This is a genomic window from Bradyrhizobium sp. ISRA436, from assembly GCF_029910015.1.
Lineage (GTDB): Bacteria > Pseudomonadota > Alphaproteobacteria > Rhizobiales > Xanthobacteraceae > Bradyrhizobium.
The window spans coordinates 7,408,595-7,509,779 of record NZ_CP094519.1 but is presented as its reverse complement, the minus strand read 5'-3'; the positions used below and the strand labels follow the sequence as shown (position 1 = coordinate 7,509,779).

Genomic DNA, 101,185 nt, shown 5'->3' with positions numbered 1-101,185 from the left:
TGCCTTCGTACTTCCAAGTCTGAGAGATGTTTGTTGCGAAAGCGCCACGCAGCTTCCTGCGACGGCGCGACCTCTAGCGGGTGCTGTCTGCTCCAGACAAAGACCTCCCGTGTGACGACAATGCGTCACCTGTCAGATCAGCTGTTTGGAGAAGAAGCGTCTCGCGAGGTCAGCGCGTACTCGACGGTCTCTGCGAGCCAGAGCCGGAGTCCGAGGGGTTGATTACGACACCATTGGAAATCTGCACTCCAGCGGTCGCGTTGTCGACTGCAGTGATGATCCCGTAAATCATAAGCCCTCCCCCTCCCGCCGCGACGTATCGCGGCAAGCCATCAGCTTGCTGGTGTCTTCAAATTCAGTTGCCGCTACCGAACACCGAAATGCCCGGCGCTGCGCCGCCGCGTATCTTCCTCGTCAACCCGTCCGCTCGCTTCGCGTTCCAGCTGCCAGACTCTGACGATCTTTCCTGGTCTCTCTTGTTCGAGGTGTCCGGGAAATCCCGCTGCCTCGCTGGAGGAATTTTGACACAGGTCGACCGTCCTCATATCGCTATGAGTTGTCAATCTAGCTTCGCTTGGAGAGCGTCGCTAACGCGCACACCGCCGCCGATTTGCACGTCCGCCCTTGGGTCTCAAACCGCGCTGATCTGGAGAGCCGTGGGCGTCGCGGACAACAAACAAATACACCAAGCGGATTTCCTGACAATCCGTGGATTCGACGGAGACCAAGACTCTTCGCGACTGTTGCGGAGCTGCAAATGCAAAACTGCGAAAGCAAGTTTTTGAATCCGCGCGCAGAATCGCGCGTGTCACAGACGGCGGTGTAATACCAAAAAATTTTCATAGAAAATTTACATTCGCTGTTGCGGTGGTCGATTTTCCAATCGCTCCTCAGCACTATGTGCATAAGTAATTCGCGAAGCGTGATTTTTCACGATTACTTTTACAGGGTAACTCCCGTCCCGCAGTTTTTCGAAGCGGATGTCGCGGGCTATTCCGTCTACCTTGCGTAGCGTGAGAAGATTTGCGCTTAGGCTTAACGCGTCGAGCAAATGCACCTGTAAAAATACGGATGCGACGAAACACAACGCGCGCTCGGTTGCGCAGCAGCACAATCCTTCTTGCGTGACGAAACTACTCTACAGCACACAAACAAAAAGCCCGGCGCGAGCCGGGCTTCGTGAGAGATGTGTTTTTTGGTCAGCTCACTTCGCAGCGAGCTTCGCGATCTGGTGCGACAAACGCGACACCTTCCGGCTCGCGTTGTTCTTGTGAATGATGTTCTTCTGCGCGGCCCTCATCAGTTCGGGCTCGGCGCGCGTCATCGCCTTCAACGCTGCATCGCGGTCGCCGCGCTTGATCGCCTCCTCGACGGTGCGAACCGCGCCACGCATCTGCGTGCGACGCGACTTGTTGACGATGGTGCGGCGGGCAATCTTGCGGGTCGCCTTCTTGGCGGAAGTGGTATTGGCCATGGTCTCAACTGTCCTTCGGCGGTGATCGCTCGGTGGTCGGGCTCGCGCGCACCGGCCGGTTCAAATCTCTACTCGGGTGTATTGTCCAAGGGTGTTCTTGAGGCGGCCATGCCAGGGAGCGGAACGCTGCCCCCACATGCGGCACTGTCCAAAGAACAGCGGCGGCAGGATTGCGCCCGCCGCCATCGGCCGGTCTTATAGATGTCGCAGCCCCCAGCGTCAACGCTTTCCGGGCCCAAAAAGGGCCCGAAATTGGGCTTGCGATGCCCGGATAAGCTCCTGAAGAGGTTGAATTTCCGGGGGGCGCCCGGTAAGGCCTGACGACGCTCGGGGCGCGACAGGGAATTGGGGTGACGCATGATCCGCGGTTTTTTCCGTCTCATCGGCCTCGTGCTGCTGGCCGGCGGATTCATCTTCCTGGTCTATGACGGCGCCCGCTACGTCGCCGACCAGAGCCTGCGGTTCACCCGGTTCGGCCAGTTCTGGAATGACATCCACCAGTCCAGCCAGCAGGCGTTCCGCGTCTGGGTGGAGAGCCACGCGCCGTGGCTCTGGAATGGCGTGATCAGGGTCGTCCTCGATCAGCCGGTATTCGCGGTGCTCGGCATTGCCGGCATTCTTCTGATGGTCCTGTTCCGGCCACGCAAGCCGCTGATCGGCTACACGCGGGACTGAGCCGCCATCGCAGCCGCGGGTGACGGGGCTGCCATCGCCAGCGTAAGGACATATATAGCTGGTAGCCGGCCCGCAGGCCCTCGCCGCGTCGGCCGATGTCCTGCCTGGAGGTGATCCATGTTGTTCATGCGCAAGACCACTGCGTTGCCGAGCGCCGCCGAGGCGCTGCCGGGCCGCGCGACGCCGATCCCGACCGCGACAACCCATTTCGTCAACGGCAGCAAGTTGAAGCCGCCTTATCCGCAAGGCCTCGAGCAGGCCGTGTTCGGGCTCGGTTGCTTCTGGGGCGCGGAGCGCAAGTTCTGGGAGCTTGGCGACGGCATCTACACCACCGCCGTCGGCTATGCCGGGGGCCACACGCCGAACCCGACCTATGAAGAGGTCTGCTCCGGTCGGACCGGTCACACCGAAGTGGTGCTTGTGGTGTTCGATCCGACGAAGATGTCCTACGAGAAGCTTCTGAAAACGTTCTGGGAGAACCACAACCCGACCCAGGGCATGCGGCAGGGCAACGACATCGGCACGCAGTATCGCTCCGCGATCTACACCTTCAGCGATACGCAGCGCAAAACCGCGGAAGCATCCAGCGCGATGTATCAGAAGGCGCTCGCCGCCAAGGGCCTCGGCGCCATCACCACCGAGATCGCGCCGGCCGGCGAGTTCTACTTCGCCGAGGACTATCACCAGCAATATCTTGCCAAGAATCCGGCGGGCTATTGCGGGCTCGGCGGCACCGGCGTGTCCTGCCCGATCGGCGTCGGCCTCACCGCATGATCGCACTCTGAATCGACGGGAAGCCTGGTTCGGCTTCCCGTTTCTCCGTTCGATCTCGCCCGAAAACCCTTTGTTAACCATAAGTAGTGCAAGACTGGGGCTGTCTCGCTATGAGGGATGGGTCCGGTGCGGGTTGTGCGCGCGTTACGATTGCCGATCACTGTCATCACGACGGCGCTCGCGCTGTCGGGCTGCATGAGCACGTCCGGCCCGGTGGCCGTCGGCCCGCAAGGGAGTCTCGATTCCGTCGCCTATGGGCAAACCTATGCGCAGGCTCCGGTCGCGGATGCGAGCGGTGGCGGCGCCATCAGCGCGATGCGTGCGGCCTTTGCAAGTTCCGCTCGCGGCTATGTCGCGCCGGCCGCCGCCCCGGTCGTCTACGCCGCGCCATCAGGGCCGGCCCGCTACGACAACGCTTATCATCTCGATGCCGGCGACAGGCTGCGCGTCGTGGTCTACGGCCAGGAAGGCCTCACCAACACCTATGCGATCGACGCCGCCGGTGCGATCACGATGCCGCTGATCGGCACGGTGCCGGCACGCGGCCGCACCCCGGCCGGGCTCGCCGCCGAGATCACTGGCCGGCTGCGCAACGGCTTTATCCGCGAGCCTTCGGTGGCGGTCGAGATCGAGGCCTATCGCCCGTTCTTCATCCTGGGCGAAGTCGCCGCTCCCGGCCAATATCCCTACGTGCCTAACATGACCGTGGAGAGCGCGGTCGCGATCGCCGGCGGCTTCTCGCCCCGCGCCAAGCGCGACAGCGTCACCTTGACACATACCGACGCGTCCGGCTCCGGCCGGTTCGTGGTGCCGCTCGGCACCCCGATCGGCCCCGGCGACACCGTGTTCGTCAACGAGCGCTGGTTCTGATCACGACTCGTCATGCGCGGGCTTGACCCGCGCATCCATCCGCCGAAGTCTTCCGAGAAGATGGATTGCCGGGTCTTCTGTGTGAAGACGCGCTTCGCCCGGCATAACACTCAGCGCAAATGCTTCGCGAAGAACGCCATGCTGCGCGGCCAGGCGATGTCGGCACTTGCCTTGTCGTAGCTTGCACGCTCGTCACAATGGAAGCCGTGCTGCGCGCCGGGATAGATGAAGATCTCGACCTCGGGCCGCTTCGACTTGATGGTCTCGACGTCGCTCAGGGGAATGCCGGCGTCCTTCTCGCCGAAATGCAATTGCGTCGGCACGGCCGGCTTGTCGTCGGCAAAGCGGACGATGGCGCCGCCATAATAACCGACCGCAGCGGAAAGCCCGGACAGCTTGGTCGCGGCCGCATAGGTGACGCTGCCGCCGAGACAGAAGCCGATGATGCCGACCGGGCCGGCGGATTTCACCGCGTCGACCGCGGCCTGGGTGTCGCGCAGCATGGCGGCCCAGTCCGGATTGGCGACGAACTTCCGCGCGTTGGCGATTTCGTTCGGCGAATAGCCGCTCTGGAAGTTCGGCTCGATGCGATCGAAGATCGACGGCGCCACGGCGACATAACCTTCCTTCGCCAGCCGGTCGCAGACCGAGCGGATGTGATGATTGACGCCGAAGATCTCCTGGATCACGACGATGGCGCCCTTGGGCGCACCGGCGGGATCGGCACGATAGGCGCCGAGTTCAAAACCATCCGAAGCCTTGAGCTTGATATCTTGTCCCATGGGTTGTCCTTGTTCGGTTAGCGATTGCATGAGGGATTGGCGATGCGCGATGCGCTATCGCCACATCCAGTTCTCGCCCCTGTTGTTCGATCGCGTTGTGGCGAACGAGGGCGTGGCCGAGCCGCCGAACGACGGCAGCTTCTGGGCGCTGGCGGCCGTGCCGCCGGCTGCCAGCAGCAAGGCAACGAAGATCGCCTTCACGATGCAGCCTTTCCCGGCGCGTCAGCTTTAAGGCCGTCCAGGAACGGCAGCACGGCTTCGATGAAGGCCTGCGGCTGATCGATGTTGACGGCGTGGCCAGCGTTCGGGACCACCACCTTGCGCGCGCCCGAAATTTTCGCCGCCATGTAGTCGGAGGCGGCCAGGAACGGCGTATCGTCGGCGCCGACCACGACCAGCGACGGCACTTTGATGTCGGGCAGGGATTCGATCACCCGCGCATCGCGTTGCGCCAGCATGCCGCGCGCGGCGAGCGCCAGACCCTTGGCATTGCGATGCGTCACGGACGAGCGCTCAGGGCTCAGCGACTTCAGCACCGCAAGCCCTTCGCGTTCAAACCGGTCGCCGGTGTCGCGGGCGCGCTTGTTCCAGACCTCGCGCGCATCGTCCTTCTTGAAGCCCGGGCCGGTGTCGATGATCAGGAGCGCCCGCACCCGCTCCGGGTGGGCGCGATGGAAGGCAAGCGACATGTAGCCGCCGAGCGACAGGCCGCCGACGATCGCCTTGTCGGCGTCGACGGCATCGAGCAGACCAGCGATGTCGCCGACCGTCAGGGCCTCGCTGTAGCTTGCGGGATCGTCGGGATAGTCTGACAGGCCGTGGCCGCGCATGTCCCACAACACCAGCTTGTGGTGTTTCGACAATGCCTCGATCTGGCCCTGCCACATCGCCGAGGTTGACGAATAGCCGTGGGTGAGGATGAGCGGCGGGCCGCTGCCGTAGACCTCGTAGTGGATGTTGACCCCGTCGCGATTGAGCTTTGGCATGATGGCTTCCCGATTTCCCAAGGCAGCCCGATCCTAACGCGATCCATTCGCCGTTGAGAAATGCGCAGACGGCAGAGGATGCCGGCAAACTGGTCTGTCATTGACATCGCGGTGACAGGTCTGTGCCGCATCGCACAATCGTTCGCTTCAAAAAACTATTCTCTTCGAACAGTTCCAAATTGAATTGCCTCCCGACGGTAACCGGATCATTGTCACGGCAACTGTCGCTGACCCGGTGGGCGCCAGCCACGACCCAAAAAGTGAGTTGCCGCCGTAAGCGGCTTCATGCACCGGAAGGGGAGAGAGATGCCTAATCTCAATATCAACGGACGGAATATGTCCGTCGAGGCGGCACACGACACGCCGCTGCTATGGGTCATCCGCGAGCAATTGCAGATGACCGGCACCAAGTTCGGTTGCGGCGCGGGTCTCTGTGGCGCTTGCACGGTCCACCTCAACGGCGAAGCGGTGCGGTCCTGCCAGACCTCCGTCGCCGACGCCGTGGGCAAGAAGATCGTCACCATCGAAGGGCTCTCCGCCAAGGGCGATCACCCGTTGCAGAAAGCCTGGATCGCCGAGCAGGTCCCGCAATGCGGTTACTGCCAATCCGGCCAGATCATGCAGGCGGCAGCCTTGCTGTCGAAGAACTCCAACCCGACGAAGGATGAAGTGGTCGCGCATATGGACGGCAATCTCTGCCGTTGCATGACCTACTCACGAATCCAGAAGGCGATCATGCGCGCGGCATCCGAGATGCGCACCGCGTCGGCCACCGGAAGCGAGCGGAGGCCCACATGAATAGCCACGTGAAAATTCCGCAAGGCACATCCGCCGACCTCAGCCGCCGTTCCTTCCTGGTCGGCACCGCGGCAACCGGCCTCGTGCTCGGCTATGCCGCCGTTCCCGGCATCGATCAGGCCCTTGCCGCGGCGCCCGCCCATTTCGAGCCGACCGTCTGGTACTCGATCGGTCACGACGGTCTCGTCACCGTGACCTGCGGCAAGGCCGATATGGGCCAGCACATCGCCTCGACCATGGCGCAGATCGTGGCCGAGGAGCTCGGCGCGAACTGGAAAGACATGCGGGTCCAGCTCGCCTCCAATGATCCCAAGTTCAACGATCCCGTGCTGGGCGCGCAGATCACCGGCGGCAGCTGGTCGACGATGATGAACTTCGATGCGATGAGCCGCGCCGGCGCGGCGGGCCGCATCGCATTGACCGAAGCCGCAGCAAGCGCGATGGGCGTGCCGGCCGGCGAACTGGTGGTCCGCGATTCCGTGATCAGCCATCCGAAGTCGAAGAAGTCGATGTCGTTTGCCGACGTGGTCAAGAGCGGCAAGGCGACCAAGACCTTCACGGCTGACGACCTCAAGGCGATCAAGCTGAAATCGCCGGAGCAGTACACGATGATCGGCGTCTCGGTGCCGCAGATTGACATCCCCTACAAGACCAACGGCACCGCGAAGTACGGCATCGATGTCATGCTGCCTGGCATGGTCTACGGCGCCCTGGTCACGCCGCCGGTCCGCTACGGCGCCACCGTGAAGTCGGTCGACGACTCCGCGGCCAAGAAGGTGCCGGGCTTCATCAAGGCCGTCACGATCGACGACAAGACCGGCACGACCACCGGCTGGGTGGTCGCGGTGGCCCACACCTATGCCAATGCCCGCAAGGCGGCGGCAGCGCTCAAGATCGACTATGACGGCGGTCCGAACGCGAAGCTGTCGAGCGAGTCGTTGCTGACCGAAGCCAAGCGGCTTCAGGGCCTCAGCGATTCCGGCCAGTTCTTCGTCAAGGACGGGGATCCGGATGCAGTGTTCGGCTCGGCGGCCAAGGTGATGGAGGCGGAATACACCACCAACATCAATATCCACTGTCCGATGGAGCCCATGAACGCGACGGCCGAGTTCAAGGGCGACATCCTGCACGTCTATTCCGGCAACCAGTTCGCGACACGCACCGGGGCGATCGCCGCGGGCGCGGCCGGGATCGATCCGAAATATGTCGTGATGCATCAGATGTGGCTGGGCGGCGGCTTCGGCCGGCGTCTCGACGCCGACATGATGGTGCCCGCGGTGCAGGCGGCGAAGGCCGTCGGCAAGCCGGTCAAGGTGATCTACTCGCGCGAGAACGACATGACGATGGATTTCTCGCGTCCGCTCACCTACCAGAAGATCAAGGCCGGCATGGACGGCGACGGCAAGCTCGTCGCGCTCAGCCACGACGTGGTCTCGGCCTGGCCGACCGCGCGGTGGGGAATCCCCGATTTCCTGTCGCCCTCGGTCGACAAGAAGGGGCCGCTCGACGCCTTCACGGTCAATGGCGCGGACTTCTTCTACACCGTGCCCAACCACTATGTGCGGGCGATCAAGAACGAGATGGCGCACAACGCCACCCCGTCCGGTCAGCTTCGCTCGGTGGCCCCGGGTTGGACCTTCTGGGCGGTCGAAAGCATGATCGACGAGATCGCGCATGCGACCGGCAAGGATCCGGCCCTGTTCCGGGTCGAACTGCTCGACGGCAAGGGCAAGAACGATGGCGGCGCGCAGCGGTTGCGTAACACTCTGCTCGCCGCGATGGGCCTTGCCGGCTACGGCACCAAGAAGCTGCCGAAGGGCGAAGGCATGGGCGTGGCCTGTGTGTCGTCGCAGGAACGTGCCACCGCCAGCTGGACCGCCTGCGTCGCCCACGTCGCGGTGGCGCCGTCGGGCGAGGTGACGGTGAAGAAGCTGACGGTCGCAACCGACGTCGGCACGCAGGTGAATCCCGACGGCATCCGTGCCCAGGTCGAGGGCGCGGCGCTGTGGGGCATGTCGCTTGCGCTGTTCGAGAAGGCGACGTTGAAGGACGGCGGCATCGAGCAGACCAACTTCGACAGCTACACGCCGCTGCGGATGAGTCAGCTGCCCGAAGTCGCAGTCAACGTCATCGCCAATGGTGAAAGGGCGACCGGCGTCGGCGAGCCCGCGGTGACGGTGGTGGCGCCGGCGATCGGCAACGCCGTCTTCAACGCGGTCGGTGCCCGCGTCCGCGGCCTGCCGATCTCCGCGGAGGCGGTGAAGGCGGCGATGAAGGCATAAGGCTCGTCAGCCACCCAAAAAAGAAAATCCGCCGAGAACCTTCTCTGCGGATTTTCCTTGTGCGCCCGCGCTGATTCTGTTGCCGGATGATGTGGTCCTTCAAATTGTAGCCATTGCGCTCAATCACCGTTCAGCATCCCCATTAAGTCGGAGGGAATATCTCGTCGGGTAGCCTTGGCCGTCGGTCGTTACCGCGACGGGGAATCCATGACTGCCTTAGCCAACAAGACTTCGAAGCGCCGTTTGCTGCTGGCGTCTGATAGAAGCGATCAGAGCAACGAACTCGCCAGCATCCTGCGGTCGGTGGGAGAGGTCGATACTATCCCGACCTCGGAAATTCCCGAGCGCCCGGCCGGCGATCTCTCCGGCATCGTGGTCGACATCAACCTCCGCTCGCCGGAGAGTGTGCAGCTCGTGCGCGCCAAGCTGCAGGGCGAGGCCTATCGCGAGATGCCGCGGCTGTTCGTGCTGGCAGACTCGCTGCACCACGCCTCGATGCAGGCCTGGGCGCTCGGCGCCACCGACACGATCTCGCGGCCGTTCGATGCGCGCGGCATCCTGCAGCGCATCCGCGCCGCATTCCCCGATAACAGCGGCTACGACGAGACCGACCGCGGCAAGGCGCTCAACCGCGGCGTCGAGGCGGCGCACGGCGTGATGGTCAAGATCTTCGAGCGGATGCGCGCCGGCGAGCCGCTGAAATTCGACGACATCGTCGCCGCCGAAAGCAAGATCCTCAAGGCGATCAAGCACAACTCGCTGCGCGAATGGCTGACCGCGGTCGGCTGCCATCACCAGGAGACCTACCGTCACTGCCTGTTCGTGACCGGCTTTGCGGTGGCGTTCGCCCAGCATCTCGACATGCGCGAGGACGATCAGCGGCGGCTTGCCCGTGCCGCCCTGCTGCACGATGTCGGCAAGGCCTTCATTCCGGTGGCACTGCTCGACAAGCCCGGCGCGCTGACGGCCGAGGAAATGGCGGAGATGCGCGAGCATCCGCGCCGCGGCTACGAGGCGCTGGCCGCGCAGGGCGGCTTCCCGCCGGAAATGCTCGACGTGATCCTGCACCATCACGAATTCCTCGATGGCACCGGTTATCCCAACGGCCTCAGCGGCGACCAGATCAGCGACATCGTCCGCGTCACCACGATCGTCGATGTCTATGCCGCGCTGGTGGAGAAGCGCGCCTACCGGCTGCAATTCACCCACGCCAAGGCGTTCTCCATGATGGAGGACATGGGCGGCAAGCTCGATCAGCAATTGCTGCAGGCGTTCCGCCCGGTGGCGTTCGGGCATTACTAAGCGATCCGCCGTCGCTCCCGAACGACGGCCTGGCGCTGAAGCGCGATGAGATTGCGCGTTGAATCGTCATCGCGCTCTAGCTGCCGTTTGAGCATGATCTCCGCGCAAACGCGTTCCGCGTTTGTCGCGAGGGAAAACCGCTTCACACTTTCCGGATCGCGCTCTGGCCATTCAACGCAAGTCCCTGGCCTTGCCACCGCCTAGATGTCGGTGAAGATCAGCGTCCCTGACAGGCGGCCACCGGCGAGGGCGACCCATGAATACGACAGCAACCGGAAGTCTCGACATTCCCGCCGACATCGCGGCGACCCTCGTCGATCCCGTCGCCTATGCCGATCACCGGATCCATGACAGCTATCGCTGGCTGCGCGCCAACAATCCGCTCGGCATTGCCCGGCCGGACCGGTTCGATCCGTTCTGGGTCGTCACCAAGCACGCGCATATCCAGGCGATCAGCCGGCAGAACGAATTGTTCCACAATGCCGACCGCCCGACGACGCTGACAAATCAGGCGGTCGAGGAGCGGGTCCGCAAGATCACTGGCGGCCCCAATCTGGTGCGCTCGCTGGTGCAGATGGACGCGCCCGACCATCCGAAGTACCGCGCGCTGACGCAGGGCTGGTTCATGCCGGCCAATCTCGGCAAGTTCGAAGGGCGGGTCCGCGAGATTGCGCGGGCCACGGTGCAGCGCATGCTGGCCAAGGGCGGCGCCTGCGATTTCGTCGCGGACGTCGCGCTCGGCTATCCCTTGCATGTCATCATGGAGATCCTCGGCGTGCCCGAGGCGGATGAGCCGCGGATGCTCAAGCTGACCCAGGAGCTGTTCGGCCCGCAGGATCCCGACACGGCGCGCAGCCGGGAGGCGCTGAGCGCGGAGCAGTTTTCGATGATGATGCAGGCGGTGGTCGGCGACTTCTCCGCCTATTTCCGCAAGATCACCGAGGATCGTCGCCGCAACCCGCGCGACGATCTCGCCACCGTGATCGCCAACGCGAAGATCGGTGGCGACTACATGCCCGAGCACGACGCGACCAGCTATTACATGATCGTCGCGACCGCGGGCCACGACACCACCTCGTCCTCGACCGCTGGCGCGGTCTGGGCGCTGGCGGAAGATCCGGCCGAGTTTGCCAAGGTCAAAGCCAATCCGGAATTGATCCCGGGCCTGGTCGACGAGGCGATCCGCTGGATGACGCCGGTCAAGCATTTCATGCGCTCGGCGACCGCGGACACCGAGCTGGGCGGCCGCAGAATCGCGAAGGGCGACTGGCTGATGCTGTGCTACGCCTCGGGCAATCGCGACGAGGAGGTGTTCGAGGATCCCTATCGCTTCCGCAGCGACCGCAAGCCCAACCGCCACGTCGCCTTCGGTTACGGCGCGCATCTCTGTCTCGGCCAGTATCTGGCAAAGCTCGAGATGCGCATCCTGTTCGAGGAGCTGCTGCCGCAGCTGAAGTCGCTCTCGCTCGATGGCGAGGTGAAGATGACGCAGGCTTATTTTGTGAATGGGCCGAAGAAGCTGCCGATCCGATTCGAGATGAATTGAGATTTCACGTCATTGCGAGGGCCGAAGCGACGAAGCAATCCATCGTCCCGCATGCGTTGAACCATGGATTGCTTCGCTTCGCTCGCAATGGCGGAGGCGGCTACTCCAGCATCTTCCGCAGCTCCGCCTTCGCGACTTTCTCCAGCGTCGAGCGCGGCATCTCGTCGACGAAGCGGATTTCTCTGGGCACTTTGAAGTCGGCGAGTCCCGAACGGCAGGCGGCCATGACGTTGTCGTGCAGGTCGGCTGGCAATGCGGCGACGCCGGCCTGCGGGATGATGAAGACGACCGGCACCTCGTCCAGCATCGGATGCTTCTTCGCCACGACCGCGGCCTCGCGCACGCCCGGTACCACGGCGATCACCTGCTCGATCTCGGACGCCGCGACATTCTCGCCGCCGACCTTGAGCATGTCCTTGGCGCGGTCGCCGAACTTGATGTAGCCGCGGTCGAGCAGGGTGACGCGGTCGCCGGTGATGAAATAGCCGTGCTCGTCGAAGCTCTCGCGCGTGGCCTTCTCGTTGTGCAGATATTCGGCGAACAGCGACAGGCCGGGAATGCCCTTGATCAGCAGGTTGCCGGTCTCGCCGACGCGGGCCGGCGTGCCGTCGTCATTGACGATGCGGATCTCGTATTCCGGCGCAGCGCGGCCGATTGACATCGGCGTGTTGGGCTGGTCGACCTCACCGATGATGCCGTGGGTGATGGTCTCGGTCATGCCCCACCAGCCGATGATCTTGACGCCGAACACGGCGAATGGCGGCGGCTCGTTCACCGCGGTGCCCCAGAGCCGGAACTTGTGATTCTGCGGGATCTCGTGCTCCAGCAGCGCCTTCATGCAGAACGGGATCGTCGAGGTCCAGGTGCAGCCGTGCTCCAGTGCCACCGGCCAGAAGCGGCTGGCCGAGAAGCGCGGCTGGATCACGCAGGTGCCGCCGACCCACAGCGTCGGCAGCATCGAATAGGCCAGCGCATTGGTGTGGAACAGCGGCAGATAGGTCTGGTGCACGTCCGTTGCGTGCAGGTCCTGATGCGCCGCGTTGATCTTGGCGCCCCACAGCGCGTTCGCATGCGTCCACAGCACCGCCTTCGGCCGCGACGTCGTGCCGGAGGTATATTGCACGCTGCACGGCGCCAGCGGATCGGTCGCGCGTCGCGGCCGGTCGGCGCTGTCTGCAAACAGCGATTCAAAGCTGTCGCCGCGTGCGGGCGCCTGCGCGGGTGGTTGCCCCGCGTCGTGCGCGATCACGGCGATCCAGCGCAGGCCCTTGCAGTTGGCGGCGACCAGTTCGGCATAGGCCGGCTGGGTGATGGCTGCGACCGCGTCGCAATGGCCCGCGAAATACTCCATCTCGGCGGCTGCCGAGCGGGTGTTGGTGGTGACGGCGATGGCGCCGAGCTCGACGCAGGCGAACCATGACAGAACGGCCTCGATGCAATTGTCGAGATGGATCAGGACGTAGTCGCCCTGCCTGATGCCACGTTTGGCGAGGCCGGCGGCCAGCGCGCCGACACGCTCATGGAATTCGCCGTAGCTCCAGCGCCGCGCCGGCGCGTCGAACGGGGCCCAGATCAGGAACGGGTGATCGCGGCGCCGCTCGGCGCGCATCTTCAGCAGCCATGGCACGTCGAGCCCCGCGAACGGTCCCACGATACCTGGCGCTGGCTTCGCATTGGTCATGTGTCCTCCCGCGCAGCTTCAGTGGCTGCTTGCTTGTTGTCGGAGTCTTTCTGCCATTGGAAGAGGTAGCGCGCAAATCGGGATTGCGGGCGTCCGTCGTTCCCGTCATTGCGAGCCAACGGGTCGCGCGAATGCGCGCCCGATGACAGGCTCCGCAAAGCAATCCATACCTCCTCACCGGAAGTATGGATTGCTTCGTCGCTTCGCTCCTCGCAATGACGTGGAGAGGTCAAGCCGCGTCAGTCCTCATACGACGAGATCTCGATCAGGCTGCCGTCCGGGTCGCGGCAATAGACCGAGCGCAGCGTGCCGCGCGCGCCCTGCTTGGCCACCGGACCTTCCTCGATCCTGACGCCATTGGCCTTGAGGTGCGCGACCACCTCCTCGGGCGTGCTCGCGGTGAGGAAGCAGAGGTCGTCGCTGCCGGCCGTCGCGTGATCGGCGGTGAACCATTCGACCTTGTCGGCATCGCGCGGCCGCACATTGATCTTCTGGTTGCCGAACACCAGCGAGGTGCGCGGTGTCTTGCCCTTGCCGGGATCGAGCACCTTCACCTCCATGCCGAGGATCCTGCTGTACCAGGCAACCGAACGGACGACATCCGTGACGTTGATCACGAGGTGGTCGAGCGCATTGACCTTGACTGACATGATCGATCCTTTCGGCTTAGCCTTTCGTCGCGGTCGCCTGCACATGTGTCGCACTGGCCGCATCAGACATTGTTTGTTAAAAGCCCGGCGCACGCAATTCAACAGAAACGGGCAGGGAGCCAACCCCTGTCGCATCGGGAGAAAACTTCATGATTTCACGCCGCGCCGCGCTGGGCCTGATCGGGTCGGGAATTTCGACATTTGCGATCGGCCGTGCATCCGCAGCCGATTATCCGGCGCGGCCGGTGCGCTGGATCGTCGGCTATCCGCCGGGCGGCGCCACCGACATCATCGCGCGTCTGATCGGGCAGCGGCTGTCGGAGAAGCTCGGGCAGCAGTTCGTGATCGAGAACAAGCCGGGCGCCGGCAACAACATCGGCACCGAAGCCGCGATCAACGCCGAGCCTGACGGCTATACCGTGTTTCTGGTCAATCCGGCGAACTACATCAACGCCTCGCTGTACGCGAACCTGAAGTTCAACTTCGTGCGCGACATCGCGCCGATTGCATCCTTCAACCGCGTGCCGAACGTGATGACGGTCAACAAGGACGTGCCCGCCAAGAACGTTGCCGAGTTCATCGATTATGTGAAGGCCAATCCCGGCAAGGTCAACATGGCCTCCTCCGGCAACGGCACGTCGGTGCATCTCTCCGGCGAGATGTTCATGTCGATGACCGGCTGCAAGATGCAGCACGTGCCCTATCGCGGTGCCGCGCCTGCGATCACCGACATGCTGGGCGGTCAGGTGCAGGTGATCTTCGACAACATGCCCTCGATCATCCAGCACGTCCGCTCCGGCGCGCTGCGCGCGCTCGGCGTGACGACGGCAGAGCGTTCGTCCCAACTGCCCGACGTGCAGGCGATCGCCGAGACGGTAAAGGGTTATGAAGCGAGTGCGCTGTTCGGCATGGGGGCGCCGAAGAACACACCGAAGGAATACATCGCCAAGCTCAACAGCGAGATCAACGCCGTTCTCGCCGAGCCCGAGATGAAGAAGCGCCTGGTCGAGCTCGGCGGTGACCCCTTGATTCAGACGCCGGAAGCCTTCGGCAACGACATCAAGGCCGAGACCGACAAGTGGCAGAAGGTGGTTCAGTTCGCCGGTTTGAAGGTCGAGTAGGCGCTTTACGAGCCGCACAACGACCCGGCTGACGCGTCGCCGTTTCCATCGGGCCGAGTCCTGCCGCACCGCGGGCTCGGCATTCCCCTGCGTCATGCCGGAGCTGCGAACCGATGCAGCGTTCTCGCGCTGGCCAGCAGTGGAATAAATCGGCATAAAGGAACCTTAATCCGGTGTGCCGCGCTATCTCTTGCGGCGTCGTGAGAGAGGAGGTTGGATCATGCGTACATCGCGATTGGCAATGCTCGTGGCGGGAGCAGTGATGCTCACCGGTATCGCAAGCATCAGTCCTGCTTCTGCCGATGCTTACGACTATCCGTGGTGTGCGCAGGGCCCGAGCCTGGGCTATCCCGGTGAATGCGCTTACCGGACTTACGAGCAGTGCCTCGCAAGCGTGTCCGGCCGTTATCTTTATTGCGGGGAAAATCCGCGCTTCCTGTTTCGCGAGCCGCCGGAGCCGCGCCGGTATTATCGCCGGCACGCTCGTCCGTACTGACATGCGGTTGTGATGTGATCACGGGGCCGCGCGAACGCGCTGCGCGCTGCATGTCGTTGACGATTCCTGACATGGATCCCGCCACGATCCGGCGCGTTTGACGCGATCGTGAAGCCGAGGCCTTGACGCCGCGCTCTATGCGGTCATACTAAACTATATGGTTAAGCATCAGGACGAGACGCTGGACCGCACCTTCGCGGCGCTTTCGGATCCGACCCGCCGGGCCCTGCTGGCCAGGCTCGGCGAGCGGGAAACCCTGTCGGTGAGCGAACTGGCCCAGCCGTTTGCGATGTCGCTGCCCGCGATCATGAAGCATCTCGATGTGCTCTCGGATGCCGGTCTGATCGCGCGCGAAAAGACCGGCCGCACGGTGGCGTGCCGGCTCACCGCACGGCCGATGGAGCAGGCGATGAACTGGCTCAATCGCTATGCGCAGTTCTGGTCCGATAACCTCGACCGCCTTGCCGCCTTTGTGGAGAACGACCCATGGCCAACAAATCCGCAGTCACCGCCGACGTCGGCGCGCGCCCAAGCCTCACCCTCACGCGACGTCTCCGCGCGCGGCCGGAAAAGGTCTACGCCGCGTGGACCGAGCCGGAAAACCTAGTGCAATGGTTCGGGCCGGGGCAGGTCAAGCCCGGCACGACACGCGCGGATCTCGATGTCCGCGTCGGCGGGCGCTACCGCATCAGCTTCACCGGGTCGAACGGCGAATATCACGAGGTCGGCGGCGTCTATCGCGAGGTGGTGCCGAACGAGCGGCTGGTGTTCAGCTGGGCCTGGCATTCGACGCCGGAGCGCGAGTCCGTTGTGACGATCTCGATCAGGCCCGATGCCGGCGGCACGCTGCTCACCTTCCATCACGCGCAGTTCGTCGATGAGACGGCGCGCGACAATCATCAGCGCGGCTGGACCGAATTTCTTGGCAATCTGCAAAACTTCGTCGACGCCTGAAAGCAAACAAAGGAGCATCCGATGCATCAGCACAAGATCGTCTCCCGCAACGAATGGATCGAAGCCCGCAAGGCCCTGATGGCCCGCGAGAAGGAGCTGACACGGGCGCGCGAAGCGCTCAGCCGGGAGCGGCGCGAGCTGCCCTGGGTCAAGGTCGACAAGGACTATGTTTTCGACGGGCCGAACGGCAAGGTGACGCTCGGCGATCTCTTCAAGAGCAGGCCACAGCTCGTGGTACAGCATGTGATGTTTGCGCCCGAATGGGATGCAGCTTGCAAGAGCTGCTCGTTCTGGGTCGACGGCTTCGAGCGCATGGTGCCGCACCTTGCCGCGCGCGACACCACGATGGTCGCGATCTCGCGCGCGCCGCTCGCCAAGCTCGAGGCCTTCAAGAAGCGGATGGGCTGGACCTTCGACTGGGTCTCATCGGGCAATAACGACTTCAACTACGACTACGGCGTCTCGTTTACCCGCGAGCAAATGGACAGAGGCGAGGCTCAATACAACTTCGGAACCACGCCGCCCTACGGAGATGAGCTGCCTGGGATCAGCGTGTTCTATCGCGACGAGACCGGCGACGTGTTCCACACCTATTCCACCTTCGCGCGCGGCCTCGACATGATGAACGCCGCCTATCACTATCTCGACCTGACGCCGCTTGGGCGTCACGAGGAGGGATTGCCCTATCCGATGAATTGGGTGCGGCTACGTGACCAGTATCAACCGTCACCGGTTCAGGCATCCTGCTGTCATAGTTGATGCGCCGCGCGTCACGCGCCGTCATTGCGAGGAGCTCGCGACAAAATTGCAAAGCAATTTTGCGCTGAAGCGACGAAGCAATCCATTCTTCGGCCCATGGAAGGATGGATTGCTTCGCTGGCGCTCGCAATGATGGTGCAACCACACAGCAGGAAACGCCGAAATGCCTTACGTCGATGGATTCATCGTCGCCGTGCCAAAGAAGAAGCTCAAGGCCCATGCGCAACTGTCGAAGAAGGCCGGCAAGGTCTGGCGCGAATACGGGGCGCTCGATTATCGCGAGTGGGTCGCCGACGACGTCAAGCCGGGCAAGCTGACGTCGTTTCCGCAAAGCGTGAAACTAAAGGCCGGCGAGACCGTGGTCTTCGCCTGGATCACCTACAAGTCGCGCGCGCAGCGCGACAAGACCAACGCCAGGGTGATGGCGGATCCTCGCCTGGCGTCGATGGATCCAAAGACTGCGCCGTTTGACGTCAAGCGGATGATCTATGGCGGGTTTGCCAGCCTGGTGAAGGCATGAGGCGGTCTGCCTCATTCTTGCGGTAACCAACCGTTAAACATGTTGATGGACGCGCTGTTGCGATCCAGCTTGCCTTTAGTCGGCAATCCATATACTTTGCGATACAAAGTTCGGGTGAACCGATGCGCGACCTCGACAAGGCCTTGGCAGATATCCTCGCGATTCGTAGCCAGATTGCGGCGGGAACTGCATTCCGCGGCTATGGTCCCGCCACTGTTGCCGCCACCGGCGGAATTGCGCTCATCACCGCACTCGCCCAGCATCTCTGGCTCGACGATCCGACCGGTCATCCGATTGCGTTCCTCGCCGGCTGGGCGGCCGCGGCGCTGGTTTCTGCCGTGCTGATCTGGATCGAGATGCAGGCGCGGTCGCGGCGGCATCACTCCGGCCTCGCGGACGCGATGATCCAGCAGGCGATCGAGCAGTTCCTTCCCGCTGCCATCGCCGGCGTGCTGCTCGCGATCCTGCAATGGAAATTCGCGCCCGAGACGCTGTGGATGCTGCCCGGCCTGTGGCAAGTCCTCGTCAGTCTCGGCGTGTTCGCCTCGGTTCGTTCGCTGCCGCGCTCAATTGCGCTCGGCGGCGCCTGGTATTTCCTGTCGGGCTTCACGGTGCTTCTGATCGCAAGTCAGACCCACGCGCTGTCGCCCTGGACGATGGGGCTGCCGTTTGCGATCGGCCAGCTCGTGCTCGCGGCGCTGCTTTATTTCGCCTCCGGAGAGACTGATGTCGAAGACTGACGCGGCCAGCGCGCCATTCGCCTATGACGGCCTCGACCGCGTCATTCACGAGAAGGCGCGGCTCGGCCTCCTGACCTCGCTGATGGCGCACCCGAAGGGGCTCGCCTTTGCCGATCTCAAGCAGCTTTGCCGCCTCACCGACGGCAATCTCAGCCGGCATCTGCAGGTGCTGCAGGAGGCCGGCCTGGTCGACGTCATCAAGGGCTATGAGGGCAACCGCCCGCACACCACCTGCCGCCTGACCAAGTCCGGTCGCCGCCGTTTCCTCGACTATCTCGCCGTGCTCGAACAGCTGGTGCGCGATGCAGCCAAAGCCGCTGGTCCCGACGAAGGCGCCCCTCGTCGCCTCGGTATCCAGACGGTCTGACCGTTCCCATTTTTGCCTGGAGACTTTGTGATGCAAAGTAACGTCGCGCTCAAGCTGGAACCCGCCGCCCGGCTGCATGTCGGCATCATCATGGATGGCAACGGCCGCTGGGCGACGCGGCGCGGCCTGTCGCGGCTGCGCGGACACGAGGCGGGGGTGGAAGCCATCCGCCGCGTGGTCGAGGCCGCGCCGGACCAGGGCGTCGGAACGCTGACGCTCTACGCCTTCTCGAGCGACAATTGGCGCCGTCCCAAGGCCGAAGTCGCCGCGCTGATGGCGCTGCTGCGGTTCTATCTCGCCAACGAGGTCGCAGCGCTGGTGCGCAACGGCGTTCGCCTCACCGTGATCGGCCGGCGTGACCGGCTGCCCGACGGCATCGCCAGCGCCATCGCGCGCGCCGAGGCCGCAACTGCCAATGGCACGACACTGCATCTTCGCATCGCGATCGATTATTCGGCACGCGATGCGATCCTGAACGCGGCGGTACGCGCGGCCAGCGTCGGTGAGCTCAGCCGCGAGACTTTCGCCGATCTCATCACCGACGAGGCCGGCCTGCGCGACGTCGATCTGATCATCCGCACCTCGGGCGAGAAGCGGCTGTCGGACTTCCTGCTCTGGGAGGGCGCCTATGCCGAGTTGCACTTCACCGAGCGGATGTGGCCCGAATTCGATGCAGACGATCTCGCCGATGCGCTCGCCTCCTTCCATCGCCGCGAACGCCGCTTCGGCGGGCTGACGGCGATTGCGCCGGAAGCGGTGCCGAACCTCTAGCGCGGCAAGCCGCGCATGCCCCGATAGCTGCTGCAAAAGCCCGGCCCGGGGGGTTGGGCTCTCTCAGCGTTGAACCTCGGCGCATCAGCCGCGACCAAAATCCGAGGCCTGGCGTTGGAGGTCGCAAATGACTGCTCTGGCTCAATCGATCGTTCGTGCGTTTTCGGCGAATTCGTTGCAAATCACCGTTATCCGAAATCTTTTCTTGCTCGCACTGGCTGTGTTGTTCGTTGCGATTCTGAGGGCAACCTACGGCCTCGATCTCGGGCCGGGATTCTTTTGAGGCCGGCGACACTTTTTCAGCCGCAAGTCATATTAGGTTAACCGGACCGGGCTAGCTAAGCGGACGCTTCACTTGCATCTTGAACCTGGGCCGACCTCTCATGGATAAGCCGATGCGCTGCCAGTGCGGCAGGACGCGAACCATTGCGCTCGACAAGCATTTTCGTACCGCGCTGGTCTGCCTGAAATGCGATGAGGTCGAGCTGGCCCCGCCGGTCAGGCTGGAGGAAGAAGTGCTAACCGGGCGATAGCGCGGTCGTTTTCGGCCTCGAAACCCGGTAGGCTTCGCTTTCCGAAACGTTCGAAGCGAAGCCAGCCGATGCCGCAAGATCTCGACAGTGCCCAAGCCGCCGTGACGCTCGCCGACGTGCGCCGCGCCGCCGCGGTTATCCGTGACTCGGTCATGGTCACGGTGTGCAACGAAAGCCGCACGCTCGGCGAGATCTGCGGCTGCCGCCTGTTCCTCAAATTCGAGAACCTGCAGTTCACCGCGACCTTCAAGGAGCGCGGAGCGCTCAACCGCCTGCAGGCGCTGTCGCCCGAGGAGCGCAAGCGCGGCGTGATCGCAATGTCGGCCGGCAATCATGCCCAGGGCGTGGCATACCATGCGAAGCGGCTCGGCATTCCCGCCACCATCGTGATGCCGATCGGCACGCCGATGGTGAAGATCGAGAACACAAGGCGTCACGGCGCCGAGGTCATCATCACCGGGCAGACGCTGGAGGAGTGCTTCGCATTCGTCGGGTCGTATGCCGCCGAGCACGGCTTGATCCTGATCCATCCCTATGACGATCCTCTGATCATTGCCGGCCAGGGCACGATCGGGCTCGAGATGCTCGAGGCCGTGCCCGACCTCGACGTCCTGGTGGTGCCGATCGGTGGCGGCGGGCTGATCTCGGGCATTGCGATCGCGGCGAAGGCGCTGAAGCCGTCGATCCAGGTCATCGGCGTGCAGGCGCGGCTCTATCCATCGATGTACAACGCTATCCGCGGCGAGCAGCTGCCGATGCGCGGCGACACGCTCGCCGAGGGCATCGCAGTCAAGGCGCCGGGACAGATCACCACCAAAATCTGCCGCGCTCTGGTCGACGACATTCTGCTCGTCAGCGAGGACCAGATCGAGCGCGCGGTCGCAACGCTGATCTCGATCGAAAAGACCGTGGTCGAAGGCGCCGGCGCGGCCGGGCTCGCCGCCGTCCTCGCCGGACCGGAGCGCTTTGCCGGCCGCAAGGTCGGCCTCGTGCTGACCGGCGGCAATATCGACACGCGCCTGATCGCTTCGGTATTGACCCGTGAGCTGGCGCGCGAAGGCCGGCTGACACAGCTTGCGCTCGATATCGTCGACCGGCCCGGGCAGCTCGCGGCGGTGTCGATCCTGCTCGCCGATGCCGGCGCCAATATCATCGAGGTCTCGCATCAGCGGACCTTCTCCGATCTGCCGGCAAAGGCAACGCTGCTGGAGCTCGTGATCGAGACCCGCGACCGCGCGCATCTGGAAGACGTGCTGGCCAGACTCGGCGCCGCCGGATTTGTCGTGCGGGAGACCTAGGCCCGCCGCACCCTCGATCCTCATGGTGAGGAGGCGCCTTGGCGCCGTCTCTGGACGATGCTTCGCATCGCCAAGCGAACCATGAGGCCCGGCCGGGGGCCTCATCCTTCGAGACACTTGCTTCGCAAGTTCATCAGGATGAGGTGGCAGAGAGCCGACGAGGCATTGCAGCCTCAGTGATGATGCGATTCTAGGCGTCCTCTTTCTTTTTCGCGGGCTTCTTCGCCGGCGGCGGCTCCTCCATCGCCTTCTTGATGGCGCGGGCATAGGCGTCGGCGGCGTTCTCGGCCGAGTTCTGCAGCCGCTTGGCGGTTGCCGTTGCGTTCAGCATGGTGCTCTTCGCCATGAAGCGGAAGTGCGCCTTGGTGTCTTTGTCCTTGGCCTTGGCGGCGCGTGCCACCCACACGGCCTGGCGTTTCTTGGCGGCCGCCATCAGGGCCTTGGTCTGCGCTCTTGCGGTTTGCCGGATGACGGCGTCGAGGTCGGCTTCAGCCATTCAGATGCACTCATTGACTGGACGTGCGCCGGAAGGGCGCACGGATCTGGGAAGGGCGCCATCACTAGCGCACCCGGCGCGGTTTGAACATGCGATCCTTGGCGGCCGCAACCATTGTCTCCGGCCGGCCGCTCCGGCATAACCGTCCGGCCAGAGGAGAGCGGCCCGCGGATGATGGCGCGGTTCAGTCGGCGCGACGTGGTGATGCATACGGCAGCGATGGCCGCCGCGGGCACGATGACAGATGTGTCCCTTGCGAGGTCGGCGCCGCTCCACGCCCTGCGGCAAGTCCGTGACATCGATGCGGTATTGCGGGCCCAGGTCGATCGCGGGGCGGTGCCCGGTGTCGTCGCCATGGCCGCCAGCGCCCAGGCCACGATCTATCAGGGGGCATTCGGCGGCCGCGCGCTGGGCGGAGCGGCGAAAACGTCCGTCGACACCGTGTTTCGCATCGCCTCGATGGTCAAGCTGCTGACCTCGGTCGCGGCGCTGCAACTCGTCGAGCGGGGCGGGCTGAAGCTGGACGAGCCCGCAGCCCGTGTCGACCCGGCGCTCGCCTCGCTCCAGGTCCTTACCGGATTCGACGCCAAGGGTACCCCGCAGCTGCGTCCGCCGCGACGGCCGATCACGCTGCGCAACCTGCTGTCGCATACGTCGGGCTTCAGCTATCCGCTATGGGACGCCGGCGTCGTGCGCTACCTGCAGGCCGTGCGATCCGATCCGGCGCTGCCGCGCAGCGTGCTGATGTTCGATCCGGACAGCCGCTGGGCCTATGGCGGCGGCCTCAACCATGTCGGCCGGCTGGTGGAGATCGCGAGCGGGCTGCCGCTCGACCGCTATTTCCAGGATCATATCCTCCAGCCGCTCGGCATGAACGATACCGGCTTCACGATCACCGAGCCGCAGCGCGGCCGCGAGGCGCATCTGCATGTCCGCCAGAGCAATGGCATGCTGGTGCCGCAGCCGCTGGAAAAGCACACGGTGCCCAGAACATTCTCGGGCGGCGGTGGCATCTATTCCACCGCGCCCGACTACCTCACTCTGTTGCGGGCGCTCCTGAACGGCGGCAGCTTCGCCGGCCGATCGATCCTGCGGCCGCAGACGGTCGCTCTGATGGCGGCCAACCAGATCGGCGATCTCGATGCAGGCGTGATGAAGACGACCAATCCGACGATCTCGAACGACGTCGATTTCTTTCCGGGCGTTCGGTTGCGCTGGAGCCTCGGCCACATGATCAACCTCGATCCGGTCGAAGGCGGCCGCAAGGCCGGCAGCCAGACCTGGGCCGGTCTCTACAACACCTATTATTGGGTCGATCCGGCATCCGGCATTGCTGCGGTGATCATGATGCAGATCCTGCCCTTTGCGGATGTCGGAGCGCTCTCGACCTATCGGGCATTCGAGCATGCGCTCTACCGCGCGCGCGTTGCGACGTGATATAGCCGATGACGCAGCCGTGGACTGCGCGGTCGGACCGAAGTGTCGATGCGAACACTGAGCCGACGAAGCCTGCTTGACAGCCTCGCCCTCGTCGCGGACACGACTTTGCGGATAACGATCCCATCATGGCCGATGCCGTCGGCCGCGTGTCCCGCTTTCTTCGGGCGCGCCTGAACACCACCTGAGCCTTTCGATCGGCCATCGCGGTCGCGCCGTGCTCTGCACGGCGACGACCTCACCCTTCAGGCGAACCCGGCGGCGTCCTTGCGCCGGCGAGTAGCCCGGCCAGCTCCACCTGCCGCCTCTGCCCGGTCTTCGCCAGCACCGCCTTGAGCTGGTTGCGTACCGTTTCGCGCGAGATGCCGAACGCGCCGGCAATGGCCTCGACCGTACGCCCCTCGCCGATGCCGCGTGCGACGCGCGCCTCCGCCGGCGTCAGGTCGAACAGGCCCTGCAGCACCTCCGCCGTCGGCACCTCGGACGGCACGACCGGCGTCACCATCACGATCGCAGATGCGCGATCGAACAGGTCGTGCGCCGCGCCGTGGATCGGCACCACATGCACGATCATTGGCGGGCGATCATCCTGTGCCGCGACCGGGACCGAGCGCACCTCCGCGCTGATCGGCCCGTTGTCGAGCGCCGCAAGCGCCTGTGTAAACAGCACGTCCGCGGTGGCCGACGCCAGCGTGAGGCGCTCGGCGCGATCCTGCATGACGTCGGGCACCAGGCGGTCGAACAACGGATTAGCCGTCATCAACCGGCCGCCGCGCCGCAGCACCGCCGCGGGCAACCCGAGCATCGCCAGCGACACGGTTGCCGCTCGCGCGCGCTCCATGCCGAGCCGCGCCGACAGCAGCGCTGCGCGCGCCAGATGCGGTCGCAGCGCGTCGAGCTGGTCGATCGCCTCCTGCTCGATCGGCCCGCGATCATATTCGCGCTCGACGCTGTAGATCAGCACGTCGCCGCTCGGCACCGGGATTGCGGTGCCCGCGCCCCATCCGAGCCCGCGCGGGCGGAAGAATTCACGGATCTGAAGGTCCTGCTGCACCTCTTCGGGCGTAGCGAACACGTCGATGTCGCGCAGGAAGCCGGCATGATTAGCCGACAGCAGGCGCGGCAACCGTCCGTTGCGCTCGTGCCAGCGGCCCTCGACATAGGCGACCGTGTCGTCGTGCATGTCCGGAGAAGCGACCCAGTGCACGTCGTGTGGATCCGCCGTCAGCAGCACGACCCCGCGTGCGCGCGCGATGCCGCCGACCTGATGCAGGACCTGCGGCCACAGCTCCGGAACGACCGCGGCTTCATAGACCAGTTCGATCAGATGCTCGTGCAGGTCGCCCTTCATCGGCCGTTCCAGAAGCGTTGCTGCCTGGCAGATAAACCCGCCGACCCCCGAAATATTTCGTTAGATCGATTCGGGTTGACGCGGGAGTCCGTGAGACTCCGGGGGCATGACGGCGATCGCCGCGGATTGCTGCGTCATTTTGACCTGGCCCGTGACTTTCGCTTGGGCGCCGGAGGCGTGTTCTCGTTTGGCCGCGAGCCGCCGGGCGGCCGCCAGCACAGATGGACTGCGCCCGGTCACCTCATCTGCATCATGACGTCAGGATCGAGGAGTGCGGGTCCGTGCCACGCGCGGCATCAGCTTTAGACCCGCACCGCAATGAAGATTGTTGACGAGCTGAAACGTTCTGAAGCGCTCAGAAATCAATCGACAGGAATGACGCGAGCGCGAGCCTGGAATCGTCGCATCTTTGCAACGCCGCTTCGGTTCGTTCGGCCATGAACATCCTTTAATTTGCGTCGCCGCGACTTCTCACGCCAGCTAAAGCGCGATGAGATTGCGTTGAATCGTCATCGCGCTTTAGCTTCCTGTTTGAGCATGATCTTTTCGGAAAGCCGCTTCACACTTTTCCGGATCATGCTGTAGCGGACGCAAGGTGACCAATGATCAGCCGCAGGGCCCTGTCCGGATTGTTGATGACGCTGGTCGGGCCGGCCTCGATGGCCGGCCACGACGGGCTTGGGCTCGGCCGTTGCCGCGGAGCTTGTGCAAACGTCGATCTGCCGGCCCTTGGCTATGACGCGTTCTGCCGGTCGTTCTTCGACATCGCCGCGAGCGGAAAGTTGAGGGCCGGCGCAACAGGCCCGGAATTCGAAGGGAGATGAGATCGCTGTTCCTGCAACGTCGTCTCTATCGCGCCTCCAGTGACGCGATGCGCGTCCTCTGGCGGAAGAGGCAGGATGCTTTTTCCGTCGTGAAGGTCGAGCTCAATCTGGAATGCGGATTGCCGGTGCGGGGATGCCTGGGAATTCCCGACGGCGAGATCAAGGGACTGGTGCTGCTCGCTCACGGCATGGCCAGCACGCCGGAGCGGTGCTTCGTCGACGCAGATCCGGACTACATGAACGCCATCGGCAAGCAGCTGTGCCAGGATGGCTACGTCGTCTGGTGCCCGTACATCGTCCAGATCGGAAATCAGGAAAGCCAGAACAACATTGCCGCCATGCTGGCGTCACATCGCATCTCCGCCCACAACGTGTCGTGCGCATCGATCGATGCCGGCGAAACTGTTTGCAGGAAGCTGACCGGACTGTCCGGTCTGAATGTCGGCGTCTACGGCGTTTCCTGGGGCGCGTTCCTGGCGCTCCATCTCGAGGCCGCGACGGGACACATGAGGCCGACCGTCGTCTCGGGATATATGCGCGACGAGACGAAGTTTCTGATGTCGCCGATCTTCAGCAAGAATCTCGGCATCGAACTCGCGACATACATCCATTTCAGCAACAGCCGCGCCAAATATGTCGGAAGAGTGTTGGCGCACCTGATTTGCCCCTGTCCGCTCTTCATCGAGCTCGGAAATCGCGACGTCGCAAACTCGACCGAGTATGGGCGAGACGAGAAGTTCGCGGAAATGCAGTCGGTGTACGCATCGTCCGGCCACGCGAATTTGATCGGCATGACCATCTTCGATGGCGTGCATGAGGTGAACGGCAAGAGCGCCAGGCCGTGGCTGCAGGAGCGGCTGGCATCGCCCGCCTATCAAGCGACATCCCGCCTGAAGAACGCCATCGCCTTGTGAGACGTCGTAGCCGCGTCAGATCAGCTTCGATGCGCGTCAAACCGTGCCAAGCGCAAGAACGCGCCACGGCCTTGTCGTCCGACACGCTCGGGGGCGCTACCTCGGTATGGTCTTCGTGACGCCTTGATGACAGCCTCATCCCAACATGCGCATGCAGCGCCGCCGCTTGCGAGGCCGGGAACGCGCCGAGCCGAAGCAGCAACTCGCGAGCATTTGAGTACAATCACGCTGACAGCCCCGTGCCGCTCGACGTGCCGGCCTGGCCAACGCGGTCTGATTTGGCTCTGTTATTCCTGCATGGTTCGATCACCGAAGCTGCCGCGTCGCCAGCACAGATGCGGAACGAGGCAATCGGGTTACAGGATTGTCGGATGCGGATTGGGCGCGTTATGATCCGCTGCAGCGCAGCCAGCCTATCCCCGACCTTCGCGTCCGAAGGAACTCGACCTCAACTCTGCTTCGTGGAAACCGCCGATAGCCGAAGGGTTCGACACTATGAACGGTACGGAAAGAATGCGCGGTCGAACGGCAGGTCTTCTCGTATCGGCGGGATTGGTATTTGCGGGGGTATCGGCTGTTGATGCCCAGACGGCGCCGCCAGGGCCTCCCGCGGTGGGCGTGATCGAGACGGTCAAGCGTCCCGTCACCGAGTCCAGCGAGTTTCTGGGACGAATAGAGGCGACCAACCGGGTGAATGTGGTCGCGCGCGTCACCGCATTTCTGGAGAAGCGGAACTTCGTCGAAGGGGCCGAGGTCAAGTCCGGCGATCTGCTCTATCAGCTCGAGCGCGGCCCGTTCGAGGCCGACCTGGCATCGAAGAAGGCGCAGGTCGCACAATTGCAGGCGACGCTGGTCAACGCCAAGCTGACGACGGACCGCGCCAAGGCCCTGCTCGGGGGGCCGGCGGGCCAGCAATCGACTTACGATGCCGCCGTCGCCAACCAGCAGAGCCTCGAGGCGCAGGTGCAGGCCGCGCAGGCGCAGGTTGATCTGTCCCAGATCAATCTCGACTACACGGAGATTCATTCGCCGATCGACGGCAGGATCGGGCGCACCGCGGTGACCGAAGGCAACGTGGTGACGCCGAGCTCGGGAACATTGACAACGATCGTCAGCCAGGACCCGATGTATGTCACCTTCCCGGTGCCGGTGCGCGAGGCGCTGACTCTGCGCGCACGCTACGTGACGCGCGGCGGCTTCAATGCAGTCGTCATCCGACTACGCCTGCCGGACGGCCGGCTCTACGACAAGGTCGGCCAGCTGAATTTCGTCAACAACACTATCGCGCAGAATACCGATACGATCACGCTGCGCGGCACCATCCCGAATCCGTCACTGTACAAGTCGACTGAGACCGGTGGCGCGGTGCGCGAGCTCACCGACAACGAGTTCGTGACCGTCCTGCTGGAGGGCGTGCAGCCGGTTGAGGTGCTGGCGATCCCGCGCTCGGCGGTGCTCTCGGACCAGGAGGGCGAATACGTCTATGTCGTTGGCGCGGACAACAAGGCCGAGCAACGGCGGATCAAGCTCGGGCAATCGACGTCCACGATCGCGGCGGTAACAAGCGGGCTCTCGCTTGGCGACAAGGTGATCGCCGAGGGGCTGCAGAAGGTGCGGGCGGGCGAGGCGGTCGCGCCAGGGCCGGCCAGCGCGTTGATCCAGTCGAGCATGAAGGTCTCGGCCGAAGACAATGGCAGGGCCGGCGGCTCGAAGTCGGGCGCCAACCCATGATTTCCGCGGTCTTCGTCGATCGTCCGCGGCTCGCGATCGTCATTGCGTTCGTGATCACGATCGCAGGTGCGTTGGCGCTGCTGCAGATCCCCGTCGCCCAGTTCCCCGACATCGTGCCGCCGCAGGTCACGGTCTCGGCAGTGTTTCCCGGAGCTTCCGCCGACGTGGTGGAATCGAGCGTCGCTCAGCCGCTGGAAGCGCAGGTCGTCGGCGTCGACAAGATGCTCTATATGAAGTCGACCAGCGGCAATGACGGCAGCTACACGCTGACGGTGTCGTTCGCACTCGGCACCAATCCGGACATCAACACGGTCAACGTCAACAACCGCGTGCAGAGCGCACTCGCGCAACTGCCGACCGAGGTGCAGGCGCAGGGCCTGACCGTGCAGAAGAAATCCTCGGCCGTGCTGCAGTTCATCGTGCTGTACAGCAAGAGCGGCCAGCAGGATCCGCTGTTCATCACCAACTACGCCATCATCAACGTGCTGGACGCGATTTCGCGTACGCCCGGCGTCGGGCAGGCGTCGCTGTTCGCGAAGCTGAACTACTCGATGCGGATCTGGTTCGACACGCAGCGGCTCACCAGCCTCAACCTGGCGCCATCGGACGTGATCGCCGCGATCCGGGCGCAGAGCGTGCAGGCGCCGGTCGGCCGCATCGGCGCGCGCCCGATCAGCAACGATCAGCAATTCCAGTTCAACGTGCAGACGCAGGGGCGGCTGACGACGTCGGAACAGTTCGGCAACATCGTGCTGCGCGCCAATCCGGACGGATCGGTGCTGCGGATCAGGGACGTCGCCCGCGTCGAGATCGGCGCGCAGAACATGGACTCTGAGTCTCGGATCGACGGCAATCCCGGCGTGCCGATGGGCATCTATCTTGCTCCCGGCGCCAATGCCGTCACGACCGCGAAGGCCGTCCAGGCCACGCTGGCAAGGCTGTCGGAGCGGTTTCCGCCGGGCCTGACCTATCTCGTGCAGTACGACTCCACGACCTTCGTCACCGACACGATCAAGGAGGTGATGAAGACGCTCGGCGAGGCCTTCGTGCTCGTCGTGATCGTGGTGTTCCTGTTCCTGGGCAATCTGCGCGCCACCGTGATTCCGGCGGTGGCGGTTCCGGTCAGCCTGATCGGCACCTTCGCCGTCCTGCTGGCTATGGGCTATTCCGCCAACACGGTGTCGCTGCTCGCGATGGTGCTCGCCATCGGCATCGTGGTCGACGACGCCATCGTGGTGGTCGAGAATGTCGAACGCGTCATGGAGGAGGAGCCGGAGCTGTCGCCCGCCGACGCCACCAAGAAGGCGATGGCGCAGATCACCGCGCCGATTATCGCGATCTCGCTGGTGCTGCTCTCGGTGTTCGTGCCGATCGCGTTCATCCCCGGAATCTCCGGAACGCTGTTCCGTCAGTTCGCGGTGACGATCAGCGCGGCGATGGTGATCTCGGCGCTGAATGCGCTCACGCTCTCGCCGGCGCTCTGCGCCGTGTTCCTGCGCCATGGCGGACCGCGCCGCGGCATCATGGGGCGGGTGCTCGGCGGCATCGATTGGGTGCGCGACCGTTATGCTAGCATGGTGCGACGGTTGCTGCGTCTGGCGATGCTGTCGCTGGTCGCCGTGCTGGTGTTTGCCGGCGGCATCTTCGGCGTGTCGCGGATCACCCCGACCGGCTTCCTGCCCGAGGAGGACCAGGGCGCGTTCTTCATCGCCGTGCAATTGCCCGACGGCGCATCGGTGGCGCGCACCAGCGAGGTGACCAAGCAGGTCGAAGCGCTGCTGAAGAAGAACCCGTCAATCGATCACGTACTGTCGATCATCGGCTTTTCGCTGCTCGACGGCGGCAGCGAGCCGAATTCGGCCTTCATGGTCGCTCGCATGAAGCCGTTTGCCGACCGCAAGGCCGTGACCGACTCGGTGCAGGCCGCAATCCGGCAGACGTTCATCGGTGGCTCGCAGATCCGTCAGGCTTCTGTGCTGCCGTTCAACCTGCCGCCCATCATCGGGCTCTCGACATCGGGCGGCTTCGAATACCAGCTCGAAGCACTCGAGGGGCAGGATCCCGCTGCGCTCGGCAGCGTGATGGGCGGATTGATCGGCGCCGCAAACCGCGACCCGCGGCTGACCCGCGTGTTCTCGACCTTCACCGCGACCAATCCGTCGATCTATCTCGACATCGATCGCGCCAAGGCGCAGGCGCTCGGCCTCAACATGGCCGACGTCTTCACCGCGCTGCAGGCCACGCTCGGCGGCATCTACGTCAACAACTTCAACCTGTTCGGCCGCACCTGGCAGGTCAATGTGCAGGGCGAGGCCGCCAACCGCGCCGACATCCCCGATATCTGGCAGATCTATGTGCGCAACAGCGGCGGCGAGATGGTGCCGATCCGTTCGATCGCAAGCTTACGGATCGTCACCGGGCCGCAGGTGATCACCCGCTACAACAACTATCGTTCGGTCACCGTGAATGGCGGCCCGGCGGCGGGCGTGTCGTCGGGCACCGCGATTGCGGCCATGGCCGATATCTCCAAGGCGACATTGCCGGCCGGCTATTCCTACGAATGGACCGGCACCGCCTATCAGGAGCAGGCGGCCTCAGGTCAAACCGGCATCATCCTCGCGCTCGCGGTGCTGTTCGCCTATCTGTTCCTGGTCGCGCTGTACGAGAGCTGGACGATCCCGATTCCCGTGCTGCTGTCGGTCGCGGTCGGCGTGTTCGGCTCCTATCTCGCCATCAAGGTCACTGGCCTGAATCTCGATCTCTACGGCCAGATCGGCCTCGTGGTGCTGATCGCGCTCGCGGCCAAGAACGGCATCCTGATCGTCGAGTTCGCCAAGGAGCAGCGCGAAGCCGGCCTGTCGATCCGGGAAGCCGCGGCCCTCGGATCGCAGATGCGCTTCCGCGCGGTCATGATGACGTCGATCGCCTTCATCCTGGGCCTCGTTCCGCTGGTGGTCGCCACCGGCGCTGCCCAGATCAGCCGTCGCGCCGTCGGCACGGCCGTGTTCGGCGGCATGCTCGCCGCAAGCTCGATCGGCATCTTCTTGGTGCCGATGCTTTACGTGACCTTCCAGCGCTGGCGCGAGGGCGTGAAGAATCGGTTCGGCCGAAAGGGCAGGGGATCGGACGCCTCGGCCCACGAGCGGCCGGAGTGAGGCGCAGAGCGCCAAGGTCGCCACTCCGGTCTGAAACATCGCTTATGTGACAGGGCAAAGTGCCCGACGCGTAAAGAGTTGATTTTGGATGCGAATTGGCCTTCGGCGATGCCAAAGTTCTTGCGCAATCACATCGAGCGGCATGCCGGCTGGTTGAATTCGCAGCCCCAGAGTCCTATGCGTGAGCGCCATGCAAAGCCTCGCTTCCACTGCAAAGCCCCTGAGCTCCTGGCCCCGCCACCGGGCGCATCCCGGCAAGCCGGCGCCGTTTCTGCCGATGACCCGCGCCGAGATGACGAAGCTCGGCTGGGACGCCTGCGACGTCGTGCTGGTGACGGGCGACGCCTATGTCGACCATCCGAGTTTCGGCATGGCGATCATCGGCCGGCTGCTCGAAGCCCAAGGCTTCAGGGTCGGCATCATCGCGCAGCCCGACTGGCAGTCGGCCGAGCCGTTCAAGGCGCTGGGCAAGCCGCTGCTGTTCTTCGGCGTCACCGGCGGCAACATGGATTCGATGGTCAACCGCTACACCGCCGACCGCCGGCTGCGTCACGACGACGCCTACACGCCGAGCGGAGAGGGCGGCCGGCGGCCGGATCGCTGCACCATCGTTTACGCCCAACGCTGCCGCGAAGCGTTCAAGGACGTGCCGATCGTGCTCGGCGGCATCGAGGCGTCGCTGCGCCGCATCGCGCATTACGATTACTGGTCCGACAAGGTGCGCCGCTCGGTGCTGGCGGACGCCAAGGCAGACCTCCTGCTCTACGGTAACGCCGAGCGTGCCGTGGTCGAGGTGGCGCACCGGCTCGCCAACGGCGAAGCGCCGCGCGATCTCGACTCTATCAGGGGTGTCGCGCTGTTCCGCCGCGTGCCCGACCGCTACACGGAGCTGCATGCCGACGATCTCGACGCTGCCGACGAGGGCGCGGCGCGCCATCCCGGCGATGTCGTGATCCGCCTGCCGGGCTGCGAGCAGGTTGAGCAGGACCGCGAGGCCTATGCCCGCGCCTCGCGCGTGCTGCATCGGGAGAGCAATCCCGGCAATGCGCGGCCGCTCGTGCAGCGCCACGGCGACCGCGATCTGTGGCTCAACCCGCCGCCGATTCCGCTGACGACGGCCGAGATGGATGCCGTCTACGATCTGCCTTACGCCCGCGCGCCGCATCCGTCCTATGGCGATGCCAAGATCCCCGCGTGGGAGATGATCAAGTTTTCGGTGACGATCATGCGCGGCTGCTTCGGCGGCTGCACCTTCTGCTCGATCACCGAGCATGAGGGCCGCATCATCCAGAATCGCTCGGAAGGCTCGATCCTGCGCGAGATCGAGCGTATCAGAGACAAGACGCCGGGCTTCACCGGCGTGATCTCCGACATCGGCGGGCCGACCGCCAACATGTACCGGATGGCGTGCAAGGATCCGAAGATCGAGGCGGCATGCCGTCGGCCGTCCTGCGTGTTTCCCGAGATCTGCCCGAACCTCAACACCTCGCATGACGAGCTGATCCGGCTCTATCGCAAGGTGCGCGAGGTGAAGGGCATCAAGAAGGTGATGGTCGCCTCCGGCGTGCGCTACGACCTCGCGGTGGAGAGCCCCGCCTATATCAAGGAGCTCGTCACCCATCACGTCGGCGGCTACCTGAAGATCGCGCCCGAGCATACCGAGCGCGGCCCGCTCGACAAGATGATGAAGCCGGGCATCGGCGCCTACAACCGCTTCAAGCGGATGTTCGATGCCGCCGCCGAGCAGGCCGGCAAGAAATACTATCTGATCCCGTATTTCATCGCGGCACATCCGGGCACGACCGACGAGGACATGATGAACCTCGCGCTCTGGCTCAAGAAGAATCGTTACCGCGCCGATCAGGTGCAGACGTTCCTGCCGTCGCCGATGGCGACCGCGACGGCGATGTACCACACCGGCGTCAATCCGCTGCGCGGCGTGCGTCGTGGCGCGAGCGACAAGGTCGAGGCGATCAAGGGGCTGCGGCAGCGGCGATTGCACAAGGCGTTCCTGCGCTATCACGACCCCGACAACTGGCCGCTGCTGCGCGAGGCGCTGAAAGGGATGGGCCGCGCCGATCTGATCGGCTCGCGTCCCGATCAACTCGTGCCCGCCCACCAGCCGCCCGGCACCGGCAAGGCCGCCGCCACGCGCCGGCCAGTGCGCCCCGGCGGCAGAACGCAGCGCTTCACCACCAAGGGCCTGCGGATGGGCAAGTAATCGGCGCGGCGGGCTAAGGTTTGTACTCAATCAGATGTATAATTTTACGTGGAGATATGATTCAAGCTCTGCATTTGCGGGGCTTGGATCATGGCGGGCGAGTTTTGGTTGAATGATCGGCAGTGGGCAGCAATCGAGCCCTTGCTGCCGCAAAATCAGCCCGGCGCTCGTCGAGTCGATGATCGCCGCGTGATCAGTGGCATCATCCATGTGTTGAAGTCCGGCTGCCGCTGGCGCGATTGCCCGGCAGTGTTCGGCCCTTACACGACCGTCTACAATCGCTGGAACCGCTGGTCGCGGCGCGAGGTCTGGCGCAATCTGTTCGAAGCACTTCGGGGCCTGTCGCCCGATGACGACTTCCAGGCCATCGATTCCACGACCGCCAAGGCGCACCGTGCGGCGGCCGGTGGAAAAGGGGGGCGGAGGCTCAGGCCATCGGTCGTTCCCGCGGTGGCAGGACCACCAAGATCCACGCCGTCTGCGACAGTCTCGGACGCGCCATCGCGCTCGAAGTAACGCCAGGTCAGCGTGGTGACATCCGCGCGGCGCTGCCCCTGCTCAGCTCTCTGCCACCACCGCGTTGCTGTGCGGCCGACACGGCCTATGACGCGAACGAACTGCGGCAATTCCTCATCGAACGGGGAACAACCCCGGTCATCCCAAACAATCCCACCCGAAAACGCTTCCATCCGTTCGACCGCGCCGCATACAAGCGGCGCAACCTCGTCGAGCGCATGTTTTGCAGGCTCAAGGACTGGCGGCGCATTGCAACCCGCTATGACAAGCTCGCCAGAAACTTCCTCTCGGCCGTCAATCTTGCTGCCGCTATCATTTGGTGGACCTGATTGAGTCCGGACCTTAAATCTGCTTGTCGCAATGTTTTGCCAACCATTCGCGCTTTCCGCTCGAGCCGCTAACGGATCAAAAATAGTTCTGCCGCAAGTTCGCGCCCGGGAAAGGGATGGGGAGTTCCAAACATGACCGGGCTGGCCGTTATGGAGAACGTGCGCCGCTACCGCGCGATAGCTTCGCTTTGTCGCCAGGCCGCAGCCTTCCGCCCGGTCCAACGACCCTCTCTCCTTAGGCAGGCTGAGGAATGGGAGCGCCGCGCGGTCGTAGAGCTCGAAGGTTACTTCGCGGGTTCAGCAACCACCTTCCGGTGATGCGTCCGCGTGGCCCATTCGGCCCGCAAATGAGCTTCAAATAACCTTGGGCGGTCTCTAGAGACCCGCCAGTCACATCGAGCCAGATCTTGGGACTTCAGAGCTCGCCCCGCAGCCGCGCAAGAAATAAGAGCAAGCGCTTCTCGCACGCAGATACTTCTCAAGGCTGATCTGCTGCTTACCCCTTGCTTACTCGGGGTCATCCCTCAATCACGGATTTTAGCGTAACCCGCGGAATTTGCTGGCGCGCCACAGCCGATGAAGGCGGGCATTACTGCTTCGCGTTATGGTGGGGAGCCTGCTATATGGCCAATCCGTGAACTGCGATAGGTCGAGATTTTGCGCGCCGTCCGCAGGACCGGCCGCCCATTTCTCGCCGCCATTATCGTTCACGAAACTTGCAGGGGCTGGTCATAGCGACGGTGTTCCCAAAAGGTTCCGTGTGATCGTCCCATATTTGTTGCAGCAAGATGTTGTTGTGTCCCGCCGCGCGCTCCTGGGCGGACTTTCGTCCCTAACCGGCGCGCTTGCGCTTGGCGGATGCGCTGGCTTGGCCGCGACAGGCGCGCGCTTCGACGCGTCGTCCCTTTCAGTTGCCCCCACATTGCTCGTCACAACCACGCGCAAGCGGGTGAACGGCGGGCGCGCGAAGCCTTGGTTCGGACCGGAGCGGGCTTCGACGATGACCGTCGCGCGGGCGAGGCTGGTGCCGCCGGACGATGGCCGCCTCTCGCTTGCCGCAATCGGTCTTGCCGACTGGCGTCTTGATCAGGTCGAGCCGTTGTCGGGGGAGGTCGGCGATCTTCTTGCGCAGGCCGCTGGCGGAGGAGACGTCCTGATCTACGTGCACGGCTTCAAACAGACATTCGAGACGGCGGCGCTCGATGCCGCACGCCTCTCCGATGGAATCAAGTTCCGCGGCCGGACAATGGTATTCTCCTGGCCTTCGAAAGCGGGACTGTTCGACTACGCCTATGACCGCGACAGCGCGATGTGGTCCCGCGACGACTTCGAGCGCGTGCTCTCTTCCATCGTGTCTGCTCCGGGCAGCGGCCGCGTCCACATTGTCGCGCACAGCATGGGGACCATGCTGGCGCTGGAAAGCCTACGTCAGCTCTATGCGCGATACGGTGACACCGTTGCGGGCAGGATCGGCGCGATTGTGTTTGCCGCGCCGGACATCGATATGGACGTGTTCTCGTCGGCGATCCACCGCATTGGTCCGCTCGCCGGCAAGATCACCGTGATCGCCGCGACGAACGATCGCGCGTTGGCGCTGTCCGGACAAATCGCTGGTGGCATGACACGAGTCGGCGCCGCCGAGAAGACTGCCATCGAGCGGCTCGGGGTGCGCGTGATCGACGCTTCCGACGCCGGCTGGGGCATCATCAACCACGATTTGTTTCTGTCGAACGCGGACGTGCAGCGGGTGATACGCCGCTCGATTGACACCACAGCCGCGTGAACTCGGCTTTGAGAAAGCGATTAAGACCGAAGTCAGTGAATGGCAGGTGGCCGGTATCAAGCGCGCCATCGCTTAGCTCGATCGCGGCGAGGGTGCATCGCATCACGAGGTCAAAGATTGGGTCGCTTCCTGGGGACTCGCGCTCAAAAAAGTCATGACGCCGCGACCGGTCGCCGGAGGCTATTCCCGGCCTCGCGGCCGCGGCCAACATCGAGCAGGACGACCAGTACGCTGCCACGCTCGAACGGCGAAACGGGTGACTTGTCGACCGCATTCTTTTGTAGTGAGAACGATCCGCCGGTGGCGGTCCGGCAAACGGAGGCAAAGATCGGCAGTGAATCGCCGCCGAACATTGCGCCCACAGATGCGAAACCAATCAAGCGCTTTAAGGTTTGTACTCAATCAGATGTATAATACCAATGGCCCTAAGGATTGACTGTTGCCCAAGTGCGGCTTGTGATTGAGGCGATGCGACCTGGATCATTTGCGAAGAAGTTCCAGGCTTCGCAGGTCTTGGCGACGATATCGTCGTAGTCGTCGAAGACGGTGATGGCGAGCTTGTTGGCGCGCAGGTACTGCCAGACGTTTTCAATCGGATTGAGCTCGGGCGCATAAGGCGGCAGCTGTAACAGAGTGATATTTTCCGGAGCTCGGACGGTGCCGGCACTGTGATAGCCGGCGCCGTCGAAGACGAGAACGGCATGTGCGTCGGGTGCAACTTTGCGGCTGATTGCCTCCAAATGCAGTGACGTCGCCTCTGCATTTGCCGTCGGCATGACAAGACCCGCGGCGACGCCCCGTTGAGGACAGGCGGCACCGAAGAGATAAGCCCAATCGTAACGTCGATCGCGCGGCGCGCGAGGCCGTGAGCCACGCTTGGCCCACACGCGTGTCAGCGTGCCCTGCTGGCCGATCCGCGCCTCGTCCTGGAACCAGATTTCGATCGGCTTGCCTTGGGCGTGAGCGGGGAGCGTTGTCGTGAGGGTCGTAGCAAAGTTTTTTTGAACGCTTCCTGAGCCGCTTCATCGGCTTGCGGATGGCGCGGCCGCACCGAGAGCCGGCGGTACCCGAGCTTGGCCAGAACCTTGCCGACCGAACGTTCGTGCAGTTTGACGCCAAACCGCCGCTCAAGCTCGTCGCGCAAATCCACCCGCCGCCAACGTACGACCCCATGCTGCTCAGGATCGGGACCGGCCTCGACCAACGCGGCCAATTCGGCCTGCTGCTCTGTCGTCAGCCGCGACCGCGGTCCCGTCGGTTTGCGCGACCGCAGTCCCGCCAAGCCTTCGGCGTTATAACGATGCACCCAGTCCCGCAGGGTCTGACGATCCATCCCGCAACTTTCGGCTGCCTTCTTGCGGTCCGCGCCCTCCAGCACAAGCGCAAGCGCCAATATCCGCCGCGCTACCGTACTATTCTTCTCTCTGCGCGCCGCCTTCCGAAGCTCGCCCGCGGTCAAATCAAGCCGCGTAATCGCTACCGCTGCCCCCATCGATATTGCTCCTGTCTACGCAGCAACATCGATTCAGAAACTCACTGATTTGGAAATCCCAAATGTGAGTCAAATCCGGGGGCCGTTGGTATAATTTTACGTGGAGATATGATTCAAGCTCTGCATTTGCGGGGCTTGGATCATGGCGGGCGAGTTTTGGTTGAATGATCGGCAGTGGGCAGCAATCGAGCCCTTGCTGCCGCAAAATCAGCCCGGCGCTCGTCGAGTCGATGATCGCCGCGTGATCAGTGGCATCATCCATGTGTTGAAGTCCGGCTGCCGCTGGCGCGATTGCCCGGCAGTGTTCGGCCCTTACACGACCGTCTACAATCGCTGGAACCGCTGGTCGCGGCGCGAGGTCTGGCGCAATCTGTTCGAAGCACTTCGGGGCCTGTCGCCCGATGACGACTTCCAGGCCATCGATTCCACGACCGCCAAGGCGCACCGTGCGGCGGCCGGTGGAAAAGGGGGGCGGAGGCTCAGGCCATCGGTCGTTCCCGCGGTGGCAGGACCACCAAGATCCACGCCGTCTGCGACAGTCTCGGACGCGCCATCGCGCTCGAAGTAACGCCAGGTCAGCGTGGTGACATCCGCGCGGCGCTGCCCCTGCTCAGCTCTCTGCCACCACCGCGTTGCTGTGCGGCCGACACGGCCTATGACGCGAACGAACTGCGGCAATTCCTCATCGAACGGGGAACAACCCCGGTCATCCCAAACAATCCCACCCGAAAACGCTTCCATCCGTTCGACCGCGCCGCATACAAGCGGCGCAACCTCGTCGAGCGCATGTTTTGCAGGCTCAAGGACTGGCGGCGCATTGCAACCCGCTATGACAAGCTCGCCAGAAACTTCCTCTCGGCCGTCAATCTTGCTGCCGCTATCATTTGGTGGACCTGATTGAGTCCGGACCTTAGGACGTCGGCGTTCGGATCCCACGCCGGATAACACTCAAGACCAGATCGCCCGAAGGGCGACATCATCGGATCAACCGCGGGATCCGGGGTCGTGTGCGGCGATTAGTTTAGATTTAGTCTTACTCTAAACTATTGAAACTAAAGAGCTTCTTTGTTGACCGTCGACCTTTTTCACGGCAAATCGCCCGGCACTCATTTCGCATCTTAATCCGGAAAGCTGTTGCCAGATGCCGCCGAGAGTTACTTGTCGCCCTGTTGTCAGTCTTGCCTCCACCGTCAAATCACTCCCGACATTCTCCAGGCCGACGGCTTTCGCGGCACCTATGGCCTTCATCGCCTTGTTCAGCGCGGATTTCCTGCATCGCGCCAACGCGCAAGGCGCTGTGTCAGAGAATGAGCCGAGGACAACGTTGCCGGCAGTCACGGTCACCGCAGACGTACCGAAGCATAGAGCGCGTCCGCGATCCAACCCGGGCCGAAGGGTGGTCCGCGGAGGCGGACCGGCGAGCGAGCGGAGCAAGATGCAGGCGGAATCGACGCCCGTCGCGCCGAAGCCCGGTGCGCTCCCATCGTCCTACCCGGGCGGACAGGTCGCCCGTGGAGGACAAGTTGGCTTGCTGGGCAACAAGGACTTCATGGATACGCCGTTCAACGTCACCAGCTACACGGCGAAGAAGATCGAAGATCAACAGGCGACCACGGTGGCCGACGTCGTAGGCAACGATCCTTCAGTCCGTTTCACCGGTCAGACAGGCGGCATTCTCGATTCCTTCTTCATCCGCGGGTTTCCGGTCGGCGAAGGCAATGTTGGAGAAATTGCCTTCAACGGTGTCTATGGTGTCGCGCCCAACTATCGCGTGTTCACCGATTACGTTGAACGCATCGAACTCATCAAGGGGCCAACCGCGCTGCTTTACGGGATGGCGCCGAACAGCAGCGTCGGGGGTACCATCAACATCGTTCCGAAGCGTGCCTCCGATGTCGATCTCACACGGATTACGACCGACTATGCGTCAAGCACACAGCTTGGCACGCACCTTGATGTGAGCCGGCGGTTTGGCGAGAACCGTGAATTCGGAGTTCGAGTCAATGGCAGCTATCATAATGGCGATACGCCGCTGGACAACCAGAACCGCGAGGCGCATGTCGGCGCCGCGGCCTTCGATTATCGCGGCGACAGGTTCAGAGCGTCGCTCGACTTCATCGATCAGGAGGAGAAATTCGACGCCCCGACGCGGCCGTTTCTGGTCGCCACCGGAGTGGCTGTCCCAACCGCCCCGGATGGGAGGCGAAATGTCACACAGGCATGGGAATGGTCCAAGGTCCGTGACAAATCGCTGCTGGCGCGCACCGAATACGACGTGACGGAAGCCGTGACGGTGTTCGCTGACGCCGGTGGGGGCCGCACGAAGGTCGATCGTCTGTTTGGCACCCCGACAATCCTGGATTTGGCCGGCAACACAACTTCGACACCTGGTCATTTCAAGTTCGATATTGACAGGAATGTCGCCGACGCCGGCCTGCGCGCCCGGTTCGACACCGCCGCGATCAGACACGCTGTAACTTTCCAGGGAAGTTACTACACCGATGAGTTGTCGCGGGGCTCCATAAACGGCACCCCGGTCCTGTCGAACATCTATGCGCCGATCGCCCGTCCAGAGCAGTTCGTTCCAGCTCCCGCGACTGTGCCGAAACTGTCGGACACCGAATTGACCGGTCTTGCGCTGGCCGACACCCTGTCAGTTCTGCAGGAACGCCTGCAACTGACCGTCGGGGTGCGGCAACAGGGAGTGAAATCGAACAATTTCAACACGACCACGGGCGCCGTCACCGCCTCCTTCGACCAAAGCGCGCTCACGCCGATGGTCGGCCTCGTCGTCAAGCCCTGGAATAACGTTGCACTCTATGCGAACTACATCGAAGGGCTCAGCAAGGGCGACATCGCACCGATGACCGCGAGCAATGCTGGAGAGGTCCTTCCGCCTTACATCAGCAAACAGCAGGAAGCCGGCATCAAGATCGACTTCGGCCTGCTGGCCACTACGATCAGTGCCTTTCAGATCACCAAACCTTCAGGGCAACTTGGCGCGGATAAGGTTTTTCGAGCCGACGCTGAACAAACAAATCGCGGGTTGGAATTCAACGTGTTTGGAGAGGTGCAACCGGGCATTCGAGTGCTTGGCGGCGTGACGCTGATTGAAGCCGAGCTGACAAAGACAAACACCCCGTCCACTCTCGGCAAGACGCCGATCGGCGTGCCTCACGTGCAAGCCAACTTGAGCACCGAATGGGATGCCCCCTTCGCGCCCGGGCTGACATTGGTCGCAAACACGGTCTATACGGGACCTCAGTATCTGGATGCGGCAAATACACAGGGCGTTCCGGCCTGGACAAGGCTCGACCTTGGTGCCCGCTACAACACAAGGATCAACGGCAGGCCGGTCACGCTGCGGGCGTTGGTGCAGAACGTGTTCAACGCCAATTATTGGTCGGGTGTGGCGAGCTTTTCCGGACTGTCGCAAGGCGCTCCGCGTACCCTGCTGGTGTCGCTCACGACAGATTTTTGAGTTGATCTGGCCGCTTATATGACCTCCTGTCGCAAGCGACACCTGATCCCTCGCCTCCCGCAGCAGCAGCCCGCAAACGCTACGGGTGCTCAGGCGACCGTGACCTGACACCAGATTTTTTCGATCGTCGTTCTACGGCTCCGTGACTTCATTCAACGTGTCGCGCCCGAGGGCCTTGAGGAAGCACCAAGCGTCCGACCCTGCCGCCATAATACTCAGTGAACCACAGCGCGCCGTCCGGCCCAGTCGTTATGCTGTGAGGTCCGCTACCATCCGATGGCACAGCAAATTCAGTGACTGAACCGGTGGTCGTGATCCGGCCGATCTTGTTGCCGATGATGCACCGCGGACCTTGCTGGCGAACGCAACTGGCTTCGGTAAACCACAACGCACCGTCTGGCCCTGTCGTGATACCCCACGGCTGGGCATCGTGATTGGGAAGACCGAATTCAGTAATCTTGCCATCGGCGTTCATTCGCACGATTTTGCCACTAACCGGTTCGGTGAGCCACAGCGCGCCGTCTGGCCCAGTGGTAATACCCCCCGGGCTACTATCCTCCGGCGGGATCGTGAATTCGGTGACCGCGCCCGCGGTCGTAACCCGTCCAATTTTGCCACGAACACCTGTGAACCACAGTGCGCCATCTGGTCCAGTCGTGATCTCTCCACCCTTGGCTGTGGGGGCCGCGAATTCGGTGACCGTGCCGGTAGTTGTGATCCGCCCGATTTTGCCTGCAACCCCTTCGGTGAACCACAAAGCGCCATCTGGCCCGGTCGTGATGCCCAGGGGCCCAGGGACCGCAAATTCGATCAGTTGTAAGTTTTCAGCCGTGGCGTTCGCCGGAATGCGCCCGATCTTATTTGACGTGAACTCAGTGAACCACAGAGCACCGTCGGGTCCCGTTGTGATGGAATGCAAAATTCCGCCGTCCTTGATCAGGAATTCGGTGAGGCTCTCGCGAGCCGTGATCCGCCCAATCTTGCCCCCAGCCTCGGTGAACCACAGCGCGCCGTCTGGCCCAGTCGTGATCGCGGAGGGGCGGCTGGCAGGAGCCGGTAGACCGAATTCAGTCAATGTCTGCGCAGCAGCAGGCATGGTTCCCAAGGCCGCCGCCAATTGGGACGCTATCGCCAGCAACAATGACGCGATCGCAGTTCTCATGGCCCAATTTTCAGCTTTGCCCGGCGCGATCACGCCCATCGCGCGCATTTCGTGGAGTGCCGCTGCGTCGCGTCACGCCGCCGGGACCGCCTCCGACAGGTCCATGACTTCACCGCGCGCCGGGTAGTTGTTCTTCAGAACATAGTCGATCGCGCCGAGAATATCGGCGAAGTGCGGTCGCGCGAACGGCATGGTCTGGACGCTGCCGAAGTAGAGCGTGCCGTCCGGCCGTATCAGATAGAGAGCCGGCTCCGAGAAGCGCGCCGGCTCCTCGACCCCGGTCGAGGTCATGCCACGCCCTGAGGAAATGAATAATCCCCAACGGCGTGCAGCCGCCAGATCGAGGCCATAGCCGATGCGCAGCCGCGTCAATCCCCAGTCGTCCCTGGTCTGCGTTGCCCGCTCCTTCGTATCGGACGATAAGGCCACCACCGCAACGCCGCGCTTGTCGAACTCTTCGAGCTTTGATTCCAGTTCCCTCAGCTGGGTCTTGCAGATCGGGCAGTGAAGGCCGCGATAGAACACGAGCAGCGTGAAATGCTCAGGCTTCTCGCGTGCAAGATCGAAGGTGCCGCCGCTCGCGAGGTCAACGTGAAGAGGCGGAACGGCCCGCCTTGGAAACAAGTGCACGAAATCTGTCATATGTCTTGCTCCTTCTCAGTTTCTGTTGTCAGAACTCGGCGCCAGAGCCTGTGATCCCTCATTGGTGGCCGATATTTCGAAAACCACATGAACAGCGCCAGTACAGGCAGAAGAAGCCAGAGGCGCGACCGGTCAGGGAGTTTGACCAGGAAGGTCTCAATCGCTGCCAGCGCGCCCGTCAAAAGCGTCGAGACGAATAATCGAACCAGGATTGTCGGACGAATTTTCTGCTTCTGTCGCGCTCTGCCGGAGGCGTTCCTATGGCGTGGAGTTAGCGGTTTTAGGCATTCGCCCCGCCTGGAGCCGCAGATCTGGTCAGATGCGCCGATTTGCCGCTAGCCGGGCGACCTCCAGTGTTGCGCGGTGGGCACACCATGCAGTTGTCTGCGGCCGCGCCAACCATTGTCCCTGCACTTTCAAATACGCCCGAGTACATTGTGAGATATAGATTCTACAACCGCGAGGAGCCTGGTCAGGCAATCGGCCGATAAACTCTCGCAATGTGCTGGGCGAGTGATCAATACATATTTGAAGGCGGGACGCTGCCAGATGCAGGATGTTTCGTTTCGTATTCCGGCCATCGCCAGGAAGGCGATCGACGCTGCGGCTGGCGACCGCATCTTGGCGGTCCTCGCAGCGATGCTGCTGTCCGCCACGGCATTTACATCTACATCCGTCGACGCACAGACCCTGAGTTTCGGCTCCACCGGCGCCGGCGGTTCCGGCGCGTGGGATAATACCACTGTCGATTGGTTCAACGGCTCGACCGCCGTGCCGTGGGCCAGCGGAGCAACCGCCGTATTTGGCGGAGCCGCGGGTACTGTGACCGTGAGCGGTACGGTCGCTGTTGGAGGCGCGACCTTCAACACCAACGGCTATACGATCACCGGCGGTACGCTGACATTGAGCGGGACAACGCCGACGATCGCGACGAACGCAGGCGCCTCAGCAACCGTCAATTCGTTGCTCGCCGGTTCGGCCACTCTGGTGAAGACCGGCGCGGGGACGCTCACCATCAACAACGCTGCCAACACCTATACGGGCGGCACGACGGTATCGCAGGGCAGCCTGGTGTTTGGCGGGGGCGGGAAGGGCGCCCTTGGGAGCGGGACTGTTACGCTCGGCGACGCGCATAGCGGAACGTCAAATATTTCGCTGTTGGCCAACTTTCCCAATTTCCTCTCAGGACAAAACATTCCCAACAATATCGTCGTCAGCAACTCAGGCACCGGCACCGTTTCAATCGGCACGACCCCCTTCAACCCGGGCAGCAACGGAACTCAGTTCGCTGGGACCATTACCTTGAACAAGGATGTCACGCTCTGACCTCGGCGCTGACCGGCACCATGGCCCACGGCAACGATGGTTTCGGCTATGCGTTCGGCGTCGAAGGCGGCCGCCGTTTCGGCGTGGGCAACGGTTTCTCGCTGACGCCCCAGGCGCAGCTTGTCTATTCGGCTGTGGACTTCGATACGTTCCTCGATCGCTTCGGCGCGCGGGTGTCACTCGGCCGCGGCGACAGTCTCGTGGGTCGCGTCGGCCTCCCACTCGATCATCAGCGGACGTGGCGCGACGAGGCCGGCCGCCTGACCCGCTCGGACGTGTACGGCATCGCCAACCTGCACTACGAGTTCCTCGATGGCACGGTGGTCAACGTCTCCGGCGCGAGCCTTGCGAATGCCAATGATCGGCTGTGGGGCAGCATCGGCGCCGGTGGCACCTATAGCTGGGCGGACGGCCGCTACGCGGCTTATGGCGAGGTCTCCTACAACACGAGCCTTAGCCCTGCGGGCGACAGCCACAGCTACAAGGGAGCTGGCGGTTTCCGGATCGTGTGGTGACGTTCTCCGGCGTCTCGCGCGTCGCTGATAAAGGCCGGCGAGTCGGGCGTTGATCGATGGAAAGAAAAAGGCCGATCTCTCCCAATGCCCTTCCTGAGAGAGGGGTGACAGTTCATTCCGGAGACATGGGTTACACAATCGGGCCTTTTGCGGGGAGCGCAAGATGCCCTGGAAGGTGTGTAAGCCCATGGACGAACGACTGAAGTTCATTGCCAGACTTTTGGATGGCGAGCAGATGGCGGGGCTTTGCCGCGAGTTCGGCATCTCCCGCAAGACCGGCTACAAGATCCTCACGCGCTACAACAAGACCGGGCTCGACGGCCTCACCGATCGCTCACGCCGGCCATACCGCCACGCCAATCAGCTTCCGGACCAGATCGAAACGCTGATCGTACGCCTGAAGCAGGACAAGCCGAGCTGGGGCGCCCCAAAGATCAGGGAGCGACTGGCCCGGCTCTATCCGGATGTCCACACGCCCGCGATCAGCACGGTGCATGCGGTGCTCGATCGCCATGGCCTGGTCAAGCGCCGAACCCGACGACGCAACAGGGCTGAGGGCACAGCACTCTCTTGGCCGGCCCAGCCGAACGAGCTGTGGTGCGCCGATTACAAAGGCGAGTTCATGCTTGCCGACCGGCGATACTGCTATCCCTTGACCATCACCGACTTCGCCAGCCGCTATCTCATTGCCTGCGAAGCCCTCTCTACCACCAAGGAAGTCTATGCTTTCCCGGTGGTCGAGAGCGTCTTCAAGGAGTTCGGCCTGCCGCGAGCCATCCGCACCGACAACGGCGTTCCGTTTGCCAGTCCCAATGCTTTGTTCGGTTTAAGCAGGCTGTCGGTCTGGTGGCTCAGGCTCGGTATCGAAATCAAGCGGATCAAGCCCGGCAACCCGCAGCAGAACGGCCGCCATGAGCGCATGCATCTGACCTTGAAGCTGGAGGCCACCAAGCCGGCCGCGCAAAACTTCCTGCAGCAGCAGGCCAGGTTCGATGACTTCATCGACGGCTACAACAACGAGCGGCCACACCAGGCACTCAACATGCAGTGTCCAGCCGAGCGCTATCAGCCCTCGTCCCGGCCATATCGCGGCTTGCCCGACCTCGACTATCCGCTTCACGATAAGGCCGCCACCGTCACCACTTGCGGCCGCATCTGCTTCAATAACCAGAAGATCAATCTCAGTCAGGTCTTCGCCGGCCAGACCGTCGGCATCAAGCAAACCGACGACCGCATTTGGCTCGTCAGCTTCATGGAATATGATCTCGGCTACTTCGACGACGAGACTTGCAGGCTCGAACCCCTTGCAAATCCCTTCGGACCAAAACTGTTACCTATGTCCTCGGAATGAAACGTAACCCATGTGTCCGGAACGGACCCCTTGCGAGAATGGCGCACCCGACACGATTCGAACGTGTGACCTTTGCCTTCGGAGGGCAACGCTCTATCCAGCTGAGCTACGGGTGCGTGCAGGGCTTCATTTAGCTGATTGGCCCATGAACGGCAACGACGTTGTCCGGTCCCGCGTGGACTGTAAAATGGTCCTGCCAATATGACAGTCCGCCTGAAAAAACGGCTGTGTTTCGAGGGAGATCGGCATGCGCCCGCTGGAATTCGGCTGGTATTTGCCCACGCATGGCGACACCACGGCCTATGGGCTGATGGAGGCGCAGGTCGCGGGTTCGCCGGAACTCTGCGAGCGGGTGGTCAAGGCGGCCGAGGACGCGGGCTTCGAATATCTGCTGATTCCGGTCGGCTCGGTGTGCTGGGAGGCCTGGATCACGGGTGCGTTCATGGCGGCGCGCTCGGCCCGGATCAAGCCGCTGATCGCGGCGCGGCCGGGCTACATCAACCCGGTGCTGCTGGCCAAGATGATCTCGACCTTCGACCAGATGTCGGGCGGGCGGATCTGCATCAATCTGATCGCGGGCCAGAACGAGAGCGAGGTCGAGGCCGAAGGCGTGCGCTACGCGAAAGAGGAGCGTTACGCACTGATGGAGGAGGAGGTCTCGATCCTGAAGGCGCTATGGACCATGCGCGGCCCGGTGCATTTCGAAGGCAAGTTCCACACGATCTCGGGCGGTCACATCCGGCCGCGGCCTAAGCAGCAGCCGTTCCCGAAATTCTATCTCGGCGGCGGCTCGCGGCAGGCCTGGGCTTTGTCGGCGAAGCATTCCGACGTACATCTGTTCTGGGGCGACCTGCCCGAGCGCATTGCGCAGAACATCGCCGAGATCAGGCGGATGGCGCGTGCCCATGACCGCGAGGATGCGATCGGCTTCGGCATGCGGCTGCAGGTGATCTGCCGCGAGAACGAGGCGGACGCCTGGGAGGCGGCCGACCAGCTCGTGCGTCACGCCACCGAGCGGCAGAAACAGGAGATGAAGACGCTTTACAACCGCTCGGAGGCCAACCAGCGCGTGCAGCAGCTCGCGCGCGAGTATGGCGATTTCCTGATGCCGCATCTGTGGACCGGCATCACCAAGGTGCGGCCTGGCGCCGGCATCGCCGTGGTCGGAAATCCCGAGCAATGCGCCGCCACGCTGCAGCAGTTCATCGACGCGGGTTGCCACTCCTTCTGCCTGTCCGGCTATCTGCACGACGAGGAAGCGGAGCGGTTCGGCCGGCTGATCCGCCCGATCCTTGCCGCGAACAACCGCGGGCGGCTCACCGCCTGACGCGCGATCTGCACGGTGTGAAGCAGGTTTTCCGGAAGTTCATGCGTGGGTCGCAGTCGGCACGGCGACAGTGTTCGACATCCCCGGCTGCGCGGCCGCGCGCTGATCGCGAGATCGGCGCGTTACGCCGGCACGATCGCCTTGCCGATCGGCCACAGCGCGATGCCGGCGAGCTTGAGATGCGCCCAGGCGAAGGGAATGCCGATGATGGTCACCGCCAGCAGCAGCGCGGTGATCAGGTGCCCAATCGCGAGCCACCAGCCGGCCAGGACGAACCAGATTACGTTGCCGATCAGGCCGAGCGGCCCGGTTCCGACATCGCTCTGGCCGGTCAGTTCGTCGCGGCGCACCGCGCGCGAGCCGAACGGCAGCAGCGTATAGACCGCGATGTTGAAGGCGGCGCGTGCCCAGGGCAGACCGATGATGGTGATCGCCATGATCACGGCGGCGACCAGCCAGCCGAACGCCATCCATGCGCCGCCGATCAGAATCCAGAGAATGTTCAGGAGGATAGACACAGGCTGCATGGCTGACACCTTCGCGCCGCGTGGGATCGGCCCCAATATAGGCTGGCGGCCGCTGCCGCGGTAGGTGCGGCTGAGATCATGGCGCGATCAGACTGAATCGCATCATGATCTCATCTTTTTGTTTGAGCATGATCTCCGCGCAAACACGTTCCGCGATTGTCGCGAGGGAAAACCGGTCTCCACTTTTCCGGATCATGCTCTAAGCGAGCGCGGGCGCGGCGGACGGAGCGAACAGGCGCCTGAGCTCGATGGCCGGCTTCGGGGCGCTGAACAGGTAGCCCTGCATCTCGGTGCAGCCGAGCTCGCGCAGCAGGTCGCGCTGCTGTTCAGTTTCGACGCCTTCCGCCGTTGTGGTCATGTTGCGCGAGGTGGCGATGTTCACCACCGACTGCACGATCGTCGCCGAGCCGTCGACGGCGATGTCGCTGACGAAGCTGCGGTCGATCTTGATCTTGTCGAACGGGAAGCGTTTCAAATAGCTCAGCGACGAATAGCCGGTGCCGAAGTCGTCGAGTGCGATCCTGACGCCGAGGGCGCGCAACTGGTGCAGGATCGCGAGCGCCACCTCGTCGTCGCCGATCAGCACGGCTTCCGTGATCTCGAGCTCGAGCCGGCTCGGCTTCAAGCCGGAGGCGTCGAGCGCAGTCGCGACCTTCAGCGCGAGAGAGATGTTCTTGAACTGGATCGGGGACACGTTGACGGCAAGGCGGATGTGATCCGGCCAGGTCGCGGCCTCCATGCAGGCCGTCCGCAGCACCCATTCGCCGAGCTCGCCGATCAGGCCGGTGTCCTCCGCAACCGGGATGAACTCGGCCGGCGAGACCATGCCGCGCTCGGCGTGCCGCCAGCGCAGCAGCGCCTCGCAGCCGGTCACCTCGTTGCTGTTGAGGTCGAGCAGCGGCTGATAATGGATCTCGAAGCCGCCGTCGGTCATCGCCTGCCGCAGATCCTGTTCCATCGTCAGCCGCGCGCGGGCCATCGCGCCCATCTCCGGCTCGAAGAAGCGGTGGGTGCGGCGGCCCTCGGCCTTGGCGCCGTACATCGCGATGTCGGCATTCCGGATCAGCTGGTCGAGGTCGGTGCCGTCGCGCGGCGCCAGCGCGACGCCGATGCTGGCGTCGGTCGACAGATGATGGCCGAGGCAATCGCAGGGCTGCCGGATCGCGCGATGCACGCTGGCGACGAAATCCTCGACATCGCCGATGCCGCGAATCGCGGTCTGGATCACCGCGAACTCGTCGCCGCCGAGCCGCGCGATCAGGTCGCCTTCGCTCAGGCAGGCCTTGATGCGGCCGGCGATGGTCTTGAGCAGCTCGTCGCCGACATGGTGACCGAGCGAATCGTTGATGCCCTTGAACTCGTCGATGTCGATGTAGAGCAGGGCGAACTGCTGGCCCTGCCGGGCCCGTTCCAGCTCCCGCTCGATCTGCTCGCGGAACAGCACGCGGTTCGGCAGGTCCGTCAGCGCGTCGTAATGGGCGAGATGGGCGATCCTCTCGTTGGCGCGCCGCCGCTCGGTGACGTCGTCCACGACGGTGATGATGTAGCGCGGCATCCCGGCCTGGTCGCGGATGCCGATCCGGTGCGACGTGATGTAGAGCTCGCCGGTGATATGGCTGAGCCAGCGGTGCTCGTCCTTGAAGAAGCCGTCGGCCGATTGCAGCACGGTGTTGTCGTCTTCGGCGATGATCGCCGCGAGCGCCGGCGGGAAAATGTCGCGCGCCGTCTTGCCGATGATGTTCTCGCGCGAGGTGCCGAAATGGGTCTCGGCGACGCGGTTGACCAGCAGATAGCGGCGGGTGTGCGCGTCCTTCACCGTGATCTGCGAGGGAATGTGGTCGACGATCTCGCGCAGGAAGGCGTTGTTGCGGTCGCGCTCCTGCTCCAGGTTGCGCCGTTCGGTGATGTCCTCGAGCGTGGCGACCCAGCCGCCATGGGCCAGCGGCTGGTTGACGATCGAGAAGCTGCGCCCATCGGCGGTGGGGGTGACGACCTCAGTCACCTGTCCGTTGGCGGTATTGGTCCGCACCGTGGTGCAGAACTCGTCGACGTCGCCGACGAACGATCCGGTCGCCTTGCGATGCCGCATCACTTCCTCGACGCTGCAGCCCGGCTTGATGAGCTCGGCCGAGAGCCCGCACATGTCGAGATAGCGCTGGTTGCAGACCACCACGCGCGCCGACGCGTCGAACAGCACGAGGCCCTGGATCATGTTGTTGAGCGCGGTGTCAAGCCGCTGCCGCTCCGCGACCAACCGCTGCTGCGCCTCGTGATTCTGCCGCAGGATCTGCCTGATCAGGACATACAGAACCATCGCGACGACGATGGCTGCGAGCGTCGCGGCGGAGATCAAGAAGCGGGTCTGCGCCTGCCAATCGGCGAGCGCGGCCTCAACCGTGTTGGTCGCGATGACGACGACGGGAAAATGGTGGAGCTTCGCGGCCGAGCCGAGCCGCGCGGTGCCGTCGACCGGGTTGATCATGCGCATCGTATGCTGGCCGCCCTTGCGCATCACGAGATTGATCAGCGGCGCGTTGGAGAGCTTGCGGCCGATCACCGCGTCGACATGCGGATAGCGCGCGAGCAGGGTCCCGTCGGTGTGGACCATGGTGATCGCCGCGCTCGCCCCCGGTGCGACCGAGGCAAAGAACTTCTCGTAGTTCAAGGGATCGATGCGCCGCGTCATTACGCCGAGGAAGCTGCCGTCCGGCCCGCTCAGGCGATGGGCGATGATGGTGCTGAGGCCGCCGACCAGCAGGCTGCGCAGGGTGTCCGTGCGTACCGGTTCGGGGTGTGCATCGAACTTGAAACTCTTGAAATAGTCGCGCCCGGAGATGTCGAGCCTGTCCGGCGGCAGATCGCCCGACCAGGCGATGATCTTGCCGTCGGCATCGAACAGCGAGATCTTGCCCAGGAACGAGACGGCTCTGGCCTTGAGCATCTCATGCGTTTCCGGCGCCGACATCTTCGCCCTGAACAGCTCCGGCGAACTGATCTCGGAGATCCGCAGCTTGTCGATCATGGTCTCGGCGATGATGTCGGAGTCCTCGAACTGCTGATCGAAGTGGCGGGCCAGCAGCAGGACGGTGTTCTCCAGCTCACGCTCGCCGTTGACGAGCGCGCGTTCGCGGAATTCGCCGATCATTATGATGGTGCCGGCGAAGATCGCAGCCACCAGCAGGGCGCCGCACACAGTCAGCCACAGCACCGGCCCGCGGAGGGTCGCCGCGACCCGCCACCTTCTCGCACCCTGTCCTGACCGGACGTCCGCCAGCCCTGTTATCGAACCACGCATGCCATACCCCTGCCGGCATGGATAAGCCGCAGAGTTCCCACAAGCGGTTAGGAAAACCGGTTACTCAACGCTTAATCGGGATGGATGTGTTCTAATCGGAGTGGTTGTGGGGTCGTAACCGGCTCAGCTTGCTCTATTTTTCAGGGATACGAAATATCAGGCGCGTAGCGGGCCCAGCGGCCGGGGGGCCGAATTATTTCTCCAAGCTGCGGCGCGGTTCGTATGACCTGATAGGGTCAGGCGCGTCGACCGGGCTCGGTCAGACCCATGCTGCGAGTCAGAAGATCATAGACATGCCGCGTCAATGGCACCAGCGCGCCGCGTCGGGTCCAAAGAAAATAGGTCATATCAGGGAGTTTCGGCAGTCCGTCGGCCTCGCCAAGTACCCTGAATTCAGGATTGAGGAAGTCCACTCCGCGCGCGGTGACCCCAAGGCCGGCGCGCAGCCCCGCCTTGATGCCTACCAGATTGGGTGCCACGTAGTTTGCGCGCCAGGCGACGCGCGATTGCTCGAGGGCGTTGAGGGCAACGCGCCTGAAAATGCTTGGCTCATCGGCGAGCACCAAAGGCACGGGTTGCGCGGGGTCGTGAACATAATCGGCTGAACAGAGCCAGACGGTGGGTGTCCGACGAATCACCATGCCCTCCAATGTTTGATCGAACCGGGTGGAGACTGTCAGATCGATGTCGCCGGCATGGAGGGCCTCCATCAGAAACGGGCTGCGGTCGACGCGGATCTCCATCTTGATGCTTGGCAGGGAGCGCGCGACATGCGTGAGGATGGTCGGCAGCAAAGAATCGGCGACATCAAGCGGCGAGCCGATCCGCACGGTGCCTTCGAATTGCTTCCCGGTCATGGTCCTGACGGCTTCGTCATTGATGACGAGAATCTGCCGCGCGTAGCGCACGAGCATCTCGCCTTGTTGCGTCAGGACTTTGCTGCGGCCACGTTGCTCGAAGAGGGGCATGCCGAGCATCTGTTCCAGGCGCTGCATCTGCTGCGTCACGGCAGATTGCGTTCTCAATACCATCTCTGCCGCTGCAGCGAACGTTCCGCGTCGCTCGACGGCGACCAGCGTCCTAAGAAGATCGATATCGAGATTAATCATTAGACCTCCTTAAGAAATTTCATAAGAGTTTCTAATGCTTTCGCCTGTCGTTCTAATTTGTGCCGGTGTCCGAGCAAACGTAGCGTAATCCCATAACCTTGAAAAGAAGAGCAAACGAGCGTGACAGCCGCGCCCCCTCACATGAGTGCTATCCATTCGGCAGTCTCAAGCATTAGAGATGCTTTAGATGGAGGCGCCACGCCCGACAAGTTGAAGGTCGCGCTGGGAGCCGTCCTGGAGCTCGCATCGCATCGCGACTGGTGGGCGAGCGACCGGTACCCGGCGCCCACTGAGGGTGAGCAGCAGGCACGCTATCTGATCACGCAAGACGACGATCAGACCTATGCGCTCTATTTGAACGTCATGCGGTCCGGCAAAAAGATCCCTCCGCACAACCATACGACATGGGCCTGCATCGCGGCCGTCGAAGGCGCCGAAACCAACTACCTCTATGAGCGCCTGGACGACGGCTCCAGGCCGGGGGTCGGCGTGCTCGGCGCGCCAAAAAGGGTGGTTATCGAGCCGGGTTCCGGCATCGCGCTGATGCCCGACGATATCCATTCGGTGCACATCGAGGGCAACGGTATCATCCGGCACCTGCACATGTACGGTCGTGCGCTGGAGACGCTCGACGAACGCCTTGTCTATGATCTGGAAAGGGGCACGTGCGAGGTGATGAAGATCGGCGTGAAGACGCGGAGCTGAATCTGTGGATCAGGATTCGCTGAGCGCCTCGACGCGTCTTCTGCGCGCCGGCCGACCTCATGTCGGATGGGTGAATACGCCGGTGACACGTGCGAGCACCTACGTGTTCGAAAGCGTCTCGCAATGGCGGCAAACGCGTGCGGTTCGGGAAGAGCAGCGCGTTGCCTCCTATGGGGCGCGGGGGACGGACAGCACCTTCTCCCTCGAGGACGCGCTGGTCGAGCTGGAGGGCGGACATCGGGCGCAGCTTTTTCCAACGGGGCAGGCTGCGATTGCGACAATGATGCTCGGGCTTCTGCAGCCCAACGATCATGTGCTGGTCACCGACGCCGTCTATGAGCCGGTTCGTCGCTTCTGCGCCAAGCATCTCACGCGACTTGGCGTCAATGTCGAGTTCTACTTGCCCGATGGCAGCGACATTGCCTCGCGACTGCGTCCCGAGACGAAGCTGATCTATGCCGAATGTCCGGGATCGCTGGTCTTCGAGATATTGGATTTGCCGGCGCTTGCTCAACTGGCGCGGCGGTGCGGCTGTCTTCTGGCCGTCGATAATACATGGGGCTCGGGCCTGCTCTATCGTCCGTTGTCGCTGGGTGCCGATATCTCCGTGCTGGCCGCGACGAAATATCTTGGCGGTCATGCCGACGTGATGATGGGAGCGCTCGTCAGCAACGAGCGGGCATGGAAGGTCATCCAGCTCGCATCGGTCGATTTCGGCCAGACCGTGGGCGCCGACGATGCGTATCTGGTGTTGCGCGGCTTGAGGAGCCTGGCGCCGCGTCTGCAGATGCATGAACGCCATGCCATGCTTGTGGCGCACTGGCTGGAGCAGCAGCCGCAGATCGCCCGGGTGATCTGCCCGGCTCTTCCGAGTCATCCAGGACATGAGATCTGGCGTCGCGACTTCAACGGCACGAACGGTCTGTTGTCGGTCGAGTTTCGCCGGGAATCCACGCAAGCCGACATCGAGGCAACAATCGATCGGCTCCGCCTGTTCGGCGTGGGGGCCTCATGGGGCGGCTTCGAAAGTCTGGTGGTGCCCGCCGATATGATGAAGGCGCGCACAGTTTGCGACTGGTCGCAGCGAGGCCGCGTCGTCCGCCTGCATATCGGGCTGGAGAACCCGGAGGATCTTATCGCCGACCTCCGTCAGGCCCTCGAGCCGCTCAAGGCCTGACGCCGCGGCGGATCGGCTCTGAATGGTTCGCACATTTTCTCTTCGGTCCCCGCCGATCACATGAGCTAAGGAACGATGCCTTCACAATCCAAGACAACGATCGGATGCCTCACCGCAACCGCCCTGAAGGCCTGGCTGGACGACAGGGAGGAGATTGCCCTCATCGATGTCCGCGAACACGGTGAGTATGGCGAGGCTCACCTCTTCTTTGCGGTGAACGCGCCCTTCAGCCGTCTTGAATGCGAGATCACGCGGCTGGTGCCGCGGCTGAGCGCCCGGGTCGTCGTATATGACGAGGATGGCGCAACGATTGCCAAACGTGCTGCCATGCACCTTGCGCGCATGGGATATTCCGACGTTTCCGTGCTGGAAGACGGTGCAAAAGGATGGACAGCAGCCGGCTACAGACTGTTCGCTGGCGTCAACGTGCCAAGCAAGACATTCGGTGAACTAGCCGACCACTTCTTTGAGACGCCACGAATTGGTGCCCGCGAGCTGGCAGAGCGGATCGGGAGGAAAGACGATCTGATCGTGCTCGACGGCCGGACGTTCACGGAATTCAAGAAGATGAGCATCCCGGGTGCAACCTCTTGCCCGAATGGAGAGCTTGCGCTTCGTGTCGATGATCTGGTGCCGAGCAAGAGCACCACTATCGTCGTCAATTGTGCGGGTCGCACCCGCAGCATCATTGGGGCGCAGACGCTGATCAATCTCAGGCTGCCCAATCCCGTCATGGCCCTCGAGAACGGCACGCAGGGCTGGTTCCTCGCAGATCTCGAGCTTGAACACGGCGTACAGCGCCGCCACGACCAGGCCGTGAATCCGGCCGACATCGAAGGCCGGCGTGCGAGAGCCCAAGCACTCGCGGATCGATTTGGCGTCGAGGTCGTTGATGAGAAGACGGCGAGACGCTGGCTCTCCGAGACGCATCGGACGACCTTCCTGTGCGACGTGCGCACACCGGAGGAGTTCGCGAGCGGCTCGCTGCCCGGCGCCCAGCATACGCCGGGTGGGCAGTTGATCCAGGCGACCGATCAATATGTCGGCGTGCAGCGCGCTCGGCTTGTGCTTTTCGACGATGAGGGAATCCGCGCCCGGGTCGTGGCGAGCTGGCTGACGCAGATGGGCTGGGAAGCTGTCGTTCTCAAGGAAGGTATCGCTGCCAACGTTGCCGCAATGCCGGTCGCCGCAATCCAGCCCTCGCAGCCAGCAGCTCTTTCCGTCGAGGACCTAGCGGACGAGCTGCGCCAGGGTGGCCGTCAGCTGGTGGATATCCGGTCCAGCACTGAGTTTCGCGCCGCCCATCTCGCCGAAGCGCGCTGGTCGATCCGGCCGCGCCTCGACCGTCTGCGCCTTGCGCTGGACGAGCCCGTAATTCTGATCGCGTCGTCCCCCGGCGTTGCAGCCCTTGCCGCGGAGACGCTGCGCGAGCAGGGCGTGACCGACGTCCGAATTCATTGCGGGACACCGGAGGAATGGCGCAAGGCCAAGCTGTCGACGGTCTCCACGCCTGCCGAGCCGCCGGATGCGGATTGCATCGACTTTCTGTTCTTCGTGCACAACCGGCATGACGGCAACAAGCAGGCCGCACGCCAATACCTTGAATGGGAGACGAATCTCGTCCGGCAGATCGACCCGCAGGAGAGGGCGCGCTTCGTCTTTCGATAACATCAAATCAGGAGAGCAGAACGATGCGAGGAACGCCATACGCGAATACTTTGGGAATCACCGTCTTCGCTCTTTTCTTGACGGCCTGCGCCGCGCATGCCGACCGTCTCAAGGAGATCAAGGAACGTGGCAAGCTCATCTGCGGCACGCAGAGCACCAGCGTTCCCTATGCCTATCAGGACCAGAACTCACGCACCTTCGTCGGTTATGATGTCGATATGTGCAAGGCCCTCGCCAAGGGTCTCGGCGTCGAACTCGATCACCGTCCCCTGTCGACGGAAGCAAGAATTCCCGAGCTGAAGCTCGGGCGGGTGGATGTTGTGGCGGGATCGATGGCTTATCTGCCCGAACGTGCCCAACAGGTCGACTACAGCCTTCAATATCTGCGGGGAGAGATCAAGGTGCTGGTCCGCGAAAGCGCGGGCATCGCCAACCTTGCCGGCCTGGCCGGCAAGCGTGTGTGCGCTTCGAAGGGATCGAGCTCCGCCGCCATCGCCGAGCGGGTCCTGACCAACAGCCGCGTGGTGAGCTTCCAGGATGTGGCCGCGTGCAATCTCGCGCTGCAGACCGGTCGTGTGGACGCTTTCACGGCCGGCGAGCTGGTCCTCAAGCGTTTCCTGAACGCGTCGGAGGCGTCGGCCGAGCACTATACGCTTCTGCAGGAGCCGACGGCGGTCGAGCACATCGGCCTCGTGGTCGACAAAGGAACCCCGGAGCTGCTGACAGCCATCAATGGCGTGATCCGGAAGATGGATGCCGATGGCGAACTCGACGCCATCTTCAACCGCTGGATGGGCAAGGACACCGTCTACGGCCTGTCGCGCAACTTCAAGGTCGAACCCGTCGGCCCGGCGCAATAAGGCGGCTCCGGTGAATTTCGACTGGAGCTTCCTGGCAAGCCAAAGCGTCGCGCCCCGCCTGCTGTCGGGACTCATCACCACGCTGGAACTGTTCGTCGCGTCCTGGGTCGGCGGCCTTCTGGTGGCCTTTGCCGTCGTCGGGTTGCGCGCAATCCCGTTCCCGCCGCTCGGTTGGATCATGCGTGTCTTTGTCGAGTACCACCGCAACGTACCGACCGTGGTGCAGATCATGGTCTGGTATTTCGGCGTGCCCGAGGTTCTCCCGGTCCCGATCCGCCAATGGATCAATCAGAACCAGTCGGAGTTCACCTTTGCGGCGATCGCCTTGTCCCTCAATGTCAGCGCCTATTTCTCGGAAGACGTTCGCTCCGGCCTGCGTGCCATCCCCAAGACGCAGCTGGAGGCGGCGAGAGCGGTCGGGCTGTCGGCCTTTTCGGCCATGCGCTATGTGACCGTGCCGCAAGCTGTCCGGATTGCCGTGCCGCCGCTGCTCAACCGCACGCTCATCCTGTTCAAGGATACCAGCCTGGCCATGGTGATCGGCGTCGCCGAGATGACCTACCAAGTCAAGGCGATCGAGAATCTGACGTTCCGTTCGCTGGAAGTGTTCGCAACCGCGACCGTTGCCTATCTCGCGCTGTCGCTGACGATCATGGGCTTGGGCGCTTGGTTCGGCAAGCTGTTCCCGCCGACTTTCAAGGCCTGACGATGCTCGAGCTTATCCAACAATACGGGATGCTCTTCCTCGTCGGGTCGTGGCCGAACGGTCCATTGGGCGGATTTGCCGCAACGCTGATCCTTGCCGTCCTCGGCATGCTGCTCTCATTTCCGATTGCGATCGTGATTGGCATCGCCCGCACCGGGCTCTTGCGCGCCCCGCGGCTCCTGGCGACCATCTGGGTCTATGCCTTTCGTGGCATTCCGCTGGTCATGATCATCTTCTGGGCGTACTTCGTGCTGCCGCGACTGACCGGCATCGCTGTCCCCGCATTCATGACGGCGCTGTGCGCGATCGTCGTCTATGAATCTGCGTTTCTGGGCGAGATCGTGCGTGCTGGCTTGCAGGGGCTGCCTGCCGGCCAGGCTGAAGCCGCACGTTCCGTTGGGCTGAGCTACGGTCAAACCATGTGGCACGTCATGTTGCCTCAGGCGCTGGTGAACATGGTGCCGTCGATTGTCAATCAGTTCGTCTCGACGATCAAGGCAACGTCGATCGTATACATCATCGGCGTTCAGGAAGTGACGTTTGCCGCGCAGCAGGTCAACAGCATGGAAGTCGGCAAGGCATTTCAGACCTTCATGGCTCTCGCGTGTTTCTACTTCGCCGTTTGTTACCTGATATCCCTGGTCGCGCAGTATCTGGAGCGACGCATTCACCGAAGGCAAATGGGCATTGCCTGAGTGAGCATGCACAACTCGTGGAGACCATGATGCGGACGAACATGATCGAACTGGACGGGGTCAACAAATGGTACGGCAATTACCATGCCCTCAGCGATGTCACTGGTTCGGTTACGAACGGCGAGGTGCTGGTCGTGTGCGGACCATCGGGGTCGGGCAAGTCGACATTGATCCGCACGATCAACCGTCTGGAGCCGATTCAACGTGGCACGATCCGGATCGATGGAGAGGACATTTACAAGCAAGGAAAGGACATCAATGCGTTGCGCGCCGGCATTGGATTCGTGTTTCAGCAGTTCAACCTGTTCCCGCATCTATCGGTTCGGCAGAATATCACACTTTCGCCAGTGAAGGTCGGTGGCATGTCCCGCGCACAAGCCGACGAACTGGCGGATTTGCTGCTTGCAAAGGTCGGGCTCGCGCACAAGGCGGATGCGATGCCTGCCAATCTGTCAGGAGGTCAGCAACAGCGGGTGGCGATCGCGCGTGCGCTCGCGCAACGTCCGCCCGTGATTCTGTTCGACGAGCCGACCAGTGCGCTCGATCCCGAAATGGTGGGCGAGGTGCTGTCCGTCATGAAACAGCTGGCGCAGGACGGCATGACGATGATGGTGGTCACGCACGAAATGGGCTTTGCCCGCGACGTCGCGGATTGGATCTGGTTCATGGACGAAGGGAGAATCGTCGAACGGGCGAGGCCGGACAAGTTCTTCACATCGCCCGAACACCCCCGTGCGCAGAAGTTTCTATCTGACATCCTGAGGCCGCATACCGTATCCTCCCACTGACCCGGAAGTCAGGCGGGCCGATCATGGCTCGTCCGGCCGGGCAGGAGCAGCGACACGTCCAAGATCGCTTGACCTCAGCGGCGGAAGCCGTTGGCGCGCGAATAGATCGCGCGGTTCTCCTGGGCCGGGCGCGGGGCAAGGCTCGCGCGGCTTTCGCTGTCGAGCGGGGTTGCGGGCTTCAGATCCTCAAGGAAGATCGGCTTGGCGAAGTAATAGCCCTGCGCATAGCGGATCCGCGTCGCCGCCTGCAGATAGGTGAGCTCCTCGTGGGATTCGATGCCCTCGGCGATCACGGTCATGCCGAGCGCCTCGCTCAGCGATTCGATTGCGCGCAGGATGCCCTGGCTGCGCGGCCGCTTATGGATGTCGGTGATGAAGGAGCGGTCGATCTTGATCTCGTCGGCGGTGATGTCGGCAAGCGCCGACAGTGACGAGTAGCCGATGCCGAAATCGTCGATCGAGATGCCGACGCCGATCTTGCGCAGGATCGGCAGGATCTGGTCCTGGAAATGCGATCGGGTGACGAACGCATCCTCGGTCACCTCGATCATGAAGCGCTTCGGAAAACCGGTTTGCTCGAGCGCGCGGGCGAACGAGCGCATGAATTCGGGATTGGTGGCCTGCTTGGCAGCCACGTTGATGCTGATCGTCGCGGTCGGCCCGAACGTGTCGTTGATCATGTCGATCGACTTGACGATCTCCGCCAGCACCAGAAGCGTCAGATCGTCGATCAGCCCGAGCTCGACGGCGAGATCGATGAAGGTGCCGGGCGCCTGGATCACGCCCTCATCGTCGCGCAGCCGCACCAGCGCCTCGATGCCCTTGATCTCCTTGGTGCGGATATCGACCTTGGCCTGAAACGCGCAGCAGAAGCGCTTGTCCAGGATCGCCAGCCGCAGCGACTGCTCGATCTTCATCCGCGCCAGCGCCTCGCGCTCCATGCTGGTGTCGAAGAACGCGGTCGAGCCCTTGCCGTTGTTCTTGACGCGGTACATCGCGATGTCTGCGTTCTGCCGCAGGGCCTCGTAGCTCCTGCCGTGCATGGGATAAAGGCTGACGCCGATCGAGGTCGAGGCGAAGATCTCGGATTGATCGATGAAGAACGGCGCCTTCAGCCGCTCCTGCATGGTGCGGATGAACTCCGCGACCTCCTGGCCGCCGCTGATCGGGTTGAGCAGCAGCAGGAATTCGTCGCCGGAGATGCGCGACAGGATGTCGGTCTCGCGCAAGGCGAGTCCGAGCCGCTTGGACAGCTCGATCAGCAGCGCGTCGCCGATCGCATGCCCGTAATAGTCGTTGATATGCTTGAAATTGTCGACATCGAGGAAGGCGAGCGCGAACTGGCCCTGTGACCCGTCGCCCCGGATCAGGCTGTTGACCCGATGCTCGATCACCCGCCGCGTCGGCAGGCCGGTCAGCTCATCGTAATAGGCCGAGCGGAACAGCTGGTCTTCGAATGCTTTCTGCTCGCTGATGTCGGTCGAACTCGAGATCAGGAGGTTGCGTCCGGCGATCTGCACCAGCCGGTGCGACGTGAGAAACACGTGTTTGGAGGCGCCGCAGCTGAGCGTCTCCTCGAGCACCACCGCCCGGCCGCTGCGCAGCTTGTCGAGAGAGGCTGCATGGCGGCCGTCCCCCGACGACGGTCGGTCGGCGTCGGCGGCGAGCTGCAATTGCGCCGCGGCGGCTTCGTTCACGATGATGAATTCGCCGTGCTCGTCCTGGACCGTCACGCCCGCAGGTAGCAGGCGGAGAAGGTGGCGCAAGATGTGCAATTCATTGCTGGAAATGCTCTCATCGCCGGTCGTTGACAAACCGGGCTGAAAGTCGTGCTTGGTGAAACTATGCATGGGCCGAGCTTGGCAAAGTCCCTTGTAGTTTTGGTTAAGCGGAACTGTGAAAAGCCGTGACAAAATGAGCCCACGACGGCTTTCGCAAGCGGTCGCGGCGATCGTCATTAACAGAGTATCAATGCTAGGCAGCACCGCTTGCGAAAGTGATTGCGGCTCGCGCGGTTGCTGCTCGCATGCAAAACGCGGCGTCGTCGCGCGGTTGTCGCGTCAGCTGCTGGGAAGCCGGCACTGCATGGTGCAGTGAACGCCGGTCTTCAGATAACTGATCTCGGTCTTGCCGTCGAACGGCCGCAGCGCCGATTTCAGGAGCCTGGTGCCGAAGCCGGCTTCGCCGACGGTCTCGACCGCGGGTCCTTCGGTTTCGTCCCAGATCACGTTGAGACGGTCGTCGTCCACCGTCCATGACACCTGCAGGAACCCGCGAGGCGACGAGAAGGCACCGTACTTGCCGGCGTTGGTGGCGAGCTCATGGAAGATCAGCGCCAGCGACACCGCGAGCTTGGCGGGCAGGAACAGCGGCTCGCCGTTAAGGTTGAACCGCACATGGCCGTAGGGCCCGAGCTCCGAGCGCAGCAAATCCTTGATGTCGCAGCCGTAGCCGTCGACCCGCGCGATCAGATCGTCGGTCGCCGAGAGCGCGCGGATGCGGTGGTCGATGCGCTCCCAGACCTCGGGCCGGTCCTGCAGCGCCTGGTGCAGCACGGCATGAATGGTCGAGGACTTGTTCTTCAGCCGATGCTGCAGCTCCTCGACCACCAGCTTGCGATATTGCTCCTCCTCGATCAGCCGCTTGGAGACTTCGCGCTGGTGCATGACCAGGGAGCGATAGTGTTCCACGCCCCAGATCGCGATGCCGCACACCGCCCAGAAGATCATCAGAAGCGCAAAGCGCGCGGGATCGATGGCCGTGCTGTTGAAATTGAGAACGACGCCGAGCAGCCCGCTCGCCAGCGCCGTCGCGATTCCCACCCTGAACCCGCCAAAGGCGGTCGCGAAGAACACGGCCGGGAAATACGGCGTAAAAAACACATCCGGCCTGATCTGGGCCAGCCCGTAGCGGGCGGCCGTCGCCAGAACGAGACAGAGCAGCGCAAAGGCGACCGCAACCGGCTGCGAGGGCTGGGAATTGCCCTGCCAACCTTGCCTGAACTCGTCGATCCATTTCGTCATGTGTCGTTTCACTTCACGTGATTACACGACCCAAAATAAGGCCGTTGCGACCGAAAAACCGCAGTTGTGTCCTTCCGGCCACAGGCGGACCTCGTGCAGCGTTGACGCCAGCGCGCGCTTGCGTTGGCCCCGGGCGGGCAGGGACAATCGACGTCATCGAGCGCGGACGGCGCCATCACGAGCGAAGCGAGATAGCGTAGCAATGAATCGCTGCATCGCCGCGCGATGACGAGGGGAGGAACACGTCAATGGTCGACATCGCAGGCCCCCCCGACCGCTGCCGCGCGTGAACGCCAGGCTCGAACGGAAGCTGCAACGTTTCGCTGCCATGATCGTGGTCGCTACCCTGTCCGGTGTCGCCGTCGGCCTGACCCGCAGCGGCAGCGGAGCTGCGTCGCTGATGGCCGGCGCCACCTACAGCTTCCTGCTCGGCTTCCTCATTGGGGCGGTCGAGCTGTTCGTGCTCGAGGATTGGGACTGGCTCAACCGCGGGCGTAATAGCTCTATATGAAGTTCGGGCTCGCGGAACGGCGGCGGGGCCGCAAGCCCGGCAGATCATGTGACAAACCGCAACCAGGTCGAGAAGGCTTCGATGCTGGGCTGCTCGGGATGATGGGCGACGTGAACAGCGTAATAGCCGTAGCCCGGCAGCGACAGATCGTGAGCCTTGACGAGAACTCCACTCTTGAGCTCGCGTCCAACGACAATGTCGCTGAAGATCGCGATTCCTTCACCTGCGGCCACAGCATCAATTGCGTGCAGTTCTTCCCTGAAACTCAAGTGCCACGCCTTGTTGGTCTCTGGAATAGCAGGATCAATTGATCGAGCGGTCGCGAGCCAGCGGGACCACGTCGGCGCATCACGGTCGCGATTCATCCAGTCGAAGTGGATCAATGGATAGTGCAGAAGATCGGCGGCGCGTTCGATTCGTCGTCCTCCCCTCGCCAACAATGCGGGACTGCACACTGGAAAAAACGAGTCGCGAAAGATCTCCTTGCCGCTCAGATCAAGCGGCATGTGCCGCGCGTAGCGAATTGCGATGTCGGCTTCTCCAGTGCGCAAATCGAGCACCGCGTCGGTCCCGATGATCTCCAATGGAATCTTCGGATGGGCCTCGCGCCACTTTGGCAGTCGCGGCACCAGCCATCGGCTGGCAAAGGCATTTGGACTCGTCACTCGCAACCGGCCGTGACTGACGCGCGGGGACGCAGAGGCGATCGCGCTGGCGAATGTATCGAAACCGCTCCTGATCACCGGAAACAGTCGTTCGCCGGCACTTGTCAGTTCAAGGGGACGCGGGCGACGACGAAAAAGCGGCTGACCGCAAATATCCTCAAGGATGCGGATCTGGTGGCTGATCGCGGTCGGCGTCACTCCGAGTTCGTTGGCCGCCTCGCGGAAACTCATATGCCTCGCGGCAGCCTCGAAGGCGCGAAGAGAACCCAATGGCGGAAGCTTTCGCATTGCGCAAGCGTAGGTGAATTCCACTCATGTGGCGACTGAGAAATTCGACTTTGCCGGGGATTAAGCGCCGTGAGACGCTTCGGACCGTCAACGCCGCGTCGCAGCGGCGGATCGGGAGGCCGCCATGGACGCAACCAGGCTCGCGGAGAGACGCAACGGTCAAGCTTCTGACGCCGCCATTCTGAGGCGGGCGGTCCGTGGCGAAGTCGTCGTACCGGGCGATGTAGCCTACGATCAGGCCCGAAAAGTCTGGAACGGTATGGTCGACCGGCACCCGGCCGCGGTCGTCTATTGCGCCGGCTCCGACGACGTCATTGCGGCCGTCGATTTCGCGCGGTCGCAATCCCTGCTGGTTGCCGTGCGCGCCGGCGGCCACAACATCGGCGGCGCTTCGGTGTGCGACGGTGGGCTCGTCATCGATCTCTCGCGCATGAAGCAAATCGAGGTCGATCCAATCAGGCGGACGGCGCGAGCGCAGGCGGGTCTGAATCTCGGCGAGTTTGATGCCGCAACACAGGCGCACGGCCTCGCGACCACGATGGGAGTTAACGCCGACACTGGGATCGCCGGACTGACGCTGGGCGGCGGCTTCGGCAAGCTCGGCCGCAAACATGGCCTCTCTTGCGACAACCTCGTTTCAGCCGAGATCGTGACGGCGGACGGTCGACTGTTGCGGGCAAGCGCTACCGAACATCCGGACTTGTTCTGGGCCATCCGCGGGGGCGGCGGTAATTTCGGCATTGTCACGAATTTTGAGTACCGGTTGTTTCCGGTCGGTCCAGTCTTGTTGGCTGGCTCGGTCTTGTACCCGTACGATCGCGCACGCGATGCGATGCGCTTCTATCATGCGTTTGCGAAGGCCGCTCCGGACGAGCTGAGCCTGGATGCGGCGCTGGCGACCACGCCCTCAGGCGAGCGGGTCTTGAGTGTTTCGGCCTGCTATGTCGGTCCGATCGAGGAAGGCGAGCGGGTCGTCAGGCCGCTGCGCGGATACGGAGCACCAATTCAGGATGAGATCGCACCGCGTCCCTACGTGGAAATCCAGGCCGCCGGAGATCCTGTTTTTCCGCGCGGCCGTCGGTACTACTGGAAGGCACAGTTCCTGCGCGAACTGTCCGACGCTGCGATCGATACGCTCTTGGCGTCGTATGCGACAGCCGCGGCGGAATCGCTGCTTGTGTTGCAGCATGTTGGCGGCGCGATCGCGCGCATTCCGGCCAACGCCACGCCCTATGCCAACCGTGATGCGCTGTACGATTGCTTCCCCATTTCCATCTGGGACGATCCGGCAGAGGATACCGCGCGTATCCGCTGGGCGCGCGAGTTGTGGGACGCCATGCGGCCGTTCTCGACTGGCGGCGTCTATGCCAACAATCTCGGCGAGGAAGGAACCGAGCGCATTGAAGCTGCTTACGGCGAGAATCTTGCGCGACTGGTTGCGCTCAAGACCAAATATGATCCGACCAATTTCTTCCGGTTGAACCAGAACATCAAACCGACAGCAGGAGCGACGCGCGGACGTGCCGATTGATCCTGGCAGATCGAACCCGGCGTTGAGCCAACGCGCTTTCTCTGGCCCGCTCGGGGTCAAAAGCCGCCGATCGCGGCCGGGCCCGGCGATGTCCGCTTCATCCTCGATAGGCGGCGGAGGGGCCGGCATGAACGCGTGTCGGCCCTGGGCCAATTCCGGAAGTGAATAACCAAATTTTCCGCCTCCGTCAGGAAGCGGCCGACTATCCGGCGACGCGGCCGTGGCGGCGTGATTCGCTCATTCCCTGTGCTGCTTCGAGCTACCTCGTGTCTGCCGTGAGCTTCGGCCGGCCTGCGCAGGCGCCGACGGGCGCTCGTTGCATTATGCGGCGAGTTCCTCGGCACGCGCTGCGAACTGCTCATAAGCTTCTTGAAGGGGATCACGCACGTCAATGAAGTACGACGCTCCGACCCCGAGCAAAGCGCGCAAGTGCGCTGGCCCTGTACCCAGGTTCGGCGCGACCAGTGGAATTGTCGAACAAGGATCATTCGGGTAGAGGCGCTTGTACTCGGAAAAGTTGTCGAACAGCTCAAGACCGTTCCCACCGAACGTCTCGGTGGGAGCCCCCTCGGCCCAGATTACTTCATGTGTGTTGAGCACAATCTGGAAGTACTCGATGGTCTCCATATCCGGCGGCAAAGCCGGCGCGATGGAAGTTTCGTTTACGAGATCCCTCACCGGCATCAGGAAGCCGTCGATAAAGAGTGCGTGCAGGGGCGAGAGGTAAAGGTCGGTGTGGGGTGTCTTATCGTCGATGGCGAAGCGCGACACGCGGATCGGCATGACGCGCTTACTCCAGGAAGCCCCATTCCGTCTAAAGGTGTGTCGCCCGATCCACTTTATCGGCAAATCCTCGCCGCGCATCGTTTTGACGAGATCGCCAATTCCAAGATCCTCAATCTGTGCCTCGCCACGCGAAGTCAGAACCCGCGTGCCTTTGAGGAAGCAGTGACCGCGACCGCCGCCGTGCCCGCCGCCGTAACCGCCACCGTTACCGGGTGTGGCCTGAGAGCTCGGCGGCAGGGCTATCGATGCGAGAGCTGCGATACCAGCCAATTTGCCAGCAAACGCGACCGATGCACGCACGAAGTGGCGGCGTGCGGGGTTAAGTGTGTGTTGGTTATTGGAAGCACGCATGGCAGCCTCCTGCATGATTACACTTCGGCATTTTAGCTTCATCCAAGCCGGCCGTTTCGGTCAATTGGGTTGACGCGAGTTCGCTCTGTTCTTGCGAAGTACCTCTTCGGAGGGACGCGGAGCAATGCGGCCAGCATACAACCGCCCACAGACTTGAACGCCTGAGGCTTTCCGATGGCGCACGGTAAAGACGTATGCATGCGGCACCGCCTTGCAGGCGAATGTGAAGGTCTCCTAGCGCGTGATGAGATTAGGTTGAGTTGGAGCGGCAACGGAGGTTCACCTCTCCCTTGGGAGAGGCATAGGCCGCCTTCGGCGGCCGTCCTTGAGAGAACGCCGAAGCGCGGCTTCGGCTATGGCGGTAGCGCCGGGTGAGGGATTAAGGTCTCTCGTTGGAGCCGCGGCCCCTCACTCGATTTGCTGCGCAAATCGACCTCTCCCCGTCGGGGAGAGGTGAAGCGAATACGTGGCCGAATCGCTTCGATCCAAACTCATCTTGCTCTAGGGTCAAAAGCCGTCGATTGCGGCTAAGCCCGGCGATGTCCGCTTTGCCCTCGAAGGGCGATGGAGAGGCCGGCATGAAGGCTGTCGGCCTTGGGCCAACAGATGACCTGACCGACTCAAACTAATTCGCTCGCTTCCAAATCACATCGACGACATCTCCGGTCGGAGGACGAACTGTCAGCATCAGTTGGTCCCCTGTTATCGACCACAAAGCGCCTCTGATCTGTGCCACTCCAGTTCGGAAAGGAACTGCCTTGGACGTGAATGGCGATGCTGCTATCCGCCTCGTTTGTCGAATACGTTCCGAAGTAGGTTATCGTGCCATCCGCCGTTTCTTTGTTTTCCTGAGGCGTGCCCTGCCACAACGCATTGCTCGCGTATTTGGCGCGATCTGATCGCATCACCGTAATGATGTATCGACCACCGGCATCAAAGAAGGCGATACCCTTCGGGCGGTCCCCATAGCGTTCAACCTTTGTGCCGTCACTTCTCCTCTGCTCCCACGAAAGCAGCGTCCAAGTACCAACCAGTTGATCCTTAAGCGATTGTTTCTGGCCGAGCGCGTCGAATGTCATGATGGACGATCCAAAAATCGCGACAGTGCATGCGGCAAAGATCACTCGCAAACTCATTGGCTTCTCCCAAAGAGAAGACTGCATGGCGCTGATCCGGCAATGCCGCACGTTACCACGCCGGTAAGAAACGAGTAAGACTTGCATCGGCATGCCCGCCTCGGATCAAAAAGCCGCCGATCGCGGCCGAGCCCGGCAATGTCCGCTTCACCCTCGAAGCGCGACGTGGAGGCAGACATGGATGCATGTCGGCCTTGGGCCATAAGCGGGCTCATGCGGTTTGGCTGCCCTCAACTTTTGCAGCGGAACTCCGGTCACCACGCAAACGGTGCTGTCGCCTTGTCTCTGATTCGCCACACGAACTCCGGCATGAGATCGATGCGGGGGAATTGCGCCGGATACATCTGCTGCAGGACCGCGTTCAGCGGATAAAGAATGAGAAAGGTGGTGCGCGTGCCGGCATAGTAATAGTTGCCTTCGCCGGTTCTGGCCGGACTGACGCGGCCATCCACGAGCGGATGGTTCAAGAAGCGCTGCAGTGTCTTGATCGCTTCGACCAGCGGATCGCCGTCGCGGCCGTTGCAGTGCTCGTTCACCGTCATCTTGTCGATTGCCGCTCGGACTTCGGGCGTCGTCCCGTGAAATTTTCCGAGTTTGTAAAAGCACCACTTTACGAACAGCACGTCGTCGGACTTGTTGGCGCCGTTCTTGCCGACGGCTTGATCGACGTTCCAATAGAATAGCGGTCCTTTTGGCGATGAGATGATAGCGGGTCGCATGGCCCCTCCTTGGCAGGCTGACGACGATGCCATTCCATGATCGCAGCGCCTCATTACCAGCCTCTCGACCCTCATCGTACTGGTTCCACTCGTCCGATTGAAGGCCTTACGGAATACATTTGGTTCAAACGCGAACGGATGGGCCAGTCACCCGTTAGCGACCGATGTCGCGGCGCTGCAATATGTCGCGAGGGGCCTCAGCCGAACTCACGTCCGCTGGCTCAAAAGCCGCCGATCGCGACCGAGCCCGGCGATGTCCGCTTCACCCTCGAAGGGCGACGTGGAGGCAGACATGGATGCATGTCGGCCTTGGGCCATAAGCGGACATCAGCGAACTTCCCGAAAGCGGACGCGTTGTCGATCGCGGGGGACGTGAATCTGGCTTTGCCAAAGGGACATAGCGCCCCGACAGTTGGTGTCACGGTTGCGCGCAGACGCATTCGATCTTGCCGGAAGGAGGATAGCGAGATGACAGAACGAATTTCGCTGGAGGGAAGGGTCGCGGTTGTGACTGGCGCAGGTCGCGGGCTTGGGCGGGCCTACGTCGAACTTCTCGCCGAACGCGGCGCCCGGGTCGTTGTGAACGACCTGGGGACCGAGGTATCGGGGTTCGGGAAGGATTCCACGATCGCGGGACAGGTGGCCGATTGCATTCGATCCCGTGGAGGCGAGGCAATCGCGAATGACAGCAATGTTTCCACCCCTGAAGGTGGCAGTGACCTGATCGCGACGACCATCGAGCATTTCGGGAGAATAGACCTCCTCGTGAACAACGCTGGTATCTGCGGAAGCCAGCTATTCGAGGACGCCACGCTTGACGATTTCGATCACTATTGGCGGGTGCACCTCGGCGGGCCGGTTAACACGGTGAAGGCTGCCTGGCCGTATATGGTCGCACAGCGCTACGGGAAGATCATCTTCACGACGTCAGTCAGCGGCCTGTTTGGGTTACGTGGCCAAGCCACCTACGCTGCGGCCAAGTGCGCGGTAGTTGGATTGATGCGCATTCTTGCAATTGAAGGCGCTGAGCATGGGATTCTCGTGAACACCATTTCGCCAGCCGGGTACACGAGGATGCACCCAGCGGCGGTTGCGGATCCCGCTTGGCTGAAGCAGAGCGAAGCCACAATGCCGGTTGAGGCTGTTGCGCCAGCGATCGTCTGGCTGGCAAGCGATAGTTGTTCGGAAACGAACAGGATCTACAACGTGGAAGCCGGAGTGATCCAACGTATCGCTATCGTCATGGGACCTGGCTTCAACGATCCACACCTGACACCCGAGAGCATCGCCGAGAACTACGCAAAGGTCGAATCGATCGAGGGCTTCTTCGAGCCGGGTCCGTTCGAGCCCGGTCAGATACCCGCAACGGCGAAGTCTTGAGGAACGAGGTTACGTCATGGCGACGTTCGACTCTGGCAGACAGCGTTACTCTATGAACTTCTACGCAAGTCATCAACGGCCGCTCCAGCGGCGGAGCTACACTGGCCGCCCAAGTAGACCTGCTGAAGGTCAGCTAAGGGGTCAAAAGCCGTCGATTGCGGCTAAGCCCGGCGATGTCCGCTTTACCCTCGAAGGGCGGCGTGGAGGGCATGTCGGTCTTGGGCAATGACGTAGCAGATTACACCACCTGAAAAATCTCCAGTGTTCGCGTGTTCGTGGCGAGCGAGCCGCTGGCAATCGCGCAGATGCGGTTCAACCAGCCATATTTGTCCGAGCTCGTCTCGAAATAGGGTGTGGCCCGGAAATAGTACGTCCCCGGGTCAACGGTTTCGTTGCGATGCAAGCGGTCCAAGACATCTTTCGGAACGTGGCGAAGGCCCTTCCAGTGCATATAAATTTGATGCTTGTCGTCGGTCTCGAGCATCAGCCGCACTTCGATATCCAACACGTCGTCGCGGCGCAGAAGCGTCCATGCGCCACCCCCCGGCAATACCACGCCCTTGAGCTTTGGGCCTTCGAAGCTGCCGGTATTGAGCCTTGCGATGCGCCGGATGCCATAAGGCGTGTCACCTAGAATCGAGATTTCAAAATCCAGGTCGATGGTGAAAAGAAACTCGGTCTTGATCTCGGGCACGGGTTCCGTTCCCAGGACGTGCCACTATGGACCATATTGACTATTGCAGCGAAGAAGTCGGCCATTGTCGGATGTCGCTGCGCTCATTCATTTTGAATCAAACATGTCCGCTGAGTGTCAGAACCGATGACGGACGAGCCCGGCAATTTCCGCTTTGTCCTCTGGCGTCGACGTTGATGAATGCTCGCCCTACGCCGGCTTCACGATCACCTTCAGCCCGTCGCGCGGCTTCGGAATCGGCCACATCTGCCAATCGGCCTTGTAGCCCGCCGGCAGCGACACATCGAGATTCTGCACGAAGTGCCGGGCAAAGCACTTCGCCTGCATGTTGGCGAAGTGCAGGCCGAGGCACATATGCGCGCCGCCGCCGAACGGCACCCAGGCGAAGCGGTGGCGGCCGCGCTGCGCCTCCTCGGTGAAGCGCAGCGGATCGAACCTCTCAGGCTCCGGCCAGATGTCCTTCATGTGGTGCGTGAACAGCGGATTGACGCCGACCATGGTGCCGGCGGGGATCGCATATCCCCTGAAGGAGAAATCGCGCACCGCGCGCCGCGGCATCGACGGCACCGGCGGCTTCAGCCGCAGCGCTTCCTTGAACGCCATCTCCGACAGCGGCATCGCGTTGAGATGCTCGAGGCTGGTCGGCTGGTCGGACGCGATCCCGAGCGCGGCGACCTCGTCGCGCAGCTTCCGCTGCCATTCCGGATGCGCGGCGAGCTCGCCGACGAACGAGGTCAGCGACGAGGTCAGCGTGTCGTGCGCCGCCATCATCAGAAAGCTCATGTGGTCGATGATGTCCTGCTCGGAGAGCAGCGCGCCGTCGTCGTGCTTCAACTGGCACAGCTGCGAGAACAGGTCGTTGCCGCCGCCGCGGGCGCGCCGGATCGGAATCTGCTCGGCGAAATAGGCGACGATGCGCTTTCGGCCCCTGACTCCGCGCGCCATTTGCGTGCCCGGCAAGGGCTTGCGGATCGGCGCCACTGCCGCAGCCACCATGTCGACGAAGGCACGGTTGATCTCGTCGACCTCGGGGCCGATGTCGGCGCCGAGGAACGAGGTCGCTGCGAGGTCGAGCGTCAGCTGCTTCATCGCCGGATAGATCAGCATCTCCCCTCGTTTCGTCTTCCACTGCGCCACGCGCGCAGCGATCCCCATGTCGAGCTCGGTGAAATACGATTTCATCGGCTCGCTTTTGAAGGCGACCGACAGCGCGCGGCGATGCAAGCGGTGCTCCTCGAAATCGCGCAGCATCAGCCCGCGCGGAAACAGCAGGCCGAGGATGCGGCCCCAGCCATGTTCGGATGAGAATTGTTTGGCCTGGTCGAACATCACGAGTTCGTTGGCTTCGGGTCCGAGCAGCACGATGCTGGTCTCGCCGAACAGATGGCTGCGGTAGCACAGGCCATACTTCGCGGCGTTCTGCTCGATATGACCCTTGGGGTCGGCGAGCACTTCCAGCGTCTTGCCGATGATGGGCCAGCCCTCGTCGCCCGGGATATGCTTCAGCGAATTACGCTTCGGCGGTGTGAGCGCGTAGGGGGTAGGTGCCACATTCTGCATCGACATGGCCATTGCTCCGATTGGGACGCCATCGCCTGGATACGGTCGGACGAGGTGGAAGCTGATCGTCCGAAAATCATCATGCTCAAGAAATAGGTCCGGTCAGCAAATAGCCCTTTGCCGCTCCCGCATCAGCTTCCGCCTCGTGCGGGAGGCCGCGCAGGGCTGTGCCAGTCTAGCCGAAAACGACGCCTGCGCGGGGAGAAAACAACGACGCCGACGGCATTCCTGCGGATTTGTGATCGCACAATCATTGGCCCATATTGCTGCTGGGTCCGCCGTGGTCCAGTCGCGCAGATCAGATCGACGATCACGATGGCCGGTCCGGACGAGCCGAAGAATGTGCTCTTCGTCACAACCGTGTCTTCGTCGTCTGGAGACGAAGACGAGAGGTGCGACAAATTAACCCGACGGGCAATTTTCCGCTTCGCGATTGACCCAACTCAGATGTTCAATCCCCCCGTCTCACCCGATTGAGGGGCGCGTCGCGATCGTCACGAGTGTTGCGGTGAGATGCGGTGGACGCGGATGTCACGACTGACGAGCGTGACGGATGCGGACGGTGAAGTCGTGTGGTCTCGACGCCCCAGTGGCAGGTGTCTCTTCGCAAGATGCGAAGCATCTTTGTGAAGACGGTGACAAAAAAGCCAAGTCTCGCCGGGGAGAGCACGAAGTAAGCCGTAAACCATCGCGCAGGGAAAGCCGGAGTGTTTTCCGGTTTCACCTGTGGTCCTACCCCTGTGCTTTTTTCACTGCACAGGGCCCATGGGTGCGATCGGCACCCGGCTTTCCCTGCGCCCTCTGATCGAGATGAGGACGAAACGAAGAGCAAAGCTCGGACAAATCATGTCGCGAGAATGCGGATTTTTGCGCAAGCACCAGACAACGAAAACGGATGGTCGCGCTCAATTCTGCCCCCGTCATGCTGAGGAGGCCGCAGAGAGGCCGTCTCGAAGCACGACGGCCACCAGCGAGGCCGGCCATCCTTCGAGGCTCGCTGCGCGAGCGCCCAGGATGACGGAACGAATAGCTGCGCGAACACAGCGCGACGCGCCGAAGTCACGCCTTCTGCTTGGCGGCCGCCTTCTGCAGATCCGGTGCATTCACGGCGGGGATGGCGACGCGGCCGGGGCCGGTCTGCTGAAGCGCGGCGGCGGCCTTGTCGTTCTCCATGATCTTGGCCATCACCGCTTGGCCTGCACGCTCGAACACTGCGCGATTGTCGATCAGGAACTGGCGCGACTTGCGCAGGCCATCGATATAGCCGTTGATCTCGGGGATCACATAGCGCGCGACCAGGTCCCAGCTCCGGCGGGTGTTTTCCGGATTGGCCCAGTCATGCGCGAAGCCCACGATGGTGCCGACGCCGCCGGACACCTGCACGAGATTCTTGATCATCTTCACGAGATCATCCGGCGTGCCGATGGTGGAGGCGGCGCCGTCGACGAAGGCGGTCTTGTCGACGGCTTCGTCCGGCGAGGAGAACGCGGTCAGGCCCGGCCGCATCAGGGTGCCGACATTATACTCGTTGTGCCAGCGCATCAGGCCGGCGCCGGCCTCGCGCCGCGCCTGCTCGCGGGTCTCGGCGATGTGCCACGACAGCAGCACGCGCCAGTTCGAGCGGCTCACAGTGGTGCCGGCCTTCTTGGCGGCATCCTCGGCAAACTGCCATTGCTGCGGCAGCGCCATCAGGCCCTGAGTCGACATCGAGCCGAGCGAGATGATGCCGATGCCGTACTTTCCGGCCAGCGTCATGCCCGACGGCGAGATCTGCGAGGCCACCACGAACGGCATGTCCTCCTGCAGCGGCAGGATCTGCAGCGCGGCGTCGTGCATCTCGAACCAGTCGCTCTTCGCCGTGACGCGTTCGCCGTTGAACAGCCGGCGGATCACCGCAATCGCCTCGTCCTGGCGGTCGCGCTGCGTCATCGGGTCGATGCCGAGCGTGTGGGCGTCGGAGGCGAGCGCGCCGGGGCCGGAGCCGAAGATGGCGCGGCCGCCGGTCATGTGGTCGAGCTGCACCATGCGCTGCGCGACGTTGAATGGGTGGTGATAGGGCAGCGAGATCACGCCGGTGCCGAGCTTGATGCGCTTGGTCCGCTCGCCGGCGGCGGCCAGGAACATCTCCGGCGACGCGATCGTCTCCCAGCCCGAGGAATGGTGCTCGCCGCACCAGAACTCGTCATAGCCGAGGTCGTCGAGCTGCTCGACAAAATCGAGGTCGCGGCGGAATTGCAGCATCGGATGCTCGCCGATCGGGTGATGCGGGGCGAGGAAGGCTCCGAACTTGAGGCGCGCCATAGGTCGTTCTCTCCGGCTTATTTGTTATCGGGGGCTTTTGATCAACCTACGGGGTGGGCCCGGGCATGGCAATGCTTGGGGGCTGCAGCGCCCGCATGGTTGTTGCGCAAATCGGCGGCGCTTGCCGCCGTCCGGAATGTTTCCCAGCGCGTCAACGCAAGTTGGCCCCCGAGGCCGAACTCCCGTGATCCGTTTCTTACCTCGGAGGTAATCGAACGGATGACCGGAATCTGCTGATGTCAGGCGTCTCATTGTTTCGGGCGGGGCCACAGCGCATGCATCAGATCGTTTCGGCGCGAGCGGACACATCCCGCCGCTGGTGGGTGCTTGCGATCGTCGTCGCCGCGCAGTTCATGTTCGGCGTCGATGCCTTCATCGTCAACGTGGCGATCCCGACGATTGCAGTGGAGCTGAAGGCGACGCCGGCGCAGATCGAGGCCGTGATCGCGATCTACCTGATCGCCTATGCGACGCTGGTGGTGACCGGCGGCCGGCTCGGCGACATCTACGGCACAAGAAACGTGTTCATCGCCGGCGTCGCCGGCTTTTCGCTGACCTCGCTGTGGTGCGGCCTCGCGCAATCCGGCCCCGAGCTGATCGCAGCAAGGCTGGCGCAGGGGACGACCGCGGCGCTGATGGTGCCGCAGGTGCTGGCGACACTGCATCTGCAGTTCTCGGATGCCGCCCGCGCGCGGGCCTTCGGCATCTACGGCGTCGTGCTTGGGCTCGCGGGTGCCGCGGGCTTCATGCTCGGCGGCGTGCTGGTGACGCTCGATCTCGCCGGCCTCGGCTGGCGCGCGGTGTTCTTCGTCAACGTGCCCTGCGGCGTCATCATCATCGCGGCGGCGCTGAAGATCATGCCGACCGTACCGCGCCGCGTCGGCATGCGGCTCGATATAGCAGGCGCGCTCGTGCTGTTCGCGGGCCTGCTGTGCCTGATCGGCCCGCTGCTGTTCGGCTACGATCTCAACTGGTCGGGTGAGGTGTGGCTGGTGATGGCGGCGGGCGTTGCGATCGTGGCCGGCTTCGTGCGGCTGGAGCGCATCGTGGCGTGCCGCGGCGGCATGCCGTTGATCGATCTGGCGCTGCTGTCGGACGTCGCCTTCATGCGCGGATTGGTCGCCGTGTTCTTCTTCTTTTTCGCCAATCTGTCCTTCTACCTCGTCATGACCATCTTCATGCAGAGGGGCTTGCAGATTCCGCCGCTGCAGGCGGGACTGGTGTTCGTGCCGCTGGCGTTGACCTTCGTGGTCGCCTCGCGCCACAGCGGCGTGCGCGCCCGGCATCGCGGCACGCTGGTGCTGATCGAGGGCTGCGCCTTGCAGATCATCGGTCTTGCCGCGCTCGTTGCCGCCGTCGAGATGATCGCGGCACCGTCGGCGCTGATGCTTGCGCTGGTGCTGATGATTGTCGGCTATGGTCAGGGACTGGTGATGGCGCCGTTGTCGAGCGCGGTGCTCTCGAGCGTGAATCCTGCGAGCGCCGGTGCAGGCTCGGGCATGTATGGAACGACAACGCAAATCGGTAATGCGGCCGGTGTCGCCGCAATCGGCGCGGTTTTCTTCGCCGTCGAGACTGCGATTTCATCACGCGTGGCGCTGTTTGCGGCATGCGCATTGTTTGTGCTGTCGGTCGCGATTTCAGCCGCATTTCTGTCATGGATGCGTCGCGCCAGCGCATGATCCGAAAAGGTAGAAGCCGTTTTCCGAAACATCATGCTCAAATCAGGAGATGATCACGCGTTAACGCCGAATCTCACGATTCAGAGGGAATGACAGCACACGGCCTTTTCAGTTTGCAGTGCAGCAACTATCTGGTTTGGTAACACCAGAAGAAGAATCACCTCAGGAGTTGCTGTTGTCACTGGTCAACAACGTCGAATTTCTGCGTCATCTGCCCAAGATGAACGCGTTCAACGGCTTGGGCGCGCTCGCTCCCGCCGTGCCGACGCCGCTCGTCGAGACGACCGAATTCGGCGCCAATCCCGGCGCACTGAAGATGTTCTCGTTCGTGCCCGCGCAGCTTGCGCGGTCGCCGGCGCTCGTCGTCGTGCTGCATGGCTGCGGCCAGACGGCGGCGTCCTACGATCTCGGCACCGGCTGGTCGACGCTCGCCGGGCATTACGGTTTCGCGCTGCTGGTGCCGGAGCAGCAGGCGATCAACAACGGCAATACCTGTTTCAACTGGTTCAACCCGGAGGATATCGCGCGCGGCCACGGCGAGGCTCGTTCGATCAGGCAGATGATCGCGCACATGGTCAGCACGCATCAGGTCGATCCGCGGCGCGTCTATGTGACGGGATTGTCCGCCGGCGGCGCGATGGCCTCCGTCATGCTCGCGACCTATCCCGATGTGTTCGCGGGTGGCGCGATCATCGCTGGCCTGCCGTACGGCGTCGCCAGCAATCTGCGCGAGGCGCTGCATGCGATGATGCATGCGAGCGCACTGCCCGCGCCTGAGCTCGGCGATCTCGTCCGCAAGGCCTCGACGCACAAGGGCGCGTGGCCGAAGATCTCGGTATGGCACGGCAGCGCCGACCGCACCGTGCATCCGGCCAATGCCGATGCGATCGTGCGGCAATGGCTCGACGTCCACGGTCTGCCGCTTGGCGCGATGTCGAAATCCGATGTCGACGGCCACGCGCGCGAGGTCTGGTGGAATGCCGACGGCGAGACGCTGGTCGAGTCCTACACCATCACCAACATGGCGCATGGCACGCCGCTCGGCCTCGCCGACAATGACGAGCGCTATGGCGTGGAGGGCGCGTTCCTGATCGAGGCCGGAATCTCGTCATCCTATCACATCGCGAGCTTTTTCGGCCTGACCGATCGAGCGCGTCAGCCGCATGTGGCGCCGACGGGTGTCCCGCGCGAGCGCGCCGACACGATCTCCATGACGATTCCAGTGACGGCGTCGGAGCCCGCCACCGCAGCGGCACCCGGCCGCCGCAGCACCCGGCCGCGCAAGGCGCGGAGCCGCGGCGTCGATGTCGGCCGCGTCATCGCGCGGGCGCTGACGGCCGCGGGGCTGATGAAATAGCAGGCGAGGTTGGCGCCTGAGCAGCTCACATCTCGCCGGTCAGGAACGGGTTCGTCATCCGCTCCTGGCCGATGCTCGAGCCCGCGCCGTGGCCGCAGATGAAACCGACATCGTCGCCGAGCGGCAGCAGCTTCTCCTTGATCGACTGGATCAGCGTCGCATGGCTGCCGCCGGGCAGGTCGGTGCGCCCGACCGAGCCCGCGAACAGGACGTCGCCGACATGCGCGAAGCGCAGCTCCTTGTTGAAGAACACCACGCTGCCCGGCGAATGCCCGGGGCAGTGCAGGATGTCGAAGGTGAGATCGCCGATCGAGACCTGGTCGCCCTCGTCGAGCCAGCGGTCCGGGCCGAAATTGCGCACCCCGGTCATGCCGAAGCGCTCGCCGCTCGAGACGACATTGTCGAGCAGATATTTATCGGCGATGTGCGGTCCCTCGATCTTGACCTGCAGCGCGTCGCGCAGCTCCGCGGCGCCGCCGACATGATCGATGTGGCCGTGTGTCAGCCAGATCTTCTCCACCGTCACGCCGGTCTGCTTGATCGCGGCCTGGATCTTCGGCACGTCCCCGCCGGGGTCGATCACCACGGCCTTCTTGGTTGGCTCGTGCCAGATGATGGTGCAGTTCTGCTCGAACAGCGTCACCGGTACGATGATCGCGCCGGCCTTCGGTTTGGTTTCGGTTTTCTCGTCCATGACGTCACCATAGGCTTCCAGGAAAAGCCGTCAACACGGACTGGAAATGCGCCTGACCCGGCGTGTGATCCCAAAACAGACCGTGATAAGGTCGTGCCTGGCAGAACAAATTCGTGAGCAGCCCGGTACGCCGCTGCTCTCAACCATGATCTAGGTCCTCGCAGTCCGGAACTCCATGACCCAGGCCTCAAAACCACCGCTCGGCGGACACCGGACTACTGCCCGCGCATTCTTCGTCGCGGACCGCATCAACACGTCCGGCCTGGAGCGCGGCGACGTGCTGGCCACGACGCCGCTTGCATTCCGCGTCAACGACAGTGGCGTCGCCATTCTGTTCCGTTACGGCGTCGTCGTCCTGATCGGTCTCAACGCGCTCGAGGAGGATGAATTCCTTCGCAGCCTGCAGTCACGGATGACCGGCCATTTCACCCGGCGCGAAGAGGAGATCGCGATCATCGAGGTCGCCGCGGAGAAGGACGATCAGATTCCGCCCGGCGGTCCGATCTATCTGCAAGGCCTGTCGCCGGAACGCCTGATCATCGTCGGCGAGGCGCTGGCCAAGAGCGTGGTGCTGGCGCGGCACGAGCGCGAGGTCGCGGCCGTCTTCGACATGACCGAGCCATTGGCGCGTGAACTTGCCAAGGGCGGGCGGATCTACGGCGGGCGCGCTGCGATCCTGAAGCACATCGGCAATGCGCTGTTGGTCCGGCATCGCGTGTCCGGTCCGGTCGAGGTGTCGGAGAAGCCGGACATCCTGTGGGACAAGCCGCAGCTCGAGCGGCTCTACGCCCGGCTCGAGGATGAGTATGAGCTCAAGGAGCGTGCCGAGTCGCTGAATCGCAAGCTTGCCGTCATCGCCGAGACCGCCCAGGTCCTGACCGACATCATCGACACCGGCCGCTCGCTGCGGCTGGAGCTGATCATCGTCTTCCTGATCCTGTTCGAGGTTCTGATCACCATCTTCCAGATTGTGACGGCCCGGCACTGAGCCCGCCGTCATTTTTCCGTCCCGAATTGTGCGTCATCCGTGAACCCGGCGGTGGCACCGGGCGTTGCCCCGCTTGGGCCGGGCGGCGAGCTTGGGGTGCGGGATGGATCAGGGCGACACGGACTGGTGGCGGCACGGAATCTTCTATCAGATCTATCCGCGCTCGTTTCAGGATACTGACGGCGACGGCGTCGGCGACATCAGGGGGATCATCAAGCGGCTGCCTTATCTGACGGAGCTTGGCGTGGATGCGATCTGGCTGTCGCCGATCTTTCCTTCGCCGATGGCCGATTTCGGCTACGATATCTCGGACTACACCGCCATCGATCCGCTGTTTGGGACGATGGAGGATTTCGACGAGCTTGTCGCGGCCGCGCATGATTCCGGCCTCAAGCTGATCCTCGATCTCGTCCCGAACCACACTTCCGAGCAGCATCCCTGGTTCGTCGAGGCGAAGAGCTCACGCGAGAACCCCAAGCGCGATTGGTACATCTGGCGCGATCGCGCGCCTGACGGTGGGCCGCCCAACAACTGGCTGTCCGAATTCGGCGGCAGCGCCTGGGCGTATGACGAGGCCTCGGGGCAATATTACTATCACGCCTTCCTCGCCCAGCAGCCCGATCTCAACTGGCGCAATCCCGAGGTGCGGGCGGCGATCTACGACGTGATGCGCTTCTGGCTGCGCAAGGGCGTCGATGGCTTCCGCGTCGATGTGATCTGGCACCTGATCAAGGACGCTGAATTCCGCGACAATCCGCCGAACCCGCACTATATCAAGGGCCGGCCGCCGTACGAGACATTCCTCACGCAATACTCGACGGACCAGCCCGAGGTGCATGCCGTCATCACCGAGATGCGCCGCGTCACCGAGGAGTTCGATAATCGCGTGCTGATCGGCGAGGTCTATCTGCCGCTGCACCGGCTGGTCGCCTACTACGGCAACGATCTGCGCGGCGCGCAGATGCCGTTCAATTTCGCGCTGCTGTCGACCATGTGGAGCGCGCGTTCGGTCGAGAAGATCATTGTCGACTACGAAAAGGCACTGCCGCCGGGGGCATGGCCGAACTGGGTGCTCGGCAATCACGACCGGCCGCGGGTGGCGAGCCGGGTTGGGCTCGCACAGGCGCCAGTCGCCGCGATGCTGCTGCTGACGCTGCGCGGGACACCGACGCTCTATTACGGCGACGAGATTGGGATGCGTCAGCTCGCGATCGCGCCGGACCAGGTGCGCGATCCCTTTGAGAAGAACGTGCCGGGCATCGGTGTCGGCCGCGACGGCTGCCGCACGCCGATGCAATGGAGCGCAGAGCGCTACGCTGGTTTCTCGACAGTGGAGCCCTGGCTGCCGCTGGCACGCGACTTCGCCGGCGACAACGTCGCCGGACTGGAGGCGGACAGGGCATCGATCCTCAACCTCTACAAGGCGCTGATCGCGCTGCGGCGACGGATGCCGCAGCTCGTCCGCGGCAATTACGAGCCGGTGGCGGCGCATGGTGACGTCCTGCTCTATCGGCGGCGCAGCGCGGAAGGCGTGGCGGTGATCGCGCTGAATCTTGGTACGGAGGCCGCGGCGATCATCTCCAGCGCCATCGGCTTCAGCAATGAGATCCTGCTGTCGACGTTCATGGACCGGCAGGGCGAGAAGATCGAAGGCAAGCTCGAACTGCGTGGCAACGAGGGCGTGATCCTCGGCCTGCCATTGCCGTGATGATTTTCGTGATGTGAGCACAATCCTGAGGCTCCCTCTCCGCTTGTGGCGGAGGGCCGGGGTGGGGGTCTCTCCGCAGTGGGTTGGATAGTCGATCCTGACTATCCAACCAGCGGCAACGCGGTTCCGTCGCGAATTCGCGGCCGAATCCGGCGCTGCCGCCGCGCAACGGAATCGGCTAATCTTGCCGCGATGGAATCGCCCGCCCACCAGATCGCGCTTGTGCCCGCGCCTGACCGACGCCAGTCGGAGACCGCGCTTGCGGTCGCGCGCGGCACGGCGAGGCTCCTGAGATCGCTGGGCTTTTCCTGCATCAGTGAGTTGCCGCTGCCGTCCGGCCGCCGCGCCGACCTGGTCGCGCTCAATGAGCGCGGCGAGATCTGGATCGTCGAGATCAAGTCGTCGGTGGAAGATCTGCGCGCCGACCAGAAATGGCAGGACTACCGGATGCATTGCGACCGGTTGTTCTTCGCCTTTACCCAGGATCTGCCGTGCGAGATCTTTCCCGCCGATACCGGCCTGATCATCGCCGACGCCTATGGCGCGCATTTGCATTGCGAGGCACCCGAGCATCGCCTGCCGGCGCCAACGCGCAAGGCGATGACGGTGCGCTTTGCCATGGCCGCGGCGCAGCGGATCAACCGGCTGGTCGACCCGCAGGGGCATAGCGAGTTTTGAAGACGGTCACGCAGCCCGGATGAAGCGCAGCGCAATCCGGGTAAGCCTTTCCGCTGAACGGTCCGCCCCGGATTTCGCTGCGCTCCATCCGGGCTACAAAAAGCAAATGGCCGGGACGTCCAGCGCGAAGACGAGCTTCGCGCTTTTGCCCGGCCATCACGAAGGAATGTCAAACGACGCTTACCGCGGCGCGCGCTTGGCGAGGATGCGCTGCAGCGTGCGGCGGTGCATGTTGAGCCGGCGCGCGGTCTCCGAGACGTTGCGGTTGCACATCTCGTAGATGCGCTGGATGTGCTCCCAGCGCACACGGTCGGCCGACATCGGATTGGTCGGCAGCTCGGACTTCTCGGTACCACTCGCCAACAGCGCGGCGACGACGTCGTCGGCGTCGGCCGGCTTCGACAGATAATCGACGGCGCCCATCTTCACCGCGGTGACGGCGGTGGCGATGTTGCCGTAGCCGGTGAGCACGATCGCACGCGCATCGGGACGCTTGCGCTTCAACGCCGAGACGACGTCGAGACCGTTGCCGTCGCCAAGCCGGAGGTCGACGACCGCGAAAGCGGGCGCGGCACGGCCGATCTCGGCGAGACCATCGGACACAGTATCGCATGACGTCACCGAGAAGCCGCGTGTCTCCATGGCGCGCGACAGGCGCTCCAGGAACGGCTTGTCGTCCTCGACAATGAGGAGCGATCGGTCGGTGTGCTCATTCAGTTCAGCGATAGCGTTCACTGTCGATTTTTCCCTGTGGCAGACCGCCATTATATGGGGGCGCAGTGCGGCGCTGCCAAGGCAGCCGAAAGTCGCGGCCGCTGCATCAGTAATGCCAGACGTGTGATTGAGAATTGTTCTTAAGATGCGCTCTCGGCGTTCGGCGCTGTGCCTTCGAAGCGCTCGCGCGGCCAGACGATCTGAGCGACGGCGCCGTGATCGGGGAAGATGCGGTTGGTAAACGACACCTTGGCGCCGGTGCGCTCCAGCAGCGTCCTTGCGATGAAAACGCCGAGACCCAGGCCTCCGCGGGTATTTTGAGCCTCATCTGCGCCCCGGCGGCGCGACAGATAAGGTTCTCCGATCCGTTTCAGCATGTCCGGCGCGATGCCCGGACCGTCATCGGAGATCACAATCTCAACGGTTTCGGCATTCCACCACGCATTCACCTCGACCGTCCGGTGCGCGAAATCGACGGCATTTTCCAGAATATTTCCGACTCCATAGAGAATCGCGGGGTTGCGGGCGCCGATCGGCTCGGGTGTCGCTGCGACAGCAAGCCGCACCTTGATATTGACGCCGAAGTCGCGATGCGGCGCCACCGCCTCCTCGATCAGCGTCGACAGCTTCATGTTGTCGAACGGCGCGCCGCTCGATGACAACTGCGCGATCTTGCTCAGGATGTCGCGGCAGCGCTGCGCCTGCTCGCGCAGGGTCTTCAGGTCACCTGCGAGGCTCGGCTCCTGCACCGTCTTCTCGAGTTCGCGCGAAATCAGGAAGATCGTCGACAGCGGGGTGCCGAGCTCGTGCGCCGCGGCGGCGGCAAGGCCGTCGAGCTGGGTCAGATGCTGCTCGCGCGTCAGCACCAGTTCGGTGGCCGCGAGCGCGTCGGAGAGCTGACGCGCTTCCTCCGTCACCTGAAACGCATAGAGGCTGGTGACACCGATCGCGAGCAGGATCGAAAACCAGACGCCGATCAAATAGATCGGCGGCAGCACCAGCGGATCGTCGGCGTCCCACGGCAGCGGAAGATGGTAGAAGAACAGCGCCGAGGCGCAGGCGACCGCTAGGCAACCAAGCGCGATGGTCAGCCGGACCGGCAGCACCGTGGCCGAGATCAGCACGGGTGCGAGGAACAGGAACGAGAACGGGTTCTGCAGGCCGCCGGTGAAATAGAGCAGCGCGGCAAGCTCCACAATGTTGAGCGCGAGCAGGGCAGCGGCGTGGGTCGGCTCCAGCCGTTGCATCGGATTGAAGGCGATCTGCAGTCCCAGATTGAGCAACGCCGAGAACGCGATGATGCAGACGCAGGGTACGATCGGAACGTCGAATTCCAATCCCTGGGCGACGATGAAGATCGCCACCAGCTGGCCAAGCGCGGCCAGCCAGCGCAGCCGCAGGATCGTATCCAGGCGGACATAGCTGCGTGGCTGGCGGAAATCGGAGGCGGCGAGGTCGGTCATATCTGGACCTTAGCTGTGCTATGGGCAGCGCACAAATTCGCGACTTACCGCAAGGAGGCGGCGCAAGCCTTGCGCTTATTGTCGCAATGGCTCAATGAACGGCCATATGCAACAGAGCGAGACAGGTCAGGGGCAACCGCCGGCGGCCGATCTGAGCGGATCGGCAGCGATCGATGTCGCGCATCTGGTCAAGCTCTACAAGACCACCCGCGCCGTCGACGATATCTCCTTCCGCATCGCGCGCGGTAGCATCACCGGACTGCTCGGCGGCAACGGCGCCGGCAAGACCACGACGATCGCGATGATCATGGGGCTGGTGCTGCCGACCTCGGGCCGAGTTCAGGTCTTGGGCGCCAAGATCCCCGAGCAGAGCTACGACGTGCTCGGCCGGATGAACTTCGAAAGCCCCTATGTCGATATGCCGATGCGGCTCACGGTGCGGCAGAACCTGACGATTTTCGGGCGCCTTTATGCGGTGACGCATTTGCGCGAGCGGATCGACCGGCTTGCCGCCGATCTCGACCTCAAGGATTTCCTCGATCGCGCCAATGGAAAGCTGTCCGCCGGGCAAAAGACGCGCGTCGCGCTCGCGAAGGCGCTGATCAACCAGCCGGAACTGCTGCTGCTGGACGAGCCGACCGCGTCGCTCGATCCTGACACCGCCGATTGGGTGCGGCAGCATCTTGAAACCTATCGCAAGACCCACAACGCCACGATCCTGCTCGCATCGCACAACATGCTGGAGGTCGAGCGCCTGTGCGACCGCGTCATCATCATGAAGCGCGGCAAGATCGAGGACGACGACAGCCCTGACCGGATCATGGCGCGCTATAACCGTGACACGCTGGAAGAGGTGTTTCTCGACGTCGCGCGCGGCCGGATGCGGGAGGGCGTGACGTGAGTGAGGTCGTGAGCCGGCAGAATCACGGAATTTCCCTGCATCGCATCAATGCGATGGTGCTGCGCTATTGGTATCTGTTGATGTCGTCGTGGCCGCGGCTTCTGGAACTGGTCTATTGGCCGGCGCTGCAGATCATCACCTGGGGCTTCCTGCAGACCTACATCTCGCAAACCTCGGGTTTCTTCGCCAGGGCCGGCGGCTCGCTGATCGGCGCCGTCATCCTCTGGGACATCCTGTTCCGCGGGCAGCTCGGCTTCTCGATCTCGTTTCTCGAAGAGATGTGGGCGCGCAATCTCGGCAACCTGATGATGAGCCCGCTGAAGCCGATCGAGTTCCTGCTCTCGCTGATGATCATGAGCCTGATCCGGCTCGCCATCGGCATCACCCCGATGACGCTGATGGCGCTGTTCTTTTTCGGCTTCAACTTCTACGCCATCGGGGTGCCGCTGATCGCGTTCTTCTGCAATCTGATCTTCACGAGCTGGTCGGTTGGCGTGTTCGCCTCGGGCCTGGTGCTGCGCAACGGGCTCGGCGCCGAAAGCATCGTCTGGACGCTGATGTTCGCGGTGATGCCGCTCGCCTGCATCTACTATCCGGTCGATGTGCTGCCGGTCTGGCTGCAATATGTCGCCTGGACCTTGCCGCCGACCTATGTGTTCGAGGGCATGCGCGCGCTTCTGATCGACCACGTCTTCCGCGCCGACCTGATGATCGATGCGCTTCTGATCAACGCGGTCCTGTTCGCTGCATCTTTTGCAACCTTCCTTGCCCTCTTGCGCAGCGCCAAGCGTCACGGATCGCTGCTCAGCGCTGGTGAATAAATGTCACTTTCCCAAGGAATTTCGCTGTTTTAGGCAGATATCGACCCTAAATATACCTAGCGTCGCATTGACGCATTATTGCGCATTCGTCAGTATGCTGCGGCGCAAAACAGGGGTATGACAGGGGTCAGAACGACGATGCCGATTGGTGAATTTGGCGGTGCCCCGCCACTGGTGGCGGAAGGCAGGCCGGCACTCACGACGCCGCTTTACTGGATGTACGAGATGGCGCATGCGTCGCTCAATCCGGCGCGCGCGGTGACCGACGCCACCAAGATTCTGTTCCAGAATCCGCTCAATCCGTGGACGCACACCGAGTTCGGCAAATCGGTCGCTGCCGCATGCGAATTGTTCGAGCGTACCACCCGCCGCTACGGCAAGCCCGAATGGAACCTGCCCACGACCGAGGTCAACGGCATCCACACCGCGGTCGAAGTCCGTTCGATTTGGGAAAAGCCGTTCTGCCGCCTGCTGCATTTCGACCGCAAGCTGACGCGCCCGCTGCGCGCGCCCCAACCGCGCGTGCTGATCGTGGCGCCGATGTCGGGCCATTATGCGACGCTGCTACGCGGCACGGTCGAGGCATTCCTGCCGACGCATGAGGTTTACATCACCGACTGGGCGGACGCGCGCATGGTGCCGCTTGCAGCCGGCCGCTTCGATCTCGATGATTATGTCGACTACGTCATCGAGATGCTGCACACGCTCGGCGGCAACATCCATGTCATCGCGGTGTGCCAGCCGTCGGTGCCGGTGGTCGCGGCCGTGTCCGTGATGGAAGCGAACAAAGATCCCTTCGTGCCGCTGTCGATGACGCTGATGGGCGGTCCGATCGATACAAGGCGCAATCCGACCGCGGTCAACAACCTGGCCGAAGAGCGCGGCATCGAATGGTTCCGCAACAATGTCATCACCAAGGTGCCGTTCCCGCATCCCGGCGTGATGCGCGACGTCTATCCGGGCTTCCTGCAGCTCAACGGCTTCATCAGCATGAACCTTGACAGGCACATGGACGCGCACAAGGCGCTGTTCGCCAATCTGGTGAAGGGTGACGGCGATCTCGTCGACAAGCACCGCGAATTCTACGACGAGTACCTCGCGGTGATGGATCTCACGGCGGAGTATTACCTGCAGACCGTGGAGCTCGTGTTCGTCAAGCACGCGCTGCCGAAGGGCGAGATGACCCATCGCGGCAAGCCGGTCGACCCCTCGAAGATCCGCCGCGTTGCGCTGATGACGGTGGAAGGCGAGAAGGACGACATCTCCGGCCTCGGTCAGACCGAGGCGACGCACGCGCTCTGCACCGCGATTCCCAAGCATCGCCGCGTCCACTACGTGCAGAAGGGCGTTGGGCATTACGGCGTGTTCAACGGCTCGCGTTTCCGCTCCGAAATCGTGCCGCGCATCTCCGATTTCATGGTTTCGGCGGCCACTACGCGGCTTTCCCTGGTCGCAGCGGCCGAATAGGTATCGTTTCGGCCGCGATTTCGGTCGCGGCACAAGCTGCTGAATTGACTAAAAGAATTTCGATTCCGGGAACGATCAAGGAATGAGTATTTCCTCATTCTTTGGACTTAGTTTTTAATCGTGATTCATTCAAAAAATTCCGGTTCCAGCCCCAGCCCATAGGGGGCGAGAATCGGCCGACCCCTGTATATTGGGCAAATGATTTGTTTTTGCGCCGAGCCATTCCGCTGGCGGCGGATATGGCAGAATTCGGGTGAACTCCTGCTCCCCGGACTCTCAAACATGGCTACTCGCGCGCTCCTCTATCGGCGGCCCGCCGAACCCGCGACCCTTTTGGTCAGGCACGGCTCTCAATTCTTCACCGTCAGGCTTCGCAGACACAGACGCGCGCGCCGCTACACGTTGAGAATTCATCCGACAGACCGTGAAGCGATCCTGACGATGCCACCGCGTGGCACGATCATAGAAGCCAAGGACTTCGCGAACCTCCACGGCGGCTGGATCGCCGCACGTCTCGGCCGTCTGCCGAAGGCCGCGCCCTTTCAGCCCGGCACGTTGGTGCCGTTGCGCGGCGTGCCGCACCGCCTCGTTCACCGTGCCGGCGAACGCGGTACGGTCTGGACCGAGACCCGTGACAGCGGCGAGAAGGTGTTGTGTGTCGCTGGTGGCGTCGAGCACATGGATCGCCGCGTGCACGATTTCCTCAAGCGCGAGGCGCGCAAGGATCTGCAAAAGGCCGCGGAGCTTTACGCCGCGGAACTCGGCGTCCGGGTGCGGCGCATTTCGATCCGCGATCAATCCAGCCGCTGGGGCTCATGCACCGCGGCCGGTTCGCTATCGTTCTCGTGGCGGCTGATCCTGGCGCCGCCCTTCGTGCTCGACTACCTCGCCGCCCATGAAGTGGCGCATCTCGTCGAGATGAACCACTCGCTGCGGTTCTGGAGGGTGGTCGGCAAGCTCTGTGCGTCGGTCGAGCGTGCCAAGAGCTGGCTCGACACCCACGGCAACGACCTGCATCGCTACGGGATCCTGGATTAGCTGGCGGTAGCGCCCAAATCGAACTGTCATCGCCCGCGAAAGCGGGCGATCCAGTATTGCAGAGACGTCTGTCTTCAAACCGAGAGCCCGCGGCGTACTGGATCCCCGCATTCGCGGGGAATGACGATCTGTTGCCAATGGAAACGTTGCGCGTAGCCCCTTGGCTTCATCCGGGCGGCGAGCCGAACACGCCTAAAGCAAGATGAGCTTGGATCGAATCGGTTCGGCGACGGACTCGCTTTACCTCTCCCAAGGGAGAGGTGAATCTCCGTTGCCGTTCCAGCTCGACCTAGTCTCATCACGCCTTAGCGACGTCCGCCGAACAGACGATCCACCAGCCAGCCATCCAACCCCGCGGCCGCTTCCGGACGCGCGTGCGGGTTGGGCGGCGCAGCCGAGGCGCGCACCGGCGCCGGCGGGCGGTAATAACCGCCGCCTGCTTGAGGCACGGGCGCAGGCGGCGGTTGCATCGGCGCCTGCATCTGGCCCGTCGGGGCCGATGGCGACGTGATCTGCGACGAGATCTGGACCAGGTTCGCCGGTCCCCAATTGCCTTGCGAGTTCGGGATGGCCGCGACCGGCACGCCTTGATGCGCGGCTCTCATGAAGCGCGTCCACACTTCCACCGGCAGGCCGCCGCCGGTCGCCTTCCGGGTCGGCGAATTGTCGTCATTGCCGAGCCAGACGCCGGTGACGAGATTGGCGGTGTAGCCGATGAACCAGGCGTCGCGATAATCCTGACTGGTGCCGGTCTTGCCGGCGGCAGTCCAGCCGGGGATTTCGGCCTTGCGCGCGGTGCCGGAGATCAGCGTTTCGCGCATCATGCTGTTCATCATCGCGTCGTAGCGCGGCTCGATCACCTGGTTCGGCGGATCGGCCGGACGGTCGTAGAGAACCTTGCCCGAGCTGGTCTTGATCCTGGTCACAACATGTGGTGATACGGCGTACCCGCCATTGGCGAATGGCGCGTAGGCGCCGACCAGCTCGATGACGGACACTTCGGATGTTCCGAGTGCGATCGAGACGTTGGGCTCGAGCTTCGAGGAGATGCCGAGCCGGTGCGCGGTGCGCACCACGTTCTTCGGGCCGACTTCGAGGCCGAGCCGCACCGCGACCGTGTTCAGCGACATCGCCAGCGCCTGGGTCAGCGTCACCGAACCGAAATATTCGTGGGTGTAGTTCTCGGGCTTCCAGCCCTTGATGTCGAGCGGGGCGTCCTGACGGATCGTATCAGGCGTCAGGCCGGACTCCACCGCAGTGAGATAGACGAACGGCTTGAAGGCCGAGCCGGGCTGCCGCTTCGCGGTCACCGCGCGATTATACTGGCTTTCGGCGTAGTTCCGGCCGCCGACCATGGCGCGCACCGCGCCATCAGGCGACATCGCCACCAGCGCGCCCTGGCTGACATTGAACTTCACGCTCTTGGCCGCGAGCTCGTCGATCACGGCAGCTTCCGCGATGTTCTGCAGCTTCGGATCGATCGTGGTCTCCACGACGATGTCCTGATCGATCTGGCCGACGAGATCGTCGAGCACCTCGCCGATCCAGTCGGCGACATAGTTGACGGTGCCGGCGCCGGCGGGCTTCACGTTGAGCAGGGGCTGGCCCATGGCGGCCTTGGCCTGCGCGTCGGTGATGAACTTGGCGTCGGCCATCGCTGCCAGCACGACCTGCGCGCGCTGCTCGGCGCCTTTCGGATTGCGGTTCGGCGCCAGCCGCGACGGCGACTTGACGAGGCCCGCCAGCATCGCGGCTTCCGCCAGCGTCACGTTCTTCGCCGATTTGCCGAAATAGCGCTGCGCCGCGGCCTCGACGCCGTAGGCGCCGGAACCGAAATAGACGCGGTTGAGATAGAGTTCGAGGATCTCGTTCTTGGAATGCTTGCGCTCCAGCCACAGCGCGAGCTCGGCCTCCTGCAGCTTGCGCTGGATGGTGCGCTCCTGGGTGAGGAACAGGTTCTTGGCGAGCTGCTGCGTCAGCGTCGAGCCGCCCTGCGACACGCCGCGATGCATCAGGTTGGCCACCGCCGCGCGCAGGATGCCGAACGGATCGACGCCATAATGCGAATAGAAGCGGCGGTCCTCGATCGCGATGAAGGCTTTCGGCAGATAGGGCGGCAGATCCTTCAAGGCGACATTGGCGCCGGCCATCTCGCCGCGCTGCGCCAGCACGCTGCCGTCGAGGCCGACGATCTGGATGGTCGGCGGGCGCTTCGGGATTTCCAGCGACTGAATCGGCGGCAGATGCGCGCCGACCCACACCACGACACCGATCACCGCGATGCACGCCCACAGGCCGAGCACCGCGCCCCAGTAGAGCAGGCGGCCGATGCCGAAGCCGCGCGACTTGCCGCGGCGCTTGCTGCCGCTGCGCGAGGCGCGCGGTTTCTCGACGGAATCGCTCTTCTTGGGCTTCGATTTGGCCGGCTTGTCGTCGCCGCCGCCGGGAATGCGATCATCGGGCGACAGCCGCAGGTCGGCAAGCGCGGCCGGAAGCCCGAACAGCGGTTCCTTGCGCGCACCGCCTTTTTTCCGTCCCCACGCCATAAGCAACGCTCACACTATTCCGGCGGGACACTAGCGCTCCCGGTTTAAGGGGCGGTTACGCAAAGCTTAACGGGGGATTAGGAGGTGAGGCAGCGCGTGCTAGATAGTGTGAGCATGATCCGGAGAAGTGGGCCGGTTCTCCGAAAAGATCATGCTCAAACAAGACGATGGAGCGCGATCAAGATCGCGCTCCAGTGAACAACACATAAGGAGCATCGTATGGGCCACATCGATCCGACCAAGGAAGTCTTCGCGCAGTTCCGCGACAACAATCGGCCAGGCCCGATCCACATGCTCAACCTGGTGCGCTTGCGCGAATGGGCGGCCTATCCCGACGGCCGCAAGGCGACCGGCGCGGAAGCCTATGCGGCTTACGGTCGTGAAAGCGGTCCGGTGTTCGAGCGGCTCGGCGGTCGCATCGTCTGGCAGGGCCGGTTCGAGCTGATGCTGATCGGCCCGCAGGAGGAGCGCTGGGACCACTGCTTCATCGCGGAGTATCCGAGCGTCGGTGCCTTCGTCGAGATGATCCGCGACCCCGTCTATCGCGAGGCGGTCAAGCACCGCCAGGCCGCGGTGGAGGATTCGCGGTTGATCCGTCATGCTGTGCTGCCGGTGGGGAAGAACTTCGGCGAGATTCCGGAGTAGGTGCCTCAACGCTGCTCGCAATTACTATCCCCGTCATGACGGGGATAGATTGAGTCGGCCGCTCCAAAAACGAATCGGCGGCCTCTGGAGGCCGCCGATCGCATCTCACATCTGCAAGGACGACTAGCCCGCCGGAGCCTGGTCCTCGAGGATCGGTCCGAACAGCTCCCAGCGCTGGCCGTTGAAGCGCATCATCTGAAGCTGCTTGTTGACGCGGTAGTCGTTCGGTGTGGTGTTGCCCTTGATGCCGGGCAGCGCCATGTCGAGCTCGACGTTCTTCAGGTTGGTCGCCTGCTTCAGCACGTTCTCGCGGGTCAGGTTGTCGCCGCACTGCTTCAGCACGTGCACCATCAGCTGCGCGGTCGAGTAGCCGTAGGTGTTGAAGTTCGAGTTCTTGTCGCCGTCGGGATAATACTTGGCCATGAAGTCGAAATAGCGCTTCATGCCCGGATCGTCCTTCCACTGCGGGTCGGCCGGATCCTTGCCGTAATTCGTGCTGATCAGGCCCTTGGAGGCCTCGAGACCCGCCGGCTGCAGCACGGCACCGACCGAGGTGGCGTTGATGTCGACGATCTGGGTCGGATGCCAGCCCATTTCGTAGATCTTCTTGATCGCCTGCGCGGCCTGCTTCGGCGTCGAGGCCGAGAAGAACAGGTCGGCGCCGGCATCCTTGATCTTGATGATCTGGGAATCGACGGTCGGATCGGAGACCTCGTAGGAGGCTTCGGCCACGATCATCTTGGCGGCCTTGGCGCCGAGGCCGGCCTTGATGCCGTTCAGATAGTCCTTGCCGAGGTCGTCGTTCTGATAGAGCACGCCGACCTTGGCGTTCGGATGCTCCTTCAGGATGTACTGGCCGTAGATGCGACCCTCGACGAAATAGTTCGGGTTGAAGCCGAGCGTCCAGGGGAAGTTCTTTGGATCGGTGAACTTCGACGCGCCCGTGGCCGCGAACAGCTGCGGCACCTTCTTGGCGTTGAGATATTTCTGCACGGCGGCGTTCGACGGCGTGCCGACGATCTGGAAGGTCAACAGCACCTCGTCGCTCTCGACGAGCTTGCGCACCTGCTCGACCGCCTTGGGCGGCGAATAGGCGTCGTCATACTGGATCAGGTTGATCTTGCGGCCGTTCACGCCGCCCTGATCGTTGATCATCTTGAAATAGGCGGCCTGGGTCTTGCCGATGCTGGCATAGGCGGAGGCTGGACCGCTGAAGGGGACGGTCTGGCCGATCTTGATTTCGGTATCGCTTGCGCCGGGATCGTACTTCTTCTGCGCGAGGGCCGGCGAGGCCGCCAGCGCCATCGCCAGCGCCGTTCCCGTGACCAGGTGGAAAATCCCATTCCTCATAATGCTGCTTTCCTCACGTGATTGATGGTTGGCCGATGATCTCGTCCGCGGGGCCAAATTCCCGCGGTTGCCATCGCTGGGCCGGGATACTGGAGGAACGCTTGTTGCAACGCAAGACGAGCGATGCCGAAAAGGTCAGCGATTTCAGTCAACCAAAGTAGGGGGCAATGCGAAAAAGAAACAGGGTTGGGGGTCGTGCTCCGCCTCACCTCGTCCCGCTTGCGGGGAGAGGTCGCATCGCATCGAAGATGCGATGCGGGTGAGGGGGAATCTCCACGAGTGCAGCCATCTCCGTGTATGCGGCAGCAGCCCACCCCCGCCCTCTCCCCGTAGGAACGGGGAGAGGGAGCTTATCTGGCCGCGGAGCGACTAACCCGCCGGTCCGGTATCCTCGATGATCGGGCCGAACAGCTCCCAGCGCTCGCCGTTGAAGCGCATCATCTGCATCTGCTTGTTGATGCGATAGTCCTTCGGTCCCGTCGTGATCGACATGCCGGGCAGCGCGAGGCTCGGCACGAAGTTCTTCAGGCTGGTCACCTGCTTCATCAGATTCTCGCGGGTGAGGTCGTTGCCGCACTGCTTGAGCACCTGGATCAGCAGTTCGGCGGTCGCATAGCCGTAGGTGTTGACTGTGTTGAGCTTGTCGCCCTCGGGATAATATTTGTCCATGAACGCGAAATAGGCTTTCACGCCGGGATCGTCCTTCCATTGCGGATCGGCGGGGTCCTTGCCGTAATTGGTCGAGATGATGCCCTTTGAGATGTCGAGGCCCGCGGGCTTCAGCGTCGCCGACACCGGGCTTGCATTGATGTCGAGGATATGCACCGGATGCCAAGCGAGGTCGGCGATCTTGCGGATCGCCTGCGCCGCGAATTTCGGCGTCGAGGCGTCGTAGATCAGGTCGGCGCCCGCGGCCTTCAGCTTGACGATCTGGGAATCGACGGTCGGGTCGGTCAGCTCGTAAGAGGCTTCCGCGACGATCATGCTATCGGCCTTGGCGCCGAGACCGCTCCTCAGGCCGGTGATGTAGTCACGGCCGAGATCGTCGTTCTGGTAGAAGATGCCGATCTTGGCGTTGGGATAATTGGCCAGGATATATTTGGCGTAGATGCGTCCCTCGGACTGGTAGTTCGGATTGTACGCGATCGTCCACGGCGCGTTCTTGGGATCGGAGAAGCGCGATGCGCCGGTCGAAGCCAGCAGCTGCGGCACCTTCCTGGCATTCAAATATTTCTGCACGGCGGCATTCGACGGCGTGCCGATGATCTGGAAGGTGAACAGCACCTCGTCGCCCTCGACGAGCTTGCGCACCTGCTCGACCGCCTTCGGCGGCGAATAGGCGTCGTCATACTGGATCAGGTTCAGCTTGCGGCCGTTGATGCCGCCCTGATCGTTGATCATCTTGAGATAGGCGGCCTGGGTCTTGCCGATGCCGGCATAGGCCGATGCCGGGCCCGAGAACGGCACGGTCTGGCCGATCTTGATCTCGGTGTCGGTCGCCCCGATGTCGTATTTCTTCTGCGCGGCAGCTGACGTAACGGACAACGCGATCGCAAGCGAACTCGCAGCGAGCAATTGCACGCTTCTCATGTCGTGACCTCCCATGTTGCCGATGATCTTGTCCGCGGAGCTTCCCTCCGTCAGATGTCATCGTTGCAGCGATGATGGAGGAAGGGGTGCTCCATTGCAAGGATGCCGCCTGCGCGCAGTGTCGCGGAATTCGGGTGGACGTCGGCGGCCCGAAGGTGAAAGTATCACCGAGCAAGATCGATTTCCGCGAGATCAGCATGGCCGCACCGAAGACGCCGCAAGCCTTTAACCTCGATCGTCTCAAGACCCCGATCGGAACCGGGCTGCTGGTGACTGATGACGACGGCGTGTTGCGCGCGCTCGATTGGGACGACTACGAAGGGCGGATGCTCGAGCTGCTGCGGCTTCACTATGGCGCGGTGACGCTGCGCGCCGGCCGCGCGCCGCGTGAGCTTCGCGACGCCTTGAGCGGCTATTTCAAGGGCGACCTCGATCGGCTCGCCGAGATCAAATGGCGCGTCGCCGGCACGCCGTTCCAGCAGAAGGTCTGGCACGCGCTGCCGAAGATTCCGCCCGGCACCACCATGAGCTACGGCGCACTGGCGGCGAAGCTGAAAGTGCCCAACGCGATGCGCGCCGTCGGCCACGCCAACGGCTCCAACCCGATCAGCGTCGTCGTGCCCTGCCACCGCCTGATGGGCGCCAACGGTTCGCTGGTCAAGTATGGCGGTGGGCTGGAGCGCAAGCGCTGGCTGCTGCGCCACGAGGGCCTGGAGGTTTAGAGCGCTTGCGAAGCGCCGTCGCCGGGCGATTGATCGACGATCAATCGATCTTCGCTAAGGCGCGTTTCGCAGGTCGCGCATGATATAGAGGAATAAAACGAGCGAAGGTGCCCACGCGAGTATCGCTCCCACCAGCATCGCGTCTACTGTCGTCATGGCGGCTCCTTTGAGCGTTCCTCGCTCTCGTCGCTAGATCGATTTCTTCGATGGTTCACCGGTTCGGGGCAAAGGATAGAGCCATTTCCAATAGGCTCTGTTGCGCTCCAACTGCCGCTTATAGGCCTCGCGACACTTCGTCGAGCAAAACTGCTCGAAGTGCCAGCTGCGCCGGATCAGTCCAAAGGGGCGCCTGCACTCCGGATTGCCGCAACGGTTTGTCATGACCTAGTCTCCGCATTGGCTCGCTGTATCCAGCGAATGAAGTTCTCCTGACCTTTGTAGAGACACAGGCGCCCGCAGTAGCGTTCACTCGCCGGATTTCGCAGGGAGATGATCTTGGGATCTTCCCTGTCACATTGAGAGCAGCGCGGTTCCGCACGCATGGCAACCTCCCTCCGAGGAATGGCCATCTTCCGATCACAATGTCTGATGCTGTCTTTGCCGTCGTCCCTTGCAGAAGACGACGATGCCAAGTCTTGCGCCGCCACTGCTCACCTTCAACTTGTCTAGATGTTTGCGGGGATTATCCTTGCGTATAGCCCGCCTGCCGCTTTCGATATGGCCTCATTCGATCGCGGGCGCGCCGACTTGGGCGAGGGCGATATCGAGGCATCTGATCAGAGCGTCCCCGTCGAACGGCTTGATCAGAAAGCAGATCGCTCCCGCCCTCAGAGCGCGGACGCGATCGCTTTCGACCGAGAAAGCCGTGACGAAAATGAACGGAAAGCGCTGCCCGTTGGCAAGCAGGTGATCCTGCAGATCGAGGCCGCTCATGGCCGGCATTCTGACATCCGTGATCACGCACGATGTGTCGTTCAGGTGAGGCGAACGCAGGAATTCCTCAGCCGACGCGAATGTATGGACCATGTAGCCAAACGACCTGACGAGATTGTAGATCGCGGCGCGAACCGACCCATCATCGTCGATGATTGATATTACCGGCGGGTGGGGCAAGGAGATCCTTCCTGGGGACGACCAAAGGAGTGTTTGCCGCGTCCTGTGCGGTCTTGCTATCGCACAGTGCGTCGCGAAGCCGGGTCGGAGAATCATACTTAGGTTTGCGGCTTGCTGGATGCGGGCCCGATCCCGAGCATTTGCGCCATCCGCACCAGGTCCGGCAACGACTTCGCCGCCATTTTCCGCATGATGTGCCCGCGGTGTATCTTCACGGTGATCTCGGCCACCCCGATTTCGGCCGCGATCTGCTTGTTCATGAGCCCCGCCGTGACGAGAGCCATCACCTGCCGCTCGCGAGGAGTCAGGTTGGCGAACGCAACACGCAGGTCTGATAGGACCTTTGCCTCATCGCGGCGGCTTCTGTCGCGCTCGATCGCCGTCGTGACCGCATCCAGCATGTCCTGATCGCGGAACGGCTTGGTCAGGAAGTCGATAGCCCCGGCCTTCATCGCCCTGACCGTCATCGGTATATCGCCATGACCCGTCATGAAGATGATCGGAATGTGAATGTCGGCCTTCACCAGCTCGGCCTGGAAGTCCAGGCCACTCAGCCGGGGCATCCGGATGTCAAGGATCAGGCAACTGGCGACGTTTGGAAGCTTGCTCTGCAGGAATTCGTGTGCCGAGGCGAACACCTCGGCCCGCAAGCCGACCGACCGGAAGAGATTTCTCAGTGCTTCACGCACCGATGCGTCGTCATCGACGACGAAGACGATCGGGTCCTCGGCGCTTGCGAGGGTGGGCGGCGGTGCCGGGCGCCTGATCACCATGCGTGATTCCCTTGATGCAACGGCAGGGTGAACTGGAATGTCGCACCAGGGCCGACGTTGCCGGCCGCAGAGAGGCGCCCGCCGTGGGCGGCGACGATCGAGCGGCAGATCGACAGCCCCATGCCCATGCCGCCCGATTTGGTGGTGAAGAAGGCGTCGAACAGCCGGCCGGCGTCTTCGCCGGCGACGCCGACGCCGGAGTCCCTGACCGTAACCAGGATTTGCCGGGCTTCGTCATGGTCTGTGCGGATCGTAAGTTCCCGCGGCCGGTCCGTGACCGGCTGCATCGCTTCGATGCCGTTGATGACCAGGTTGAGGATGACTTGCTGCAGCTGGATGCGGTCGGCGAGGACCAGCGGGAGAGCGGGAGCAAGTTCCAGCCGCAGCAACACCCGGTGGCTCGCCAGTTCGTGTTGCACCAGGCTGATCACCTCGTTGATGACGTCATTGACGTCGAGCGGTGTCTTCTGACCTGTCGTCTTGTTCACCAGCGCGCGGACGCGCTGGAGGACGTCGCCCGCCCGATTGCCGTCTTTGATGATAGACTTCACCGCTCCGCGCGCTTCATCCAGGTCGGGGGTGGACCGGTCGAGCCAGCGCAGACATGCCGCGGCGTTGGCGACGACGGCGGCGAGCGGCTGGTTCACTTCATGGGCGATCGACGCGGCGAGCTCCCCGAGCGCCGTCACGCGAGTGACATGCGCGAGGTTAGCCTGCATCTCCTGCAAGTCCGCCTCGGCTTGCTTGCGGGCCGTCACGTCCGTCACCGCGCCGATGAATTCAGTCTCGCCCGAAGCATCCGTCACCGCATGCGCCCTGGCGTGGACATGTTTGATCGACTCGTCGGGCATCAGCAATCGGTATCCGTGCTCGAAGTCCTCGCCGTCACGGGACGCGCACTCGATGGTCCGTCGCACGCGCGTGCGATCATCCGGATGGACGCGTTGAAGCACCGTGTCGAGCTTGATGGAAGGAGTCTTGTCGAATTCGAATATTCTGAAGGTCTCCTCCGACCAGATGATCTCACCACTCTCAACGTGCCAGCTAAAGTTGCCGGTGTGGCTCAATCGCTGGGCTTCGGCGAGGTACATTTCACTCTGCCGCAGCGCATTTTCAGCCTGCTTGCGCTCCGTGATGTCCTCGCATGCGATCAGGACGATCAATTGATCGTCCAGCCGCCGCACGGCCTTGGCGTTTTCGCGGACCCAAAGCCGCGAACCATCTTTGCGAACCTTCCGGATCTCCCAGCTGTGGGTTTGGCCGATATGGTCGAGACATACTGCCACGTTGTTCTGGACCAGCTGCCGGTCTTCGGCGGCAAAGACGATCAGGACGGATTGCCCGAGCAATTCGGCGACGGAGTAGCCCAGTTGTGCCGCGCCGAACGTGTTGACGGACAGAACGGTGCCCGTTGCATCGACCATGAAGTACATGACCGGGTTGTGCTCGAACACCTCCTTCCATTGTGCCTCGCTGTTGCGCAGCGCCTCGATCGCGTGCTCCTCGTCCCTCGCGAGGCCGTGCAGCACGGCCTCCATCTGCCTTTGGCGGGAGGCCACCAAGCGCATCACGATCAACGCCGCGCCAAGCGCGGCGACGAACAGCACGACGGCAATCAGATATGCGGGGGTCGCCGGCGCCTGACCAAGCACCAGCCAAATGCAGGCCGCCGTCCCGAGCGCCAGCACCATGCCGCCGAGCAGCCATTGCTCGGCCGGCCACTTCATCGTCGGGTTGCGCATCATCGGCAGCACGAAGCAATTGGCCATTGCGGGCCGCGCTGCGTCGCTAGGTGACCAGTATCATCAGGTGACCAGTATCATCAGCGGCGACAACGTCGCCCTCCTAACAGGCTGAATGCTAGCAGCTTTCCGCCGTTCGAGCGACATTATGCGGGAGCTTTCGTGATCTTCCGGCATGCCGTCAGGTCGCCCGGGAAGCGAAACAATCGCGCTCACTCAGGCTCAGGTTGTGCCTAAACCTAGGTATGGTTCTCCCCCACCACATGTAACGGCCCGATCAACCTCCGTTCAATGGCCGGTTCCAGCGCCTAGACTACGCTTGTTGGGTAACTCGATGACAATAGGCCTCTGAAATTGCCATGCGATCGCCGATTACGAATCTGGGGATTGATATGTCGAAAACTCGCCTGCACTTGATCCTTTGCTCCGATGACATCGGGCCCGAAGCAAAGCACCTGGGGAGCGACCACCGCTTCCAACCTTCCGTTATCGACGGGGACGGACCAACGAGCAGCGAGTCGGCGGACGGCTCGTGGGGGAGCGCCTTGCTTGCACTGTTCGATCTGGGCCTTCTGTTGTCCCAGGCAACTTATCTTGCCTTCCTGGAAGCGAACCTGGCAACGCTCGAACCCCAAGGCCGAGCCGACGCCGAACAACCCGATTAGACCTGCGCGGTCGTGTGATCGCCTCTGTCGTCATTCCGGGGCGGCCCGCACGGAATGACGACGGCGGAGAGAGTCGTCAGGCAGCCGGTTTCGCCGCGGCGTCCCCGCTCGACAACAGGTGCAGGAGCGCACTCTTGATCGCGGCCTGCCGGGTCGGCGCGGTGACCTGGGCGCCGAGCAGGTCGGTTACATAGAACACGTCGCGGGCGCGCTCGCCGAAGGTCGCGACATGCGCGGAGGCGATGTTGAGGTTGAGCTTCGAGATCGCCGTGGTGAGCTGATAGAGCAGGCCGGGCCGGTCGAGGCCGGAGACCTCGATCACGGTGTAGCGATCCGACCACTGGTTGTTGATGGTGACCTCGGGCTCGACGATGAACGGCCGCGCCTTGCTGCGCACGGCGCGCCGCGCCACCGCCTCAGGCAGCCGCAGCTTGCCCTCCAAGACGTCCTCGATCATCTGGCCGATCCGGGTCGCGCGCCGGCCCTCGTCCTCGTCGCGGTCGTATTCGCGCGAGATCGAGATGGTGTCGACGGCGCGGCCGTCGGTCGTGGTGTAGATCTGGGCGTCGACGATGTTGGCGCCGGCGGAGGCGCAGGCGCCCGCGATGATCGACAATAGCCAGGGGTGGTCGGTCGCCAGGATCGTGAGCTCGGTGACGCCGCGGACCTCGTCGAACCCGACATTGATCGCGAGCTTGTGACCGGCCTGTTCGCTCGCGCGGATGAAGCGCGCCTGGCGGATCTTGCGCGGCAGCTCGACCTTGAGCCAGTAGGCCGGATAGTGCCGGCCGATATAGGCGTTGAGCTCGGCGTCCGGCCATTCGGTGAAGGCGGCGCGGAATTCGGCCTGCGCCATCGCGATGCGCTGGGCGCGGTTGACCTCCGAGAAGCCGCCGGTCAGCACCGGCTCGGTCTCGTAATACAGCGTGCGCAGGAGCTGCGCCTTCCAGCCGTTCCACACGCCGGGGCCGACGCCCCTGATATCGGCGGTGGTCAGGATGGTCAGCAGCTTCATCTGCTCGACCGACTGCACCACAGCGGCGAAGTTCTCGATCGTCTTGCGGTCCGACAGGTCGCGCGACTGCGCCACCGTGGACATCGTCAGATGATCCTCGATCAGCCAGGCCACCAGCTCGGTGTCGGCAGGGGAGAAGCCGAGCCGCGGGCACAGCCGCCGCGCCACCTTGGCGCCCGCGATCGAGTGATCCTCGGGCCGCCCCTTGGCGATGTCGTGCAGCAGCGTCGCGATATAGATCACCGGGCGGTGCTCGGGACGGATCTTGCGGAACAGGTCGCTCGCGACCGTGAACTCCTCGTTGCCGCCGCGCTCGATCTCCTGCAGGAAGCCGATGCAGCGGATCAGGTGCTCGTCCACCGTATAGTGGTGGTACATGTTGAACTGCATCATCGACACGATCTTGCCGAAGGCGCGGATGAATTGGCCGAGCACGCCGGTCTCGTTCATCCGCCGCAGCACGATCTCTGCGTTGTCGGAGGTCAGGATCTCCATGAACAGGCGGTTGGCTTCCGGGTCCTCGCGGAGCTCGGTATTGACCAGCTTCAGCGAGCGGGTCACCGTGCGCATCGCGTCGGGATGGAAGGCGAGGTCGTTCTGCTGCGCGAGCCGGAAGATCCTGATCAGGTTGACCGGGTCGTGCTTGAACACGTCGGGCGCGGCGAGGTTGATGCGGTTGTTGTCGACGATGAAGTCGTCGCTGCCCGTCACCCGGCGCCGCTTGGCACCGGGCCGGAAGCGCGCCACCATGCGGCTCAGCACCGGCGCGGGCTTGTTGTGCTCCTCCTCGAGCTTGGCGCACAGGATCGCGGTGAGGTCGCCGACATCCTTGGCGATCAGGAAGTAGTGCTTCATGAAGCGCTCGACGTCCTGCATGCCGGGATGCGAGGTGTAGCCGAGCCGGACCGCGATCTCGCGCTGCATGTCGAACGACAGCCGCTCCTCGGCGCGGCCGGCGAAGAAGTGCAGGTTGCAGCGCACCGACCAGAGGAAATCGGCGCAGCGGCGGAAGGTGCGGTACTCCTGCGCGTCGAACACGCCGCGTTCCAGCAATTCATCCGTCTCGCGCACGCGGTAGACGTATTTGGCGATCCAGAACAGGGTGTGCAGGTCGCGCAACCCGCCCTTGCCGTCCTTCACATTGGGCTCGACCAGATAGCGCGACTGGCCGGCGCGGCGATGCCGCTCCTCGCGCTCGGCGAGCTTGGCGGTGACGAATTCCGATGCGGTGCCCTGCACCACCTCCTTGTCGAAGCGCTCGACCAGTTCGCCATAGAGCGGCTGGTCGCCGGTCAGGAACCGCGTCTCCAGGATCGCGGTGCGAATTGTCATGTCGCCGCGGGCCTGGCGGATTGATTCGTCGACCGAGCGCGTGGCGTGGCCGACCTTCAGCCCCATGTCCCAGAGGCAGTAGAGGATCGCTTCCGCCACCTGCTCGCCCCAGGCGGTCTGCTTGTAGGGCAGGATGAACAACAGATCGATGTCGGATTCCGGCGCCATCAGCCCGCGGCCATAGCCGCCGGTCGCGACCACGGCCATCCGCTCGGCGCCCGAGGGGATCGGCGAGGGATAGAGGTGTTTGGTCGCCGCCTCATAGAGGATGCGG

The 101,185-nt window shown here is 63.1% G+C and carries 88 protein-coding genes, 1 tRNA gene and 1 pseudogene (1 of these 90 only partly in view); 57 read left to right on the top strand and 33 right to left on the bottom strand.

Features of this window, described 5'->3' with window-relative positions:
• Nucleotides 1–1,204: 1,204 nt before the first annotated feature.
• A complete protein-coding gene (gene rpsT / locus MTX23_RS34900; protein ID WP_280974601.1) occupies nucleotides 1,205–1,474 on the bottom strand; it encodes a 30S ribosomal protein S20 in 270 nt (89 codons plus the stop codon).
• A 357-nt stretch (nucleotides 1,475–1,831) separates the two neighbouring features.
• Between rpsT and MTX23_RS34895 the strand changes: the two genes are divergently transcribed.
• The 3 genes from MTX23_RS34895 (at nucleotide 1,832) to MTX23_RS34885 (ending at nucleotide 3,793) form a co-directional block, all read left to right on the top strand.
• The gene (locus tag MTX23_RS34895; RefSeq protein WP_280974600.1) at nucleotides 1,832–2,149 is read left to right on the top strand and encodes a hypothetical protein; all 318 of its coding nucleotides are present in this window, start codon (nucleotides 1,832–1,834) and stop codon (nucleotides 2,147–2,149) included.
• A gap of 117 nt (nucleotides 2,150–2,266) precedes the next feature.
• Nucleotides 2,267–2,923, top strand: coding sequence for a peptide-methionine (S)-S-oxide reductase MsrA (gene msrA / locus MTX23_RS34890; protein WP_280974599.1), 657 nt, complete (start codon nucleotides 2,267–2,269; stop codon nucleotides 2,921–2,923).
• A 135-nt stretch (nucleotides 2,924–3,058) separates the two neighbouring features.
• Nucleotides 3,059–3,793 carry a polysaccharide biosynthesis/export family protein gene (locus tag MTX23_RS34885; protein WP_280978321.1) on the top strand — a complete coding sequence of 245 codons (735 nt, stop codon included), beginning with the start codon at nucleotides 3,059–3,061 and terminating at the stop codon, nucleotides 3,791–3,793.
• A gap of 110 nt (nucleotides 3,794–3,903) precedes the next feature.
• Here MTX23_RS34885 and MTX23_RS34880 read toward each other — a convergent pair whose 3' ends face one another.
• Nucleotides 3,904–4,575, bottom strand: a complete 672-nt coding sequence (locus MTX23_RS34880; RefSeq protein WP_280974598.1) for a dienelactone hydrolase family protein — start codon at nucleotides 4,573–4,575, stop codon at nucleotides 3,904–3,906.
• Between the two features lie 49 nt (nucleotides 4,576–4,624).
• On the opposite strand from MTX23_RS34880, the gene MTX23_RS34875 reads away from it, so the two are divergent.
• Nucleotides 4,625–4,807: a hypothetical protein gene (locus MTX23_RS34875; RefSeq protein WP_280974597.1), complete on the top strand. Its 183-nt coding sequence runs from the start codon at nucleotides 4,625–4,627 to the stop codon at nucleotides 4,805–4,807.
• Here MTX23_RS34875 and MTX23_RS34870 read toward each other — a convergent pair.
• The gene (locus MTX23_RS34870; protein WP_280974596.1) at nucleotides 4,773–5,561 is read right to left on the bottom strand and encodes an alpha/beta fold hydrolase; all 789 of its coding nucleotides are present in this window, start codon (nucleotides 5,559–5,561) and stop codon (nucleotides 4,773–4,775) included. The two genes, MTX23_RS34875 and MTX23_RS34870, sit on opposite strands and share 35 nt — an antisense overlap.
• Nucleotides 5,562–5,867: 306 nt before the next feature.
• On the opposite strand from MTX23_RS34870, the gene MTX23_RS34865 reads away from it, so the two are divergent.
• The 4 genes from MTX23_RS34865 (at nucleotide 5,868) to MTX23_RS34850 (ending at nucleotide 11,489) form a co-directional block, all read left to right on the top strand.
• On the top strand, nucleotides 5,868–6,359 hold the full coding sequence (locus tag MTX23_RS34865) for a (2Fe-2S)-binding protein (RefSeq protein ID WP_280974595.1): 492 nt from the start codon (nucleotides 5,868–5,870) through the stop codon (nucleotides 6,357–6,359).
• The gene (locus MTX23_RS34860; RefSeq protein WP_280974594.1) at nucleotides 6,356–8,641 is read left to right on the top strand and encodes a molybdopterin cofactor-binding domain-containing protein; all 2,286 of its coding nucleotides are present in this window, start codon (nucleotides 6,356–6,358) and stop codon (nucleotides 8,639–8,641) included. Before MTX23_RS34865 ends, MTX23_RS34860 begins: the two co-directional genes overlap by 4 nt.
• Before the next feature lie 207 nt (nucleotides 8,642–8,848).
• Entirely contained in the window at nucleotides 8,849–9,943 is a 1,095-nt protein-coding gene (locus MTX23_RS34855; RefSeq protein ID WP_280974593.1) for an HD domain-containing phosphohydrolase, read from the top strand.
• A gap of 256 nt (nucleotides 9,944–10,199) precedes the next feature.
• A complete protein-coding gene (locus MTX23_RS34850) occupies nucleotides 10,200–11,489 on the top strand; it encodes a cytochrome P450 (RefSeq protein WP_280974592.1) in 1,290 nt (429 codons plus the stop codon).
• A gap of 100 nt (nucleotides 11,490–11,589) precedes the next feature.
• Here the strand turns inward: MTX23_RS34850 and MTX23_RS34845 are convergent, their stop codons facing one another.
• Together MTX23_RS34845 and MTX23_RS34840 are read right to left on the bottom strand one after the other, a co-directional pair.
• Nucleotides 11,590–13,170, bottom strand: coding sequence for an AMP-binding protein (locus tag MTX23_RS34845; protein ID WP_280974591.1), 1,581 nt, complete (start codon nucleotides 13,168–13,170; stop codon nucleotides 11,590–11,592).
• 239 nt (nucleotides 13,171–13,409) lie between these two features.
• Entirely contained in the window at nucleotides 13,410–13,820 is a 411-nt protein-coding gene (locus MTX23_RS34840; protein ID WP_280974590.1) for a VOC family protein, read from the bottom strand.
• Nucleotides 13,821–13,969: 149 nt separating this feature from the next.
• Between MTX23_RS34840 and MTX23_RS34835 the strand changes: the two genes are divergently transcribed.
• The 12 genes and pseudogenes from MTX23_RS34835 (at nucleotide 13,970) to MTX23_RS34780 (ending at nucleotide 21,379) form a co-directional block, all read left to right on the top strand.
• Nucleotides 13,970–14,941 (top strand): tripartite tricarboxylate transporter substrate binding protein, encoded by a 972-nt coding sequence (locus tag MTX23_RS34835; protein ID WP_280974589.1) that lies wholly within the window; start codon nucleotides 13,970–13,972, stop codon nucleotides 14,939–14,941.
• A 259-nt stretch (nucleotides 14,942–15,200) separates the two neighbouring features.
• On the top strand, nucleotides 15,201–15,437 hold the full coding sequence (locus MTX23_RS34830) for a DUF3551 domain-containing protein (protein WP_348637592.1): 237 nt from the start codon (nucleotides 15,201–15,203) through the stop codon (nucleotides 15,435–15,437).
• 157 nt (nucleotides 15,438–15,594) lie between these two features.
• On the top strand, nucleotides 15,595–16,044 hold the full coding sequence (locus MTX23_RS34825) for a metalloregulator ArsR/SmtB family transcription factor (protein WP_280974587.1): 450 nt from the start codon (nucleotides 15,595–15,597) through the stop codon (nucleotides 16,042–16,044).
• Nucleotides 16,029–16,391: pseudogene (locus MTX23_RS34820) on the top strand (SRPBCC domain-containing protein); the annotation flags it as partial. The gene MTX23_RS34825 and the pseudogene MTX23_RS34820, both read left to right, overlap by 16 nt.
• A gap of 21 nt (nucleotides 16,392–16,412) precedes the next feature.
• Nucleotides 16,413–17,150: a thioredoxin family protein gene (locus MTX23_RS34815; protein ID WP_280974586.1), complete on the top strand. Its 738-nt coding sequence runs from the start codon at nucleotides 16,413–16,415 to the stop codon at nucleotides 17,148–17,150.
• 163 nt (nucleotides 17,151–17,313) lie between these two features.
• A complete protein-coding gene (locus MTX23_RS34810) occupies nucleotides 17,314–17,670 on the top strand; it encodes a DUF1428 domain-containing protein (protein ID WP_280974585.1) in 357 nt (118 codons plus the stop codon).
• 122 nt (nucleotides 17,671–17,792) lie between these two features.
• Complete coding sequence (locus MTX23_RS34805) at nucleotides 17,793–18,410, top strand: hypothetical protein (protein WP_280974584.1); 618 nt, start codon at nucleotides 17,793–17,795, stop codon at nucleotides 18,408–18,410.
• A complete protein-coding gene (locus MTX23_RS34800; protein WP_280974582.1) occupies nucleotides 18,397–18,777 on the top strand; it encodes a transcriptional regulator in 381 nt (126 codons plus the stop codon). Before MTX23_RS34805 ends, MTX23_RS34800 begins: the two co-directional genes overlap by 14 nt.
• A gap of 30 nt (nucleotides 18,778–18,807) precedes the next feature.
• Nucleotides 18,808–19,548 (top strand): di-trans,poly-cis-decaprenylcistransferase, encoded by a 741-nt coding sequence (locus MTX23_RS34795; protein ID WP_280974581.1) that lies wholly within the window; start codon nucleotides 18,808–18,810, stop codon nucleotides 19,546–19,548.
• Between the two features lie 127 nt (nucleotides 19,549–19,675).
• Nucleotides 19,676–19,831: a response regulator gene (locus MTX23_RS34790; RefSeq protein WP_280974580.1), complete on the top strand. Its 156-nt coding sequence runs from the start codon at nucleotides 19,676–19,678 to the stop codon at nucleotides 19,829–19,831.
• A 112-nt stretch (nucleotides 19,832–19,943) separates the two neighbouring features.
• Nucleotides 19,944–20,081, top strand: coding sequence for a hypothetical protein (locus tag MTX23_RS34785; RefSeq protein ID WP_280974578.1), 138 nt, complete (start codon nucleotides 19,944–19,946; stop codon nucleotides 20,079–20,081).
• Between the two features lie 68 nt (nucleotides 20,082–20,149).
• On the top strand, nucleotides 20,150–21,379 hold the full coding sequence (locus MTX23_RS34780; RefSeq protein WP_280974577.1) for a threonine ammonia-lyase: 1,230 nt from the start codon (nucleotides 20,150–20,152) through the stop codon (nucleotides 21,377–21,379).
• Nucleotides 21,380–21,569: 190 nt separating this feature from the next.
• Here MTX23_RS34780 and MTX23_RS34775 read toward each other — a convergent pair whose 3' ends face one another.
• On the bottom strand, nucleotides 21,570–21,875 hold the full coding sequence (locus MTX23_RS34775; RefSeq protein WP_280974576.1) for a hypothetical protein: 306 nt from the start codon (nucleotides 21,873–21,875) through the stop codon (nucleotides 21,570–21,572).
• A gap of 174 nt (nucleotides 21,876–22,049) precedes the next feature.
• Here MTX23_RS34775 and MTX23_RS34770 point away from each other — a divergent pair, with 174 nt between their 5' ends.
• Nucleotides 22,050–23,312 (top strand): serine hydrolase domain-containing protein, encoded by a 1,263-nt coding sequence (locus MTX23_RS34770; protein ID WP_280974575.1) that lies wholly within the window; start codon nucleotides 22,050–22,052, stop codon nucleotides 23,310–23,312.
• Between the two features lie 238 nt (nucleotides 23,313–23,550).
• On the opposite strand, the gene MTX23_RS34765 is transcribed toward MTX23_RS34770, so the two are convergent.
• Nucleotides 23,551–24,663 carry a helix-turn-helix transcriptional regulator gene (locus MTX23_RS34765; protein WP_280974574.1) on the bottom strand — a complete coding sequence of 371 codons (1,113 nt, stop codon included), beginning with the start codon at nucleotides 24,661–24,663 and terminating at the stop codon, nucleotides 23,551–23,553.
• 602 nt (nucleotides 24,664–25,265) lie between these two features.
• Between MTX23_RS34765 and MTX23_RS34760 the strand changes: the two genes are divergently transcribed.
• From MTX23_RS34760 to MTX23_RS34725, 8 genes are all read left to right on the top strand, one after another.
• Nucleotides 25,266–25,487: a hypothetical protein gene (locus MTX23_RS34760; RefSeq protein ID WP_280974573.1), complete on the top strand. Its 222-nt coding sequence runs from the start codon at nucleotides 25,266–25,268 to the stop codon at nucleotides 25,485–25,487.
• Nucleotides 25,484–26,401 (top strand): hypothetical protein, encoded by a 918-nt coding sequence (locus MTX23_RS34755; RefSeq protein WP_280974572.1) that lies wholly within the window; start codon nucleotides 25,484–25,486, stop codon nucleotides 26,399–26,401. The genes MTX23_RS34760 and MTX23_RS34755 overlap by 4 nt, the downstream gene beginning before the upstream one ends.
• A gap of 495 nt (nucleotides 26,402–26,896) precedes the next feature.
• Nucleotides 26,897–28,132, top strand: a complete 1,236-nt coding sequence (locus MTX23_RS34750; protein ID WP_280974570.1) for an efflux RND transporter periplasmic adaptor subunit — start codon at nucleotides 26,897–26,899, stop codon at nucleotides 28,130–28,132.
• Complete coding sequence (locus MTX23_RS34745) at nucleotides 28,129–31,287, top strand: multidrug efflux RND transporter permease subunit (protein ID WP_280974569.1); 3,159 nt, start codon at nucleotides 28,129–28,131, stop codon at nucleotides 31,285–31,287. Before MTX23_RS34750 ends, MTX23_RS34745 begins: the two co-directional genes overlap by 4 nt.
• Before the next feature lie 190 nt (nucleotides 31,288–31,477).
• Complete coding sequence (locus MTX23_RS34740) at nucleotides 31,478–33,508, top strand: YgiQ family radical SAM protein (protein ID WP_280978320.1); 2,031 nt, start codon at nucleotides 31,478–31,480, stop codon at nucleotides 33,506–33,508.
• 90 nt (nucleotides 33,509–33,598) lie between these two features.
• Nucleotides 33,599–34,353 (top strand): IS5 family transposase gene (locus tag MTX23_RS34735; protein ID WP_280972604.1). Its coding sequence is split into 2 segments (ribosomal slippage): nucleotides 33,599–33,932 and nucleotides 33,932–34,353, totalling 756 coding nucleotides; the frame shifts between segments, so codons are not numbered across the junction.
• A 132-nt stretch (nucleotides 34,354–34,485) separates the two neighbouring features.
• The gene (locus tag MTX23_RS34730; protein WP_280974567.1) at nucleotides 34,486–34,671 is read left to right on the top strand and encodes a hypothetical protein; all 186 of its coding nucleotides are present in this window, start codon (nucleotides 34,486–34,488) and stop codon (nucleotides 34,669–34,671) included.
• A gap of 442 nt (nucleotides 34,672–35,113) precedes the next feature.
• Nucleotides 35,114–36,136, top strand: coding sequence for an alpha/beta fold hydrolase (locus MTX23_RS34725; RefSeq protein WP_280974566.1), 1,023 nt, complete (start codon nucleotides 35,114–35,116; stop codon nucleotides 36,134–36,136).
• Nucleotides 36,137–36,561: 425 nt separating this feature from the next.
• Here MTX23_RS34725 and MTX23_RS34720 read toward each other — a convergent pair.
• A protein-coding gene (locus MTX23_RS34720) for an IS630 family transposase (protein WP_280971795.1) occupies nucleotides 36,562–37,628 on the bottom strand; the annotation gives its coding sequence in 2 pieces (ribosomal slippage) (nucleotides 36,562–37,142 and nucleotides 37,142–37,628; 1,068 coding nt in all).
• Nucleotides 37,629–37,770: 142 nt separating this feature from the next.
• Between MTX23_RS34720 and MTX23_RS34715 the strand changes: the two genes are divergently transcribed.
• Both MTX23_RS34715 and MTX23_RS34710 read left to right on the top strand, forming a co-directional pair.
• Nucleotides 37,771–38,525, top strand: a protein-coding gene (locus MTX23_RS34715; protein ID WP_280972604.1) for an IS5 family transposase whose coding sequence is annotated in 2 segments (ribosomal slippage) — nucleotides 37,771–38,104 and nucleotides 38,104–38,525 — 756 coding nt in all. Because the reading frame shifts where the segments join, the coding sequence is not laid out codon by codon here.
• Between the two features lie 538 nt (nucleotides 38,526–39,063).
• Entirely contained in the window at nucleotides 39,064–41,109 is a 2,046-nt protein-coding gene (locus tag MTX23_RS34710; protein ID WP_280974565.1) for a TonB-dependent receptor, read from the top strand.
• 148 nt (nucleotides 41,110–41,257) lie between these two features.
• On the opposite strand, the gene MTX23_RS34705 is transcribed toward MTX23_RS34710, so the two are convergent.
• Together MTX23_RS34705 and MTX23_RS34700 are read right to left on the bottom strand one after the other, a co-directional pair.
• A complete protein-coding gene (locus tag MTX23_RS34705) occupies nucleotides 41,258–42,310 on the bottom strand; it encodes a hypothetical protein (protein WP_280974564.1) in 1,053 nt (350 codons plus the stop codon).
• Nucleotides 42,311–42,343: 33 nt separating this feature from the next.
• Complete coding sequence (locus MTX23_RS34700) at nucleotides 42,344–42,913, bottom strand: peroxiredoxin-like family protein (RefSeq protein WP_280974563.1); 570 nt, start codon at nucleotides 42,911–42,913, stop codon at nucleotides 42,344–42,346.
• A gap of 549 nt (nucleotides 42,914–43,462) precedes the next feature.
• Between MTX23_RS34700 and MTX23_RS34695 the strand changes: the two genes are divergently transcribed.
• The 3 genes from MTX23_RS34695 to MTX23_RS34685 all read left to right on the top strand — a co-directional run bounded on the left by MTX23_RS34695 (nucleotide 43,463) and on the right by MTX23_RS34685 (nucleotide 46,105).
• On the top strand, nucleotides 43,463–44,239 hold the full coding sequence (locus MTX23_RS34695) for an autotransporter-associated beta strand repeat-containing protein (RefSeq protein ID WP_280974562.1): 777 nt from the start codon (nucleotides 43,463–43,465) through the stop codon (nucleotides 44,237–44,239).
• Between the two features lie 20 nt (nucleotides 44,240–44,259).
• Nucleotides 44,260–44,754: an autotransporter outer membrane beta-barrel domain-containing protein gene (locus MTX23_RS34690; RefSeq protein WP_280974561.1), complete on the top strand. Its 495-nt coding sequence runs from the start codon at nucleotides 44,260–44,262 to the stop codon at nucleotides 44,752–44,754.
• A 187-nt stretch (nucleotides 44,755–44,941) separates the two neighbouring features.
• Nucleotides 44,942–46,105 carry an IS481 family transposase gene (locus tag MTX23_RS34685; protein ID WP_280973850.1) on the top strand — a complete coding sequence of 388 codons (1,164 nt, stop codon included), beginning with the start codon at nucleotides 44,942–44,944 and terminating at the stop codon, nucleotides 46,103–46,105.
• Nucleotides 46,106–46,144: 39 nt separating this feature from the next.
• On the opposite strand, the gene MTX23_RS34680 is transcribed toward MTX23_RS34685, so the two are convergent.
• Nucleotides 46,145–46,221 (bottom strand) — tRNA-Arg (locus tag MTX23_RS34680).
• Nucleotides 46,222–46,352: 131 nt separating this feature from the next.
• Here MTX23_RS34680 and MTX23_RS34675 point away from each other — a divergent pair.
• Nucleotides 46,353–47,432: an LLM class flavin-dependent oxidoreductase gene (locus MTX23_RS34675; protein WP_280974560.1), complete on the top strand. Its 1,080-nt coding sequence runs from the start codon at nucleotides 46,353–46,355 to the stop codon at nucleotides 47,430–47,432.
• Nucleotides 47,433–47,554: 122 nt separating this feature from the next.
• Here the strand turns inward: MTX23_RS34675 and MTX23_RS34670 are convergent, their stop codons facing one another.
• From MTX23_RS34670 to MTX23_RS34660, 3 genes are all read right to left on the bottom strand, one after another.
• Entirely contained in the window at nucleotides 47,555–47,959 is a 405-nt protein-coding gene (locus MTX23_RS34670; protein WP_280974559.1) for a YccF domain-containing protein, read from the bottom strand.
• Nucleotides 47,960–48,158: 199 nt separating this feature from the next.
• Complete coding sequence (locus tag MTX23_RS34665) at nucleotides 48,159–51,254, bottom strand: EAL domain-containing protein (RefSeq protein WP_280974558.1); 3,096 nt, start codon at nucleotides 51,252–51,254, stop codon at nucleotides 48,159–48,161.
• 236 nt (nucleotides 51,255–51,490) lie between these two features.
• Nucleotides 51,491–52,363: a LysR substrate-binding domain-containing protein gene (locus tag MTX23_RS34660; protein ID WP_280974557.1), complete on the bottom strand. Its 873-nt coding sequence runs from the start codon at nucleotides 52,361–52,363 to the stop codon at nucleotides 51,491–51,493.
• A 210-nt stretch (nucleotides 52,364–52,573) separates the two neighbouring features.
• On the opposite strand from MTX23_RS34660, the gene MTX23_RS34655 reads away from it, so the two are divergent.
• The 7 genes from MTX23_RS34655 to MTX23_RS34625 all read left to right on the top strand — a co-directional run bounded on the left by MTX23_RS34655 (nucleotide 52,574) and on the right by MTX23_RS34625 (nucleotide 58,962).
• A complete protein-coding gene (locus MTX23_RS34655) occupies nucleotides 52,574–53,068 on the top strand; it encodes a hypothetical protein (protein WP_280974556.1) in 495 nt (164 codons plus the stop codon).
• A gap of 82 nt (nucleotides 53,069–53,150) precedes the next feature.
• Complete coding sequence (gene metC / locus MTX23_RS34650; RefSeq protein ID WP_280974555.1) at nucleotides 53,151–54,245, top strand: cystathionine beta-lyase; 1,095 nt, start codon at nucleotides 53,151–53,153, stop codon at nucleotides 54,243–54,245.
• Nucleotides 54,246–54,320: 75 nt separating this feature from the next.
• On the top strand, nucleotides 54,321–55,913 hold the full coding sequence (locus MTX23_RS34645) for a rhodanese-like domain-containing protein (RefSeq protein ID WP_280974554.1): 1,593 nt from the start codon (nucleotides 54,321–54,323) through the stop codon (nucleotides 55,911–55,913).
• Between the two features lie 77 nt (nucleotides 55,914–55,990).
• Nucleotides 55,991–56,773 carry a transporter substrate-binding domain-containing protein gene (locus MTX23_RS34640; protein WP_280974553.1) on the top strand — a complete coding sequence of 261 codons (783 nt, stop codon included), beginning with the start codon at nucleotides 55,991–55,993 and terminating at the stop codon, nucleotides 56,771–56,773.
• A 10-nt stretch (nucleotides 56,774–56,783) separates the two neighbouring features.
• The gene (locus MTX23_RS34635; RefSeq protein ID WP_280974552.1) at nucleotides 56,784–57,479 is read left to right on the top strand and encodes an amino acid ABC transporter permease; all 696 of its coding nucleotides are present in this window, start codon (nucleotides 56,784–56,786) and stop codon (nucleotides 57,477–57,479) included.
• A 2-nt stretch (nucleotides 57,480–57,481) separates the two neighbouring features.
• Nucleotides 57,482–58,174, top strand: coding sequence for an amino acid ABC transporter permease (locus MTX23_RS34630; RefSeq protein WP_280974551.1), 693 nt, complete (start codon nucleotides 57,482–57,484; stop codon nucleotides 58,172–58,174).
• A gap of 41 nt (nucleotides 58,175–58,215) precedes the next feature.
• Complete coding sequence (locus MTX23_RS34625) at nucleotides 58,216–58,962, top strand: amino acid ABC transporter ATP-binding protein (RefSeq protein WP_280974550.1); 747 nt, start codon at nucleotides 58,216–58,218, stop codon at nucleotides 58,960–58,962.
• 74 nt (nucleotides 58,963–59,036) lie between these two features.
• Here MTX23_RS34625 and MTX23_RS34620 read toward each other — a convergent pair whose 3' ends face one another.
• Both MTX23_RS34620 and MTX23_RS34615 read right to left on the bottom strand, forming a co-directional pair.
• The gene (locus MTX23_RS34620; RefSeq protein WP_280974549.1) at nucleotides 59,037–60,812 is read right to left on the bottom strand and encodes an EAL domain-containing protein; all 1,776 of its coding nucleotides are present in this window, start codon (nucleotides 60,810–60,812) and stop codon (nucleotides 59,037–59,039) included.
• A 210-nt stretch (nucleotides 60,813–61,022) separates the two neighbouring features.
• Complete coding sequence (locus tag MTX23_RS34615; RefSeq protein WP_280974548.1) at nucleotides 61,023–61,985, bottom strand: HWE histidine kinase domain-containing protein; 963 nt, start codon at nucleotides 61,983–61,985, stop codon at nucleotides 61,023–61,025.
• Nucleotides 61,986–62,271: 286 nt separating this feature from the next.
• On the opposite strand from MTX23_RS34615, the gene MTX23_RS34610 reads away from it, so the two are divergent.
• On the top strand, nucleotides 62,272–62,496 hold the full coding sequence (locus MTX23_RS34610; protein WP_280974547.1) for a hypothetical protein: 225 nt from the start codon (nucleotides 62,272–62,274) through the stop codon (nucleotides 62,494–62,496).
• Nucleotides 62,497–62,540: 44 nt separating this feature from the next.
• Here the strand turns inward: MTX23_RS34610 and MTX23_RS34605 are convergent, their stop codons facing one another.
• Nucleotides 62,541–63,392: a LysR substrate-binding domain-containing protein gene (locus MTX23_RS34605; RefSeq protein ID WP_280974546.1), complete on the bottom strand. Its 852-nt coding sequence runs from the start codon at nucleotides 63,390–63,392 to the stop codon at nucleotides 62,541–62,543.
• A gap of 181 nt (nucleotides 63,393–63,573) precedes the next feature.
• On the opposite strand from MTX23_RS34605, the gene MTX23_RS34600 reads away from it, so the two are divergent.
• Entirely contained in the window at nucleotides 63,574–64,980 is a 1,407-nt protein-coding gene (locus tag MTX23_RS34600) for an FAD-binding oxidoreductase (RefSeq protein WP_280974545.1), read from the top strand.
• A gap of 321 nt (nucleotides 64,981–65,301) precedes the next feature.
• On the opposite strand, the gene MTX23_RS34595 is transcribed toward MTX23_RS34600, so the two are convergent.
• The 3 genes from MTX23_RS34595 to MTX23_RS34585 all read right to left on the bottom strand — a co-directional run bounded on the left by MTX23_RS34595 (nucleotide 65,302) and on the right by MTX23_RS34585 (nucleotide 67,972).
• Nucleotides 65,302–66,117 carry a Hint domain-containing protein gene (locus MTX23_RS34595; protein WP_280974544.1) on the bottom strand — a complete coding sequence of 272 codons (816 nt, stop codon included), beginning with the start codon at nucleotides 66,115–66,117 and terminating at the stop codon, nucleotides 65,302–65,304.
• A gap of 620 nt (nucleotides 66,118–66,737) precedes the next feature.
• Nucleotides 66,738–67,346: a lipocalin-like domain-containing protein gene (locus MTX23_RS34590; RefSeq protein WP_280974543.1), complete on the bottom strand. Its 609-nt coding sequence runs from the start codon at nucleotides 67,344–67,346 to the stop codon at nucleotides 66,738–66,740.
• A 161-nt stretch (nucleotides 67,347–67,507) separates the two neighbouring features.
• Entirely contained in the window at nucleotides 67,508–67,972 is a 465-nt protein-coding gene (locus MTX23_RS34585) for a hypothetical protein (protein ID WP_280974542.1), read from the bottom strand.
• Between the two features lie 468 nt (nucleotides 67,973–68,440).
• On the opposite strand from MTX23_RS34585, the gene MTX23_RS34580 reads away from it, so the two are divergent.
• Entirely contained in the window at nucleotides 68,441–69,352 is a 912-nt protein-coding gene (locus MTX23_RS34580; RefSeq protein ID WP_280974541.1) for an SDR family NAD(P)-dependent oxidoreductase, read from the top strand.
• 238 nt (nucleotides 69,353–69,590) lie between these two features.
• On the opposite strand, the gene MTX23_RS34575 is transcribed toward MTX23_RS34580, so the two are convergent.
• From MTX23_RS34575 to MTX23_RS34565, 3 genes are all read right to left on the bottom strand, one after another.
• Nucleotides 69,591–70,046, bottom strand: a complete 456-nt coding sequence (locus MTX23_RS34575; protein ID WP_280974540.1) for a DUF3237 family protein — start codon at nucleotides 70,044–70,046, stop codon at nucleotides 69,591–69,593.
• A 189-nt stretch (nucleotides 70,047–70,235) separates the two neighbouring features.
• Entirely contained in the window at nucleotides 70,236–71,612 is a 1,377-nt protein-coding gene (locus MTX23_RS34570) for a cytochrome P450 (protein WP_280974539.1), read from the bottom strand.
• 1,053 nt (nucleotides 71,613–72,665) lie between these two features.
• Nucleotides 72,666–73,907 carry an LLM class flavin-dependent oxidoreductase gene (locus tag MTX23_RS34565; RefSeq protein ID WP_280974538.1) on the bottom strand — a complete coding sequence of 414 codons (1,242 nt, stop codon included), beginning with the start codon at nucleotides 73,905–73,907 and terminating at the stop codon, nucleotides 72,666–72,668.
• A 275-nt stretch (nucleotides 73,908–74,182) separates the two neighbouring features.
• Here MTX23_RS34565 and MTX23_RS34560 point away from each other — a divergent pair, with 275 nt between their 5' ends.
• Together MTX23_RS34560 and MTX23_RS34555 are read left to right on the top strand one after the other, a co-directional pair.
• Nucleotides 74,183–75,589: an MFS transporter gene (locus MTX23_RS34560; protein WP_280974537.1), complete on the top strand. Its 1,407-nt coding sequence runs from the start codon at nucleotides 74,183–74,185 to the stop codon at nucleotides 75,587–75,589.
• A gap of 175 nt (nucleotides 75,590–75,764) precedes the next feature.
• The gene (locus tag MTX23_RS34555) at nucleotides 75,765–76,946 is read left to right on the top strand and encodes a PHB depolymerase family esterase (protein WP_280974536.1); all 1,182 of its coding nucleotides are present in this window, start codon (nucleotides 75,765–75,767) and stop codon (nucleotides 76,944–76,946) included.
• 25 nt (nucleotides 76,947–76,971) lie between these two features.
• On the opposite strand, the gene MTX23_RS34550 is transcribed toward MTX23_RS34555, so the two are convergent.
• Complete coding sequence (locus MTX23_RS34550) at nucleotides 76,972–77,640, bottom strand: MBL fold metallo-hydrolase (protein WP_280974535.1); 669 nt, start codon at nucleotides 77,638–77,640, stop codon at nucleotides 76,972–76,974.
• 175 nt (nucleotides 77,641–77,815) lie between these two features.
• On the opposite strand from MTX23_RS34550, the gene MTX23_RS34545 reads away from it, so the two are divergent.
• The 3 genes from MTX23_RS34545 (at nucleotide 77,816) to MTX23_RS34535 (ending at nucleotide 81,014) form a co-directional block, all read left to right on the top strand.
• On the top strand, nucleotides 77,816–78,628 hold the full coding sequence (locus tag MTX23_RS34545) for an RMD1 family protein (RefSeq protein WP_280974534.1): 813 nt from the start codon (nucleotides 77,816–77,818) through the stop codon (nucleotides 78,626–78,628).
• A gap of 103 nt (nucleotides 78,629–78,731) precedes the next feature.
• Nucleotides 78,732–80,336, top strand: coding sequence for an alpha-amylase family glycosyl hydrolase (locus MTX23_RS34540; RefSeq protein WP_280974533.1), 1,605 nt, complete (start codon nucleotides 78,732–78,734; stop codon nucleotides 80,334–80,336).
• Between the two features lie 192 nt (nucleotides 80,337–80,528).
• On the top strand, nucleotides 80,529–81,014 hold the full coding sequence (locus MTX23_RS34535; protein WP_280974532.1) for an MmcB family DNA repair protein: 486 nt from the start codon (nucleotides 80,529–80,531) through the stop codon (nucleotides 81,012–81,014).
• A 180-nt stretch (nucleotides 81,015–81,194) separates the two neighbouring features.
• On the opposite strand, the gene MTX23_RS34530 is transcribed toward MTX23_RS34535, so the two are convergent.
• Entirely contained in the window at nucleotides 81,195–81,749 is a 555-nt protein-coding gene (locus MTX23_RS34530) for an ActR/PrrA/RegA family redox response regulator transcription factor (protein ID WP_280974531.1), read from the bottom strand.
• Nucleotides 81,750–81,868: 119 nt separating this feature from the next.
• Nucleotides 81,869–83,191 (bottom strand): ActS/PrrB/RegB family redox-sensitive histidine kinase, encoded by a 1,323-nt coding sequence (locus MTX23_RS34525; RefSeq protein WP_280974530.1) that lies wholly within the window; start codon nucleotides 83,189–83,191, stop codon nucleotides 81,869–81,871.
• A 106-nt stretch (nucleotides 83,192–83,297) separates the two neighbouring features.
• On the opposite strand from MTX23_RS34525, the gene MTX23_RS34520 reads away from it, so the two are divergent.
• The 4 genes from MTX23_RS34520 (at nucleotide 83,298) to MTX23_RS34505 (ending at nucleotide 87,418) form a co-directional block, all read left to right on the top strand.
• A complete protein-coding gene (locus tag MTX23_RS34520) occupies nucleotides 83,298–84,092 on the top strand; it encodes an ABC transporter ATP-binding protein (protein ID WP_280974529.1) in 795 nt (264 codons plus the stop codon).
• Nucleotides 84,089–84,913, top strand: coding sequence for an ABC transporter permease (locus tag MTX23_RS34515; RefSeq protein ID WP_280974528.1), 825 nt, complete (start codon nucleotides 84,089–84,091; stop codon nucleotides 84,911–84,913). Before MTX23_RS34520 ends, MTX23_RS34515 begins: the two co-directional genes overlap by 4 nt.
• 138 nt (nucleotides 84,914–85,051) lie before the next feature.
• Nucleotides 85,052–86,380 (top strand): polyhydroxyalkanoate depolymerase, encoded by a 1,329-nt coding sequence (gene phaZ, locus MTX23_RS34510; protein WP_280974527.1) that lies wholly within the window; start codon nucleotides 85,052–85,054, stop codon nucleotides 86,378–86,380.
• 198 nt (nucleotides 86,381–86,578) lie between these two features.
• Nucleotides 86,579–87,418: a SprT family zinc-dependent metalloprotease gene (locus tag MTX23_RS34505; RefSeq protein ID WP_280974526.1), complete on the top strand. Its 840-nt coding sequence runs from the start codon at nucleotides 86,579–86,581 to the stop codon at nucleotides 87,416–87,418.
• A 305-nt stretch (nucleotides 87,419–87,723) separates the two neighbouring features.
• On the opposite strand, the gene MTX23_RS34500 is transcribed toward MTX23_RS34505, so the two are convergent.
• Complete coding sequence (locus tag MTX23_RS34500) at nucleotides 87,724–89,964, bottom strand: penicillin-binding protein 1A (protein WP_280974525.1); 2,241 nt, start codon at nucleotides 89,962–89,964, stop codon at nucleotides 87,724–87,726.
• 219 nt (nucleotides 89,965–90,183) lie between these two features.
• On the opposite strand from MTX23_RS34500, the gene MTX23_RS34495 reads away from it, so the two are divergent.
• On the top strand, nucleotides 90,184–90,609 hold the full coding sequence (locus tag MTX23_RS34495) for a DUF1330 domain-containing protein (protein ID WP_280974524.1): 426 nt from the start codon (nucleotides 90,184–90,186) through the stop codon (nucleotides 90,607–90,609).
• Between the two features lie 123 nt (nucleotides 90,610–90,732).
• Here the strand turns inward: MTX23_RS34495 and MTX23_RS34490 are convergent, their stop codons facing one another.
• Nucleotides 90,733–91,959 (bottom strand): ABC transporter substrate-binding protein, encoded by a 1,227-nt coding sequence (locus MTX23_RS34490; RefSeq protein WP_280974523.1) that lies wholly within the window; start codon nucleotides 91,957–91,959, stop codon nucleotides 90,733–90,735.
• Between the two features lie 369 nt (nucleotides 91,960–92,328).
• Nucleotides 92,329–93,549: an ABC transporter substrate-binding protein gene (locus tag MTX23_RS34485; protein ID WP_280974522.1), complete on the bottom strand. Its 1,221-nt coding sequence runs from the start codon at nucleotides 93,547–93,549 to the stop codon at nucleotides 92,329–92,331.
• A gap of 197 nt (nucleotides 93,550–93,746) precedes the next feature.
• Here MTX23_RS34485 and MTX23_RS34480 point away from each other — a divergent pair, with 197 nt between their 5' ends.
• Nucleotides 93,747–94,271: a methylated-DNA--[protein]-cysteine S-methyltransferase gene (locus MTX23_RS34480; RefSeq protein ID WP_280978319.1), complete on the top strand. Its 525-nt coding sequence runs from the start codon at nucleotides 93,747–93,749 to the stop codon at nucleotides 94,269–94,271.
• Nucleotides 94,272–94,994: 723 nt separating this feature from the next.
• On the opposite strand, the gene MTX23_RS34475 is transcribed toward MTX23_RS34480, so the two are convergent.
• From MTX23_RS34475 to MTX23_RS34465, 3 genes are all read right to left on the bottom strand, one after another.
• Nucleotides 94,995–95,384, bottom strand: a complete 390-nt coding sequence (locus MTX23_RS34475; protein ID WP_280974521.1) for a response regulator — start codon at nucleotides 95,382–95,384, stop codon at nucleotides 94,995–94,997.
• Nucleotides 95,385–95,482: 98 nt separating this feature from the next.
• Entirely contained in the window at nucleotides 95,483–96,157 is a 675-nt protein-coding gene (locus MTX23_RS34470) for a response regulator transcription factor (protein WP_280974520.1), read from the bottom strand.
• The gene (locus MTX23_RS34465; protein ID WP_280974519.1) at nucleotides 96,151–97,926 is read right to left on the bottom strand and encodes a PAS domain S-box protein; all 1,776 of its coding nucleotides are present in this window, start codon (nucleotides 97,924–97,926) and stop codon (nucleotides 96,151–96,153) included. The genes MTX23_RS34470 and MTX23_RS34465 overlap by 7 nt, the downstream gene beginning before the upstream one ends.
• 332 nt (nucleotides 97,927–98,258) lie before the next feature.
• Here MTX23_RS34465 and MTX23_RS34460 point away from each other — a divergent pair, with 332 nt between their 5' ends.
• Nucleotides 98,259–98,564: a hypothetical protein gene (locus MTX23_RS34460; protein ID WP_280974518.1), complete on the top strand. Its 306-nt coding sequence runs from the start codon at nucleotides 98,259–98,261 to the stop codon at nucleotides 98,562–98,564.
• Nucleotides 98,565–98,640: 76 nt separating this feature from the next.
• Here MTX23_RS34460 and MTX23_RS34455 read toward each other — a convergent pair whose 3' ends face one another.
• Nucleotides 98,641–101,185 carry the 3' portion of a [protein-PII] uridylyltransferase gene (locus MTX23_RS34455; RefSeq protein WP_280974517.1) on the bottom strand. Its footprint extends 248 nt past the window's final position, so the window shows 2,545 of its 2,793 coding nt (coding positions 249–2,793); its start codon lies off the right edge, out of view; its stop codon occupies nucleotides 98,641–98,643.

Bases quoted from the DNA above. Each gene is read 5' to 3' on its own strand.
- MTX23_RS34690 (WP_280974561.1), top strand. From the start codon at position 44,260: ATGGCCCACGGCAACGATGGTTTCGGCTATGCGTTCGGCGTCGAAGGC.
- MTX23_RS34470 (WP_280974520.1), bottom strand. From the start codon at position 96,157: ATGGTGATCAGGCGCCCGGCACCGCCGCCCACCCTCGCAAGCGCCGAG.
- MTX23_RS34490 (WP_280974523.1), bottom strand. From the start codon at position 91,959: ATGAGGAATGGGATTTTCCACCTGGTCACGGGAACGGCGCTGGCGATG.
- MTX23_RS34760 (WP_280974573.1), top strand. From the start codon at position 25,266: ATGATCAGCCGCAGGGCCCTGTCCGGATTGTTGATGACGCTGGTCGGG.
- phaZ (WP_280974527.1), top strand. From the start codon at position 85,052: ATGCCGATTGGTGAATTTGGCGGTGCCCCGCCACTGGTGGCGGAAGGC.
- MTX23_RS34750 (WP_280974570.1), top strand. From the start codon at position 26,897: ATGAACGGTACGGAAAGAATGCGCGGTCGAACGGCAGGTCTTCTCGTA.
- MTX23_RS34495 (WP_280974524.1), top strand. From the start codon at position 90,184: ATGGGCCACATCGATCCGACCAAGGAAGTCTTCGCGCAGTTCCGCGAC.
- MTX23_RS34730 (WP_280974567.1), top strand. From the start codon at position 34,486: ATGACCGGGCTGGCCGTTATGGAGAACGTGCGCCGCTACCGCGCGATA.
- MTX23_RS34600 (WP_280974545.1), top strand. From the start codon at position 63,574: ATGGACGCAACCAGGCTCGCGGAGAGACGCAACGGTCAAGCTTCTGAC.
- MTX23_RS34535 (WP_280974532.1), top strand. From the start codon at position 80,529: ATGGAATCGCCCGCCCACCAGATCGCGCTTGTGCCCGCGCCTGACCGA.
- MTX23_RS34835 (WP_280974589.1), top strand. From the start codon at position 13,970: ATGATTTCACGCCGCGCCGCGCTGGGCCTGATCGGGTCGGGAATTTCG.
- MTX23_RS34880 (WP_280974598.1), bottom strand. From the start codon at position 4,575: ATGGGACAAGATATCAAGCTCAAGGCTTCGGATGGTTTTGAACTCGGC.
- MTX23_RS34870 (WP_280974596.1), bottom strand. From the start codon at position 5,561: ATGCCAAAGCTCAATCGCGACGGGGTCAACATCCACTACGAGGTCTAC.
- MTX23_RS34755 (WP_280974572.1), top strand. From the start codon at position 25,484: ATGAGATCGCTGTTCCTGCAACGTCGTCTCTATCGCGCCTCCAGTGAC.
- MTX23_RS34850 (WP_280974592.1), top strand. From the start codon at position 10,200: ATGAATACGACAGCAACCGGAAGTCTCGACATTCCCGCCGACATCGCG.
- MTX23_RS34800 (WP_280974582.1), top strand. From the start codon at position 18,397: ATGTCGAAGACTGACGCGGCCAGCGCGCCATTCGCCTATGACGGCCTC.
- MTX23_RS34825 (WP_280974587.1), top strand. From the start codon at position 15,595: ATGGTTAAGCATCAGGACGAGACGCTGGACCGCACCTTCGCGGCGCTT.
- MTX23_RS34665 (WP_280974558.1), bottom strand. From the start codon at position 51,254: ATGCGTGGTTCGATAACAGGGCTGGCGGACGTCCGGTCAGGACAGGGT.
- MTX23_RS34785 (WP_280974578.1), top strand. From the start codon at position 19,944: ATGCGCTGCCAGTGCGGCAGGACGCGAACCATTGCGCTCGACAAGCAT.
- MTX23_RS34525 (WP_280974530.1), bottom strand. From the start codon at position 83,191: ATGACCGACCTCGCCGCCTCCGATTTCCGCCAGCCACGCAGCTATGTC.
- MTX23_RS34480 (WP_280978319.1), top strand. From the start codon at position 93,747: ATGGCCGCACCGAAGACGCCGCAAGCCTTTAACCTCGATCGTCTCAAG.
- MTX23_RS34590 (WP_280974543.1), bottom strand. From the start codon at position 67,346: ATGCCGATGCAAGTCTTACTCGTTTCTTACCGGCGTGGTAACGTGCGG.
- MTX23_RS34675 (WP_280974560.1), top strand. From the start codon at position 46,353: ATGCGCCCGCTGGAATTCGGCTGGTATTTGCCCACGCATGGCGACACC.
- MTX23_RS34775 (WP_280974576.1), bottom strand. From the start codon at position 21,875: ATGGCTGAAGCCGACCTCGACGCCGTCATCCGGCAAACCGCAAGAGCG.
- MTX23_RS34620 (WP_280974549.1), bottom strand. From the start codon at position 60,812: ATGCATAGTTTCACCAAGCACGACTTTCAGCCCGGTTTGTCAACGACC.
- MTX23_RS34465 (WP_280974519.1), bottom strand. From the start codon at position 97,926: ATGGCCAATTGCTTCGTGCTGCCGATGATGCGCAACCCGACGATGAAG.
- MTX23_RS34865 (WP_280974595.1), top strand. From the start codon at position 5,868: ATGCCTAATCTCAATATCAACGGACGGAATATGTCCGTCGAGGCGGCA.
- MTX23_RS34895 (WP_280974600.1), top strand. From the start codon at position 1,832: ATGATCCGCGGTTTTTTCCGTCTCATCGGCCTCGTGCTGCTGGCCGGC.
- MTX23_RS34695 (WP_280974562.1), top strand. From the start codon at position 43,463: ATGCAGGATGTTTCGTTTCGTATTCCGGCCATCGCCAGGAAGGCGATC.
- MTX23_RS34770 (WP_280974575.1), top strand. From the start codon at position 22,050: ATGGCGCGGTTCAGTCGGCGCGACGTGGTGATGCATACGGCAGCGATG.
- MTX23_RS34810 (WP_280974585.1), top strand. From the start codon at position 17,314: ATGCCTTACGTCGATGGATTCATCGTCGCCGTGCCAAAGAAGAAGCTC.
- MTX23_RS34855 (WP_280974593.1), top strand. From the start codon at position 8,849: ATGACTGCCTTAGCCAACAAGACTTCGAAGCGCCGTTTGCTGCTGGCG.
- MTX23_RS34505 (WP_280974526.1), top strand. From the start codon at position 86,579: ATGATTTGTTTTTGCGCCGAGCCATTCCGCTGGCGGCGGATATGGCAG.
- MTX23_RS34565 (WP_280974538.1), bottom strand. From the start codon at position 73,907: ATGGCGCGCCTCAAGTTCGGAGCCTTCCTCGCCCCGCATCACCCGATC.
- MTX23_RS34815 (WP_280974586.1), top strand. From the start codon at position 16,413: ATGCATCAGCACAAGATCGTCTCCCGCAACGAATGGATCGAAGCCCGC.
- MTX23_RS34700 (WP_280974563.1), bottom strand. From the start codon at position 42,913: ATGACAGATTTCGTGCACTTGTTTCCAAGGCGGGCCGTTCCGCCTCTT.
- rpsT (WP_280974601.1), bottom strand. From the start codon at position 1,474: ATGGCCAATACCACTTCCGCCAAGAAGGCGACCCGCAAGATTGCCCGC.
- MTX23_RS34795 (WP_280974581.1), top strand. From the start codon at position 18,808: ATGCAAAGTAACGTCGCGCTCAAGCTGGAACCCGCCGCCCGGCTGCAT.
- MTX23_RS34595 (WP_280974544.1), bottom strand. From the start codon at position 66,117: ATGCGTGCTTCCAATAACCAACACACACTTAACCCCGCACGCCGCCAC.
- MTX23_RS34560 (WP_280974537.1), top strand. From the start codon at position 74,183: ATGCATCAGATCGTTTCGGCGCGAGCGGACACATCCCGCCGCTGGTGG.
- MTX23_RS34460 (WP_280974518.1), top strand. From the start codon at position 98,259: ATGCGATCGCCGATTACGAATCTGGGGATTGATATGTCGAAAACTCGC.
- MTX23_RS34875 (WP_280974597.1), top strand. From the start codon at position 4,625: ATGCGCTATCGCCACATCCAGTTCTCGCCCCTGTTGTTCGATCGCGTT.
- MTX23_RS34485 (WP_280974522.1), bottom strand. From the start codon at position 93,549: ATGAGAAGCGTGCAATTGCTCGCTGCGAGTTCGCTTGCGATCGCGTTG.
- MTX23_RS34685 (WP_280973850.1), top strand. From the start codon at position 44,942: ATGGACGAACGACTGAAGTTCATTGCCAGACTTTTGGATGGCGAGCAG.
- MTX23_RS34745 (WP_280974569.1), top strand. From the start codon at position 28,129: ATGATTTCCGCGGTCTTCGTCGATCGTCCGCGGCTCGCGATCGTCATT.
- MTX23_RS34765 (WP_280974574.1), bottom strand. From the start codon at position 24,663: ATGAAGGGCGACCTGCACGAGCATCTGATCGAACTGGTCTATGAAGCC.
- MTX23_RS34780 (WP_280974577.1), top strand. From the start codon at position 20,150: ATGCCGCAAGATCTCGACAGTGCCCAAGCCGCCGTGACGCTCGCCGAC.
- MTX23_RS34615 (WP_280974548.1), bottom strand. From the start codon at position 61,985: ATGACGAAATGGATCGACGAGTTCAGGCAAGGTTGGCAGGGCAATTCC.
- MTX23_RS34630 (WP_280974551.1), top strand. From the start codon at position 57,482: ATGCTCGAGCTTATCCAACAATACGGGATGCTCTTCCTCGTCGGGTCG.
- MTX23_RS34585 (WP_280974542.1), bottom strand. From the start codon at position 67,972: ATGCGACCCGCTATCATCTCATCGCCAAAAGGACCGCTATTCTATTGG.
- MTX23_RS34840 (WP_280974590.1), bottom strand. From the start codon at position 13,820: ATGTCAGTCAAGGTCAATGCGCTCGACCACCTCGTGATCAACGTCACG.
- MTX23_RS34860 (WP_280974594.1), top strand. From the start codon at position 6,356: ATGAATAGCCACGTGAAAATTCCGCAAGGCACATCCGCCGACCTCAGC.
- MTX23_RS34790 (WP_280974580.1), top strand. From the start codon at position 19,676: ATGACTGCTCTGGCTCAATCGATCGTTCGTGCGTTTTCGGCGAATTCG.
- MTX23_RS34625 (WP_280974550.1), top strand. From the start codon at position 58,216: ATGATCGAACTGGACGGGGTCAACAAATGGTACGGCAATTACCATGCC.
- MTX23_RS34540 (WP_280974533.1), top strand. From the start codon at position 78,732: ATGGATCAGGGCGACACGGACTGGTGGCGGCACGGAATCTTCTATCAG.
- MTX23_RS34570 (WP_280974539.1), bottom strand. From the start codon at position 71,612: ATGTCGATGCAGAATGTGGCACCTACCCCCTACGCGCTCACACCGCCG.
- MTX23_RS34705 (WP_280974564.1), bottom strand. From the start codon at position 42,310: ATGGGCGTGATCGCGCCGGGCAAAGCTGAAAATTGGGCCATGAGAACT.
- MTX23_RS34580 (WP_280974541.1), top strand. From the start codon at position 68,441: ATGACAGAACGAATTTCGCTGGAGGGAAGGGTCGCGGTTGTGACTGGC.
- MTX23_RS34550 (WP_280974535.1), bottom strand. From the start codon at position 77,640: ATGGACGAGAAAACCGAAACCAAACCGAAGGCCGGCGCGATCATCGTA.
- MTX23_RS34660 (WP_280974557.1), bottom strand. From the start codon at position 52,363: ATGATTAATCTCGATATCGATCTTCTTAGGACGCTGGTCGCCGTCGAG.
- MTX23_RS34520 (WP_280974529.1), top strand. From the start codon at position 83,298: ATGCAACAGAGCGAGACAGGTCAGGGGCAACCGCCGGCGGCCGATCTG.
- MTX23_RS34605 (WP_280974546.1), bottom strand. From the start codon at position 63,392: ATGAGTTTCCGCGAGGCGGCCAACGAACTCGGAGTGACGCCGACCGCG.
- MTX23_RS34645 (WP_280974554.1), top strand. From the start codon at position 54,321: ATGCCTTCACAATCCAAGACAACGATCGGATGCCTCACCGCAACCGCC.
- MTX23_RS34670 (WP_280974559.1), bottom strand. From the start codon at position 47,959: ATGCAGCCTGTGTCTATCCTCCTGAACATTCTCTGGATTCTGATCGGC.
- MTX23_RS34805 (WP_280974584.1), top strand. From the start codon at position 17,793: ATGCGCGACCTCGACAAGGCCTTGGCAGATATCCTCGCGATTCGTAGC.
- MTX23_RS34845 (WP_280974591.1), bottom strand. From the start codon at position 13,170: ATGACCAATGCGAAGCCAGCGCCAGGTATCGTGGGACCGTTCGCGGGG.
- MTX23_RS34545 (WP_280974534.1), top strand. From the start codon at position 77,816: ATGACCCAGGCCTCAAAACCACCGCTCGGCGGACACCGGACTACTGCC.
- msrA (WP_280974599.1), top strand. From the start codon at position 2,267: ATGTTGTTCATGCGCAAGACCACTGCGTTGCCGAGCGCCGCCGAGGCG.
- MTX23_RS34500 (WP_280974525.1), bottom strand. From the start codon at position 89,964: ATGGCGTGGGGACGGAAAAAAGGCGGTGCGCGCAAGGAACCGCTGTTC.
- MTX23_RS34710 (WP_280974565.1), top strand. From the start codon at position 39,064: ATGCAGGCGGAATCGACGCCCGTCGCGCCGAAGCCCGGTGCGCTCCCA.
- MTX23_RS34740 (WP_280978320.1), top strand. From the start codon at position 31,478: ATGCAAAGCCTCGCTTCCACTGCAAAGCCCCTGAGCTCCTGGCCCCGC.